Raw genomic sequence first — 115,343 nt, forward strand, 5'->3', positions numbered from 1 at the left:
GGTCATTATGCCGTAAGCTGGATTATGCCGCATGGCCGAGTTCGGCGGCTGCTGCGTCTGCTGTCGGCCATGCGGCAGTTCGGCATAATCAGAGCGCTTTGAAGAAGGCGAGTATGGGGTGGCAAGCTGCCCGACCGCTTCTGGGCGCCCAAGCCGGGAAAGCGGCCGTTCAGCAGGCTACTGTACTTTGACCGCAATGCGCCCCCTTTCCGGCCGTTCGACTGCCGCTTGCGGCGTCCCGAAAGCCGACATTGCTCACGGCGTAGCCAAGCGCAAGCCGATTACTTCGGCGTATATGTTCGAATCCCACCCGGTCCGCCACTTTGGTAAAAACCGGGAACGCCGATTCCCGCCGACTTTCCTCCTTTGGTGGCTACCGGCGTCCTCAATAGGGTGTTTTTTGCTGCCCTCGATGTAGATCGCGTCGTCCGCGATCTCGGCGTGTTGGGCGAAGGCGCGGACATGTTCCCGCCGATAGCCGCCCTTTCCAAGCCGGAGGCGAGTGCGAGCTTCGCTTGCCAGTTCCGGCACGGCCGCTTTGGCGTGAATCTAAATTCAAACAGCAAAGCGCCCGATGGATTGCACCGGGCACTTCTTTCTCAAGTCACCTCGAGATTACTTGGTAGCGAGGATTTCGAAATTGTGGACGTTTGCCACCACACCGTCGTCCCATCCACCTGAGATCAATTCTGAAGCCTTTTCATTCAGGAGTCCGGCGACTTGTCCGGCAAAGTGCGCTTCGCGGCCAGAGTTGTCGGCAAAGATGTCGAAGATGGCGAAGTTGTTCCCGTCAATCTGCAGCGCCGCCCAGAACAATGTCTTGGGTTCAGTTTCTGCGACGATGGGGCCGGCGGCGGTCAGCAAGGCTGCCAATTCGGGGCCTTTACCTGGAGCAGCTTCGAGCTTGATGTAAGTTGCGGTCGTTGCCGTGTAGAGATCAACCGGCGCCTTTACCGACAGGACATCGGAGTTGTTGATATTCGCGACAACACCGTCGTCCCATCCTCCGTCGACCAGCGCGTCGGCGTTTTGCTTCAAAGCCGCAGCAACCGCTCCTGAGAAGTGAGCGTCGCGTGCTTCTTCATCTGCGAAGATGTCAAAGATTGCGAGCATATCGTCGGCTTGCAGAGCAAACCAAAGTACAGTTCCCGTCTCTGTTTCCCGCACGATAGGTGCGGCACCTGCCAGAAACTCCGCGAAGGCTCCGGTCTGGCCTTCGGCGGCGGGCATGGCGATGTAGCTGGCAGTATGATTTTCCATTGCGTTGTCCTGTGCAGTTGCAGAAGTTGTGAACAGAGCCAGTGCGGCGAATGTCTGAAGGATTTGCGCTTTCATGGTCGTCTCCTGATTTAAAGTGCATCGTGTTTGGTTTCGATGCACTCTTGTCCCATGCTGGGTGCGCCGGGCTCCAATTCCGAAATTCTATTCTTTGATAGACGTGGACTATCGAACTTGTTTTGATGGCCTGAAATGAGATGTGACGGAGAATGTGGCGATGGAAATGAACCAGATCAGGTATTTTCTTGCCGTCTGCGAGCACCGAAACTTCACCCACGCAGCCAGTGCCTCCAATGTCTCCCAACCTTCCTTGACGACTGCGATCAAGAAACTTGAAGACGAGCTTGGAGGTGACCTGTTTGTCAGGGACCGTGCGGGATGCAGGCCTACGTCCCTCGGTAAACTCATGCAGCCAAGGTTGCAGAAGGTTCACGATGAGACGCGACAGGCTAAGGCAGAGGCGGTCCGTCATATGCGCTTGGAGCGGGTTCCAATCTCTGTCGGTGTCGGCGAAACGATTGGCCACAACAGGATTTCGGCAGCTATGGAGCGTACTCGTACGCGATTGCCGCAAGCCGAAATCGAATTGATCGTTGCGTCAACCTCCGAGCTTCTTGCCGGGTTACGAGATGGTGAATTTGACGTTGTAGTCACCGCAGAGAAGGTCAGTGAAGACCTCTATCGTATAGACCATCTCTATGAAGAGGACTACAAGGTCGTGGTGTCAAAGTCGCATCCGTTGTCTGAACTAAATGCGATCTCTCTTTCGGCTCTTGCTAAAACTGACATGCTTGACCGCCTAAATTGCGAAATGCGGGATGTTTTGCATGGGGCCTGCGCGGATCATGGTCACGAACTCTACGCGGCCTATCGGTCAAATCGCGTGGATTGGTTAGTTGAACTTGCTCGGCAAGGGTCAGGTGCGGTGATCCTGCCAGCCACCGCTATTCCTTCGGACATGGGCCTGGTGTCGAAACCCATCGATGGCCTTGAAATATCAAGAACTGTTTTGGCCCTTCGATATCGGCACCAAACGACGAGACCAGAGACAAATGATCTGATCCGTGAGATGACGCGCACGCTGGCGTAGTGAGGTCGGTAATCGACATTCGCCCATCGTGCAGCATTCGTCACTTTGGGCTCAGACCAGACTTTCGCGGCATCACGCTCGAACGTCCGTTCTACTTTTCTTCGAGATCTCGCCCGCAATCCGCCACTTAGCGCTGGAGAAATTGCGCCAGATTGCGGTGAAGGTCACAGCGAACCACACCCATTGTGTGCGGTGATAGTCGTCGGTGACGAGGCCGTACTCTTCAAGAAGCCACCGCGCCGCGTGAGGCGACCTTCGGCGCGGGTAACAGTGGGTGGGTTCTTTTCAATCTTGAAGAGCCGCTTGATTTCCCTGATGACCTCTTCAGCAGACGGCCCCGACTTTGCCGTCGGGTGGAAGTGAATGAACGGCAGGTTTCGGGCGCCGAACGCGGCGCTCCGAACGGCGACAATGGGGTCGGAAGCTGTCGCAAAATATGGTCGAAAGATATGTCTTTGTCGTGAAGGTTGTCGCTCCAACAACATGGAGCGCAAGAAATGGAAATATCAGATCAGACTACCTCCCTTGATCCCTACTTCGCGTCGTTCGAGGACAGTCTTTCTGCAAAGAACTACAAACCCGATACCCTGGCGAATTACCGATACCTGCTTCGCCGCTTCGGGCGATTGCTCGAAACCGAGGGCATTGCACCCTCGGCGTTGACGCCAGAACTTGCCGTCGAACTAGGGCGACGGTTGCCGGTCACACCAAAAAGCCAGATCAAGGTTCCCAATCTTGCCAGGCTGTTTGTCGCGCATCTGATTGAGATCGGGGTGGCGACACGGCCACCGTTGACACCTGCGCAGGCCGAACGTGCAGAGTTGCTGAGCAATTTTGAAACCTATCTTCTGCAGCAGCGCGGCCTCAGCCCGCGAACGATTTATCATGTGCTGCGGTTCGCGGATCGCTTCCTCGATCATCGCTTTGGTGACAATATGCTCGATCTTCCGGCGATGAACATCCGGGATGTCGTGGCGTTCATGGAGCACCTGCTCGCGCGCAAGCACCCGTTCCGCGACAAGACGCCGGCCACGCATCTGCGCAGCTTCTTCCAGTATCTGTTCGCACAGGGCCTGACGACGACCAACCTGTCGCTCAGCGTGCCTAGGACGCATAAGCCCTGGGGCGCCAGGCTTCCGCGTCATCTGTCTCCCGATGAGGTGGAGGCAGTTCTGGCCTCGGTACGGGTCAATCCGCGGCGCGGCGCCCGCGACTACGCAATGCTGATGCTGATGGCCCGCCTCGGCTTGCGCGCACCGGAGGTCATCGCGATGCAGCTTGATGACGTGGACTGGCGGGCCGGCGAGTTGCTGGTCCGTGGAAAAGGCCAGCGTCATGATCGGTTGCCAATCCCGCCCGACGTCGGCGAAGCCATCATCGGCTATTTGCAGCAGGAGCGAACGTCAACGACCACGCGCACGCTGTTCGTGACGCACCGAGCGCCAAACCGCCCATTCAAGGACAGCCAGGTCATAAACGACATCTTGAAGGAAGCGTTCGCGGCGACGGGCGTGAAGCCGCCGACGCCCTATGTGGGCTCGCATGTTCTGCGCCACAGCCTAGCGACGAATATGGTGCGCTCCGGCGCATCGCTTGAGGAAATCGGCGATCTGCTACGGCATCGGTCGCGGGCGACGACGATGATCTACGCGAAACTCGACACGGATGGCCTACGCTCCATCGCCCAATCTTGGCCCGTCGCGGAGGAGGCACGATGAGCTTCCTTGCCGAACTTGACCGCTACGTGACTCTCAGAAGAGTCCTCGGCGCCGATCTGAGTACCGATGCACGGATACTCCGTCGCTTCGCCACCTTCGCCGACCGCGATGGCGCGCAGCACGTGAACACCAATCTGGTCATGCGCTGGCTCGAGAGCCTGCCATCCGCCAGTCCCGGAACCCGGGCAACACGCTTCAGGGTGGCCCGTCAATTTGCGGAATGGTTGCATGGCATTGATCCGAGGCACGAGGCTCCACCCCGAGGATTGGTGCCTGGCCGCCTTCAACGCGTGCATCCATATATTTATAGCGAAGCTGAAATCGTTGCGATCATCGATCAGGCGCGGACGTTACCATCGGTCTACGGCCTGCGTGGCCTGACCTGCTCGACGCTCTTCGGGCTGATCGCCGTGACCGGACTTCGGATCAGCGAAGCTCTCGGTCTCGATCCTGCTGACCTGGAGGTTGAATCCGGCATTCTTCACGTCCGGCAGGGCAAACTCGGCAAGGAGCGATTGCTGCCGCTGGATCATAGCGTCGTGCAACGGCTCGAAAGCTACGGCCGCGAGCGGGACCGGCTGCTCGGGCGCAGGCCGGGAGCATTCTTCGTGACCTGCGAGGGGCATCGTCTTGGCGATTGCAGCGCCCGCTACAACTTCGCGCATGTGTGCCAGCAGATTGGGCTACGAGAGCCGCAGCTTTATCTTCGACATGGCCGTGGGCCGCGCATTCACGATCTTCGCCACACCTTCGCGGTGCGGACCATGCTGAACTGGTACCGGTCGGGCAAAGATGTCAGCCGCGAGATGATCAAGCTCACGACATGGCTGGGTCATGCAAGCCCTGCCAATACCTATTGGTATCTGGAAGCGGTCCCGGAACTGCTGGAACTGGCTTCGTCCCGAATGACTGGCGTGGCGGCGGAGGCGGGAATCCGATGAAGGCGACCAACTTCCCCGCGCTGATCCAACGCTTCTTCACCGACCGGCTCTCTACGCAAATGGAGGCGAGCCGCCACACCGTCGCTGGCTACCGGGACACATTCCGGTTGCTGATCCGGTATGCGAGTTCCAGGTGCGGGAAGCCGCCGACGAAGCTCACGATCGAGGATCTCGACGCCGATCTCGTTGCCGACTTCCTGACCCATGTGGAAACGGCGCGCGGCAACACGGCGCGCACCCGCAATACACGCCTTGCCGCGATCCGATCATTCTTCCGCTACGTCGCAATGACCGATCCGAGCTGGCTTCTTCATTGCCAGCGTATTCTCTCGATGCCGAACAAGCGGTATGTGAAGCGAAGCGTGACGTTCCTTGACGCTCAAGAGATCGCGGCGCTGCTCGCAGCACCAAATCGAACGATATGGGTGGGACGCCGTGATCACGCTCTGTTGCTGCTTGCGCTTCAGACCGGATTGCGAGCGTCAGAACTGATCAATCTGCGCTGCAAGGACGTGGTTCTTGGGACTGGCGCCTACATCCGCTGCATCGGAAAGGGGCGGAAAGAACGCAGCACTCCTCTTCGTCGCGATACAGCTAAGCTGATTCAGGGCTGGATAGGCGAACGCCGTAACAGCGATGGGCCATTGTTCCCGTCGATCCGGGGCGAGCGGCTCAGTCGCGATGCGTTGGAACACCTGGTGCGCAAGCATTGCCTAGCAGCATCACGAGTTTGCCCGAGCCTCGCAGGCAAGCGCGTCACGCCGCACACGTTGCGGCACAGCACGGCGATGGAATTGCTGCATCATGGTGTCGACCAATCCGTGATCGCTCTATGGCTTGGGCACGAATCCGTGGAAACAACCCAGATCTATATCCACGCCGACATGCGGCTGAAGGAAAAGGCGCTCGCGCAGGTTGCCAGCCCAGAAACGCATACCGGGCGTTATCGCCCAAGCGATGAGCTGCTCGCTTTCCTCGAAACGCTCTGATTATGCCGAACTGCCGCATGGCCGACAGCAGACGCAACGGCCGCCGAACTCGGCCATGCGGCATAATCCAGCTTACGGCATAATGGGTTTTATGCCGATATCGGCATAAGGGTCACGCCAGCGGCCATCACAGCCGATTGAACCGTGACCTGACGGGCTCGTTCGGCTCGAAGAAATACGCCTTCGAAGAACTGATCGCCGAGCAGATTTCGGCCTTTAGCTGCGCCGCGCTCGGCATCGTGCCGACGGTGCGCCATGCCGATTACATCGGCAGTTGGCTGGAGGTCATGCGCGAGGATTCCCGCGCTATCGTGCGCGCGGCCTCGCAGGCGAGCAAGGCGGCCGACTGGCTGCTGTCGTTCCTGCCGGAAGACGAGCAGCGGCCTGCCACACCCGAGACGGCTATCGACAGGAGGGCAGCATGATCCTCCTGACCGACGAGTTGCGCGCGCAGCTTCTCGCCAATGGCCGCCAGCGCGATACCGATCATGTGCCGGTCGTCAAATTCTTCAACCCGCTCGGCGCCGGCGTCTGGCTGGCGACCGAACTCGATGCCGACGGCGATATCCTCTTTGGGCTTGCCGATCTCGGCGAGCCGGAGCTTGGCTATTTCTCGCTCGAGGAGATGGCTTCGGTGCGGCTGCCTTTCGGACTCGGCATCGAGCGCGACGTTCTCTTTTCCGGCGACTTTCCGATTTCGGTCTGGGCCGAGGCTGCACGGGAAGCCGGCAGCATCCGCCGCGCCGAACGGATCATCTATGCCGCGGCGCGTGCGCGGCGGGGGAGCATCTGATGCGCTTCCGCCGCTGGCATAGACCCGAACCCTATGGAGATACGTCGCGCAAGCGTGCGGCGTTTCTCCGCAAGCAGCGCCTCGAACGCGAGGCGCTGCCGCTCTTCGCCGAAGAGATCGCCGCCGGCCAGCACGGCGTCGACGATGAAATGGCCCGCCGCGCCGTGTGGTGGGACGAGGCGGAACGCGAACGCCGCGACCAGCGAGCGGTGTGGTGGCGGAAGGGCCGCGCCCGGCTCTTCGCGCTGCCCGACAGGCTGCGCGCCCGTGTCCGCGAGATCTGGCGGACCTGCCCATATCCGGCCGACCCGGCGAGCTTCGTCGATTTCCTGCACCAGATCGCGGTTGGAAAGCTCGATCCCTGGCGCCCGCCGTGGCAGTTCCATCCCGAGCGGACTGCGCGGATCACCCGCGATCCGTCAACCTTCAACGAAGCCTTCCGCAGGATCGGCGGTCGCAAGGCCGGCATCGGTCCGAGCGCGCCGGACGTGGACGAATTGCTTTACTGCGGCAATCTCGGCTCCGGCATCCTGTTTCTTCGGTCGAGGCTGCGCCCGGTCGATACCGGCGGCAATGTCCACATCGCCGCGTGCCATCACGCCAACGCCGCCCAGCGGCTCGAAATCGAGGTGCGCGGCGCGTGCTCGGATACTGAGCTGGCTCTGATCGAGCGCCTGGCGCAGGCGACCGAAACGCGGCCCGTCGTGGTCCAGCGTGTCGTCATGGGAGGCCCGTCATGATCGGGCCGACGAAACGCGGACACAATGGCGGACCGCCGCTTGACGAGCCCGTCGACCGGCGCTCCGGCCAGTGCAAGCACTGCATCCATTGGGACGCGCCGCCGGAAAGCGAACAGCGCGCTTATGAATGGTTCCGGCTCGGCCTTTCGCGCCGCCGCATAAAGCGCCCGTCCGGCCCCTGTGATCGCGTGCTTCTGCCGGGTCGCAAAAGCACCGTATTCTCGGCTACCTCGGCCGTGTTTGGATGCCTCAACTTCGAGGCGAAGCCGTTCCCCGTCCGCTCGACCGGGGGCGGCTTCGTTACGATTCGGTGGAACGGCCGCATCGCCTGGCAGGGACCGGAGGAGAACGTCCCGCCGCGCTTCCTTCAGGACGTGCTCGATCCCGGCCCGCCTGATGACGGAGGACAGCGTGATGATGCCTCCTGATCGTCTGCGCTTGCTGCTGGCACGCATAGAGGACGCGCTTGCGGATGCGCGGCGCAATCTCGGACTTGCCGAACGCGCACTCAGCAATCGCGCCGAGGACGAGACGGTCCGTCTCCGCCCGAAATCCCGGCACTACCACCGGCGCATGAGCCGGTGGACCGGCGCGGACGAGGCGGAAAACCGGCGGGTGCTCGATCGGCTCCTGGTGGTTGCGGGGCCGGATCTCGACCGGCTCCGGCGCAAGATCGACCGGCAGGAGGCGGCGATCCTGGCGTTGCGTCGGAAATACCGGGTGAATGCGGAGCGACCGCAGCGCTTCGACTTGTAGCGCCGCGCCCGCTCCACGGTCGAGAGTGAGAGAAGGGCTGTGGATTTCGTGACGGGTTGGAAGGTCGAGAGAGGGTCTCGGCCGCCCGTCGCGGAGAACCACCATGGCCAAAGTTGCCAGGAAGTCGAAGAAGCCTGCCGTCGCGATGATCGTCTTCTCGCGCTCGCGTGATATTCCCTTCAATCGCATCCGCCTCTCGGACAGCAACGTCCGCGAAACCGACGTCGAGGCCGGTCTCGACGATCTCACTCACGACATCGACCGTCGCGAGGACATCGTGCAAGGCATTAATGTCCGCGCCATCCTCGATGCCGACGGCAACGAGACCGGCGATTTCGAGACCCCGGCCGGCGGCCGCCGGTTCCGGGCGATCGCGCGGCTGGTCGCGGCCGGACGCTTTCCCGCCGATGGCCTCGTTCCCTGCCTCGTCAAGAAGTCCGACGCCAAGACCTCGGCCGTCGACGACTCGCTCGCGGAAAACATGCTCCGCCTCGGCCTGCATCCGCTCGACCAGTTCCGGGCGTTCAAGCGCATGTTCGACGACGGCATGACGAAAGAGGAAATCGCCGACGCCTATCGCACCACGCCGCGCTACATCACGCAGCGTATGCGCCTAGCTTCGGTCTCGCCAACTCTACTGGAGGTCTATGCGCGTAACGGCATGCCGCTGGCGATGCTGGAAGCGTTCACCGTCAATCCCGACCATGCCCGCCAGGAGCAGGTCTGGGAGGCTGTCCAGCGCTCCTACAATGTCCAGCCCTGGCAGGTCCGCCAGCTCCTGACCGAGACCACCGTTCCAACCGACGACAAGCGCGTGCGCTTCGTCGGCGTGGACGCCTATGAGCAGGCCGGCGGCGCGATGCTGCGCGACCTTTTTTCCGAAGACGATGGCGGCTGGCTCGAAGACGTTGCGCTTCTCGACCGCCTGGTTTCGGAGAAGCTGAAGGCCATTGCCGATGAAGTGGCGGCCGAGGGCTGGAAGTGGATCGCTGTCGATACCAGCCATCCCTACGGTTACGACAACGGCCTTCGCGAGATCACCGGCAGCTTCGCCGATCTCACCGACGAGGAGCGCGCCGCGCGCGAGGCATTGCGCAACGAGTACGGCGATCTCGAATCGGAATATTCCGAGCACGACGAACTGCCCGACGAGATCGATCGGCGGCTGGGCGAGATCGAGGCCGCTCTGGAAGGCTTCGAGAAGCGCCCCGTCATCTATGATCCTGCCGAGACCGCCCGCGCCGGTGTCTTCATCAGCATCGACCGCGACGGCGAGCCTGTCATCGAGCGCGGCTATGTCCGGGCCGAGGACGAGCCGGTGGCCGATGCCGGGAACGGCGAGAGCGAAAACACCATCGTCGCGGGCGGAAATGACGGCGACGTGCAGCGTGCCGTCATCACCATCGGCGGCCAGCCGGCCGAACCCGAAGAGGACGATGACGACGACGGGATCAAGCCGCTGCCGGAGCGGCTCGTCATCGAGCTGACTGCACATCGCACCGTCGCGCTTCAGGAAGCGCTCGCCAGCAACCCGCACGTCGCGATGACGGCGCTGCTCCACCGCATGGTGATGGAGCGCTATCATTACTCGGCGCCGACCGGGTGCCTGGAGGTTTCCGTTCGCCACAGGTATTTGTCTTCGCAGGGCTCCGATCTCGCCGACAGCCCGTCGGTCAAGGCGATCGGCGAGCGCTTCGATGCCTGGAAGGCCGACATGCCTTCCGACGAAGCGGCGCTCTGGGACTGGATCGCCGCGCTCGACGAGGCGAGCCGCATGGCGCTTCTCGCCCATTGCATCAGCTATGGCGTGAATGCGCTTTACGAGCGTCCGAACCCTCATAGTGCCTCCGGTATCTCGCAGCATGGCCTTGATCGTCGCCTTGCCGGGGCCGACCGGATCGCCCGCGCCACCGGCCTCGACATGGTGCTCGATGCCGGATGGCGGCCCACGGTCGAGAACTATCTCGGTCGCGTGACCAAGACCCAGATTCTCGCGGCGGTGCGCGATGGTGCGGGCGAACGCGCGGCCCAGCTTATCGACCATCTGAAAAAGGGCGACATGGCCAAGGAAGCCGAGCGCCTGCTGGCCGATACCGGCTGGCTGCCCGAACCGATGCGCCTGGTCGATCTCGATGGTGATGCGGCCGCCGACACCGATGGCGAGGTCGAGGCTTTGCCCGACTTCCTCGCCGGCGACGGTGACGACGAGGAAGCAGCGGCTGAAGAAGACGAAGACCGGCAGCACCTCGTCGCTGCGGAATGACCGCATACGGGGCGGCGCAGGCCGCCCCGTATCGTTCTTCAACTCGCCCGGCCATCGCGCCGGGCATTTTTTATGGAGGTCGTCATGGCTGACCATATCGACATCGACTTCATCTTTCAGGCCGACCGCGAAAATCCCCCGGCCGAGCGGTCACTGCCCTGGGAGGAGACGCGCGACGGCATCACCGTCGTCGTCGAGCCCAAGCCGCATTGGGCCGACGATTTGCGGGCCTTCCGCCTCGGTGCCCGCGAATATTGCTACTATGCCGACTGGAGCCGATGCGGTGCGCGCGCCCGGTTCTATGACCATATCGATACCGGTGGCGATGACCTGCTGCTGAAGGCCCGCGCCCTGATCGTCCGCGAGATTGCCGAGGGGCATTGGAGCTGACCATTATCCCGGTCGCGTTTCAGTTTCACCAGCATCCGCCGTCCTTGCCATGCCGTGTGGAGTTGGATTCCGTCTCCGGCCTGGAACACGTCGATCCGGTGAGACCGGCATGGGGGAAAGGCTGGCGGGGCGCGGCACCTGCGACGGGATTTCGGCATCCTGTCAGAGGCAGAACACCACCCCCGCTTCCATTCGCTGACCTTGGTCTGAGCCGTTTCCTTGTCAATCAACCCACGAGGGGGGTCGGCTTACGCGAGCGTGCCGCCCTCGCGGATTCGGACGAGCCGAACGCGCGAGGGTGATTGCAGACCCGTTCAGACACTTCGGGCGCCTGTCGCGCGGGGGATGGTCCCCCGCCTCCAGAGACAGGAGCCGGAACCCATGTCCTACGCAGATGCCACCGCCTTCGCCGCCAGCCTCGCCACCACGCTCATGGTCTCGATCGTCGTGTTCCAGGCCGGAGACGGAACCCACGGCGCCATGCCCGCCGACGAATTCGACGGCGACGACGAGATGGTGAAACTGGAACTCGACCCATGGAGCTGAGGCGCGCAAGCGCCTCATTCCCGGCGGCCCGGAACGCTCAGGAGGCGTCCGGGCCTCCTGCCTTGCGATGGGGCTGCCCATCGCCGGCAGCATCGCCGAGGCGGACGCCTTCGGCAGATGAGAGGAAGAGGTCGGGCCTTTGGCCGTGACGGGTTGGATGCTGAGAGAAAGGCTCTCTGCGCCCGTCGCGGAGTGATCCCGATGACCCATGCCAGCCAATCCACCTTCGCCCCGATCGGGCGGATTCTCGCCGACCGGGTGCTGCCCGAATTTCAGCGGACGCAGAAGCTGCCGCTGCGCATTTCCTGCCTCGGCACTGTCAGCTATGCCGGAGCCGCCGATGCCGATTATTGGGACCGCAGCGTCTCGCTTGGCGAGGCTGCTTCGCCGGAAGACGCCATCGCTCTTGCCGCGCTCCGCGTTTCACGCGGCGATCTCGGCCCCGGCGACGACACCGCATTGCGCTTCGAGCAGCGCCTGATCGTCATTCAGGACAGCGCGCTTGGCCTTGTGCTCGCCGGCGAGATCCGTGCCGGGGTCATCCTCTGGCGGCAGCCGGTTACCAGCAACGGCGAGGCCCGCCGCATCATCATCGAAGCCAGCCGACAGCGCGGCATGGCCTTCGCTGCCTCCGGCCGGGGCGATCATGCGTCGGCCCGCGTCCTGCGATTCGGAGCGGCGTTGCTGGAAGCGCGGCTGGTCGCTCCGCTTTGGCGCGAGACCGCCGCCGAGCTGCTCCGGCTGCCGCAAGCGGCCTGATCCCATTTCCTTCCTTCAATCAGCCCGGCCTCGCGCCGGGCTTTGTCGTTTCAGGAGCCTGACATGGCCGACTACTTCACCCATTTTTCCTGCCTGCTCGATGTGGGAACGCCCGACAACGCTTCCCGCGCCCTCGATCTCTACAATCAACTTTCCGCGGAAGGCGCTTCGGAAGAGCCGCGATCCGACGGATTCCTCCTGTCGATCCAGCCCGAGCATGGCGGCACCAAACTCTGGATGCGCGATGACGTCACGGGCGACCCGGAGCGCCTGATTCAGTTTGTGAAGCGTTGCGCCGCCGAATTCGGACTGACCGGCCGCTGGGGGTTTCAGTATGCCACCACCTGCTCGAAGCCGCTCGTCAACGGCTTCGGCGGCGGCGCTCATGTGCTCGATCTCGCCACCGGGGAAACCTTCGCCTGGACCTATACCGACGGCTGGCTTGCCGAGGTGCTGGATGGAGGTGATCCGGATGCCTGAGATCATCGAAACTACGGTCTATCGGCTCGACGAGCTTTCCGATGCGGCAAAGGACAAGGCACGCGCCTGGTATCGTGAAGGCGGCTTCGACTATGACTAGTACGATTCCGTCTATGAGGATTTCCAGCAGATCGCGGAAATCCTCGGAACCCGCTTCAAGACCCGCGCCGTCCGCCTCATGGGCGGCGGCACACGTTAGGAGCCTCGTATCGCCTTTACAGGGTTCTGGTCCCAGGGCGATGGCGCATCGTTCGAATGCTATTATTCGTATCGGAGCAATGCCCCGACCGAGATCCGATCCTATGCGCCGCGGGACAAGAAGGTGCATGAGGTCGCCGATGCGTTGCTGGCGATCCAGCGCCGCAACTTCTACCAGCTTCGCGCCGAGACCAGCCATCGTGGGCACTACTATCACGAGTATTGCATGTCTATTTCGGTCGAGCGTGACGGCCCCACTTATCAGGACATGACCGCCGACGCAGAGGAGATCGTCATCGAGGCGCTCCGCGATCTTGCCCGCTGGCTCTATCGCCAGTTAGAGCGCGAATACGAATACCTGTCCTCGGACGAGGCGGTCGATGAGACGATCATCGCCAACGAATACACCTTTACCGAAACAGGTCGCCGGTTCGGCTGACGCCATTTGAGCGCCCCCTCTAAAGGCGGGGCGCTCTTTTTGTGTCTGCCATGATCTGGTCGGCAAGTAGGGCGACCATGTTGCCACTCACCCTTCGGCCGCCAGGGGCCGCGATCGGCGGTTTTCGGCGATTTGGCCGATGGATGAGAGTGAGAGCGAGGCCGGGACGGATGCGAGCCTGCGCGGTCAAGAGAGAGCGCTGCGCGGGCTCGATTCTGTCCCGCTCTCCCGAGGCTCCTTCCATGAACATGATCTCCGCATCCGCGGCGGCATCCGCCACCGCGCCGCTTTCGCTTGTCCCTGACACCGACATTCCTGCCGCCGTCTTCGCCGCAGCGGAGCTTCTCCTGCCTCACCTCGAACGCGGCCAGCGCGTCGACGCCGCTACGCTGCGCGGCGCGATGGAGGCTACCTTCGGCGCTTCCGACGCGACTGGCGCCTGGAACTGGAAAACGGCCTATAACGCCTGCGAGGCGGCGACCGTGCTTTTCCTGCGCAAATACGGCAAGGCGCTTTTCCGTAAATCCGCTTCTCCGGCAGCAGTCCTGCCGCAGCTCGCCAAGATCGCCGGCCTCCTGCCGACGCATACGCGCCGCTCGGAGGAGGCTCAGTCCTTCCAGCAATTCTCAACACCGATCCCGCTCGGCCTCGCGGCCGTGACGGCGGCGGCGATCACTCCGGCCGACCGCGTGCTGGAGCCCTCGGCCGGCACCGGGCTTCTCGCCATCCTGGCCGAGATCGCCGGAGGCTCGCTCGTTCTCAACGAACTCGCCGAGACCCGCGCCGGTCTCCTGTCTCTTCTCTTTCCGGCCCTGTCCGTCTCCCGCTTCGACGCGGCGCAGATCGACGATCATCTCGACACTGGCATTCTGCCATCCGTCGTGTTGATGAACCCGCCGTTCTCCGTCATGGCCAATGTCGAGGGCCGGATGGCCGACGCCGCCTTCCGCCACGTCGCCTCGGCGCTTGCGCGTCTCGCGCCCGCCGGCCGTCTCGTCACCATCACCGGCGCGAACTTCGCGCCCGTCGCGCCGGCCTGGTCCGCAGCCTATGGCCGGCTGCAGGAACGCGGTCGCATTGTCTTCTCCGCCGCGATCGACGGTTCGGTCTACGCGAAGCACGGCACGACCTTTCCGACGCGCCTGACCGTCATCGACAAGATGCCGGCGGACGACCCGTCCGTATTCCCGACCGCGCCGGGCGTCGCGCCGGATGTGGCCACGCTGCTCGGATGGCTAGCCGAGCATCTCCCGCCACGCCTGCCGGTTGATCCGGCTGTCGCCGTGCCTGCGGCCGCACCTCGCACGGTTCGCGCCTATGTCAACCGGGCGGCCAGAGACGCGCCTGCCGTGGCGCATGCCGAGCCGGAGGGCGTTCCGCTCGACTACGAAACCGTCGACTGGAAGCCGGCGGATGCCGGTCGCCTTTCCGATGCGATCTATGAGGAATACGGTCTCCAGACCGTCCGGATTTCCGGTTCTCAGGCGCATCCGACCCGGCTCGTGCAGTCGGCAGCCATGGCGAGCGTCGCCCCGCCGAAGCCGAGCTATCGCCCGACGCTGCCGGCGAACGTCGTCGATCTCCTGTCCGATGCGCAGCTCGAAACGGTGATCTATGCCGGAGAGGCGCATTCGGATTTCCTTGCCGGTGCGTGGACGGTGGACGACACCTTCGACAAGCTGACCGCTGCGTCTGAGGACGCCAAGGGCGCCGTCCGGCTGCGCCAGGGCTTCATGATCGGCGACGGCACCGGCGTCGGCAAGGGTCGCGAATCGGCTGCGATCATCCTCGACAACTGGCTTCAGGGACGGCGCAGGGCCGTCTGGATCTCTAAATCGGACAAGCTGATCGAGGACGCACAGCGCGACTGGGGCGCACTCGGCATGGAGCGCCTGCTGGTCACGCCACTGTCGCGGTTCCCGCAGGGCAAGCCGATCACGCTGAGCGAGGGCATCCTATTTTTAACCTACGCCACGCTGCGCTCCGACGACCGCGGAGAGAGGGTTTCGCGGGTCAAGCAAATCGTCGAATGGTTGGGCTCCGACTTCGATGGAGTGATCATTTTCGACGAGGCGCACCAGATGCAGAACGCCGCTGGCGGCAAGGGAGAACGCGGTGATGTCGCCGCCTCGCAGCAGGGCCGCGCCGGCCTGCGCCTTCAGCATGCGCTTCCGAACGCCCGCGTCGTCTATGTCTCCGCCACCGGCGCAACCACCGTCCACAACCTCGCCTATGCGCAGCGGCTCGGGCTGTGGGGCGGCGAGGATTTCCCGTTCGCCACGCGCGCCGAGTTCGTCGAGGCGATCGAGGCCGGCGGCGTGGCGGCGATGGAAGTGCTTGCCCGCGACCTGCGCGCGCTCGGCCTCTACACCGCCCGCTCGCTCTCCTTCGCCGGCGTCGAATACGAGCTGGTCGAGCACGAGCTGACGCCCGAGCAGGTCCGCATCTATGACGCCTATGCTGCGGCCTTCGCCATCATCCATAACAATCTGGATGCGGCGATGCAGGCCGCCAATATCACCGGCGGTGGTGAAGGCGGCTCCGGTACGCTGAACAGGCAGGCGAAATCCGCTGCGCGCTCTGCCTTCGAGAGCGCCAAGCAGCGCTTCTTCGGCCATCTGCTGACCAGCATGAAGACGCCGACCCTGCTGCGTTCGATCGCCACCGATCTGGAGTCGGGCCATTCGGCCGTCATCCAGATCGTCTCGACCGGCGAAGCGCTGATGGAACGGCGGCTGGCGGAGCTGCCGACGGAGGAGTGGAACGACGTCCGCGTGGACATCACCCCGCGCGAATACGTCCTCGACTATCTCGCCCACTCGTTTCCAGTGCAGCTCTACGAGCCGTTCACGGATTCCGAGGGCAATCTGTCGTCACGGCCGGTCTATCGCGACGGCCAGCCGGTCGAGAGCCGCGAGGCCGTCGCCCGCCGCGATGCGCTGATCGCCAAGCTCGCCAGCCTGCCGCCGGTTCCTGGCGCGCTGGACCAGCTCATCCAGCATTTTGGCACCGACACGGTGGCCGAGGTGACGGGCCGGTCTCGCCGCATCGTCCGCAAGCGCGGCGGCAGCATCACCATCGACCGGCTTGTCGTCGAGACGCGCGCCAGCGCCGCCAATCTTTCCGAGACGCAAGCCTTCATGGACGACCAGAAGCGCGTCCTCATCTTCTCGGACGCCGGCGGCACCGGCCGCAGCTACCATGCGGAGAAGTCGGCGAAGAACACGCGGCTCCGCGTCCATTACCTGCTCGAGGCGGGCTGGAAAGCCGACACCGCCATTCAGGGCCTCGGCCGCACGCACCGCACCAATCAGGCGCAGCCGCCCCTCTTCCGGCCGATCTCGACCAATGTGAAGGCTGAGAAACGCTTTCTCAGCACCATTGCCCGCCGCCTCGACACGCTGGGCGCGATCACGCGCGGCCAGCGCCAGACCGGCGGCCAGGGGCTGTTCCGCCCCGAGGACAATCTGGAGAGCCACTACGCCCGCGACGCCCTCCGCCAGCTCTATTTGCTGCTGGTGCGCGGCAGGGTCGAGGGCTGCTCGCTCGACCGCTTCGAGTCCGCCACCGGCCTGAAGCTGATGGACTCGAACGGCATCAAGGATGAGTTGCCGCCGATCACGACGTTCCTCAACCGGCTGCTCGCGCTCACCATCGAGCTTCAGGGCATCCTCTTCACGGCCTTCGAACAGCTTCTGACCGCCCGCATTGAGGGCGCGATCGCGTCAGGCACCTATGACGCCGGGCTGGAGACGCTGCGCGCCGAGAGCTTCGTCATCGTCGGTCGCCGGACGATCTATACGCATCCGCGCACCGGCGCTGAAACCAGCCTGCTCACGATCAACGAACGCAGGCGCAACCGTCCGGTGATACTCGATGCCGCTCTCGCCGAACTCGGCGATCCGCGCGCGAAGCTGCTCGTCAACGAGCGTTCCGGCCGCGCTGCTGTTCAGATCCCGGCCAGCAGCATCATGCTCGACGATGGCGAGGTCGAGCGCCGTGTCCGGCTGGTCCGCCCGACCGAGGCGCATAACATCCCGATACGTTTCATGGGTGAGACCCATTGGGTCGAAGCTGACCGGGAGACCTTCGCGTCGGCCTGGCAGGCTGAGATCGCCGACGTGCCGGAATTCACCGACGCGACGCTTCACATGGTCACGGGCCTGCTTCTGCCCATCTGGAAGCGGCTGCCGAACGATTCGACCCGCGTCTACCGGCTCCAGACCGACGACGGCGAGCGCATCATCGGCCGCAAGGTCTCGCCTGCCTGGGCCGCGAATGCAACCGCAACCGGCGCAGCCGCGATCACGCCGGATGATGCGTTCACCGCCCTGATGGACGGCCGCACCATCCTCGATCTGGCCGAAGGTCTTCAGCTTCGCCGCGTCCGCGTCATGGGCGCGAACCGGATCGAGCTGTCCGGCTTCGACGACACGATGCGCGAGCGCCTCACGGCCTACGGCCTGTTCCACGAGATCATCTCGTGGAAGCTGCGCATGTTCGTACCGACCGATGCCAATGGCCCCGCGGTTCTCGCCAAGCTGCTCGACCGCTGGCCGATCGAGCGCATCGGCGAGAAGGAGGCAGCGTGATGGCCCGTCACGATGCTTCCGAACTGGCATCCCGTCTCGGCCGCAATGCCGAGGCGGTTTGCCGCCACTACCTGTCGTCCGGCCACCGCGCCGGACGACACTGGGTGGTCGGAGACGTTCAGAACAGCCCCGGCCGCTCGATGTTCGTGCGGCTGACCGGGCCGGAATCCGGCAAGGGTGCTGCCGGCAAATGGACCGATGCATCAACGGGGGAACATGGCGATCTGCTCGACGTCATCCGCGAAGCGCTCGGCCTCATCGACTTCAAGGACGTGGCCGAGGAAGCGCGCCGCTTCCTCGCTCTCCCGCATCCCGAACCGAAGAAGACGAGGACTCCGACCGGTAGGACGTCGAGCATCGCTATCGGCTCGCCCGAAGCGTCGCGGCGGCTTTTCGCCATGTCGCAGCCGATCGGCGGCACACTGGCGGAAATCTACCTCAACGGGCGGGCGATCACCTCCCTCGCGGGAACCTCCGCGCTGCGCTACCATCCGCGATGCTACTATAAACCGGACGAGCATTCGCCCACAGAGATCTGGCCGGCGATCATCGCTTCCGTCACCGATTTTCACGGCAACCAGACCGGCGCACACCGCACCTGGCTCGCTCCGGACGGTTCGGGCAAGGCGCCGGTCGAGTCACCGCGGCGCGCGATGGGCGACCTTCTCGGGCACGGGGTCCGCTTCGGCGTCGCCGGTGAGGTGCTCGCAGCCGGCGAAGGCATCGAGACCGTGCTGTCGCCCCGTCAGGTTCTGCCCCAGATGCCGATGATGGCGGCGCTCTCAGCGGCTCACCTCGCTGCCATGCTGTTCCCGGCGACGCTGCGCAGGCTCTATGTCCTCAGAGATCGCGACCCGGCCGGTGACGGCGCAAGAGACAGCCTGGTCGCCAGAGCAAGGAGCGTCGGGATCGAAGCGATTTCGGTGTCGCCGACGCGTGAGGACTTCAACGAAGATCTGCGCTGGCGCGGCATCGACGCCCTCCGGACGACGTTGATGGAGCAGCTTCATCCTGATGACGTCCACCGTTTCGGGGAAGGGTGAGGAGATCGGCGGAGGACAAGGCGCGGTCGAGGCGTCTCCACCTGCCGTCTCTGTTCATCATCGGAAGCATCCTTCGTTTTCCTGAGAGTCCCGTGCCCACGGCCTTCTGAGAGGGCGATCGGCCCACAAACGGCCCTGACAGGCAATGGCCGCGTTCGGGCTATTTTCCGTCGGCGGGGGCGAGCCCCGCCTTTGCATCGCGAAAGACAAAATAGCCCGAACCCGGCCATCGGAGCCCTCGCGAGGGCGCGAGGGTGCCAGTCCAGTCCGCCCGTGGGCTTCCGACGCCTGCGAAGGCCGCGACGGGCGCGGTCTCCAGACAAAGGACGCTTCCGATGATGAACGAAGACGAAAACTTGAGCTTCGAGCCGAACCACACCTCGTCCCCAACCGATCATATCCTCACCGAACTCCAGCTCTACGGCTGGCGGCCGTATCAGGACGAACCTGATCCGAGGCCGCTCCCGGAGGGTAGCGCCGTCGCCGCAGCCGTCGCAGATATCTTCGACGCCCTCGTCGCGACGCTCGGCGACACCCGCCTCGAACCCGACCTTGACGAGTTGCTCTGGGGAACCGTCAATCTCTTCCACCGCGCCGCGGGCCGGGTCGAACGCGATCTCGACGACAACGAGCAGGCGCAGCGCCGCCTTCAGCGTGAACAGGACGGCAGCGAGGTGAAGTCGGTCGAGCTTGAGCGCCTCACGGCAGAAGGTCAGACCCTGATCGAGCGGCGCAACAGCATGGAACTCTTCCGCGACGTCGCCTCGGAAGCCTTCGAGCACTACACCGGCAGCGCTTGGCGGCCCCGTACCGGCTCGATGGTCAACCATCGCAATCTCACCGCCGCGATGATCGACAGCCGGGATTTCCTCGCCGCGAAACACCGGGCCGAGACCGAGGTGATGCTGCCCGCCGGTCCCAAGGTTGCCTTGACCGGAGGCGCCGACTTCAATGATCACCGCCTGATCTGGGCAAAGCTCGATCAGGTCCATGCGAAGCACCCCGACATGGTGCTGATGCACGGCGGCACGCCGAAGGGCGCTGAACTGATCGCCTCCCGCTGGGCAGATACCCGCAAGGTGGCTCAGGTCGCCTTCCGGCCCGACTGGACGAAGCACGGCAAGGCCGCGCCCTTCAAGCGCAACGACGCGATGCTCGACGTCCTGCCGGTCGGTGTCCTCGTCTTCCCCGGCACCGGCATCCAGGAGAACCTTGCGGACAAGGCCCGCAAGCTCGGCATCCCGGTCATGAAGTTCGACGGCGGCGCGTAGCGCCGCCGTTTGGTGGCTGTTCCAGTCGCGCAAACTTGAATTTCCGCTTGCGACCTTAACGTCTGTCGTTGCGACGAAAAATGTTCCCGCCACATAGCGGACATTGATCCTGCACGAAAACGCGCTGTACACTCCCAGTAAAAGTTGACCAAGTAGGAGGGTGCTGTGCGTCGCGCCAAGCACTGCTTGTTAGAATGTCATTAGAAATCAGAGACAAGATTCGTAAGAGCGGTTACATATTTTTCAGCAGCCATCGGCCGAACGATAGCATCATCGAGATCGCGGAGGATCTGGGCAAGCCTTTGGACCCATGGAAAGATGGACCCGTCCAGACGCTCGTGCCGCGTAGCCAGGCTGCGCCGAACAGCTATGGCGGCATTTTCGGCCTCAATCATTTCCCTTTTCATTCGGATCTCGCTCACTGGCGCACTCCACCACGCTACCTCCTTCTGCGCTGCGTCGTCGGCTACGCCGATGTGCCGACAATGGTGATAGACGGGCACGACCTTATCGATGCCGTTACCCTTGACATTTTGCGGCGCGCCATCTTCAAACCGCGACGACCGCGTGACGGGAGCGTCTCGCTCTTGCGCCTTTGCGAGCCTGCTGACGATGTCGTGCGGGTCCGCTGGGACGAGGTCTTCCTGAAGCCGGCGAGCAGGGTTGGTGAAGTCGCCGACCTGCGTGTTCGCGAATGGCTTTCGACATGCATGCCGACCGCGGTGTCCCTGGCCGAAACGCACGACACGCTGCTGATCGACAATTGGCGGATGCTGCATGCCCGCTCCCCGATCTTACCTGGGCGCGAGAACCGGGCGATCGAGCGTGTCTATCTGGAGGGGCTTCATTGAAGAAATCGATTTCACCCGGCGCAACGCCGGCATCATGCGATCCGGATGCGCTCTATCTCAAGGCAGAGCGGTACATCCAGCATATGAGCGCATTCGACAGCGACGACTGGGAATATGCCCTGTGGTCCAGCCTCGCGCTCGAATTTCTCGCCCGCGCCGCGCTCGCCAATGTCAGTCCCGCCCTGATCGCGGACACCGATAAGAGCTGGTCGAGCTTATATCACGCGCTGGGTTTCACGCCCACGGAGGAGCGGTTCGCGCCAAAATCGATCGCCGTCACCGAGGTCTTCAAGCGGCTCACCGCGATCCTCCCGGATTTCGCCAAGGAGCATGAAAATTTTGGCGTCCAGCATACGGGCCGCCGCAACGCCGAGCTTCATTCCGGTGAGCTTGCCTTCGACGGGGTCAAGGGATCGTCCTGGCAGCCGCGCTTCTATCAAACCTGTGAGATTCTCCTCGCCTCGATGGGGGCGACGCTCAAGGATTTCCTCGGCGAGGATGAGGCGAAGGTCGCAACGAAACTGATCGCCGCTGCGGTCGACGAAAGCGCGAAGGTGGTAAAGGGCGAGGTCGAGGCCCACAAGAAAGTCTGGCTCGCCAAGGCCGACGATGAGCGAGACACACTGACCAAACAGGCAGCGGTCTGGGCCACGCGCCATGCCGGCCATCGCGTCGATTGCCTCGCTTGCGCCTCCCAGGCGCTTATCTGGGGCGAACCGGTTTCTGCGCCACAGCAACGGCTGAGCGACGGCGAGATCACCCAAACGCAGGAATTCCTGCCGAACTGGTTCGAGTGTGTCGCATGCGGGCTTAAAATAAGCGGCCTGTCGCGTCTCGCGGTGGTTGGCTTGAGCGATCGATACAAGAAAACGCAAGTTTACGACGCTGCCGAATATTACGCGCCGGAAGATGACTATTCCGGATATGAGGATGACAACAACGAACGCTGAACGTCGTCGCTCGGCGCGGTCGGCGTGGAACATGGCCTAGCGAAGGGCCGGGAGGGCAAATGGCCGGCGAGGAACATGTATCCGTCGCGGTAAGAGATGATTTCGTCGCGCGGCAGACCAAGGCGAAGCCGGTGCCTGCCCTTGCCGAGCTGCTGTGGAACAGCCTCGATGGCGACGCCACCGAGGTATCGGTCGAGTTCGCGCATAACGATCTCGCAGGCGGCATGTCGAAAATCGTCGTCTACGACAATGGTGATGGATTTTCCCGCAGCGACGCCCGTGCGCTGTTCGGTAATCTCGGTGGCTCTTGGAAGCGCCATGTCCGACAGACCAAACGCAACCACCGCATGATCCACGGCCAGGAAGGGCGCGGCCGCTACAAGGCGTTCGCCCTCGGCCAGTCGGTCACCTGGAAGGTCTGCTACGACGATCCGGCCGGACGCAAGGCGTTCGAGGTTCGCCTTCTCGAGGCCGATCTCACCGACGTCACCATCACTGAGGAGGTGCTTGCGCCCGACCGCTTAACGGGCGTCATCGTCGAAATTGGCGACCTCCGGCGGGATTTCAAGACCTTCGAGAGCGAAGGCGGCATTCAGGACCTGAACGAGATTTTCGCGCTCTACCTGATGAACTATCGAAGCGTGTCGATATCAGTCGCCGGCCAGAGGCTCGACCCCGAGAAGGTCATCGCCAGTCACCACAAAGCGTCACTGCCGCCGATCGAAAAGGAGGATGGCGCTGGGCACGACGTCGAGCTCGAAATCATCGAATGGCGAACGGATGCGCGGCGTGTCCTGTATCTCTGCTCCGCGAGCGGCTTTCCTTTCGATCAGGTCGAAACGCGCTTCCACATTCCTGGTTTCTCTTTCTCAGCCTATCTGAAATCCACCTATGTCGAGGAATTGCACAATGAAGAGCGCGTTGCGCTGTCGGAGATGGATCCGCTGCTGAGCGCAGCTGTCGAAAGTGCGCGCTCGGCGATTAAAGACTATTTCCGCGACAAATCGGCGGAAAAGGCGCGATCCCTGGTCGACGAGTGGATTGCCGAAGACGTCTATCCCTATCGCGGCACGCCGCAGAACGCCGTCGAGAAGGTTGAGCGTCAGGTGTTCGACATCGTCGCGGTCCAGGTTCAGGAGCTCGCGCCCGATCTCGGCATCAGCTCGGCAAAGGCGAAGGCGCTTCACCTTCGCATGCTGCGCAACGCCATCGAGCGCGGACCGGAGGAATTGCAGCTCATCCTAAAGGAGGTGCTGGAACTGCCGGCGCGCAAGCAGAAGGAGCTTGCCAATCTCCTGCAAGAAACGACCCTGTCCGCGATCATCACCGCGGCAAAGACCGTCGCCGATCGGCTGAAGTTCATATCCGCACTCGAATCGATCGTCTTCGATCCGGGAACCAAAGGCCGATTGAAGGAACGCACCCAACTTCACAAAATCCTCGCTGAAAACACCTGGGTGTTCGGCGAAGAGTATAATCTCTGGGTGAGCGACAAAGATCTCCGTCGCGTCCTCGAAAAGCATCGCGACCATCTCGACCCGAGCATCGCGATCGATGAGCCGGTGAAAGTGATCGGCAAGGCGCGCGGCATCATCGACTTGATGTTCTCGCGCTCGACGCGCCGGCATCGTGCGAACGACATCGAGCACATGATCGTCGAGCTCAAGGCGCCGAAAGTGAAGATCGGCGCCGATGAGATCACGCAGGCAAAGAAATACGCGATCGCCGTCACGTCAGACGAGCGCTTCTCGACCGTCGACGGCGTGCGCTGGCACTTCTGGCTGGTCTCCAACGCCTATGACGACTTCGCAAAGCATGAGATCGAAAGTGGTCCGGATCGCGAGCGCCGCCTGATCGCGCGGGGGCCGCGGCATATTGTCGGTATAAAGACGTGGGGCGAACTGATTGAGGAAAATCGAGCTCGGCTTCAGTTCTTCCAGGAGCATCTTCAGCATTCCGCAGACGAGAACACGGCCATCAAATATCTGCAGCAAAAGCACAGCCAGTTTTTGGAAGGTGTCATTGTCGAAGACACGGACGAAAATGGTGACGATCAGCCGGAGGCTTTGGTACAGGAAGCGGCTGAGAGCAGTGCCTAGCCTGAATTACTAGAGGCTGATCGGGCTCCGCAGTGGCGGAAGGCCGGGTTTCGCTCTTCGCGCGAAAAGCGGCCGGTCGGCTTTGCATCCCATTATGGACATTCAATTAAGGGGCTGATTCACGCTCATACTTGACGCGATTCCATCTTCGTCGTCGAATGAAAAATCCTTGCAGAACCGGAACAGTAGTATAGTCGCAGGCGGAGCGTATCTACAGGCAGCCTGTCGTGATCCTCAACCGATCATGTGGAGGTTTCCATGTCGCTCATCCTGCTCGCAATCTCCTTGGGGATCGCGTTCTGCATCTTTGCCTACCACCTTGCGATCTACGCTTTGCCTTTCATGGTTGGGCTGTCCGCTGCGCAATATACCTGGGGCGCCGGAGGCGGCATCCTCCTGTCGGGATTGGCCGCCATCGGCGCGGCGTTGGTTTCGATCGGCCTGGTCATCGCAGTTCTCGGCTTCGCCAGGAATCCGGCTCTGCGGCTGATCGCTCTCGCCGTCTTTGCCGTACCAGCAGTCATCGCCGGATATGCACTCGTCCACGGCGTGGCGAAGAACGCCATCGACCCCGGCTTGATGCTCAATTTGCTTTCCGGCAGCGCCGGCTTGTTCATCGGCATCGCGGCCATCATCAATCTGAACGCCCTCGGCGTGTCGTTCTTCTCGCGCTGATTAGTCGGTCGCAATCCGGCGCGACCGTTAAAAACCCGGCGGCTTACGCCGCCGGGCTTCACGTTTTCCGCGCAGTCGAAACTGTCGCGTCAGCGCTGCCTTTGTCGTTGTTGCTTTCGGTCCGCTTCACCCGGCTTCGGAAGTCGGTCATGGGATTGATATCCGTATGCCGTGGACAATCGGTGCCTACCCGTCCATCCATTCGTAGTGAGAACGCGAGGGCGAATCAGAACCTTCATTCCCTTCTCGCTATTCGGCTGAATCGGACCATCCGTCGTGAAACACGGTATGCGCTGCTGGTCCGTGCTCTGAAAGCCCGATAGCCTGCTCGTTCTTCTCCAGCCCATGTGTCCGTCAAATCGGCGAAGACGCGAAATGGCCGGAAGCGGAGAAGGTCGGGAGTCGCCCCGAAGTGCGCAGGTCCGTGAGCCTGCCTGGTCGGCGTTACCGGTGAGGACGATGGTTCGGCTGCGCGTCCCCGTATTCGTGCTTTGAAAGGCACCAATCCCTCCGACTGACTGATCCCCTAAGTCCGTTCTGTTTCCTCCAGCAACCCCGGCGGCTCCCAGCCGTGTTGCCGCGCAAGCGCGGCTGCCCGCCCCACCTGGGGCCTTAGGGGCAAGCTGCCGAAAGGTTCGGCAGCTGCGGGAGTCTCCCGACGGCCTTGGCCGGGTCTCGTCGGAGGGATGGTCCCTCCGAGAAGCAACGGAGACTTACAATGCAGAACATCGTCATTCTCGCCGGCAACATCGGTCAGGCCCCCGAAACCCGCACCACCCAAGGCGGCACCCGGATCACCCACTTCACGCTGGCCACCTCGCGCCCCCGCTACTCGGACGGCAAGGTTGTCCGGGACGAAAAGGGCTACCGGGTCCAGGATACGGAATGGCACCGCATCACCGCCTTCAACGGCCTCGGCAAGACGATCCAGGAGTATTGCGAGAAGGGAATGAAGGTTCTGGTTCGCGGCCGCATCCACTACACGAAGTGGACGGATCAGCAGGGCAACGACCGCTACGGATGCGAGATCATCGCCGAGACGGTCGACTTCCTGAGCCGGGCGAAGCAGACCGAAAGCGAGGACGGCAAGTTCATCGACGACGATGACATCCCGTTCTGAGCGGGAACCGCGAAGCCCGGCGGCGCAAGCCGCCGGGTTCTCTCATGGCAGGCCATGCGCCGAAACGACCGAATCAGTCGTCAAAGGAAAGCTGATTGCAGTGTTGATCAGGCATTTCATGCTGGCGAAGTGAGCCAAGAACGACTAATTTAGTCGTAGTTCTGGAGTGCGCACAGGTCCGAGTGGAGGTGATCATGCATGATCACCGCCCGACAATCACGGGCCGCACGCGCGTTGCTGGGTTGGACACAGGAGACGCTCGCTGACAAGGCCCGAGTAGCACTGACCGCACTGAAACGCCTCGAATCCGAAAGCGGTCTCGAAGTGTTCGAATCGACGCGCGATCAGGTGCGCCGAGCTTTCGAATCGGCCGGGATTGTTCTCCTTTCGACAGACAAGGGCGAAGGAGTTTTGCTCCTGCATGACAGGAGGGATTCGTCCCGGTAGTCACGCCGGGCACCGAGCTACCAAACCCTTGTCAAAAAAAGGGGCTATCTCCTGAGCGAGATGGTTAACGGACTTAGCGCGCGTGAATATGGTGGCTCGATGGCACAGGAGACGCAAACATTTCTGGACGAACCACCGTTCAGCGAAACGATCACGTCTTATGACCGCAAACATATGAAGCTCTACATGCGGCTGGTCGACGCCAACCGCGACGGCGCAGACTGGCGCGAGGCGGTGCATATCCTGTTTGGCCTCGATCCCGATCAAGACCCCAGACGCTGCCGCTCTATCCACGATGCGCATCTGGCGCGGGCCCGGTGGATGATGGAGCGCGGCTATCGCCAACTGGTTCGTGAGAGCCAGCGCGGGTCGCCATCGTGATGCGTCGGACGCATCACCTGTTGAGGCGCAACTGACTTCCGCAGATCAACCCAAACGGGAATCGTGATTCTCCCAAAGACTTAGACAAATACTTGGGAGGATCAGCGATGACACCCGACGCATCGATCTGGCGTTCCTCGGAATATGATCATCTGGACGGCCTGACCGCGTCCGATCTGGCCTGGGAATGGCTCCGCCGCAACGACGCCTATGACGCGGATTTTGAGGCTTCGGCCTCCGCTCGCGGAATGCATGAACCACTGACCGTGCGAATTCGACAGCAGTGGGGGTTGCGATTTCCCAGTCGATCCCCTGACACCTCCGCCGGAAGCGCCGGTCTTCTGGCTTCCGCAGGAGGACACAAGCGTTGTAATGCTCGCCGAGGCGCCCGTTGACCTCGGCTCCGGTATCACAAGCGATGCTTCCGCGCTGTGGCGGCATGGGTCGCCGATGGGCGATGATGACGCTACATTTCGCTTAGCCCTCGCGAACGGTCAGTCCCTCCAGATCATTGACCACGCCATCGACGGAAAAGAAAATGCCGTTGCGGTCATTCCTCTCGGCATAGACGGCTTCGACCGGATCGAAGCTGTCTATCGATTCCTCTCAGCCTTGCATGGCCGCGCCATTCCCCCGGACACGCGCCTGACGCATCAGCAGCGCGCCCGCCAGCGCCGGATGCTGCGCGCCTTCGACGGCTATCGCGCCGGCGCCACGCAGCAGGAAATCGCCGAGATCATTTTTCACATCGACCATCTCGACCGTGACGCTTGGCAGGCGTCTTCCATACGCCACGCCATCAAGACGCTCCTGCGCGATGCCCGCGCCATGATAGCGGGCGGCTATCGAAAACTCCTTCGTCATCGCCGCCAATCCTAGCGCGGTCTCGCCCGCTGATGGTGGGCGAATTCGATACCCCCCAACTTTGCCCTGCAACTCGCCGGCTCTCCTCCGCCACCGTGGTCATTGCCCGCCGCTGATCCGCGACGGTCGTCCCCAACACCACGGAGGCCCGATCCATGCCACATGAACCCGTCGTTCTCCCGCCGCGCTTCCTGCGCACCAAGGAAGCCGCCGAGTTTCTCAGCCTTTCGGCCCGTACTCTCGAAAAGCACCGGACGTATGGAACCGGCCCGGCCTATCGCAAGCTCGGTGGCCGCGTCGTCTACGCCATCGACGATCTCGAAACGTGGGCCGCTCGCGGCGCGGTGACGTCGACGTCCGATCCTCGCGGCTCCGTGCTGCCGGCGAAGCGCCACGTCATTCCCTCCGGGCCGCAGCTCGGCCGCTACGCACGCTGACCGCGGCCGGTTCCGTTCATGGCGGTGCGGCGTCGATCCCTTTCGGAGCGCGGACAGCTCGATCTGTTCCGGGCGCTTCCCGGCGACTTCGCGCCACGAGACGCGCAGGATCTCATGGCCTATCCCTTCTTCTCCCTTTCCAAAACCCATCGCGTCGCCCCGATTGATTTCGTTGCGGGCAACGTGACGATCCGGGTCGAGGCGGTCCCGGATCATGGCATGGCCACGATCTGGGACGCCGACATCCTGATCTGGGCGGCGAGCCAGATCGTCGAAGCCCGCGATAACGGGCTTCGTACCTCGCGGCTGATGGCCGCCACGCCCTACGAAATCCTCACCTATGTCGGCCGGGGCACCAGCTCGCGCGACTATCAGCGCCTCAAAGCCGCCCTCGACCGCCTGCAATCGACCACCGTTTCCACCTCGATCCGACAGCCTGCCGAAGGCCGCCGTCATCGCTTCTCGTGGATCAATGAGTGGCAGGAACGCACCGATCGCAACGGCCGCCCCGAGGGCATCGAGCTGATCGTGCCGGACTGGTTCTATCAGGCCGTCCTCGACGATGCGCTCGTGCTGACCATCGACCGGACTTATTTCGACCTGACGGGGGGCCTCGACCGCTGGCTCTACCGCCTGGTGCGCAAGCATGGCGGCCGCCAGCGCGATGGCTGGCGCTTCGACTTCCGTCACCTTCACCAGAAATCCGGCAGCCTGTCGCCGTTCAAACGCTTCGCCTTCGAACTGCGCGACATCATCCGGCGCCAGCCGCTGCCCGGCTACAGGCTCTTTCTCGAAGCCGAGATCGGTGGGCGCCTGCTGCTCGCATTCGAGCCGCTGCCCGCCTGTGGACAAGCTGTGGATAGCCTCGTGCTATCGGGAACCCGATCTATCGTGCTATCGGGAACCCGAGGCTCGTGCTATCAGGAACCCAAACAGAGTGTAAGCCACGGAAACTCCACACGAAATCGCGCCCTTAACTTAGAGTCTAACATAGACTCTAACCTTGAAGAGCGCGCGCGTGATGTGGAAAACCTCATCCGCGATGCCGCCAGAAGCCTCAGCGTTACCGCGAAGAAGAGCGTATCGATCGCGCCCGCCGAGCCGGTGTCGACGGCAGTGCAGGACCGCGCTGGCTCTTCCGCATCCGCCAATCCCACGATGCCCCGTGTTCCTCTCGACCCACCGGGAGGACGCCGATGATCGTCGCGCTCCTCAACCAGAAGGGCGGCGTCGGCAAGACGACGCTTGCGCTGCATCTCGCCGGCGAGCTGGCTTTGCGCGGAAAGCGCGTCACGCTTATCGACGCCGATCCACAGGGCTCGGCGCTCGACTGGTCGCAGCAACGCTCTCGCGAGGGCCTGCCGCGCCGTTTTGGCGTTGTCGGCCTCGCGCGCGACACGCTGTACCGTGAAGCCCCTGAACTTGCCCGCGACGTCGATCACGTGGTCATAGACGGGCCACCGCGTGTCGCCGGACTCATGCGCTCCGCGCTGCTCGCGGCCGACCTCGTGCTGATCCCGGTACAGCCGTCGCCGCTCGACGGTTGGGCCTCCGCCGAGATGCTGGCGCTCCTGACGGAGGCGCGCATCTATCGGCCCCAGCTCGCCGCCCGTTTCGTGCTGAACCGCTGCGGCGCCCGCACTGTCATCGCTCGCGAGACGGCCGAGACCCTGGCCGACCACGATCCGCCGGTGCTCGCCAGCACCATCGGCCAGCGCGTCGTCTTCGCCGACGCCGCGCAGACCGGGCGGCTCGCCTTGGACATCGATCCGCGTTCGCCCGCCGCGCGCGAGATCGCGGCGCTGGCGGCTGAGGTCGAGCGTCTCGGTATCCGGTGGACCGCGCCATGACGGTTCGCCCCGAAATCATATTGTCCGGAGACTGCCGCGATCGCATGCCGGCGCGCGGTCCCTACGACATGATCCTCGCCGATCCACCTTACGGCGACACATCACTCGCCTGGGATCGCCGTGTCGAGGGCTGGCTGGCGCTCGCGCGCGGCGCGCTTGCCCCGACCGGCTCGATGTGGGTCTTCGGTTCGCTGCGCAGCTTCATGGCAACCGCCGACCGCTTCGCCGACGCTGGCCTGCGGCTCGCCCAGGAGATCGTCTGGGAGAAGCAGAACGGCACCGGCTTCCATGCGGACCGCTTCAAGCGCGTGCATGAACTGGCCGTTCAATTCTATCCGGCCGAGACACCATGGCGCGCGGTCTACAACGACCCACAAACCACGCCCGACGCGACGGCCCGCACCGTGCGGCGCAAGCAGCGTCCGCCCCATACCGGCCAGATCGACGCTGGCCACTATGTCAGCCACGACGGCGGGCCGCGTCTGATGCGCTCGGTTATCTACCTTCGCAACTGCCACGGTCGCGCCATCCACCCGACCGAGAAGCCATCCGCCCTTCTCGAAATCCTTATCCGCACGAGCTGCCCGGAAGGCGGCCTAGTTGGCGATTGGTTCGCAGGCTCGGGTTCCGGCGGCGAAGCCTGCCGGCTCTCCGGCCGGCGCTATATCGGCTGCGAGATCGACCCCACGATGGCCGACCGCGCCCGCGACCGCATCGCCACCGTGCTGCCGTTCCATGACGGAGGCGCGTCATGACGGTCCCCGCCGAAAAGCGCGGCTTCGCGCAGCGTCCCGCCGATGCGGACGGATGGATCAAGGCGGGGGACACGCCTCCGCCACGCAATGGCGCAGCTGTGACCTTCACGGCCCGCCTCACCATCGACATCACGCCGGAGCTGCGCGGCCGGATCAAGATCGCGGCCTTCCGGCGCGGCGTCACCGCTTCGGAAATGCTGCGCGAGCTGTTTGAGCGCGAATTCCCCGACACCCAAGGAGACACACCATGACCGGCAATGCGGCGCTCCGCATCGGCGGCCGTCCGTTGCCGGACGGTCCCGCCGCGTTCACCACGCTCGTCGAACTCACCTGGATCGAAAAGCGCATCGAGAACTGGATCAGGTTCGGCCGCGAAAGCTACGAACAGAAACTCGACCGCCGTCACAGGGTGGTCGGCTTCGCGCCCGGCACGATATTCTGCCTCGTCCGCTGGGCTGCGAACGAGTACGGAACGATCATCTCGCGCCTGGACATCGTGCGCGCGGTCGACCGTGGCGAGCCGTTCCAGACGCTGCCCTTCGTGCGTCCTGGCGGCGACATCCTGCTGAAGATCGAAAGCTGGCCGAAGGTCGAGGACGTGCTTCGCCATGTCGACGGTATCGAGGCCCTCGGCATCGATCCCGCGGATGCCGATCCCGATCACTGGCGGCACGTCGCGCACTGGATGAATGCCGGCGAGACGCCGCGCCCGTACACGGCCGAGCGCCACCAAGCCTGGCTCCGGCGGCGGGAGATCGGGCGATGAGGCGGCTCGTCTACCTCGCGGCGACATCCGTCGCCGTGCTCGGCATCGCCGCAGCCAGCGCCATGCCGATGCCGCTGAAACTCATCTGGAACGCGACGGCGAGCGCGCCGATCGGCTTCTACACGGTATCGCCGACCGGGCGGATCGAAGTGCCGGATCTCGTCGCCGTCATGCCGCCCGAGCCGTTCGCGTCCTTCATGGTCGAACGCGGTTATGTCGGCCGCGACGTCCCGATCCTCAAGCACGTCGTCGGTCTGCCGGGTCAGCGCGTTTGCCGCGTCGGCCGCGCCATCACGATCGACGATGTACCGCTCGGTGAGGCCCGCGACCGCGACAGCCGTGGCCGCGACCTGCCGGCCTGGCAGGGCTGCCGGGTGATCGCCGACGGCGAACTTTTCCTCATGAACCTCGAAGCCGCCGACAGCCTCGACGGGCGCTACTTCGGCCCGTTTCCCGCCGCGGCGGTGATCGGCCGGGCCACCCCGCTTTTCACCGACGAGGACGGCGACCGCCACTTCGTCTGGCGCGCGCCGACGCGGTGAGCGCGCGCCGTTCGCCACTCCACCGCAGCACAGGAGACCACGATCATGGCCCAGATCGGACAGTTCACGCGCACGGAAACCGGCTTTGAAGGCGAGTTCCGGACGCTCGGTATCAGGGAGGAAATGACCCTCGTCCCCGCCGAACCCTCTGACACCGAGAACGCGCCGAAATACCGCGTCCTGCTCGGTGACGAAGACGGCATCGACATCGGTGCGGGCTGGACGCATGTCGGCGAGCGCGCCGGCGAGTTTGTCTCGATCACGATCTACAGCCCGCTTCTCGGCGGCACGTTTCGCGCAAATCTCTTCCGCACCGGCGACGACGGTTCCGCCTGGGTGTTGAACACCGTCCAGCCTCCCAAGAAGCGGCAGGAGGACTGAATGGCGGCGCCCCGAGACCGCGCGCCCGCCGGACGCACTTCCGCCGTCCGGCGCTCAGCGCTCCTCTTTCTTCTTTCCGGCCTGATCTTCGCCGCAGCCGCACCGCCGACGGTTCTGGCGCAAGTCTCGTCGCCGGTGCGTGCCGCGGCTGCGCATCCACATGCCGCGCATATCACCGAGGCATCGCGCCGCTTCGGCATTCCGCCTGAATGGATCATCGCCGTCACGCGCGCCGAGAGCGCGGGCGATGTGCGCGCCGTCTCCTCGGCGGGCGCGATGGGTTTGATGCAGGTCATGCCGGACACATGGGCCGAGCTTCGCGTCCGCTACCGCCTCGGCCGCAATCCTTATGATCCGCGCGATAACATCCTCGCGGGCACGGCGTACCTGCGCGAGATGTGGGATCGCTATGGCGACATCGCCGCCATGCTCGCGGCCTACAACGCGGGGCCTGCGCGCTATGACGAACATCGCTCGAAGGGCCGTCCGCTGCCCGCCGAGACGCGGGCTTACGTCGCTTCGCTCGCGCCCGCGCTACGCGGCGAGCGCCCTTCGAAGAGCGGTTCGGCGATCGCCCGGCCGCTCGACTGGCGCGAGGCGGCAATCTTCGTCGGGCGCGATAACGGCGCTTCACCCGTCAATTCCGCGTCTCCGGATCGCGCGCCGGGCGACGCCCTTTCACCCGTCACGGCGACACCGCAGATGCTCGTCACCGCGCAGCCGGACGGGCTGTTCGTCGCTCGGAATGCCAACGGAGGCCGGCCATGAGCGGCTCGGCGGCACTTCGCATCCCATCGTGCGCTGGCGTGTCGTGGAGAGCGCGGGGGGTGGCGGCAGGCGCAACAACCGGACGATGGCAGGATAAAAGGGCGCACGGTGCGCTTCGGTCGGGCGGTTGTTTTTGTTCATGTTTTTGGCGCGTTCCGCACTGTGCAGCGCTTTCGCGCACCGTGCGCCCCGCGCCCATCTTCATGATTTTCTTGTCCTTTTTGCACCGTGCGGGGTCACGTCATGTCCGATGACCACGAGTTCCGCATACGTCCAGGCCGCATCCGATCGACCCGCGCGCAGCAGGCCCGGCCTTTCGTTGCGCAGGCGCTCGCCGCAGCGAAGAAGGCAGGCGGTGGCGTCTCGCGATCCGGCCGCGTCATCTCCGGCAACCGTTCGCGCTTCGGGCGCGGCCAGCGCGCCAGCATCCAGGCCAATCGCCTCATCACGTCGCGCACGCGCGGCGCCGTCGTCAAGGCGCGTGTGGTCCGCCATACCGCTCGATCAGCGCCACTCGGAACGCATCTGGACTATCTGCGCCGCGACGGCGTGACCCGTGACGGGGAGAAGGCGCGGCTGTTCGGGCCGGGAACGGAGAATGCGGATGCGCGCGGCTTCGCAGAGCGATGCGGGGACGACCGGCATCATTTCCGGTTCATCGTATCGCCGGATGACGCTCCCGAAATGTCCGACCTTCGATCCTTCACCCGCGATCTCGTCGGCCAGATGGAAAAGGATCTCGGCACGCGGCTCGACTGGGTGGCCGTCGATCATTGGAACACGCAGCATCCGCATATCCATCTGATCGTGCGCGGCGTGCGCGACGATGGCCAGGACCTCGTGATCTCTCGCGACTACATCAAGGAGGGGATGCGTGACCGCGCGCGTGATCTCATCACCCATGAGCTTGGACCGCGAACGGACCTGGATATCCGCCGGAGCCTCGAAAGCCAGATCGAGGCGGAGCGCTGGACCCAGCTCGATCGGCAGCTTGTCCGCGACGCCGGCAAATCCGGCATCATCGATCTCGCCCCGCTCCCAGATCGCCAGCCTGACGAGTTTCATGCGCTGAAGGTCGGCCGCCTGCGCACGCTCGAAATCCTTGGCGTCGCCGGGCAGGTCGGCCACTCGCAATGGTTCATCAAGCCCGAGGCCGAAACGGTGCTGCGCGAGCTCGGCGAGCGCGGCGATATCATCAAGCGCATGCACCGCGCGCTGACCGAGCGCGGCATCGAGCGCGGTTCCGCGAGCTATGTGCTGGCCGGCGAAAGCCTCGACGTGCCTGTCATCGGCCGCCTGGTCGAGCGCGGTCTTGACGACGAGCTCAAGGGGACAGCCTACGCCGTGGTCGACGGCGTGGATGGCCGCACCCATCACATCCGGCTGCCGCATCTCGACGCCGCCGGCGACAGCCCACCTGGCTCGATCGTCGAGCTGCGCACCTATGAGGATGCGCAGGGTCAGCGCCGTGTGGCGCTGGCGGTCCGTTCCGATCTCGATCTCGGCGCACAGGTCAACGCCACAGGCGCGACCTGGCTCGACCGGCAGGCGGTTGCCCGCGAGCCCATCGCCCTATCGGAAGGCGGGTTCGGGTCGGAAGTCCGGCAGGCGATGGAGGATCGAGCTGAACGTCTCATCGGCGAAGGGCTTGCCGATCGCCAGGGCGGGCGCGTTGTCTTCGCGCGACGGCTGCTCAATACGCTGCGTGACCGGGAGGTCAATGCGCTCGGCGATCAGCTCGCCGCCGAGACCGGGCTGCCGTTCGCCCGCGCCGGCTCCGGCGAATACGTCGCCGGCTCTTATCGCCAGCGCTTCGCGCTCGCCTCCGGACGCTTCGCCATGATCGATGACGGCCTCGGCTTCCAGCTCGTACCCTGGTCGCCCTCTCTCGAAAAGCAGGTCGGCCGCCACGTCTCCGGCGTCGCCCGCGACGACGGCGGCGTCGATTGGAATTTCGGCCGGAAACGCGGGCTCGGCCTCTAACCTCAATCAGAAAGGATCATTGCCATGTCCGCCACTAAAATCCTCTGGGGACAGATCCTGATCGTGTTCCTCATCGTCCTCACCACCACCTGGGGCGCGACGCAGTATGTCGCGTGGAGCCTCGGCTTTCAGGCGCAGCTCGGCGAGCCGTGGTTCACGCTCTTCGGCGTCCCGGTCTACTTTCCGGCAGCAATCATGTGGTGGTGGTATTTCTACGATGCCTATGCGCCGGGCATCTTCGCGGTCGGCGGCATGATCGCCGCGTCGGGCGGCTTCATTGCGATCGCCGTCGCCATCGGCATGTCGGTCTGGCGAGCGCGCGAGGCGAAGAACGTCGCCACCTACGGTTCGGCGCGCTGGGCTCAGGATCAGGAGATCCGTGACGCCGGCCTGCTCGGTCCGGATGGCGTCGTGCTCGGCCGATATGAGCGCGACTATCTACGGCACGACGGGGCCGAGCATGTCCTGTGCTTCGCGCCGACGCGATCCGGCAAGGGCGTCGGCCTTGTCGTCCCTTCGCTGCTGACCTGGCCGGGCTCGGCCATCGTGCACGACATCAAGGGAGAGAACTGGACGCTCACCGCCGGATTCCGATCCCGGCACGGCCGGGTGCTGCTTTTCGACCCAACCAACCCGAAGTCATCGGCATACAACCCGCTGCTCGAGGTGAGGCGCGGCGAATGGGAGGTGCGCGACGTGCAGAACATCGCCGACATCCTCGTCGACCCCGAGGGAAGCCTGGACAAGCGGAACCACTGGGAGAAGACCAGCCATTCGCTTCTGGTCGGCGCTATCCTGCACGTCCTCTACGCCGAGCCGGAAAAGACCCTCGCAGGCGTCGCCAACTTTCTGTCCGACCCGAAGCGACCAGTCGAGTCGACGCTGCGCGCGATGATGAAAACCGCTCATCTGGGCGAAGCCGGTCCACATCCCGTCGTCGCCAGCGCGGCGCGCGAGCTGCTGAACAAATCCGACAACGAGCGTTCCGGCGTCTTGTCCACCGCAATGTCCTTCCTGGGCCTCTATCGCGACCCGGTGGTCGCCGAGGTGACGCGCCGCTGCGACTGGCGGATCAGCGATATCGTCGGCGGCGAACGTCCGACGACGCTTTATCTCGTCGTACCGCCCTCGGACATCAATCGCACCAAGCCGCTGATCCGCTTGCTTCTCAACCAGATCGGCCGTCGCCTGACCGAGGACCTGCATGCCAAAGCGGGGCGGCACCGTCTCTTGCTGATGCTCGACGAGTTTCCGGCCCTGGGTAGGCTCGACTTCTTTGAGAGCGCCTTGGCCTTCATGGCTGGGTACGGCCTCAAATCATTCCTGATCGCGCAGAGCCTCAACCAGATCGAGAAGGCATATGGGCCGAACAACTCGATCCTCGACAACTGCCATGTGCGCGTAAGTTTCGCCACCAACGACGAAAGAACGGCCAAGAGAGTGAGCGATGCGCTCGGCACCGCGACCGAGATGAAAGCGATGAAGAACTATGCCGGACACCGCTTGTCGCCCTGGCTTGGCCACCTCATGGTGTCGCGCTCCGAGACCGCTCGCCAGTTGCTCACGCCCGGCGAGATCATGCAACTCCCGCCAGCCGACGAAATCGTCATGGTCGCGGGCATACCGCCGATCCGGGCAAAGAAGGCGCGTTATTACGAGGATGTCCGGTTCAAGGAGCGGGTGCTGTCGCCGCCCGAGTTGAAGCGACCTGCCCACCCTGGCCCGGACGACTGGAGCAGTCTGCCGATACCGGCCCGCCCGGAAGAGATCGCAGCGAGCGTAGCCTCCTCGGACGATGAGGACACCACCAATTCCGAACGCCGGCTGCAACCCGAACTCAGTCGTGCAAAGCCGGTCGAGAAGAAGGCGCCCATCGAAAACGAATTCGAGATCGATCTTCCGGATGACGCTGAGGAGGAGGCCGTCCGCAACCGGCGCATGATCCGGCAGATGCAGGGCATCGCCCGACAGGTCTCGCTTGATCCCAACGACGGCATGGAGCTGTAGTCGCCATGATCGGTCGCCGAAAGAAGAAAAAGACCACGATCTATCTGGACCCCGACGTCGAGAAGACCCTGGCGGATTTCGCCGCGCGTCGGGATCAGTCACAATCCATGATCGCCGAAGCCGCGATCGCGTCATTTCTCTCGCCGGACGATGCCGAACGGCGAGAGGCGATCATTTCGAAACGCCTCGACCAGCTTGATCGTCGCATGACCCGCCTCGAACGCGATGTCGGCATCGCTGTCGAGACACTGGCGGTGTTCATCCGCTTCTGGATCACCACGACGCCCGCATTACCGGAGCCCGCGGCGCAGGCGGCGCGGGCCAAATCCAGCGAGCGTTATGAAGCGTTCATCACCGCCCTCGGTCGGCGTCTGGCGCAGGGGCCGAAGCTTCGTCAGGAGATTTCGGAGGATAAGCCCGAATCGGATGCCTGACCTCCTCACGCGCGGCATCTGGGGGCGGGATCGACAAGTTCAAGAATAGGGCCGCGCCGCCGTTCTCCTGTATTTGCACGCCACGCTACTACTACGACCGAAACTTGTTGAATCAGCCTGATTCCGGGCTCTTTTAATCATCCCCGATCCGGGGGTCATCTTTCGCGTCCCCACGAGAAATGGGGACGATATGCCATCCACTCACCAGAGACAGGAAGCGATTCAGCGCGGCGCTCGCATGCTGCGCACCGCGCTCGGACCCGCCATCGCCCGGTTTCTGGAGGAACCGGCCGTGGTCGAGGTCATGCTGAACCCCGACGGCCGCATCTGGGTGGATCGGCTTTCCGAAGGGCTGGCCGATACCGGTGAGACGATGACGCCCGCCGATGGCGAACGCATCGTGCGCCTGGTCGCTCACCATGTCGGCGCCGAAGTGCATGCTCGCTCCCCGCGTGTATCGGCGGAACTGCCCGAAACCGGCGAACGGTTTGAAGGCTTGCTCCCTCCCGTCGTCGCGTCGCCCGCTTTCGCCATCCGCAAGCCCGCCGTCGCTGTTTTCACGCTCGATGACTACGTGGCGGCCGAGATCATGACGGCCGACCACGCCGCAATGCTGCGAACGGCTGTCGCATCACGCGCCAATATCCTCGTCGCCGGCGGCACCAGCACTGGCAAGACCACATTGACGAACGCGCTTCTTGCCGAAGTCGCCAAGGGCGCGGATCGCGTCGTCATCATCGAGGACACGCGCGAGCTGCAATGCGCCGCGCCAAACCTCGTCTCGATGCGGACGAAGGACGGCGTGGCGACGCTCTCGGATCTCGTCCGGTCCTCGCTGCGCCTGCGGCCCGACCGTATTCCGATCGGCGAGGTACGCGGTTCCGAAGCCCTCGACCTCCTGAAGGCATGGGGCACTGGCCATCCCGGCGGCATCGGTACGATCCACGCCGGCTCCGGCATCGGCGCGTTGCGCCGCCTTGAGCAGCTCATCCAGGAAGCCGTCGTCACCGTTCCCCGAGCGCTGATCGCAGAGACCATCGACATCGTTGCCGTCCTCGCTGGGCGCGGCTCGTCGCGGCGGCTGGCCGAACTCGCCCGCGTCGAAGGGCTCGGCCCGGACGGCGACTACCGTATCACCCCCGCAACCACCCCGAATGGAGAAACAGAATGATGTCGCCTGTCATTCCGAATGTGTTCAAGCTGCCGATCCTGTCGATCTTACGGCGTCCGGCAGACACGCCGTCCGGCACCATCCTGCGCGGCCACCGGAAACGCCTCGCCGCGTCGACCGCGCTCATCACCATCATGATGCTGGCCGCCACGCCGCCGGCTTACGCCTCCGGTTCGTCCATGCCGTGGGAGCAGCCGCTTCAACAGATCCTCCAGTCGATCGAGGGGCCGGTCGCCAAAATTGTCGCCGTGATCATCATCATCGCCACCGGCCTCGCGCTCGCCTTCGGCGATACGAGCGGCGGATTTCGCCGGCTGATCCAGATCGTCTTTGGCTTGAGCATCGCGTTTGCCGCGTCGAGCTTCTTCCTGTCGTTCTTCTCGTTCGGCGGCGGGGCGCTCCTCTGATGCCGGCCGCGTTCGAGCAACTGGACGCCGTGCCGGGTTACACGGTCCCCGTCCACCGCGCCCTTACCGAGCACATTCTGCTCGGCGGCGCCCCGCGGTCTATCGCCATCATGAACGGCACGCTGGCCGGGGCGGTCGGCCTCGGCCTGCGACTCTGGCTGGTCGGGCTCGCTATCTGGGCGATCGGCCACTTCATTGCCGTGTGGGCCGCCCGCCGCGATCCGCTCTTCGTCGAGGTCGGCCGCAGGCACCTTCGCATCCCCGGCCATCTTGCGGTTTGAGGGAGGCGCCGCCGATGATGAACCTTGCCGAATATCGCCGCTCAGCCTCGCGTCTTGCCGACTATCTGCCCTGGGTCGCCCTCGTTGCTCCCGGCGTCGTACTCAACAAGGACGGCTCGTTCCAGCGCACTGCGCGTTTTCGCGGTCCCGATCTCGATTCCGCCGTCGCGGCCGAGCTGGTCGCCGTCGCCAGCCGCATCAACAACGCCTTCCGTCGACTTGGATTGGGCTGGAGCATCTTCGTCGAGGCGCAGCGCCACGAGGCCGGCACTTATCCGGACAGTAGCTTTCCCGATCAGGCATCCGGCCTGCTCGACGCCGAGCGAAAGGCCGATTTCGAGGAAGCGGGCGCTCATTTCGTTTCGAGCTACTTCCTGACCTTCCTATTTCTTCCGCCCGCGGAGGAAGCCGCGCGCACCGAGGCATGGCTGTACGAAGGCCGCGAACGTTCGGGCATCGACCCGCATGAGATTCTGCGGGCCTTTACCGACCGCACCGACCGCGTGCTGGCGCTTCTCGACGGCTTCATGCCGTCCTGCCGCTGGCTCGATGACGGCGAGACGCTGACCTACTTGCATTCGACGATCTCGACGAAGCGCCATCGCGTCCGCGTCCCCGAAACGCCGGTCTACCTCGACGCGCTTCTGGCCGACCAGCCGCTGACCGGGGGGCTGGAGCCGCGTCTTGGTGAGCAGAATCTGCGCGTGCTGACCATCATCGGATTCCCGACGGCAACGACGCCTGGATTGCTGGACGACCTTAACCGGCTGGCCTTCCCATATCGCTGGTCGACGCGGGCGATCCTCCTCGACAAGACCGACGCGACGAAACTCCTAACGAAGATTCGTCGGCAGTGGTTCGCCAAGCGAAAGTCGATCGCCGCAATCCTCAAGGAGGTGATGACCAACGAGCAGTCGGTGCTCGTGGATACCGACGCGGCGAACAAGGCGGCGGATGCCGATCTCGCCCTTCAGGAGCTCGGCGCCGACGTGGCGGGGCTGGCCTACGTCACCGCGACCATCACCGTCTGGGACGCCGACCCACGCCTTGCCGACGAGAAATTGCGGCTGGTCGAGAAGGTCATCCAGGGTCGCGACTTCACCGCCATGATCGAGACCGTGAACGCCGTGGACGCATGGCTCGGCAGCTTGCCCGGCCATGCCTACGCCAACGTCCGCCAGCCGCCGATCTCGACACTCAATCTCGCCCACATGATCCCCCTGAGCGCCGTGTGGGCGGGGCCGGAACGGGACGAGCACTTCGATGCGCCCCCCTTGCTCTATGGCAAGACCGAAGGCTCGACCCCGTTCCGGTTGGCTCTGCATGTGGGCGACGTCGGCCATACCCTGGTCGTCGGCCCCACCGGGGCGGGTAAGTCTGTGCTGCTCGCCCTTATGGCCTTGCAGTTCCGTCGCTACGCCCGCAGCCAGGTCTTCGCTTTCGATTTCGGTGGCTCGATCCGGGCCGCCGCACTCGCCATGGGCGGCGATTGGCATGACCTCGGCGGCGGTCTCACCGAAGGTTCGGATGTTTCCGTATCGCTTCAGCCGCTCGCCCTCATTCACGACACCTATGAGCGCGCATGGGCCGCCGACTGGATCGTCGCGATCCTCTCCCGCGAGGGCATCACGATCACGCCCGAGGCGAAGGAGCATATCTGGACCGCGCTCACCTCGCTCGCCTCCGCGCCGGTCGAGGAGCGGACGATAACGGGCCTGAACGTTTTGCTCCAGTCGAACGATCTGAAGCAGGCGCTTCGTCCCTATTGCGTCGGCGGCCCCTATGGGCGGCTGCTCGACGCGGAGACCGAACACCTTGGCTCGGCAGATGTGCAGGCATTTGAAGTCGAAGGCTTGATCGGGACGGGTGCAGCCCCGGCCGTGCTGGCTTACCTGTTCCATCGCATCGGCGACAGGCTGGACGGGCGGCCGACGCTTCTCATCATAGATGAAGGCTGGCTTGCGCTGGACGACGAGGGTTTCGCCGGTCAGCTCCGCGAATGGCTCAAAACACTGCGCAAGAAAAACGCCAGCGTCATCTTCGCAACCCAAAGCCTGTCCGACATCGACAATTCGCCGATAGCGCCGGCTATCATCGAGAGCTGCCCGACGCGGCTGCTCTTGCCGAACGAACGCGCCATCGAACCGCAGATCACGGCAATCTATCGCCGCTTCGGCCTCAATGACCGGCAGATAGAAATCCTTGCGCGGGCGACGCCCAAGCGCGATTACTACTGCCAAAGCCGCAGAGGCAATCGGCTGTTCGAGCTTGGCCTGTCCGAAGTCGGACTAGCGCTCTGCGCCGCATCCTCGAAATCCGACCAGACCCTGATCGCCAGCCTTGTGGCCGAGCACGGCCACGAGGGCTTCCTCGCCGCTTGGCTCGAAGCCCGCGAAGTCGGCTGGGCGATCGACCTGCTCCCGAATTTCCCAACGCTCAACCACCAGTCCGAAAAGGAGCTTCAGCCATGAGCATCTATCGACTTCGCAAATCCTCCGCCGTTCTTGCTGCCGCCATGCTGGCCGTCCCGATTGCAGTTTCGCCGTTGGCGACCGTGCCCGCTTATGCGTGGAAAATTGTCTATGACCCCAGCAACTACGCGCAAAATGTCCTAACAGCCGCGCGTACGCTGGAGCAGATCAACCACCAGATCACCTCGCTTCAGAACGAAGCGACCATGCTCATCAACCAGGCGAGGAATCTGGCAAACCTGCCGTTCTCCTCGCTCCAGACCCTTCAGCAGAATGTTCAAAAAACCCAGCAGCTCCTGAAGCAGGCGCAGAACATTGCCTTCGACGTGCAGAACATCGATCAGGTGTTCCAGCAGCAATACGGCAGCGTCTCGATGTCGGCGAGCGACCAGCAGCTGGTCACCGCCGCGCGTAGCCGCTGGCAGAACACCGTCGGCAGCTTGCAGGACGCGATGCGCGTGCAGGCCGGCGTCGTTGGTAACATCGACACCAACCGTACGCAGATGAGCGAACTGGTGAGCCAGAGCCAGGGCGCGACCGGCGCGCTTCAGGCGACGCAGGCCGGCAACCAGCTCCTCGCCCTCCAGTCGCAGCAGCTTTCCGATCTGGTCGCGCTGCTCGCCGCCAATGGTCGATCGGGCGCGCTGACCGAAGCAGAGCGCACCGCCGCGGCCGAGCAGGGGCGCGAACAGCGCCGCCGCTTTCTGACGCCCGGCTCCGGCTATCAGCCCGGCAGCGCACGGATGTTCAACGGCAACTGAGGGCCAGAAAGGAGCACTGTCATGGACAGCATGATGCTGGCCCGGCTGGGCGCTGTCGTATTCGTCGCCGTCGCCATCACGGCGGCGGTTGTGGAGATGACTCGCAAGGGCGAGGCGCCGGCGGGAGCGCCGGCGCGCATCCTCGAGCCCGCGCGCGATCCGCTGCGCGAGGGCCAGCGCCGGTGCCAGCAGCTTGGTCAGCAGGCCGCGAGCGACGCCGAATGCCTGCGCGTCTGGGCCGAGACCCGCAATCGATTCCTCGGCCGTCCGATTGCTCCGGCATCGCCGTCCTCAAGCGACAGGCGGTGATCCATGGGCGGCTCGGGGGTAATCGACAGCTTTCTTGGGACATTCACCCAATACATCGACAGCGGCTTCGGCCTTCTCAGCGGCGAGGTGGCGTTTATCGCGAGCACGCTCATCGTGATCGACGTGACGCTCGCGGCGCTGTTCTGGAGCTGGGGCGCCGATGACGACATCATCGCACGCCTCGTCAAGAAGACGCTGTTCGTCGGCGTCTTCGCCTATTTGATTTCCAACTGGAACAATCTCGCGAAGATCGTCTTCGACAGCTTTTCGGGTCTCGGCCTGAAAGCCTCCGGGACCGGCTTCACCGCACAGGATCTCCTCCGCCCCGGCAAGGTGGCGCAGACCGGCCTCGACGCGGCCCGCCCGCTGCTTGAGGCAATCTCGCCGCTGATGGGTTGGATCGCGGTCTTCGAGAACCTGATCCAGATCGCGTGCCTGCTTTTCGCATGGGCGCTCGTCATCCTCGCCTTCTTCATTTTGGCCGTGCAGCTCTTCGTGACGCTGATCGAGTTCAAACTGAGCACGTTAGCGGGATTTGTGCTGATCCCCTTCGGCCTGTTCGGTAAGACCGCCTTCATGGCCGAACGGGTTTTGGGGAACGTCATTTCGTCCGGCATCAAGGTTTTGGTGCTCGCCGTCATCGTCGGCATTGGTTCGACTCTCTTCAGTCAGTTCACGCAGGGCTTCGGCGGGCAAACGCCCAGCATCGACGACGCCATGGCCATCGTGCTTGCGGCGCTGTCCCTCGTTGGGCTCGGCATCTTCGGTCCCGGAATCGCGTCTGGCTTGGTCAGCGGCGGTCCCCAGCTCGGTGCTGGCGCCGCGGTCGGCACCGGTCTCGCCGTGGGCGGCGCGGCGCTTGCCGCCGGCGGCGGCGCTATGCTCGCCGCGCGAGGCGGCGCAGCGCTTCTCTCCGGGGGAGCCGCGGTGGCCCGTGGCGGAGCTGCGGCGGCCGGAGCGGCATCGTCGGCTTACACGGTCGGCTCCATGGGACAGTCCGGCGCTTCGGGTGTGGCGTCCGGCGTCGGCGGCGTCGCGCGCGCTGCCGGATCGGCCGCCACGTCGCCTTTACGTCGAGCGGCTTCGCGCGCGTCCGAGAGCATGAAATCCAGCTTCTCTGACGGCGCCCGCGCCGGCTTCGGCGCCACCGGCGGCGCGTCCACGATGGGGTCGGTCGGCGGCGAGGCGGAGCCTTCCTCCGTCGCGCCCGCAACGACGACTGATCAGCCCCCCGCATGGGCTCAGCGCATGAAGCGCGGCCGCCATGTCTCCCACGGCGTCAGCGCCGCCGCGCATGCCGTCCGTTCCGGCGACAGCCACGGGTCCGGCGCATCCGTCAATCTCTCTGAAAGCGACCGCTCATGAATCTCTTCAAAAGGCCCGCCGTTCATTTCGGCAAGACACCCCAACCCGAAACGCCGTACCAGAGGGCGAGCCAAGTCTGGGACGAGCGTATCGGCTCGGCTCGCGTGCAGGCGAAGAACTGGCGCTACATGGCGTTCGGCTCCCTGATCCTGTCGGCCGGTTTTGCCGCCGCCCTGGTCTATCAGTCGGCGCGAGGAACCGTCGTGCCATGGGTTGTTCAGGTGGACAATCTCGGCCAGGCGCAGGCGGTCGCGCCCGCTACCGCCGATTTCCGCCCGACCGATCCGCAAGTCGCCTGGCACCTTGCGCGTTTCATCGAGCAGACGCGGAGCATTCCGGCCGACCCGATCATCGTCCGGCAGAACTGGCTCCGAGCTTACGAATGGACGACGGATCGCGGTGCCGCGGCACTAAATGACTACGCCCGCGCCAACGACCCGTTCACCAAAGTCGGCAAGCAGCAGATCGCCGTCGAGGTCTCCAGCGTCATTCGGGCGTCGCCCGACAGCTTCCGTGTCGCCTGGACGGAGCGGCATTTCGAGAATGGCCAGCTCTCCTCCACCCAGCGATGGACTGCGATCCTGACCATCGTGATCCAGCCGCCGCGCGACGCCGAACGGATCAAGGTCAATCCGCTGGGGATCTACGTCAACGCCATTAACTGGTCGCGGGAGATGAGCCAATGAAGCCGGCTTTCCGCAACCACGCCATTCCGGCTTTCCGTAAATCCGTGCTTCCGGTTCTGCTGCTTTCCGCCACTACGTTGGCCGGCTGCGCGACGCCACAGAAGCCGCCGGAGATCAGCTACGATCGCGATGTGCCGGCGTTGCCGGCCGTGCCCGTGGCTGTCACTGACGATCGGCCGCGCCCGATCCATATCCCTCCGGGCTGGACACCGGCGAAAGGCGGTACGGCCGCTGCCACGCCCACAGCCCGCGTCGAAAACGCCAATGCCGCTGCTCGCGTGCAGCCGCGCCGGGAGGGCTATTTCAACGCCATCCAGGTCTACCCGTGGTCAGAAGGCGCTCTCTATCAGGTCTATGCTGCGCCAGGACAGATCACAAACATCGCGCTGGAGCCGGGTGAGAGCCTGACTGGAGCCGGCCCCATCGCTGCCGGCGATACCGCGCGCTGGATCATCGGCGACACCGAGAGCGGCAGCGGCACGACCCGACGCGTCCACATCCTCGTGAAACCGAGCCGCGCCGACATATCGACGAACCTTGTCGTGACGACCGATCGGCGCGTCTACATGATCGAGCTGCGCTCCGGCGCGAAACCTTATATGCCTTCAGTGGCATGGGCGTACCCCCAGCCAAGAGGCGGACAGGGCCAGACCATCCCCGCGACGCCGGTCATTCCGGCGGTCGCCGCGCGCAACTACCGCTATGGCCTGACCGGCGGCAACCCACCCTGGAAGCCCGTCTCCGTCTATGACGATGGCCGGCGCGTTTATATCGAGTTTCCGCGCGGCATCGTCCAGGGCGAGATGCCACCGATCTTCGTGATCGGGCCAGAGGGTGAGGCCCAGATCGCCAACACCCGGGTCCACCGACACATCCTGATCGTCGATCGTCTGTTCGGCGCTGCCGAATTGCGCCTCGGCAGCGGTGATAAGCAGCAAACGGTGAGGATTGTCCGTACCGACGGGAGGCCCGCGTCATGAGCGAGGAAAACAGCAATACGAGCGCTCCGATGCGCCTGCGGGCGGAGCCGCCGCGCGTAACCCGGCTGTCGCGCAAGGTGCTTGCGAGCGTCACGGCCGTCGCTCTGGTCGGCATAGGAGGCGCGCTGATTTACGCACTCCAGACCCGGAACGCCGGCCGCGACGGAGAGGAGCTTTACTCGACAGCCAACCGCCAGACCGCGGATGGTCTCGCCGGATTGCCGCGAGACTACACCGGCCCTGTTCTCGGCCCGCCCTTACCAGGCGATCTCGGACGACCCATTCTGGACGCGCAGAACCGAGGCCAGCCCGTCGTTCCTCCGACGATCACGACGCCGGCTGTCGACGAAGCCGAACAACGCCGTATCGCGGAGGAAGAGGCCGCGCGCACGTCGCGCGTCTTCTTCCAGACCCAGCCGGGCACGACCCCGGCGGCGCCGGGAGGTTCAACCACAACCGGCATTGCCGGTGTCGATCTCGCCGGCCTCGCGGGTCAAGCCGGCCAGCAAACCGCGCAGGATCGACAGAACGCTTTCCTCAATGGACCGGTCGATCGCCGCACGACCTCGTCGGATCGCGTCATGGCTCCCGCCTCGCCCTTCGTGCTCCAGGCCGGAGCGGTTATACCGGCAGCACTCATCACCGGCATACGCTCCGACCTTCCGGGGCAAATCACTGCGCAGGTGACGGAAAACATCTACGACAGTCCGACCGGTCGCAGCCTGCTCGTTCCGCAGGGGACGAGAATCATCGGTCAGTACGACAACAACGTGCAGTTCGGCCAAAGGCGGGTTCTATTGGTCTGGAACCGACTGATATTCCCGAACGGCCGGTCTATCGTCCTCGAACGTCAACCGGGCGCCGACACGCAGGGATATGCCGGTCTCGAGGATGGTGTCGATTATCACTGGTGGGATCTCGCCAAGGCGGCCGGCCTGTCCACTTTGCTCGCCGTCGGCACCGAGCTCGCCGTCAGCGACGAGGATCGCCTGGTCGCGGCGATCCGCGACGGCGCGCAGGACACGATCAACGATGCTGGACAACAAATAATCCGCCGTCAGTTACAAGTGGCACCGACGCTGACGATCCGGCCGGGCTTTCCCGTCCGCGTCATCGTCACCCGCGACCTTGTGCTCGAACCTTATAGGGGTTGACCATGGCTAAGCTGAAGCTCGGACCGATTGCCGACGACAAACCTGTCAAAGTCACTATGGAACTGCCCGCCTCACTCCACCGTGACCTTGCGGCCTATGCCGAGGTACTGGCCCGCGAGACGGGACACGCGGTTTCCGACCCTGTGAAGCTGATTGTACCAATGTTGGAGCGGTTCATTCTCACTGATCGCGCCTTTGCAAAGGCTCGCCGGGCGCCGGCTCACGGCTCAGAGGGGGGCGGTGCTCGCTCAACGTAGATTTTACTGCAACAGTTGCAGGCACCGCCTCAGAAAACTTCCATCGCCGTGAAGCGTACTACACGCCCTCTATCGGCGGGAAGTAGATCGTAACGAGGCACAACAGGGCCAACCGCGACATCTTTTTCGCGAGACTGACCAGCCGCCGGAGCGCTGGGTTGTCGTTAGAGGGAGACCAAATTGCGCAGAACGGGAGTACCGCTCCACGAAGAGGTCGATAGACGACTCCGAGAAACCGAGCGCCGCGCGCGGCTTCGCTCACCAGTGTCAAACCTTGCCCCATGGCGACAAGCGTCATCAGGTTATCCCGCCCCACTCCATAGCGTTCGACAAGTGGATGCCGTCCAAGATCGGCGAGATGCTTGATAATATAGTCGTAGATCTCGGGACCAGGATCTCCCTCGCTCACTATGAAGCGGCGCTCGCACAGATCAGCCCAATCAATTTCTCGCTTCAGGGCAAGTTCATGCCGGCTTGGAAGCGCCACCAAAACCCGCTCATTCCAGAGATGCGCCATTTCACATTCGTCGGCCTTTGGGCGCCCGGTAAGAAAAGCAATATCAAGATGATGGCGTTGAACCGCGGCGATATGGGATGACGGGCCACCTTCCACGATTTCGGGTCGGACCGTTGGATTTGCGCTCAAATATGCGTTGAGAAGCTCCCATATGAACCCGGACGCCAGCGACGAGAAGATGCCTATCCGTACGGCCCCGGCTTCGCCCCTCCCAAATTGTCCGGCGTCGCGAGTGGCATGGCCGATCTGGCTAAGCGCCCTTTGCGTGCGCTCTACAAATCGCTGTCCGGCATGGGTAAGTCGAACGCCACCATTGTATCGAATGAACAGCGCGACCCCGATCTCATCCTCAAGGTCGCGAACGCATCGGCTCACTGCCGACTCGGAGACCTGAAGAGCTTTCGCCGCTCGGCGAAAACTACCTTTCTCAGCGGCAGAGATGACATAGCGAAGGTGGCGGAGTTCCATAGGGGAAGAGGTCGTTTTGCGGCAACTGCTATTGCAATTCGGCCTCGACACGTCATTGGTCCGTTGAATCCCTATTCCCAGAAGGCATTCAATGTGCGCACCCTCCGCACCGAGGTGTCTGGACGTCTCGAGTGGCTCGGAACCTGGCTGTCAGAATGGCAACTATGGTGATTGCGATCCGATCGGACCCTGGAGCATCATTTCTGTCAGCACTGATTCCGACACCAACGCCGCTCCAGGGGGCGCAATTCAGGAGATTCCCTGCTGCAAGAAAGCCAGAAGATCGGCGTTTATCTTATCGGGGTGCGTGGTACACATGCCGTGCGGCAGCCCCGGATAGGTCTTGAGCACTCCGTTCCGAAGTAGCTTGATAGAAAGCAACGCGGAATCTTCGATCGGTACGATTTGATCGTCCTCACCGTGCATCACGAGCGTTGGCACCTCGATGGCCTTCAGATCTTCCGTAAAATCAGTCTCTGAGAAAGCCTTGATGCAGTCGTAGTGGGCCTTTGCACCGCCCATCATGCCTTGGCGCCACCAATTTCGAATGGCTCCTTCGCTGACTTGCGCTGACGGGCGATTGAAGCCGTAAAACGGGCCGCTCGGAACATCGAGAAAGAATTGCGCCCGGTTCGCTGTGAGGGCCGAGCGGAATCCGTCAAAGACCTCGATAGGGAGACCGCCGGGATTCGCGTCCGTCTTGACCATGATCGGAGGGACTGCTCCGATCAGCACGGCCTTGCTGACGCGACCGGGCTTTGCCCGGGCAACGTACCGAGCGACCTCGCCACCGCCAGTCGAATGCCCAACGTGCGCAGCGCCCTGCAAATCGAGATGATCAGTGAGCGCCGCCACGTCAGCGGCGTACGTGTCCATCTCATTTCCTTCGGAGGTTTGGCTCGACCGTCCGTGACCCCTGCGGTCATGGGCGATCACGCGATAGCCGTGGCCAAGGAAGAACATCATCTGCGCGTCCCAATCATCCGCGCTCAGCGGCCAGCCATGGTGGAACACGATGGGCGGTGCGTCCTTCGGTCCCCAGTCCTTGAAGAAGATTTTTGTGCCGTCATTGACTGTGATGTAGCTCATCGGATGCCGCCTCCTTGGTCGTTGCTATTTTCGTTGCCCGAGGCTCCCGCCTCGAAGCACGGGAATATGTCAGGCAGCCGCTTGTCGGACGCGAACAGCTTGCACGAATCCCATCCCTTGCAGTCGTTACCGTGCGTGAGCCGAAATCAGTTAACGGTTAGCTTTTCAGCGACCGGGTGCTCTGAGTCTCAGCAAATGGACACACTCAGGGCTCGATCCCGGGATTTGCCGGCAGCGGATTAGACGCGTTCACCTAACTGGAAGTCACCTCACGCCCTCGCGCCATTGTTCTACCTTGCGCCGAGCGAGCAGGAGAACGGTATGGCTGAGCATCGCATTGTTGTTGTTGGCGCCGGTTTTGCGGGCGTCGAACTTGTCAAGAAGCTAAAGGGCGTGCCGGCTTCCATCACGTTGATCGACCGACGCAATCATCACCTGTTCCAGCCGCTACTTTATCAAGTGGCGTCGTCGATCCTGTCTCCAGCAGAGATTGCCTGGCCGATCCGCCAGATCTTTCGCGATCGCAGCGATGTCGAGGTCCTCCTTGGCGAGGTTGAAGCGGTAGACGAGGACAAGCGTCAAGTTTTGCTGAGGGATGGGGAAACGATTGGTTTCGACACCCTGGTGCTCGCGACGGGTGTACGCCACGCATACTTCGGGCATGACGAATGGCAACAATTCGCTTCTGGACTGAAAACCTGCGCTGACGCAACTGCAATTCGAAATCAGATTCTTACCGCCTTTGAACGTGCTGAGCGATCACCTGACGCGCCGGACCACGTAGCCCAGACGACATTTGTCGTCGTCGGTGGCGGCCCCACAGGCGTGGAACTCGCCGGCATAATCGCAGACCTGGCGAAGCGCGCATTGCCGAGAGAGTTTCGGCGAGCCAACATTCGCGAGGCACGCGTCGTCCTGGTCGAGGCCGGATCGCGGATACTGCCAACTTTCGGGCCGGGCCTATCCGAGGCAGCGCGACACGCGCTCGAAAGACGCGGCGTCGAGCTGCTCCTTGGAGCGCCGGTAACCGCATGCAGCGCGGAGGGAGTGGTGGTCGGAGGACAACTGCTTCCGTCCCGAACCGTTGTCTGGGCCGCCGGTGTCACAGCGTCGCCGGCATCGAGATGGATCGATTCCGCCAGTGATCGCGCAGGACGTGCCAGCGTGGAAGCTGATCTCACTATCGATGGAGACCCAAACATTTTTGTCATTGGAGATACGGCGTCCGTCCGGCAACCAGACGGCTCGATCGTGCCGGGTCTTGCGCCCGCTGCCAAACAGCAGGGCGCCTATGTCGCCAAGGTGATCCGCGGCCGTCTTCTGGGGCGCGCGCCAGCTGCCGTGTTTCGGTACAAACATCAGGGGAGTCTGGCGACGATCGGACACCGTGCCGCCGTCGCCGACCTCGGCTGGATCAAGCTCACGGGCTATCCCGCGTGGTGGGTGTGGGGGATCGTCCACATCTTCTTTCTAATTGGCGCGAGAAGCCGCATTGCGGTAGCCGTCAGTTGGTTTTGGACTTATCTGAGAGGCCAACCCACCGCGCGCATTATCGACGAGGAACCATACGGTCCTGTCGATCCCGACAAGGTAACCGGCTCGCGTCAGGTGAGTTGAATTCGTTGCCCTTCCTGCATCCTGGTACATGCGGTCTGCCGTCGCGATGATGGGCGATTGGCCCGTATCGCAGCTGCCGCGGTCGCAGCCGGACACCGCCTTTGGAATCCTTTGGAACTCTTAAATCGCCAATAACCGCCGGAAATGCGACTTTCGGAGCGTGGACGCTCTGGTCCGCTATCTTGCCGGAGGTTGCATGGAAATGGACACACAGCCTGATGCAGCCGAAGTTCGTAGCCAGCTTGAAAGCTTGCGATCGAGCGCCGTCTTCAGTCGCAGCGCGCGGTTATGCGAATTGCTGGAATTCCTCGTGGAAGAGACTATCGACGGGCGCGGTCATACGCTGAAGGAGCTGGTGGTCGGCGAAGCAATCTACGCCCGAAACGCTCCCTACGACCCGTGCATTGATTCGACGGTACGCGTCGAGGCGCGGCGTCTGCGACGAAAGCTGGTGGAATACTACGAGGGGCCGGGCTACGATGCTCCATTTCGTATTGTACTTCCAGGCGGCGGATACCGACCGACTTTCGAGCAAAACGAGCATCCATCTGCGTCCTGCCACTTCGGTTCGAATGGTCACGATGGTATCGTCGATCTGGCTATAATGCCGTTTCGCGCGTTGTCGTCATCTCGTCTCGACGGACAATTCGCCGACGGTCTGACCGACGAGCTCATCTACCTCCTCGATCGCGCATCCTCGCTCCGCCTCGCACCGCGCCTCGCCGTTTTTCAGTATACCGGCGGCAACTACAGCCTTCGCGATGCCGCGCACACGCTTAATACCCGTGCTATGCTGCACGGCACCCTTCGCGCGCTGCCCACCCACATAAGACTCAGCCTGGAAATATCGGATGCCGGGGGAGGCCTTGTGTGGTCAGACCGTCTCGATGCTGTCGTTGAAGACACGACGATGGGTGAAGAAGTGCTGGCCGAGACGATCATCGCCCATCTTCCAGGATGGATAACAACGCCATCGAGGCGCGCCTCACGATCAGCCTCGCTCTTGTCCTGATCACCAAAGAGACGCTTGATCCAGCCGCTGAAGTGGTTCTGGAACAGAACCCGCCAGGAAATTTCGCTCCGCTTCGGCGTCGGAAGCGCGCTCGCGGGCGTACAGCAGGGCGATCAAATCAGACCCGGCACGGAACCGCCAAAGCTGTGCGTTCTGGTCGCCGGCCACATCTCGCGCCGCGCGCAAAGCATCCTCGGCGCGATCTGCATTCCCCGCGAGCGCAAACAAGAGTGCCTTTCTCCGTAGCAGCTCCGGCTCGCAAAAGCCGTTGTGCGTCCGCCGCGTGTGCTCGAATTGCTCGATGCACTCCCAAGCCTCTCGAACCTGACCCATCGCCGCCTTGGCTGCTGCAAGTGCGCCCGTGAAGAACGGATCGAATGGACCGTAGTGGGCCTCCTGGAGTTGCCTCAGCCCCCGCTCCAGGAATTCTGTCGCCCTCTCATGTGATCCGCGAGCTGCCGCGTGGTGCCCCTTCAAGCAAAGAGCGACACCATAGTGACTGAGCAGGGAATGGTTCTTCGAGGTTCGCAGCAGTTCGTCGATCGCGGGCTCCAGGCTATCGACAGGCTCGGCGACGATCAGCATCGTGAAGCATGCCCATTGAAGTGCCTCGCAAAGCGGCAGGGCCTTTCCCGTCGATCTTGCCTCCGCAACCGCCATTCGCACGTCCGCGAGGCCACCGTCGACATCACCTTGCAAACACTTCAGGCTTCCGAGCAGGGCGAGAGACGCCGAACGCCTTTCATAGCCGGTGATCGCCATGAAGAACTCGCGCATCGCTGGAGTCTCTTCCGCAAGAAACTCTTCGAAACTTGCCTGGGCGCTTTCCAGCTCTCCGAGATGATGAAGCGTCGTGCCGCGAGCCCAGAAACCGGTGGCGCGCAAATGCCTTGGCTCAACGAGGAATGCGAGCGGCGCGTCCTGGGCGGATTCCTCGGTGGATCTAGCCGCAAGCTCGGCAATCCGAACCAGAGTGAGGGATTGTTCGTCGGCAAGGCCATAGTCGGGCATGCGGATATTGTAGGTCCATCGCCCGAGCAACAGCCGGACCCTTTCAATAAGGTCGTTTTGGTCTGCAGCCACACGCTCCCGCTCGGTCCACTCGTGATAGCTTTCGTCCGGAGCACCGAAGGTGAAAATTTCTGTCGCAGCGATCGCGACATTGATGGCGGCGGCATTCGGCGACTGCTGCAGGGCAGGATCCACCCACGCCATGAGGTCCTTTGCGCGTGCTCCGCACTCGGTCAACAGTGACAGGCCGAACCATATCGGCAGCGCGCCCGCGCCGATCGCAAGCGCCAGTTTCTGGTCCCCATTTTCCGACATCGCCCAACGAAGCGCGGCGCGAACATTGTCGAGGTCGGGCGTAAACGCGCGATAGTCCTGGCTTGCAGGGGGGAGCCGTCCTTCACCCAGGAGCGCTCGTGCAAAATACTCAGCGTGGCGACGTTCTGTCTCGCGCGCCTCATTTGCAGCTTCAAGCGCATCCAGGGCGAAGGCGCGTGTCGTCTCCAGCAGCCGGAAACGCAGCGTCGAGTCGCGCATGTCCGGCGAGATCAGCGACTTCCGCACGAGCCGGGCGATTGTCTCCGCGACGGTGACCTCTTCCCATGCTTCGCCGATGACCGCACATGCCGCGTCGATGGTGAAGCCGCCCGTAAAGACGGCCAGCCGGCGCAACGCGAGTTGTTCAGACGAATCCAGCAGCTGATAGCTCCAGTCGAGCGCGGCATTGAGGGTGCGATGCCGCGGAAGGGCGGTGCGTTGGCCCCCGGCCAGCAAGCGCAGCCGGTCATCGAGCCGCGTGGAAAGGCCGCGCAGGCCGAAAATCGGCACGAGGGCGGACGCGAATTCTATCGCCAGCGGGACGCCGCCCAACTTGCGGCAGATCAGTGAGGCCGCCAGAGCGTCCTCGTCTCCAAGCTCAAACTCTGCATCCACGGCCTGCACTCGCTCCCGCAGAAGCTGTACAGCGGCGTAGTGCAGAGCTTCGCGGGTTCCGACGAGTTCCGTTTCCGGGGGCACCCCGAGCGGCTCCAGGCGTAACACCGTCTCTCCCGGGATCGTCAGCGTCTCGCGGCTCGTTGCGAGGATCGCGACCGAACGCGCCGACTGCAATATTGCGTTGGCGAGCATGGTCACTGCCTCGATGACATGCTCGCAATTGTCGAAGAGCAGCAGCGTTTGCTTGTCGGCGAGCGCACTGATGATCGCTGGAACCGGATTCTTCGAGCGAACCTCAAGCCCCAGTACCGTGGCCAGCGTGGTCGGAACCAGATCCGCGTCTGCGAGCGAGGCGAAATCCGCGACCCAGACGCCATCGCGCCAGAACGGGAGTTGCCGCTCGGCGGCATGCAGCGCGAGCGCCGTCTTTCCGACACCCCCGGTCCCTACGATCGTGGTGAGGCGCTGACGCGGGAGCTGGCGAGTGAGGGAATCGAGAATTTCAGTCCGCCCGATCAACCGGGTCAGCAGCAGGGGCAAATTGCTCCTGCCCTCCGCGCCGCTGGGATCATAGGGTCGCTCTTGCTCCGCGACGATGACCGGCGCTGCAAACCGATAGCCCCGGCCTGGAACGGTAACGACATACGGAGAGGCAGCGTCGTCGTCTTCGAGGGCGCGCCGCAGCGCGCTCATATGAACCGAAAGATTAGCCTCGACAACAACAATGTCGGGCCACACCACCTCCATGATCTGCTGCTTCGTAACAAGTACACCAGCATGGCGGACGAGTAGTATGAGGATTTCCGTGGCTCGACTGCCAAGACGTACTGGTTCGTCATTCTTCAGCAGGACCGCCTGGCCCGGCAGAAGCTTGAACGACCCAAATCTGAACTCCTCAGCAAGCGATACGGCCATCGGCACTCCTCTGTCGTGCCGATCCTAGCACTCCGTGAAGCCTCCAAAAAGTGATGATGGGTGGAAAGCGAAGCCTTCGTCACTCGCGAAGAAAGTCGACGCCTGTGGCCGCTGTCGCTGTTTCGAGAATGGCGCGATCGACGCTAGCGTGGTCAGGGTTGCGCTGCGAAATCATCTGATCGAGCCGCGCGCGCATGTAAGGCGCGATGCCTTCGCCGTGCGTCAGGATCCAGAATTGTCGCGCCTCGACCGCATCCAGGGCCAATCGCGCCACATCGGCGGGCTCCATGGCATGGGGCGAGTCGATTGCCGACACCTGCTTTCCGTCGACTTCTCTTGTCCCGGCGATCGCCGTCTTCACGAGGGCAGGGCACAGGACCGAGATCCCGACCGTTCCGCCGTCTGCCTCCAGCTCGCGATAGAGCGTTTCCGACAGGCCGACCACGGCATGCTTGCTCGCGACGTAGGCGGCGTTGGCCGGCATGCTCAGCAGTCCGCCGACCGAGGCAGTGTTGAGTATATAGCCTGATTTCCGTTCGCGCAGTCCAGGGAGGAAGGCGAGAAGGCCGTTCACGACGCCCCAGACATTGATGTCGAGCATACGACGCCAATCGGCTTCGCTTGTCTCCCAGGCAAGGGCGATCTTGGCAACCCCGGCATTGTTGATGACGAGCCACGGATCACCCAGTTGGGCGGCAGTCGTGTCGCGCAGCGATTCGAGCTCTGCGAGGTTTCTGACATCGGTACGCACGGCGATCGCCTTCACCCCGAGTTCTTCGACACGAGCTTTGGCAGCCTCCAGCGCGTCGGCACCGATATCGGCAAGAGCGACATCCATGCCGCGCTGCGCCGCTTCCAAGGCCAGCGCGAGGCCAATGCCGCCTCCGGCGCCGGTGATCACGGCCGTGCGCCCTTTGAGATTGCTCTGAACGATTTGCTGCATTGCGGCGCCTCCTTGCCAGTGTTCGCAAGGACCCTAGACGATGGCTGGAGCTCTGAAAGGTAGCGAGGCGTTAGCTCCTTCATCTAACGCGTCTCTAGCAGGTGCTCACTACAGGACCCCCGCGTTCCTCCCTATCACTTGCTCCGATACGTGTCTTATTCGGAGCGCCTACAATGACCCAGAACAGCCAATACCGGCTTGCAGGCGAGATCGTGGAGAAGATCCACGCGGTACTTGGCAAGTTCGAAGGCTATCGGACCCTTCACGCGGACGGGCATTTCTATCGCGGCACCTTCAAAGCCAACCCGCAGGCGCCCGAATTCAGTCGCGCGATCCATCTGCAAGGCGCAGAAGTGCCGGTCACCGTCCGCTTCTCCAAAGGCGGAGGAGATCCGTTCGCGCACTTCAGCGCGACAGTCGGCATGGCCACACGATTCTACCTGCCGGACGGGAGGGTCACCAACCTGGTGATGTTGAGCCAGAAGCTGTTTATCGCGCGTTCGATCGATCAATTCATTGCGCTGGTGGAAGCGGCCGCCCCGACCAGCCCGGGCGGGCGCCCCAACCTCGACGGCCTGAAGGCGATCTTGCCACAGCATCCGAATGCAGCCGCGGTTCTCAAGATGCGCGCGGAGTCGCCGGCTCCCGTGAGCTTCGCTCACACGGCTTTCCACTCCGTCCATGCGTTCAATCTCGTCAATACCGAGCAGACTGTCACACCGGCGCGGCTCCATTGGGCACCGGTCGCCGGCGTGAAGGGGCAGCCGGTGTCAGATCTGTCCGCGCAGGATGTCGGAATTCTATTCGGTGAGTTGGAAGAGCGGTTGCGTGGCGGGCAGGTCGAGTTCGATCTCGAACTGGAGTTGGCCGAGCCGGGAGACATTCTGGACGATCCCACGCACCTGTGGCCGGACGATCGACGGCGCGTGCGGATCGGCCGTCTGACTTTAGTCGCGCCGACGACCGAAGCCGAGATCGGCGATCCCGTCATGAACCACGACCCGAGTCAACTGGTCGACGGCATCGAGCCTACCGACGATCCGATCCTCCAGATCAGACGGGGTGTTTACGAGGCATCGGCGGCACAGCGCAGTGGTGGCTGGCGTCGCGGCAGCGCTCTCGCGCCCAACGCGGCAACGCATCCAACTGGCACGAAATCGTGAGAAGGAGATAACCATGAACGCCAACTACACGCCGAACGAACGCACCGCCGACGTGGTCGACGTCAGGAACCAGCCCGACGGACCGGGCCTGCGATATGGCAAGCGCGGTGAGGTCACGGCCGTAGCGAGGATCATTCCCGGCGCCGTCGACCTGCTCCGGCAGCGCATGGCTCAATTCCAGGCCGAGGCGCGCTACTACGAGGCGCGAATTGGCACCGTCCACGAGCTCCGGATCGTGCTTATCAACGACCAAACCCAAATCCTGGTGACCGTCACCTACGACGGTGACTTCAAGCCCTATCTGGAAGACATTCTGCGCGAGGGCGGCCCGTGGTTCGACATGCTCTTCCCCGGAATCTGGGAGGGTTACGGCAAGTCGACGGAACCGGAAACGCGGCAGCTCATCCTCGAAAGCCTGGTCACCGCGGAAATGTTCTATGTCTGCCACCATGATCTCTCGGTGAAGGACGTGAGCCGGCTGAAGCGGTTGAGCAGTGCGCTCACCGAGCTTCTTGACGCAGCGAGTTAGCCAATGGCGACGTCTCTGGAGCTGGAGGACATTCAGGGTACGGTGCTTCGCAACCGTCCCATGCCGTATTTCGGCGCCTATCTTGTCTTCCGGATCGATAGCGGCGAGGCAGCACGCAGGGGCGTTGCCAGACTGTTGCCGCATATCACGTCCGCAAAGGACTGGTCTGCTCCGTCTGACCAGGCGTGGATCAATGTCGTCTTCAGCGCAGAGGGATTGCGGCGCATCGGCGTCCCCCCAGCGATCGTCGAGGGCTTTCCACTGCCTTTCGTGCAGGGCATGGCCGCTCGGCGCACCTTCCTCGGCGACGTTGGAGACAGCGATCCGATAAACTGGGATTTGCCGCATGGTGGCAACGGGTTCCACCTCGGCCTCTTCCTGATGGCTCAGAGCGAGGCCGGTCGCGATGCAAAGCTGGCGGTCGGCAGGGATGCGCTGCGCGGCCTTTCCGGCGTTCGCCTGATCTCGCAACTCAACGTTGGTATTCCGCCGACGATGCGAGAGCATTTCGGCTACGTGGATGGTCTGAGCCGTCCCTTCATCGAAGGCGAAGGCGGCGAACCGATGCCGGGTCAGGATGTCACCAAAGCCGGGGAATTCGTACTCGGCTACGAGAATGAACTGGGACGGATGGCAGTGGCGTCTGGCCCCGAGGTGCTGTGGCGGAACGGGACCTTCATCTCCGTCCGGAAGATCCGCCAGCATGTGGCAGCATTCCGCCGCTACCTCCACGACAGCGCCGACACGCCCGAAGGACAGGAGCTCGTCGCCGCGAAGATGATGGGCCGCTGGCGAAGTGGCGCGCCCTTGGCGCTTGCTCCCGACCACGATGACCCGAGCATTGTGCAGGATCCTCTCCGGCGCAATGCCTTCCGGTATCGCGAGGACGATCCCGACGGGCGCAAGACGCCGGTCGGAAGCCATATCCGCCGAGTCAATCCGCGAGACGCGCTAGACGGCACTATCTCCGACGCGCGCACGCACCGTCTGCTGCGCCGGGGTTCGGCTTATGGTCCCCTGTTGGCTGAAGGATTGCTCGACGAGGACGGCGAAGACCGCGGCATCGTCCTTGCTATCGTCAATGCCGACCCGGCGCGCCAGTTCGAATTCGTCCAGTCGCAATGGGTGAACGATGGCGACTTCGTTGGCGAGGGCTCACGATCGGATCCGATCGTGGGCCGCCGAGATCGCGCCGACGACTACACCTATCCCGCCCGTCCCGTCCGGAAGCATCTCAAGACCATGCCGGACTTCACGGTGGTGCGAGGCGGCGAACATCTCTTTCTGCCGAGCCTGTCTGCCTTGCGCTGGATGACCGAGCTGACGGGCGGCGTCGGCGACGAAGATGCAAAGTAATAGACTTGTGCTTCTCGATCACAGGATCGATCCTATTCGGAACGGGCGCGCTGCAACAATCTCGGGAATCCCGCCAGAATCGCGAAACATAGCCCGAATACCGCCAACCCATACCAAGTAAGCGCGTAGATCAGATGGTTGTCGCTGAACCTGACGCGGGTCAGCGCGACCGGGTAGGCCGCATCGCCGTCCTTGACCTCAGCGTCGATGAAGTACGGCGCGGGGCGGCGCAGGTCACGCGCAATAGCAATGCCGGCGACGTCACGCGAACACCAGCGGCCTTCGGCGGGAGCGTTCTCTCGCAACAACGAGCATCGCGGTTCGGGAGCGCGAACCAGTCCCGTGACCGTCGCGGCGTCCAGATGCCGATCCCTCTTAAGCTTATGCTTCATTGCGAGTGGAGCGAAGCCGCGGTTGACGAGAAGGGATGCGCCATCGTCGAGAAGCAGGGGTGTCATCACCCAGTAACCGGCACCAAGATCGGTGGACGACTCGACCAGCACCTGGCGCGTGACGTCAAACCTTCCCGAGACCCGGACGCGCAGATAGTCGAATTGCTCCGCCGCTCGCTGATTCCAGTGCGACAGTCTTGGCGGCGCCACCGGGTTAGCGTGGATCCTCGCCTCGACCCGGTTGATGAGCTCGTGCTTCCATATCCTGCGTTCGAGTTGCCAGTTGCCGAGAGCAATGAGACCAGCGGTGCAGATCAAAGCGGCGCCGATGACCACTGCACGCTGCGACCGCGACGGCAGGCCGAGTCCCGGTTCGTCTTGGCTCCCCGCTGGCGTGGACACATCGATCGGCCGGCTTGATTGCCCGCTCATCGAATCTCAGGGGAGGCCCTTGGCCATATCAGGAGATACCGGCATCATATTCGTGGAAAGGTTATACATAACCCAAAGCGAGCCGGCGAACATGATGGCAAGGATGAGGGCCGTGAAGCATAGCGCCATGAACATCCAGCCGCCGTGGGCGCGTGTCGTCAGGTGAAGGAAGCAGATCATATGGACCACGATCTGCATGGCGCCGAGGAGCATGATTAGCCCCGTCGCCACGACAGCACTCTCTATGACGGGAATAGCGACAACAAGGAAGGCCGCGCCGGTCAGGGCTACGGACAGTATGAAGCCGACAACATAGCCCTTCGCGGTGGCGCCGCCGGCACGGTTGATCGTCTCGCTCATTGGACCATCCCCGAGAGATAAACGAACGAGAAGACACCAACCCATATCACGTCCAGGAAATGCCAGAACATGCCGAGGCACTGCAGCCGCCGTTTGTTGGCTGAGATCAGCCCATGCCGCGCGACCTGCGCCAGGAGCGTGACGAGCCACAACAGACCCACAAGAACGTGGAGGCCATGGGTTCCCACCAGCACAAAAAACGATGACAGGAAGGCGCTCCGCTCCGGGCCAGCACCGGCCGCGATCAGGCCTGCGAACTCACTCACTTCGAGAGTGAGAAACGCGAGCCCGAGGATGCCCGCGGCAACAAGCCAGATTACCGCGCGGCCAGCCTGATCCGCCTCCACCCTCAGCATCCCCATGCCGTAGGCGAGCGACGACAGCAACAGGATCGCTGTATTGGCGGCCAGCAAGCGAAGGTCGAAGATGTGGGTTGGCTCCGGACCGCCCGCGAAGCTCCGGCCGAGAACGGCGTAGACTGCGAACAGGACGGCGAAGATGAGGCAGTCGCTCATCAGGTAAAACCAGAAGCCGATGAAAGTGCCTTCGTCGCCTTCCCTCCGAGAGCTGTCGACGTCGCTGCCGTGAGCTAAGGAGGTCCCCTTGTAATCCGTCTCGGTCATACCGACGCTCCCGTCTCGAGCCGCCCGTTAGCGTCGGACTCGATCCTGCGGACGGTTTCCACGGGGATATGGAACGCTCTTTGATAGTCGAAGGTGTGGGCGATAACGACGACAACGGCCACGACCGCCGAGAGCGCGCAGAGCCACCAGACATACCAGATAGCACAGAACGCGATCACGACGCCGAGAGCGCCAAGGAAAACGCCTGTGCCGGTGTTCCTGGGCATATGGATGGATTCAAGCGTGCCCACCGGACGGCGACGCCCGTCGCGCTTTATCGACCACCATTCGTCGACACCACGAACCATGGGCAGGACCGCGAAGTTGTACGCGGGAGGGGGCGACGTCGTTGACCATTCCAGCGTCCTGCCATCCCACGGATCGCCCGTGACGTCCGCCAGCGTTTGTCGTTTCCGGAAACCGGCAACGAATTGCATGAAATAGCAGGCGATGCCGATTGCGATCAGGCAAACACCAAAGGCAGCCACGACGAAGTAGATCTGGAGCGCCGGGTCCTCGAACCGATTCATCCGGCGCGTGACGCCCATGAGGCCCAGCACGTAAAGCGGCATGAAAGCAAAATAGAAGCCCGTCAGCCAGAACCAGAAGGAAAGCTTCCCCCAGAACGGATCCAAGCGAAATCCGAACGCCTTGGGGAACCAGTAAACCAAACCCGCCAGCAGCCCAAATACGACACCACCGATGATCGTGTTGTGAAAGTGTGCGACTAGGAACAGGCTGTTGTGAAGCGAGAAGTCCACGGGCGGAATCGCAAGCAAAACCCCGGTCATTCCGCCGATGACGAACGTGACCATGAAGCCGACAGCCCACAACATCGGGACTTCGAGCCGGATTTGGCCGCGATACATGGTGAAGAGCCAATTGAACATCTTTGCACCGGTCGGGATCGAAATGATCATCGTCGTAATGCCGAAGAAGGCATTGACGCTCGCTCCCGAGCCCATGGTGAAGAAGTGATGCAACCAGACCAGATAGGCGAGCACTGTGATGGTCAGTGTGGCCAGCACCATCGACCGGTAACCGAACAGGCGCCTTCCCGAGAAGGTGGCGACGATTTCGGAGAAAATCCCGAATGCCGGCAGAACGAGGATGTAGACTTCCGGATGACCCCAGATCCAGATCAGGTTGACGTACATCATGGCGTTGCCGCCGAGGTCGTTCGTGAAGAAATGCGTGCCGAGATACCGGTCGAACATCAGCAATGCGAGGGTCGCCGTCAGAACCGGGAATGCGGCGACAATGAGGATATTCGAGCAGAAGGCCGTCCATACGAAGATCGGCATGCGCATCATCGTCATGCCCGGCGCCCGCATCTTGATAATCGTCACAAGCAGGTTGATCCCCGAGAGCAACGTTCCGATTCCGGCCACCTGCAGGCTCCAGGTGTAGTAGTCCACCCCGACGCCGGGCGAATACGCGCTTCCGGATAGCGGCGGATAGGCGAGCCAGCCCGTGCGTGCAAAGTCGCCGACAAACAGCGACATCATCACAAGGACCGCGCCCGCCGTGGTCATCCAGAAACTGAGATTGTTCAGAAACGGAAAGGCGACGTCGCGGGCGCCGATCTGCAATGGGACGACATAGTTCATCACGCCGGTGATGAATGGCATGGCCATGAAGAAGATCATGATCACGCCATGCGCGGTAAAGACCTGATCGTAGTGATGCGGCGGGAGATAGCCGCCAGAGCCGGCAAAGGCGATGGCCTGTTGGGCTCGCATCATGATCGCGTCGGAGAACCCTCGCAGCAGCATGACCAGCGCAAGAATGACGTACATGATGCCGACACGCTTATGATCAACGCTTGTGAGCCACTCGCGCCAAAGAACACCCCACAGCCCGTATCGGGTGATCGCAGCGAGGATGATAACGCCGATGGTTACTACGCCTACGAAGGTTCCGATCAGAATCGGCTCGTGGAGCGGCAACGCGTCCCATGATAGACGTCCGAGGACTAGACTTCTGTGCTCAAGCTCCGTTTCCATCAGGTGGCCTTTGGTTCATTTAGAGGCGCGACGCCGCGTGTAGTCGATCCAACCATTTCCCCGACGTGCCTTTCGCGCTCACCCCGGTTGCTCATCACAAACCCGTATTCAGCCGGATACGGTCGACGTCATTCATTGCGTCGCGCTCGGGCGACGCTCGACAAATTGGGGCATTCCCTATTTCTGCGGCGATCGCCGCGGCACTTTGGCTGCGCCGGCGATCTGCATCCGAGCGCGCGATCGTTGCGGGCACGACGTCAGCGTGTCCCGCACGAGCGTGATGCATTGTTCGAACCGAACATGCGCCGGGATCACCAACGCACATGTTCAGTATCGCAGGGTAGAGAGCCTCATCGACCGCGGCGTAGTATCGAACGGGCTCCGCTTCGCTGGGTTTGCTGAGCGCAAGATATCCAGCCGAATCCAGACGTGACGTCCCTGCCTTTACCCTGTCGATCCAGGCCTGGAACTCCGCGCGATCGAGACCGAGCGCTTTGAACCGCATCTTGGAAAAGCCGGCGCCGCTGTAGTTGGCGGAAAAACCCTCGTAGCTCCCAGGCCTATTGAAGACCGCGTTCAGCCTGGTCTCCATCCCCGGCATGGCGTAGATTTGCCCCGCCAATGCTGGGACGAAGAAGGAATTCATGACAGAGGACGCGGTTATCTCGAACCGGATCGGAACGTCGACGGGAGCAGCGACCTCGTTGACCACGGCGATCCCGTGCTCCGGATAGATAAACAGCCATTTCCAATCGAGAGCGATCACCTGTACGACCATCGGCTTGTCGCTTGCAGCCAAATGCCTGCCCGGTCCGATGCGATCGAGCGGACGATAGGGATCTAACCGATGTGTCGAGAACCACGTCGTGATCGCGAGTACGACGATGATGACGAGCGGGCCTGACCAAACCAATGCCGTCAGGCGAGCAGAGTCCTTTGTTTCCGGGTCATAAGGCCCATTGCCTGACGCCCGATATCGCCAGACGAAAATCAGCACAGCCGCGATGAGTGGAACGATGATCACGAGGATGAGCGCCGTTGCAAAAACGAGGAGGTCACGCTGCTGGGTGGCAACATCGCCTGCCGGCCGCAGAACAACGGAATTGCATCCGGCAAGGAAACTCAGGCCCAAAACGGCAACGAGAGTTCTGTTCAACTTGCCCTTTGCCACGAAGCCCGCTCCCCGATCGGCAGCGGGCAGTGAAAAGTCCTGTCCCGCAGCGAAGCATTCTCAGTGATCGCGACTGTGCCTACATCTTGCGATGCGTTGCAGTGAGCGTGAGCGGTCTTACGGTTATTGCGTCTCGCTAACCGTCTCGACGCGCTTTTGGCGACGAGGCATTCGATGCTGCCGTCGCCGACCGGAAAAAGTTTGTTGGCGCGGCTAGCGTCTTGCGTCCAGGCCCGAAGGGCAAAGTCGCGGTCTGAGCGGCTCGCGCGCCGGCTGAACGGGATTGGAGTGTCGCGACGGAGAGCGATTGGGTTGGCCAAACGCACTCAGGGAGCGGCCGCTGCAGTGCGGCGGAACTTGGCCACCGTCTCAGCCGTCACGGCAGATGCGTCATTCGACCAGCTTTTCCTCACGAAAGTAGCGAGGGCCGCGACCTCGTCGTCGCTCAATCGCCATCCGAAGCCGGGCATGGCAAGTCGCTCCGGTCGCGAAATCGTCGATGGCGCCGCGTCCCCGTTCAAAATCACGGACACGAGCCCGCCCGGTTCGATGGATGTCACGAGAGCGTTGCCGTCGAGCCGAGGGAAGACGTTCTTTGCTCCTTTGCCATCCGTAAAATGGCACGCATTGCAGTTGTCCAGATAGAGCCTCGCGCCTAGTTCCAGCTCAGGCGAGGCCTGCTCCAGATCGCGGGTGGTCGATCCGGGAGATGTACCGATGCCGATGCCGGTGGCTACTTGCTCCTGCCGGGCAGCCTTGAGATAGGCGACGATCGCCTCGAGGTCCGCCTTCGGCAGAAATTGCAGGGAGTGCTCTACCGCAACCGCCATCTCTCCCGATACGCCCGCAGTCTCGTTGCGCCCGCTCGCCAACAGTGCGGCGAGCTCGGCGAAGCTCCATTGCTGGGCGGCGCTGTCACGGGCGCGCAGATCAGGCGCGGGCCAGCCGCCAACCGTCGCGCCCGTCAGGAAGTCGGCAGACCGCGCATCATACCCCTTCTCTGCGAAAGTGAGCGCGTTCCGCGGCGTGTGACATGAGCCGCAATGGGCAAGCGCCTCGACCAGATAAGCGCCGCGATCGAGTTGTGGATCGCCCATGTAGGGCGTGAACCCCGCTCTCGGCAGAGATACCCAGTCCCAAAGCCGGATACCCCAGCGCTGATTGAAGGGGAAAGACAGGCTCGTGACGGGTGCAGCTGATTCCACCGCTGCGACCTCGCGCATCATATAGAGATAGAGTGCGCGAACGTCCTCTTCCGTCATCTTGCGGTAGCTCGGATAGGGCATCGCCGGATAGAGATGCACACCATCCTTGCGCACGCCGTCATAGAGAGCTGCGCGAAAGTCGTCGAGGGTGTAATCGCCGATGCCGGTCTTCCTGTCGGGTGTGATATTGCTCGAATAGATCGGCCCGAAGGGAGATTCTATTACCCGCCCGCCCGCAAACGGTCTCCCGCCCGGGGCAGTGTGACAAGCCATGCAATCGGCCGCGACCGCGACCTGTTTTCCGGCGCCGCTTGCCGGCAGGTGATCTGTGGGCAGGTCTGTGAGTGCTCTGGTGCGCTGGATGGGAACATAGATCAGAGCGAGAAGGCCGAGTGTTCCAACCAGGGCAAGCCCGCATGCGATGCGAAGAAGCGTTCTCATTCTCTGCTCCCGATTTCACATCAGCGGACGGGGGTTCTTCAGGTAGTCATCCCGGATTGCGCGGGCTGACCAGTAGGCAAGCGCCCCGACTGTACCCGTCGGGTTGTATTGGAGGTTCTGCGGGAAGGCGCTTGCGCCCATTACGAAGACATTGTGGACGTCCCAACTTTGCAGATAGCGGTTGATCGCGCTCCTCGTCGGATCGACCCCCATGATCGCGCCGCCCGTGTTGTGCGTTGTCTGGTAGGGACGCACATCGTAGTGCGATCCGTCGTCCCTGAAGGACGAGGTCCAACTGGTCGGGTTCAACGACGTCACGAGAGGTTCGATCTTGGAGCGCATAAACTGCGTCATGCGGATATCGTTCGGCTTCCAGTCGAACGTCATCCGCAGTATGGGTTGCCCGTGCTTGTTTCGATACGTCGGATCGAGATCGAGACAACAGTCCCGATAAGCCATGTTCGAGCCGTGCGAACTGACGGTCATCGAGCGGCCGTACCAGTCTTTGACGCCTTCCTTCCAGGCAGCGCCCCACGCAGGAGTGCCTTTCGGCAGGGCCATCGAGCGGATCGGCTGTCCGTTGAACTGGCCGCTGTAGATGTAGCTGCCGCCGATGAACCCCTCCTTTGCGAAATCAATCTGATTGACCGCAAAGTCGTCGATCACCATTGCGCTGGCTCCCGCACCGACGAACGGGTTGAAATGCTTGTCCTTGAAGAAAAGGCTCGTGCCGCCGGACATCTGGTAGGCGTAGTTTCGTCCAACCACGCCCTCGCCGGTCTCAGGAGAGTAGGGTTTGCCGATGCCCGACAGCAGCATCAGATGCACGTTGTGAAACTGATAGGCGGCCAAAATCACCAGATCAGCCGGCTGGAAGACCTCGCCTCCTGTGTCATCGACATAGGTTACGCCTGTCGCTGTCTTGCGATCCGGCGCAAGATCGACCCGCAACACCTCCGAACGCGTGCGGTAACGGAAATTCGTCTTTTGCTTCAGGGCGCCGAGAATGCAAGTTTGCGGAGAAGACTTCGAATAGTTGATGCAGCCGAAGCGCTCGCAGAATCCACAAAAATTGCACGGGCCAAGCTGCATCCCGTATTCATTCGTATAGACGTCGGACAGGTTTGCTGATGGCAACGGGAAGGGGTGATAGCCCATTGCTCTCGCTGCATCGCTGAACATCGTGCCATTGAGCAAGGTCGGCAGTGGCGGCAATGGATAAGGGCGGCTGCGCGGGCCTTCAAAAGGATTGCCACCATCCTGACGCTGACCACCGAGGTTCCCGGCCTGGCCGGAGATGCCGCAGATATATTCGAAGCGGTCGAAGAACGGTTCGAGTTCGTCGTAGGTGACGCCCCAATCCTCGATCGTCATGCCTTCAGGGATGACATCGGAACCGAAATGTTCCACGGCATACGAACGGAGCCGCAGTTCTTCTGGCAACGCTCGCCATGTGTGACCGTTCCAGTGTACGCCCGCGCCACCGACACCGTTCCCCGGCAGGAAGCTACCAAGACATCGGTATGGCAACGCCGTCTCCTGGAGCGAACGGCGGATGGTCATGGTCGAGTCGGCGGGACGTTGCATAAGTCCGAGTCGCACGCCGTATTTCAGCTCGTCGACCATCTTCGGATAGGCGAAATCGGGTACGGTCTCGCGATCCTCACCCCGTTCCAGCGCGAGCACCTCAAGCCCGGCCTGCGCCAATTCCATGCTCAGAATTGCGCCGGTCCAGCCGAGCCCGACGACCACCGCATCAACCTTCTTTTCCTGACGAGCCATGGTCATCCCCTCTCGCCGGAGATGGAAACGGGGCCAAGCGGATAGGCGTCGCCTTTGTCGTGTGCCCATTCGCGGAAAGCGCCGCGCGCGCCAGGGAAGCCGATATGCTTCCAGCCGGCCATCTTGAAGTTCCCGCCGTACATCGGATCGGCGAAGTAGCCTTCCTTTGAATTCTGGAGAAGAAACGCGAAGAAGTCGCGCAATTCTGGTGAAAGCGGAACCTTTCCGCCTTGCAGATTCTGAAGCACATTGTCCTGCGTTGGCGCGTCAAGGGCGGCAAATCGGCTACCCTTTTCAGCCTTGCACCATGCGTCGATCGCAGCGATGGCCTCTCGGTAGATCTGCGCTGGTGTGAGCGGGGACTGAAATCCGAGGAAGGGGTCTGCGCCGGGGTCGTGCGGGCCTTCCATGAACCAGTCCGCGCCAGTTCCGAACTCCGCTGTCATCTGCTTGTCGATGAAGATCGGAACATGCGCTTCGATTGCGCCCGGACCGTCGCCGTCTGATGGAATCAGCCGTGCGCAGGCGGCACGGACAAACGCCCATTCATCCGCGGTGAAGTACGCCGGCTCGTAAGCATCGAACATAACCTGCGGCGTCGCCGCCCGCGCCGAGCCAAGGGGCGTCAGCATTGTGCCGGCGGCCACAGCGGCCTTCAGCACCAAACGGCGGCTGGGATGGGCAGCGGGAGGCACCAGCTCCCTCCATGTCGTCGGCGCTTCGCCGGAGGTTGGAGGGCTCGTAGGTTTCTCCGCGTCGTCTTTCATCCCGTTGCCCTCTGCCTATTGACTGAGACCGCCGCGCGCGAGGCTGAAACGACGGTCCACCGCAATTCGGTTGCTGCCCCCATTCACGGGTTTTTGGCGTCTGCTATCCGCGCGCTAACGTTACTAGGGCTTTCTGCCGGCTGTGCAGTAAGCGCAGGTGCCGCTTGCGTTAGCCGAACCACACACGGCGAACGCGATTCTTTGGCGGCACATTTTTTCGCTTGATCGCTTGCGCAGCGCTTCTGTTCGAGCCGCTGTGTCAGCGAACGCGTGCGAGAAAAGCCCAATCAGCACTCGACCGAGCTGCCAAAGGCGCATCTGTTCCAGAGAGGCAACACCTATTCAGGTTGCCGCTCAATGGCTCGGAGCCATTCGACAAAGCGATCCGGCCACTCGTCACACGGGAGGCCCTGGCGTTTCATCCCGAAGCCGTGTCCTCCCTGAGAGTAGGAGTGCAGACTTACATCGCCACCGGCCTCGTTCCATGCCTCGACAATCCCGAAGCCTTGCCGACCAAACAATGGATCATCGCAGCACGCCGCAATGAATAGCGGCGGAGGACCGGGCATGACCGGGATGACGTCTAGGCTTGGATATAGCGCACCGACGAAATCGGGACGGCTAGATTCGTCCGATGCGCCATGGCTGATACCAAGAATGCCCCCGGCCGAAAAGCCGATGATGCCGACTTTTGCCCGCTTCTGCTCAGTCCCGACGACCTGATCTCGAACCGCGGCGACCGCCGCGACGGAATCGGCCAGCGCCTCCGGCGGAGCAGACACCAAACCATAGTCAACCGTCCCGGCGTCGATCTGCTCCTCGAGCGATGACAGCGAGCGATAGAAAGCCTTGGTGCTTCGCGGCGTCTGGATCAGGCGATAGATCAGAACGAATGCCGCGATCCCCTGCTTCGCCAGCCACTTTCCGACAGCTAGGCCCTCGTTGTCGACAGAAAGCGCACGGAATGCGCCGCCAGGCGCGACTATTACAGCCATCGAGGGATCGTCGCCGGTTTCCGGCATGATGGGTATGAGCGCCGGCTCAACCACATTGCGAATCCATCGATCTCCATCCCGAACCTCCCAGATCGGCTTGCGCTGCAATCGAGAGGGATAAAGAGGGATGGCGCCGAGATCGATCGGCGCGTCGCAAGGCTCAAGTCCACCGAAGAGAGAGAGGATCGTGTCGCTCATCAGGGAGGTCCATGCTGGTCAAACCTGGATAACTGCGCCGCCGCGCCCCCGTACGGACATTGTCGTTGGGCGGATAACCCAAAAATGGGAAGAGCGGCCTCAGCTCAGAATATGGTATAAGGAGCTGGAACGCGACGTAAGGCTACGTGAGGACGAGTAAGCGGCCATCGAGCTCACGGTAAGGGGACCGTCGTTACTCGCTTAGCAGGCGGTTCGTGGCGTATCATCAGCGCAAGCTATGTGATAGGAGCCGCGAACACTTGCTCGGAGTACCGACCCCAGAGGCAATCAAGCTCCAGCTTTCCCGGCTGGAGAAGAGCGCGGAGTTTGCCGGATCTAACAGGCTCTTCGCATTTCTCCAGTTTGTTGTCGAAGAAACCATGGCGGACGGAGGTATCGGCCTCAAGGAGGTCGTTATCGGCAACGCCATTTACGGGCGCAATCCTCCCTACGACTCTCGGATTGACTCAACCGTGCGCGTCGAAGCACGCCGCCTTCGTCGAAAGCTTGTTGAATTCTATCGGGGCACGGGAATCGATGATCCTGTCATCATCACTTTGCCGACCGGCGGGTATGTCCCGAGCTTCTCTCTTCGTGCGGTCGGGTCGCGGGCCGTGCCGGATTCGATTGAAGGCAACAGGATCTTCAGAGCCGGAAGAGGGGCGACGTTGGCGATTATGCCGTTCCGTGCCATCCCTCGCCGGCCAGATCTCGACACGTTCGCCGACGGCCTGGCGGACGAGCTCATTTTCACCATGGGCCAAGCCGAAGGGCTCTGGGTGGCTTCGCGCGCGGCCGCCGGCCACGACGACAATCGCTCTGCCGCGGACCTAGCAAAGGCGCTAGGCGTAAACGCGGTAGTGCTTGGCAGCGTACGTGAAGTCGACGGCGCGATGCGGGTGACGGTCGAGGTCTCGGACTCGGACGGATTCGTCCTGTGGTCAGATCGTTTCGAAAGCCCGAACTCGGGACCTCTCGGGGATTTCCAAGACAAAGTCGCTCGGACCTTGCTCAGCCGCGCAAGGCTGGACAGCTCGCGCATGCGAGACCTTTCCATTGAGCCCAGCCCGCAAGCCATGCGCGCCAACGCGAAAGTTTACCGCGCCAGGCTGCTCCTTGATGGCCAGACGCCGGAGTCCATTGCCGAAGCACAGCGCCTATTCAGGCAGGTCGCGGAATCGGCCCCCGACTATGCTCGCGGGTTTTCGGGATTAGCCGATTGCGCTTGCGACCTGTTTCGGCTCGGTGTCGTGGATCGCGAGGAGGCGATAAAGGAAATACGATACTCCGTTGACCGGGCGCTTGCCATCGACGGGCGCTCGATTGAGGCCAATGCCGCGCTGGCGACGCTCTATGCATGGCTCGAACGGGATCCACCAAAAGCGGAGGCAGCCTTCGAGCATGTGCGCTCACTCGGAGTCAGCGCGAGAGCAAATCGGGTCTTCGGAGTATTCCTCACGATTTTTGGACTTCACGAGAAGGCCGACCTCCTGTTCCGTGAAGCCCGCGAGATCGAGCCGTTTTCAACGCAGCAAGACATTGCCGAGACCATCAGTCACTACCAGGCGCGTCGCTACATCAACCTCACCGGCCAGAGGGGTTCTATTTCGTCCCACAGCCGTTCTGGCGAAGTCTTGTTCTTCAAAGCTCTGGCGCACGTATTCGAGGGAAGCGTCGAAGGCGCCCGCTCATGCGCCGCGCTTATCGGGCGGCGATGCGACACGACGCCGGATTACGTTTTCGCCGTCGCTGAGATCGAGGCGTGGCTTGGCGAGCGCGGTCGTGCTGACTCTATCGCCTCCCACGTTTTTGAGCGCTCGACGTGCTTTGCGCGGGCCTCGCTTTCTGCCGCCCTTTCTGACGAGACGGCGACACTGGACTGGCTGGAGAAGGCTCTGGATCGTGGGGAACTATCGACAGCGTGGATGCGCTCGGATCCTCGTTTCGACAGATTTCGTCCGTCTGAAAAATTTCAGGTGCTCTTGAAAAGATTGAGCCCGCTTAACGCGGGCTCCTGATGCAAAAAGGGGCTTTTCGTCCCGCCCCAGGTCATCACCTCAGTAGATTGACGTTCGCCAGATCGATCACCTCGCCGGTCCGCCCACCGAGTACCGCCTTGAGCAGGAAAACACCGAAGTCATGGGCTTGGCCCCAGGAGGCCTTCGGCGGCATCACAAGCTCTTGACGTGCACTGACGACATCAACAAGGGCAGGTCCGTTATGTGCGAAGGCTTCTGAGAGGGCTCCGCGCAAATCCTGCGGCTTCTCCACGCGGAATCCACGGATGCCCATGGCCTCCGACATGGCGGCGAAGTTGGGGTTCTTGAGATCGCAGCCGGTATCGAGAAAACCGGATGCCTTCATTTCCATCTCGACGAAGCCCAACGTCCCGTTGTTGAGAACGATCACCTTCACAGGCAGCCCGACCTGGCTGAGCGTGATGAAATCGCCCATCATCATCGTGAAGCCACCATCTCCGCACAGGGAGACCACCTGCCGTTCCGGAAATGCGGCCTGGGCACCGATCGCCTGCGGCAACGCGTTCGCCATCGAACCGTGATTGAACGATCCGAGCAAGCGCCGCTTTCCGTTGAGCGCAAGATAGCGCGCGGCCCAGACAGTCGGCGTGCCGACGTCGCATGTGAAAATCGCGTCTTCCGCGGCGAGCTCGCTAACCAGTCGGTTGAGGTATTGCGGGTGGACGATCTTGCTGGTCTCGTCGCTTTCGGCGAGTTCGTCGAGTTTGCGGCGCGACGTTTGATAGTGCGCGATTGCCCGGTTCAGGTGTGACGCGTCCGACTTTGTGTCGATCGACGGCAGCGCTGCCCGTAACGTCTCGCGAATGTCCGCCAGGATACCGAGGTCCAACGGATGACGGTTCCCCAGCGCTTCCGGGCTGATGTCGATTTGCACGACCTTGGCATTGTCGGGATAGAACTGGCGATAGGGGAAGCTGGTGCCGAGCATGACCAGTGTGTCGCACGCCTTCATTGCTGCATATCCGGACGCAAACCCTATGAAGCCGGTCATGCCGACATCAAACGGATTGTCGTATTCGATCCATTCCTTGCCGCGCAGGGCATGGACGATCGGCGCTTTCAGTTTCTCAGCCAGCGCCAGCACCTCCTCGCGGGCGCCCGCGCAGCCGGCACCGCAGAGAAGCGTAACGTCACCCGCGGCATTCAGGATGTTCGCCAGATCCTCAACATCCTCGGCGCTTGGGCGGATAACGGGCGAACGCGGCGCGATCCAATTGGGAACGGGCACCGCCAAGGGCTTCAGCGCCACGTCACCGGGAATGACGACCACGGCAACTCCCTTGCGGGCAATCGCAACCCGCATGGCCCGCTCGAGGACCTGCGGCAGCTGCTCCGGATGTGAGACCAGCTCTGCGTAGTGGCTGCATTCCTTGAAAAGAATCTCGGGATGGGTGGCCTGGAAATAGTCAATGCCGAGTTCGGTGCTTGGGATATGGGCGGCAATGGCGAGAACCGGAACACCGCTACGGTGGCAATCGAACAGACCGTTGATGAGGTGGAGGTTTCCCGGACCGCAACTGCCGACGCAAACCGCGAGGTTGCCGGTGATCTGCGCCTCGGCTCCCGCCGCGAAGGCGCCGGCCTCCTCATGACGAACGTGGATCCACTCAATCTTGCCACGCTTTCGCAGCGCATCGGTCAGACCGTTCAGCGAATCGCCGACGACGCCGTAAACGCGTTCGACCCCTGCCTTTTCGAGGCTCAGGGCCATGAAGTAGGCTGCCGTTTCTGCCATGACAATCTCCAACGTTTGAAATGCTAGATGGCGTCATCGCGTGGGTGCTTGACGCTGGCCGGTTTCGCGCAGGAGAACTGCCAGGAGCAGCGCCGCCACGACTGTTGCCAGCCAGAACAGACCGGCATGCTGAAAGTGGCCGAGTGGATCATCGGTGCTGGCGAGCGTGCGTCCATAGCGGGCGGCGAAGACCGGTCCGATGAGCGAGGTCACCCCGAAGTTGATGAAGTTGATCGCACCTGTCGCGCTGCCTTTCACCTCATCGGGGTTTACCTCCTTGATCATTGTGTAGGGTATCATCGCTGATCCGGAAGCGACGCCCAGGAGGAAGAGGATCGGCGGGGACGGGAATAGATCAGGCGTAAAGGTCAACTGACCAATTCCGATCAGCAGGACCACTGCCCCTCCGATAACCACCGGCTTGCGCCGGCCCAGTCGATCAGCAAGCCAGCCAGTAAGTGGGCATCCGACTGCCCATCCGAGTGGTACGAGGGAGGCGGCCAGAACGGCGCTTTGATAGGGGAAGCCGCGATCTGTCTGGAAGAATGCCACACCCCACGTCATCATCCCGATCGTCGTCGGAGCAAACATCAGCCCGGCGACAATGCCACACAGATACGATTGTGGATTGCTGAGCACCGTTCGATACGGTGCGAAGAGGTGAAGCCATCCTCCAGAAGCTGGCTCCGTCCTGGAAACGGAAGGCGTCATCCAGAACAGACCTATCGCTATCGCCATCCCGGCCAGGCCGAGCAGAACCCAGAAGACTTGCCAATTCAGCCCGCCATGAATGAGCGGACCGACCAGGAACTGGCCGGCCGAGCCACCCAGCATGCCCATGGACTGCGTAACCCCAACAGCGGTGGCGAGAACCCCCGGCACGAAACCTCTCGCAGCGAGATAAACGGCGCCGGTGAACGCGAAGGCAGAGCCGGCGCCTTGAAGCATGCGTGCCAGATAGGCAAGCGACGGTCCGCCGGCGACGAAAAGGACGCAACCGAGACCAAAGAGGCCAGCCCCGACCGGGATGACCGACTTCGCTCCGACACGATCAAGAGCGACGCCAGCGATTAGGCTTACGATCGCATAAGTATAGTAGTAACTTCCGACAATCGCGCTAACGCCAGCAGCGGAGAGGCCGAACGCTCGCTCCATGTCTTCCAGCATCACGCCCGGTGCAGAGCGGGTCGCGTACTGAATGACATAGAAGATCAGTGCCAATCCCCATGCAACGATAAATGCGTGGCGATCCGATTGGCTTCGATCTACCTGGGACGATGTAGATGTCATGAGGAATCCCATCTGGCCGCGATTTCTGCACGCTACGATCGGTATCGAACCAAGTGCAGTGAGCGCGAGATTGTCTTGCGTTAGTCGGCGCGCGGCCTCAGCGAGTGGCTAGGCAACCCTCTCGGCGCGGACGCCACGTACGGCGAAGAAGCCGAGCAGGACGATTCCAGCCAGCGATACGAGCTGCACGACCAGGAACGGCCACTCGGTGCCCGTCGGTGCAAGAGCCTGCAATATTGCAATTTTCTGAAACGCTTGGACGATCAGGACGACCACGTTCAAATAGAGGGCTACCGTCGCGGCGAGAACGTAGATGGTGCTGCTTCGACGTTGCGTTTTGGACGATACCGTTAGCGCGGCGACCAGCAGGAGAAAGAGAGAGACCAGGCCGAAGACGAACGCAGGCGTGACGCCTGCGAAGGGAAAGAGAAATCCAGTGAGGCTGGTCAATGCGGTGGTGACGAGAAAGACGAATTGCCACCTTTGGGACCAATGGCGCGCCGCCAAGCCTGCTATGGCGACCAGCCCCGAAACAATCCCGATCAGGCTTATCCCGACATGAATTGCCAGAATCACTTCAATTGGCAGTCCGAGACTCATGACGGGTTCCTTTCGGAGCTTGATTCTTCACAGTGTCTCCGTGCGCCCAGTCCGCCCCGGTCATCCGCGAAACGGCTTTGGGCAGGAACGCCCCAGCCACGGCGATGTGTTTGCGTGAAATCAGCTAAGCCTAGAATCGACAGCGCACTATTTGCAGTGAGCGGGGGTTTGCCGGCGTTAGCGACATGCGTCGGCAGCACGAGCGCCAGTGCACGTCGTGAGCGTGCCGAAACCGGCACAAATCATCACTACGGTCCGTCATCTCAACCCGGCACCTAACTATCACAGCTTACCGTGAGCTAGTTTCGCGCCACTGCCGTTTTCCACGATCGTCCAGCACATTGCCACTACCGGGGTCAAGTCAGGCGCCGGAGAAGGGCGGTGTCAGTTTGGTTCTTATGGGCATGGTGAGCTCTGCGCTCGCCCTCCTTCTCACGGTCGTTGTTAGTGGCGCGGTCGCGAGGGCGTTGCCTCTCTCAATTCCCTTGCCGCTTGTCCAGATCGGGCTCGGCGTCGTCCTTACACTCTCCGTCGACCTCGCGTTCGACCTCAATCCAGACGTCTTCTTCCTCCTATTCTTGCCGCCATTGTTGTTTCTCGATGGTTGGCGCATTCCCAAGCAGGCTCTGCTGCAGGAGAAACGAGCAGTCCTGGAGCTTGCACTAGGCCTCGTACTGCTCACGGTGCTTGGTCTCGGCCTGTTCATTCATTGGATGATCCCAGCGATGCCGCTGGCAGTCGCCTTTGCGCTGGCGGCGGTGCTGTCGCCAACTGACCCGGTTGCGGTTTCCGCGATAGGTGCTCGCATACCGATCCCGAGCCGTCTTATGCACATTCTGGAGGGAGAGTCGCTCCTCAACGATGCCGCGGGCCTGGTCTGCATGCGGTTCGCGGTCGCCGCTGTGTTGAGCGGCGCATTTTCTCCGCTGGACGCTGTTGCAACTTTCCTGTGGCTGGCGGGCGGAGGGCTTGCCAGCGGCGTCGCCGTGGTCTGGACGGCAACGATTGCGAAAAACTGGGTTGCCCGGCGCGTCGGTGAGGAGCCGGGCTCCCAGATCGTGATCAGCCTCATCCTTCCTTTCGCGGCCTACATCCTCGCCGAGCATCTAGGCTGTTCCGGGATTCTCGCTGCTGTTAGCGCAGGACTGACGATGAGCTATTTGGAGCAATCGGGGCAGGCGACCGCCAGTACGCGCATTCGCCGTACCGCCGTTTGGGATGCTCTCCAGTTCACTGTGAACGGGATCATCTTTGTGCTGCTCGGCGCCCAATTGCCGACGATCGTAGCGCCAGCCACCTGGTCGTCCGGGACCGATGGGGTGGGCTTACCGCTTCTGTTCGCCTACGTCGTGGCGATCTGCCTGACTTTGGCATTCTTGCGCTATCTCTGGGTGTGGTTGTCGCTGAGCTTTACGATGTTGCGCTCCCGGCGCAGCACGCACGACGCTTCCCGGCCAGGGTGGCGCCTGACTGCGGTCGCATCGCTTGCAGGCGTGCGTGGCGCGGTCACCCTGGCTGGCGTACTGACGCTGCCTTTGTCGCTGAACGACGGTACACCCTTCCCGATGCGGGATCTCGCCTGTAGCCTCGCGGCGGGGACGATAGTGATATCGCTGATCTCGTCGAGCTTGGGTTTGCCGCTTCTGCTGCGCGGGATGAAGATGCCCGAGAGTCCGCTCGTGGATGAGCGAGAAAATCGTGCCCGCACCCTCGCGGCGGAGGCAGCAATCGAGGCGATCGGTCGCGCCCGTGATCTGCCGTTTGCCGACGAGACAGAGCCCGAGGTCCTCGCTGACGCTCAGGCCGAGATCGTGACGCTCTATCGATCCCGCATCGAGGGATGGTCCAGGATCGATGATGACGCGCAGCGCGTCCGACGGATGGATCATCTCGATCGTGAACTGCGGCTGCTGGCGCTACGAGCCGAGCGGGACACGATGTTTCGCCTGGCACGAACGGGCCAGCTTCCGGACGATTTAGCGAGAAGGCTCGTCGGAGAACTCGACTTGCTGGAGGCACGCCACATGCCGAAATAAGTCTTTCTCTCCACGATCTCAACGTACCAAAGCCAACACTCGCCCTTGTGGTAGCAGTTCGCGCACCTAACCGGCCCCGAGCTAACGTAGACTCACGTCGCTGACGGTCGTGCGGGCACTACGCTGCGGCATCTTGTGTCCTCGACGTTGACAGGTTCGGAGCGGTCTTCTTGGTCATGCTTGGCGCCAGCAATATTCGCCGGGCAACTATGCGATGGATTGGCATCCCATCTTTGTTGCTGGCTCTCGTTACATCGGGCTGTGCGGGACACTCAGAAAATGTCCTGATTCCGTCCGCTGACGGCGGTGGAACTCCGGTCGACATTTTGGTTATGTCTACCCGCGAGAAGAGCCCGACGCCCGGGCAAATTTACGGTGGCGAGAGGGCACGAGATTGGTCGCTGTCGCGAGTCGTCGTGTCCGTCCCGCCCTCCAAGGCACGCAAGATCGGCAAAGTGCAATGGCCTCGCCGATACCCGCCAAATGCCGCGACCGAGTTTGCGACCTTGTCGGCCGCGAGTGTCTCCGGCGCGCAGGTCGACGACTGGTTCCTGTCGGTGGCCGGTCGCAGGAGAAAAGTTCTGATCTTCGTCCACGGATTCAATAACAGCTTCGCAGAGGCGCTTTACCGGCTTGCGCAGGTCAAGACCGATTCCGGCACCGACGCCGCCCCAATCCTGTTCACCTGGCCTTCCCGCGGCGGCCCCTTCGCCTACCTCTACGACAAGGAAAGCGCTACGTATTCGCGCAACGCGCTGGAATATCTCATCGACAGGGCAGCGAAAGACCGAAACGTCACCGATATCACAATCCTCGCGCATTCAATGGGCAACTGGCTCGCGCTCGAGGCGTTGAGGCAATTGGCAATTCGGCGAGGTCATCTTCCCGAGAAGGTTCGCAATGTCATCATGGCTTCCCCGGACGTCGACGTGGACGTCTTCCGACTTGAGTATGAGCAGTTCCGCGGGCCGAAGCCAAAGGTGACGTTGTTCCTCTCGAAAGACGACAGCGCCCTCTCAATCTCCCGCTTTCTTTCGGGCGAAAAGGATCGTCTCGGGAGCATAGATCCCGATGTGGAGCCCTATCGCTCAAAGCTGCAAAATGCCGATCTTTCGGTCGTCGATCTCACCAAGGTGTCCTCTGGCGACAGGTTCCATCATGGCAAATTCGCGGAAAGCCCCGAGATTGTGCGCTTGATCGGCAAGCGCCTGATTGAAGGGCAGGACATCTCTGGAACTGATCTGGTCACTGGTATGCGTCTGCCAATCCTGATGGACCGATAGGAACCCGGCGCGAGCGCCGATCGCCCAGATGTTGGCGCGAGAGTGGATTTCGCCAACGGGGCGGCCGGTGCCGTGACTCACGGTGAGCGCGTCTGGCTCACTACCGCGACCATCGGACATGCTTATCCTGAGCAATCAGGTTGGCGCATATATGAGGCATCGAATCCTGTCCTCAAAGGGGGTGGTGAACCTTCGCCTCGTGGAACTGTGCCTCATTTCGATGACTGGCATGTTGAGTTTCCAAAATGAGCGCCACAGATGAAAGCACGTCGGAATTCGCAGAGGTCACCGACCTGGAGAGGTCGGAACCTGTCGGACACACGGCGGCAAAAACGCCGGCCGCGCAGAGCGGGGTTGTAGGAACGATTGTCGTCACTGCGCTCGTCGCTTGCATTGTCGGTTTGTCGCTGTGGTATCTGGTTCAACCTCAGCCCCTCCTGGTTCAAGGCGAAGCAGACGCGACCCGCATCGACATCGCCGCGCGCGTCGACGGGCGCGTCGCGATTCGACCTGCACAGCGCGGCGCGGCCGTTATGGCAGGACAGACGCTCCTTGAAATCGAAAATCCGCAGCTGCTGACCAAGCTCGCGGAAGCCGAGGCCGCCGTGAAGGTCGCCGAGGCTGATCTCGCGCGGATCGAGACCGGCACACGCCCGGAAACCGTCTCAACGCGCAAGGCGGCAGTAGCGGTTGCCGATGCAAATCTCAAACTGGCTCAACAAAACTATGACCGCACCAGCCAGCTGACGGCGCAGCAAATTGCTTCCGTTCAGCGTCTGGACGAGGTCACGGCATCGCTCGACGTCGCACGCCGAAGCGCGGAGCAGGCAAGATTGTCCTACCAGGAGGCGATCAACGGTTACACCGTCGAGGAGCGCGCCGTCGCCAGGGCAGCAGTCGCCAAGGCGCAAGCGGCGGTCGCCACTCTGCGTTCTCAGGTGGCCGAGCTGAAGGTCTCGGCTCCGGTCGCGGCCGAAGTCTATCAAATCAGCGCGGAACTTGGTGAGTACGTCTCACCGGGCGTGCCGCTGCTCTCGCTCGTCGATCTCGGCAACGTCTGGCTCCGCTTTGATCTGCGTGAAGACCTCGCTCGAAACCTGAAGACCGGTGACCATTTCGATGTTCGCATCCCGGCGCTTGGCGATAAGCCAGTCACCGTCGTTGTGCGGACAATCGCGACGCGAGGCGAATATGCCGGCTGGCGCGCGACCCGCGCAACGGGCGATTTTGATCTGAGAACCTTCGAGGTCCGTGTCTACCCTCTCGAGCCGGTAGCGGGCCTGCGACCAGGGATGAGCGCCTACAGTGACTGGGGGGGCGGCCGATGAACGGAGGTTTCGTCGCGGTTGTCCTGCGAGAAGCACGGTGGCTGCTGCGCGATCGGGTCGCCATCCTTATCGTTCTCATGCTCCCGCTCTTCGCATTCGGCGTTCTCTCGCTCACCTTCCGCAATGCAGTGGTGCGAGATCTTGGCGTTGATATTGTCGACCAGGATCATTCCCGGACGTCGCAGCTTTTCGTACAAGCCGTCGATGCCGCGCCCGGAGTACGGATTGTGTCACGCTCGAACGACCTCAATGGCGCAATGCACACAATACGCTCCGGTGAAGCGATCGCGGTAGTCTACATACCCAGAAGTTTCGAGCGTGACCTACTGGGACAGAAACGTCCTCAGATCGTAATCTTTCACAATAAGCAGTTCTACACGCCAGGCAATATTGCATCCAGCGCGCTACAGTCTGCACTCAATGCCGCTGTCGCGGATATCACGCCGGCATCGTCACCGGTGGCGTCTGCCGGTCCGGGGAAACTGGTCGTGGAATCCTACGTTCTGACCAATCCGGCGCTGAACTATGTCCAGTTCTTGCTTCGAGCGATCCTTCCGACCGTACTCCACGTCATCGTCGCAATTGCGGGCGGATACGCGGTAGGTTCCGAGTTTGGGCGGGGTCGAGGCCCCGAGAGTTGGATGAAAGCGGCCGGGGGCAGCGCGCTTGTGGCGCTCACAGGCAAACTAGCACCCTATCTCATGATCTTTGCCGTGCAAATGACCGTAGGTAGCGCCATCATCCACGGATACTTCGACATTCCATTCCGTGGCGATTCCGGCCTGCTCGGGCTAGCCGCCTTTTTGATGGTCTCAGCTTATCTCGCGCTGGGGGCGATGCTGCAACTGCTTGTCCGCAATCTCGCCATCGGGCTTGCTCTCGTGGGACTGATTTGCTCGCCTGCTTTCGGCTTCGCCGGTCTTGGCTTTCCACTTCTTGCAATGAACGACTTCTCTCTCGCGTGGGGCGCGATGCTGCCGCTGCGATGGTATGTGCAAATTCTCGTAGATCAGGCCGCGCGTGGCGTGGCGGTCGCATATTCGGCACCGCCCTTGCTCGTACTATGTGCTCTGGCGTTCGCCTATTTCGGTTTCGCTCTATTGCTTTTGCGGAAACGAACGCGGAGCGGCTGGGCCAAGACCGAAATCCCGGCCATGTCCGAGCCGCGCCGCCGTGGCGTAGCTGGCGCGTTCACAGGCGAGATACATCGCGTGCTGCGCGACAGCGGTGCCCTCGGCCTGCTTGTCCTGGCTCCGGTCGTCTATGCCGTCCTCTATCCGCAACCGTATCTCGGCCAGTTGATCCGCAAGGTGCCGGTTGCGGTCGTTGATGCCGATCGAACGGATATCAGCAGACGGCTACTCATGGAACTCGACGCCGACGAAGCGATCCGCGTCGCATTACGCCCGACGACGCTCGCCGAAGCGCGTGAGGCACTCGAAAGGCGCGAAGTCTTCGGCATCCTGGGTATTCCACAAGGTACGGAGCGCGAATTGCTCAAAGGCAACCCGGCGCGCCTTTCCGCATATGTCGATGCCTCCTACTTCCTTCTCTATAATCGCACCGTCCAAGGGTTCGCCGAGGCATCTGCCACCGTGACGAACGAACTGGCTTCTGGCGGCGCGCGCTCCGACGGCAGCCTGGCGCGCGCGTCCCTCAATCGCCTCTCGCCGGTTGAAATACTGAATCAGCCATTGTTCAATCCGACAGGCGGCTATGCGAGCTATGTCGTGCCGGCCGCCTTCTTGTTGATCCTGCAGCAAACGCTGATGATGGGCGCGGCGATGCTCGGCGGCGCGGCCCACGAGCGCGGCGGAAAAGCTGCCACGCTTCAGCGTGGGACCCCGGCAGCGGTGTTGGGGCAGGGCCTTGCGCATCTCGTGCTCGTTGCACCCGTCTATGTGCTTTACCTCGTCCTGCTCCCGCGGATCTACGGATTTTCCTACAGCGCGCGGTTCGCCGACCTCGCGGTCTTTGCCATTCCTTTCATATTGTCGATCAGTTTCCTTGGGCAGTTCATCGGGGCTGGCTTTCGACACCGAGAGACGGCGACACTCCTCTTGATTGCGCTCGGGCTGCCGCTCTTTTTCCTTGTCGGAATTGCGTGGCCGCCTGAAGCGATCCCACCGATCTTGCAGAAAATGTCACTCGCTATCCCGTCCACCAGCGGCATCAGCGGGCTGGTCCGGCTCGACCAGATGGGCGCGTCGTTCGGCGATGTCGTGCCGGCCTGGAAACAGCTTTGGCTCCTTGCTGCAATCTACGCGCTTCTCGCAATGCTGGCTGCTCGTGCTTTCGGCAGGGAGAAGGCGTCATGAAGAAGGGTCGGCTACTCTCAATCGTCGGTATTGTCTGCGCCCTGGGCGGCTTTGTCGCCTATTCAGTTCTGCCCCAGGAGCCAGCGGCGAGCACGATCGGCATGGTCCAGCGCATTCGGCTCAGGGTCTCGCCTGAAGTGACCGGTCGCCTCGTGAAGGTTCTTGTGGTGCCGGGCGATAGCGTTCGGGCCGGCGATACGCTCGCGGTTCTCGACAATCCTGAACTTTCCGCATCGATCGAGGAAGCGCGCGCCGCCGTGACGAGTGCCGCCGCCGAACGCGACCGCATTCGCTCCGGCGTGCGTCAGGAAGAGGTGGCCATCGCAGCGCGCGCTGTCGAAACGGCGGAGGCCAATCTATTGCTGGCCCGTCAGATGTACGATCGGGCGGCAGCACTCGTCGGGAGAGGTACAACAAGCCGGCAGCGACTCGATGAGGCGACAGCTCAGCTTGAGAAAGCACAGGCCGACCTCGATAGCCGCAAAGCTGAGCACGCCGCCGCGACGGCCGGTCCAACCGCGGAGGAACGGGCTTTGGCAGAGGCCAAGGTCGCCGTGGCAATAGCGTCGCTCCGCGATGTCGAGGCCCGTGTCGCAAAGCTGCGGCTCGTCGCGCCTCAAGATGCAACTGTCGGGACGATCTCCAGCGAGACAGGCGAGATATTACCGGCTGGTCGTACGGTCGTGACCCTCGACCTCAACGCGGACCTCTTTTTCGCATTCTCGATCCGCGAGGATCGCCTCAATGGGGTCGGCATGGGCTCCAGGCGTGAGCTCGTGGACGATTCTGGCAAGAAAATCCCCGCCCACGTCACTGAAATGCGCCCGCTCGGCGAATTCGCCACCTGGCGCGCGGCGCGAGCGGTGGGCGATCACGACCTCAACAGCTTCCGCGTCCGCTTCGAGCCGCTGGAGCCGACGACCGGACTAGCTCCTGGCATGGCGGTCTGGCTTCCGAGCCCAAACTGACCGGCAGACCGGGATGAAAGATCATGCTCCAGGAGAAGGCCGACTTCACATCTGTATTGCTTGATCCCGTGATCCTGGCGGGACTTGTCGCTATAGCGGGTGGCATCGCTCTGCGTTGGTTTCTACGAGGCCACCCAGCTCATGGTGTCATGCTCCGTCTAGGGTTCCTTATCGCTGTCACGGTCATCGCGATCAAAAGCGGAAATGCGCCGTATGAGCCGGCGCCAACGGGAGTGTCGCCTCTTCATCGTGCGTTTATTGGTGCGACGAAGCTGGTCTGGTGGACCACGGCCGCATGGTTCATGGCTGCGTGCGTCCGGGTTTTTCTGCGCTTTGAGGGTCAGGCGCGAGAATCGCGTGTGATCCAAGACCTCATTGTGGGAATCATCTATGTCGGCGCCGTCCTCTCGATCATTGCCTACGTGTTTGGAGCCCCGGTCGGGACGCTCCTCGCGACGTCGGGCGTAGTAGCGATTATCCTCGGTCTCGCTCTGCAAAGCACGCTGAACGATTTGTTCTCGGGCATTGCGCTCAATATTGGCCAGCCCTACGCGATCGGTGATTGGATTGCGCTGCCTGACGGCACGCAGGGGCGCGTGACTGAAATGAACTGGCGGGCGACTCATTTGCTCAACGGCACCAACGATCTCGTCGTCCTGCCGAACGCTCAACTCGCCAAGCTGATGGTGACGAACCGCAGCAGTTCCGAACGCAGCCACGGCGCGACTTTGACATTGCGTTTCGTTCCCACCCGCCGCCCGACTTTAATCGCCGAGGCGATGCAAAACGCGCTCCTAAATTCCACGGCGATCCTTCAGACCCCGCCGCCCGGGGTGCAGATCACGGCGCTGGATGCAGACGCCGTCACCCTCGAACTCTCGTTTCGGGTTGCCGAGTTTTCGCGCATCGCAAGAACCAAGTCGGAACTGTTCGATTTGGTTTACCGCCACGCCAAAGCGGGGGATCTCAGACTCGCGTCCCATGAAGGATCTGGTGGCACAGGTGGTGGTACGCTGGAGGCTGCCCGGCCGACCCCGCTCCGGCTCACGGAGACCCTGCCGCTATTCTCCTCCCTGTCCGGCGACGAGAAGGAGCGAATCGCCAGCAGCATGACACGCCGGGCCTACCGCAAAGGTGAAATTGTCGCAGCTCGCGGAGACATCCTGTCCTCCCTTTTGATTCTCCGCAGCGGAATTGTCTCCGTCGAGGACGCAAGCGGCATCGAATTGAGGCTCGCGCCCGGCGACTATATTGGCGAATCGGGAATGCTTATGAAGGCGGCCGAGACCGCAACGTTTCGCGCGCTCACCAATGTCGTGATGTACGAGGTCGATCGTGAGACCATGGCTCAGCTCCTGGAGGAGCGTCCCGGTATAGCAGAGGAGCTCGCTCTGCACCTCTCGCAACGCGCTGCAAAGCTGGGAGGGACGGACGCCGGAATTGCCGCATCGTCCGCTACGCGGCAAGGAATCGTCACCCGGCTAGTTGACCAGATCATGATGGCCCTGAAAAGCTCGGCCTAGAGGCCGTCCGAAAGGCGTCAAACGAGCAACCGGATCTCGCTTTCGCGACTGTCTCCATCTATTTCGGCGGCAAGGAGCCCAATCGGCCTCATGGCCCGCTCTGGCGAACTCGCGATCGGAACTTACGCTGCTGTCCGGAAAAGTAAGTTAAGGTGGGTGCATGCTCCCGCAACCATCTTTGCTGGCGTCGATTGCAAGTTATGATCGACGCCGGTCCCCGCAACCATCTTTACTTGCTCGGGGCGCAAGTGATGATTAGATCCTGCCCCCGCAACCAACGATCCCTGCTTTTGCATCAAGCCCTTGCCACGCAAGGGCTTTTTGCGTTCTGGCCCTCATACCAGTCGTCGGTAATGAGCTGAGCCCCTGAACTTCCTTCGTTGCTGGAGTGCACCCCGTTTGACCGGACAAGTCGGCTAGGTTGATTTAGCCCTGATGAACTGCCGAGGGGAAGCCATCTTGAGGGCAGAATGGGGATGGATTTCATTATAATCCTCGATCCATCCGTCGATGAGCCGGAGCGCTGTTTCGGCGTCCGGCAGAGGTGATATGCGCACGTAATCCCGTTTCAGGGTTTTGACGAATGCCTCCGACATGCCGTTCGACTGAGGGCTGGCGACCGGCGTGAAGCAAGGTGTGAGATTGAGTGCTTGTGCAAACAGCCTCGTGTCCCTCGCGGTGTAAGCAGAGCCATTGTCGGAGAGATGCTCGATAGCGTGCGGGGCTCGGGTTGCATGGAAGCGTTTCTCGACCGCCTCCAGCATCATGTCACGCACGTCCGAGCCGGAAATGCCTGCATTGGCAACCGCCGTCCATGCGATGATCGCCCGGTCGAAAGCGTCGATGATGAAGGCGAGACGGATCACCTCGCCGTTCCAGCAAGTTACCGCCAGACCTTCGGAGCACCAGCGCAGATTGGAGCGCATGACCATGACCTTGCCGTCATGGATGCGGCCCTTGCGAACGGCCGTATGCTTCTCCAGCAACATGGCGTGGTTGCCCATGATGCGGTGAACCCGCTTGGCGTTAACGACGGGCTTATCGGCGGCTCGCCTTTCGCGATTGAGGAGCGCGGCGATCCGCCGATAGCCATAGGTTGGCCTTTGATCTACCAGTCTGCGGATGATGGGTAAAAGCTCTGCATCCTCGGCCTTATGATAGGAGCCGCGCGGCTTCGATCTGCCTTTCAGCCGCTCGATGAGGTTGGAACGGGATACGCCCAGCGTATCTGCGACGGCCTTCATCGCGAACCGTCCTTCGGCAACAAGATCGGCCGCGATATCCGTTTTTTTGAGTCCGCTTTGGAAAGGGCTTCGCGGAGGATTTCGACCTCCATCGTCTTGCGGCCAAGCATGCGCTCCAGCTCGCGGACGCGATCTTCCAGCTTCTTCACTTCCGAATTGCCGACCACCGGCTCGTCAGAATCCACAGCTGCAGCACCTCCCTCGCTCAAGAGCCTGCGCCACCGGTAAAGCAGATTGGGCGCGACGCCATGGCGGCGAGCGGTGGACGATACCGTCTCGCCTGGTTCGAAACTCTGCTCAATGATCGTCAGCTTTTGCTCGGTTGTCCACCGCCTGCGGCGCACATCACCCGTCAGCAATTCAACATGTCGATACTCGTTAGACATAAGCCTGTCCTCAAGCCTGTGCTTGAGCCTTTCTGCTTATGCCGACTGTCCGGTCGAAATGGGGTGCAGTTCAGTTGCATTCATGCACTCCAGTTTCATTGGAAGCACCTTAACTCGGTGTCCAAGAAACCGGCAGCAGGCCAATAGCCGTAAACCTTGTCGCTCTCTTTCCATGCCTCCAGGAGCAGATCGGTCTGTTGCTTATCCTCGCTGGTTCGCCTGCTCAGCGGGTTCTTCAGCCAAGTGTACTGGCAAAACAAGGCGGATGCCTTCCCTTGGTTCATAACCTAAGGCAGATTTTCGGAAAAATACGGTTGGCCATTGACGCGCGTCAACGCGGGCATTCGTCCAGATGGCATCGTTTTCGATCAGTTAAACAGCGAGGAAGCCCAATGCGAGAACGTCAAAGTGAGGAACAGGGCAGGCCAACCCATCAGCAAAAGAGCGATAGGCATCTTGAGCAAAAGCTGTCGTTTCAGGTGCCCGATTTCGAACTCCATAAACACGGAGACGATGGCTGGAAGATTTTTGCTGTTTCCGACCGGGATATCCATTGGATCGCAGCGAATTTTAGCGAGTGGAGCAGTGGTGAGACGTTGCTCACCTTGCAGGAAGCGAACAAATTTCTGCGTGAGGCGAGGAAATTTTCTCTTTGCACGAGTTACAAACGTCTGAACGGCAAGACCATACTCTGACATATCTCTGTCAAGATCGGCTTGGGACGGGCCGCCGAAGTTTAATCATGGTACCGTGGTTTCCGCTTTTTTGTTTCGCAAGAAGGAAGGGTTTAATTTCTTAATCAGGGAGGTGGAAAAATGCTTGTGCGAGAAATGACACACAATGAATGCCTGGCGGTACTCACGGATGGGAGACTGGCGCGGATGGCATGTGCGAAGGACAGCACCCCTTATGTCGTCCCGCTATACTACGCTTACTCCGGAAATAGTCTCTACGCCTTTTCAATGCCAGGAAAAAAACTGGATTTCCTTCGGTCGAACCCGCGTGCCTGTTTACAGGTCGACAAAAGCCGCGGAGATCATCAGTGGGTGAGCGTTATAGTTGATGCGGCGTTCCGCGAACTGCCCCAGGAAGATCCGCCCGGTGAGGAGCGGCTCCATGCCTGGTCGCTTCTCTCGCACCACTTTGACTGGTGGGAACCGGGTGGGTTGAAACCGCAACCGCAACCTCTTCGCACTGCTTCCCGGCATATATTCTTCGCCCTGGATATCAACGCCGTAAGTGGAAGAGAGGCGAGGCTGGGTGAGCCTGAGCGGGTTTCGCCGCAATGATATGGATGCTGTGAATGCCAACTCAGTCCAAGGCGAGACTGACGGGAGAATGTCGAAAGATTACCTCGGGAGGACTGCATTGTGACGATCTACGACGAACGCGAAAAAATGGCAGAACAACAATATGTCATGCAAATAGAAAAGCCGTTCAGGGTTCGTGCCCGGCGCGACAGATTGCTGGCGAACTGGATGGCAACGCTGCTTGGCCGGGATGTTGAGCGTTGCCTTGAAGAGATAGTTGAAGCTGATTTTTCACGGGGTGAGGAAGGTATCCTAAAAAAACTGGAGCACGATATCGGCGTTCTGGGACTGTCGGACGCGCATGATCTGATACGGGAAAAAATGCATAAATATCTCGCCGATGCCCTGCGCGAGGTCGAAGGGTCGATCGGGCAATAGCACAGGTGCCGGTGGCCGTGACGACGACACATGGACTCGCCGGATCCGCCAGCACTCGCATGTTGCACCACGCGGACGCAGCAGGCCTAAAACCGTTGACTGTCGCGTTCGTTTTACGCTGCTGACGGGCCCTGTGCTTTATCCCAATCGTTGCGCCGTCTCCACACGCCTTGCCTGATATATGCTGCCGGACTCGTCGTTTCGCGCCCGCTTTGGCAAAGGAGAAAACTCGCCGAACCGGAGCCCGTGGATGGCCAGAATCTGTGGCCCGGTTGACCGTGGTCAATGGCAGTTCCCGCAAGTTCTTCGATCATGACCGCGTTTATAACGAGCAAAGGGAGAATGGTCATGGACGACAATACTCTGTGGCAGAACATTATCGATGCGCTCCACTTCGAACCCAGTATTGATGCGGCGAACATCGGCGTTGCCGTCGATGCGGATCACTTGCGAATTTACTGATCCTTGCGCGCCGCGGCTCCTGGAGAGCCGCAGCGCGGCCAAGCACGCAGCACACGGACTGCTCGTTTCGAGCATGGTCGGGGAGGAGTGTATGATGTTCTCTACGCTACTGTATATCACCAAAGGTAAATCGACTGAGCTGGAGGGCGATACGGCTCTCAGACTGGCAGATGAGGTGGGCAGTCATCTTTCCGTTTTGTTGACGAGTGTCGCGTCGCCTCCGCCGGTCGGTGCACATATGGAAAGTGTCTCCACCGCGTGGCTTGGCGAGCGACAGGCCGATCAGGACAGGTTGGCCAGACGCTCTCTTGCTCTGAACACCTATTTCAAGGACAGGATTTCTTCATACGATATAGAAGAAGCCTATACCGAGATATTCAATATGGACAACGTCGTCGGTTATCGCGCACGATTTGCGGATGCCGTGGCCCTGGGGCCGGATATTCTGGGTGATCCGTCGTTACGCGATGCAGTCCTTGACGGAAGCCTTTTTCACGCGCGTGTACCCGTGCTGATAGATCCCCTCAGAAACTTCTCCTGGGACCAAAACTCGGTTCTCATCGCGTGGTCTGACACACCTGAAACAGCCGCTGCGGTCAGGGCAAGCATTCCGGTTCTGAAACGCGCGAGGTCTGTACAGATCCTCGTTGTCGATCCGGATGGCGAACGGGAACTCGCGGCCGAACTGCGCTCCTATCTGGCTCATCATCACATCACGCCGTCGATGGACAGTCTGATGAGCCAGGGCCGGACCGTCGCCGAGACCGTCGAAGTCTACGCTGAACGCATCCAGTCAGGGCTGATCGTCATGGGGGCCTATGGTCATTCGCGGCTACGCGAACGGATTTTCGGTGGCGTCACGCGTAGCCTGATTGAACAGATCAGGCGGCCGCTCTTTCTGGCACGATAAACACTTGGATGAACCCGACAGCCCGGCAGGTGCAGAGGGCGCAAGCCACATGGCTTCACGTCGAAAGGTGAAAAAGATGAAAGCTCTCGTTTTTCAAGGACCGGGCCAAAAAGCGCTTCTGGAACGACCCAAACCCGTCATCCAGGGAGTGACGGACGCAGTGGTGAGGATTACCAGGACAACCATTTGCGGGACGGACCTTCACATACTCAAAGGCGATGTTGCCTCTTGCGCGCGTGGACGCATTCTCGGGCATGAGGGCGTTGGCGTCATTGAGGAGGTGGGCGCTGCGGTGTCCCGCTTCAGGAGGGGGTATCGCGTTCTTGTTTCCTGCATTTCCTCATGTGGTAGGTGTGATTATTGTCGCCGTGGAATGTATTCGCATTGCGAAACCGGGGGCTGGATTCTGGGCAACACCATTGACGGTACGCAAGCGGAATTTGTGCGCATCCCGCACGCCGATACCAGCCTTTATCCCATTCCGGCGGATGTCGATGAAGAAGCTCTGGTCATGCTGAGTGACATCCTACCAACGGGCTTTGAGTGCGGCGTCCTCAATGGCAAGGTCCAGCCCGGCAATACAATCGCGATCGTCGGTGCTGGTCCCGTTGGACTGGCGGCGCTTTTGACAGCGCAATTCTACTCGCCCGCTGAGATAATCATGGTTGACCTTGACGATCATCGTCTGGCGATAGCCCGTCAATTCGGCGCGACGCACACTATTCGCGCCGATGAACCTGATTTGGCGGCGCGTATTTTCGAGCTCACAGATGGCAAGGGCGTCGACACGGCGATCGAGGCGGTCGGTGTGCCATCCACGTTCGAATTCTGCGAGGAGATTATCGCTGCTGGCGGCGTGATCGCCAATATCGGAGTTCACGGCCTCAAGGCAGACCTGCACCTTGAAAAGCTGTGGTCGCGGAATATTGCCATCACGACACGGCTGGTCGATACAATAAGCACGCCCATGTTGCTGCGCACGGTGAAATCCGGCCTCATCGACGCCGGGAAGTTGATCACTCACCGCTTCAAACTGGACGATATTCTCGAAGCCTATGACACCTTCAGCCGGGCGGCCAGCACACATGCGCTCAAGGTCATTATCGAGATGCCAGCGAAACAGCACCCCGGTTTGCAAACGGAAGACAGCCAGTCCGCCCCCGGTGGCATTGCGGGACACCACGACGCTCACCTTGCGACGCGATCCGGCTTGTCAATTGATGTGCGAGCCGTAAGGAGTGACGACGAGCCGCGCCTTGCGGAGCTTTTCAAACACGTCACACCGCAGGATCTTCGCTTCCGCTTCCTTGGCGGTATCGGAGAGGTCAGTCATGAACGTCTGGTCGCAATGACCAAAGTAGATCATCGGTTGACCGAGAATTATCTAGCTTTCGTGGCAGGCACGGATATCCTCATTGCGTCGGCCATGTTGGCCTGCGACGTTTCCGGAGAGAAAGCCGAGATCGCCATCGCCGTGCATGCCGACTACAAAAACAGGGGCGTTGCGTGGGAATTGCTAGGCTTCTTGTCGGACAAGGCGCGTGAAAAAGGCGTTCGGACGTTACAATCGATAGAAAGTCGAGATCATCATGACGCTGTTAAGCTTGAAGAGGAACAGGGATTTGTCGCAAGATCGTTTGAGGGCGATGCGACTCTGGTCCTGATCGAAAAAAATCTCCGGTGAAGCGTCGATAAGTATCGGGCGATTTGCATCCAATCCCGATGCAGCAGAAACAATCAGTCGAAGCGGATTGTTTCAGGTTTCAGCGTCGTCAAGCGCCCGTCTCATCTTTCGCAGTAGCACGGCGCGTTGTTTTTCATCGGCTGCTTTCTCCATCCTCTCCTGCAGGTCGATGATCAGGGATTGGAAATCATTATGCCAATCCCGGTGTCCGACGTGCAGCGGTTCAAGTCGCGGCAGTTCCCGCTGCGTTGAAACAGCAAGGGCGCCCTCGCGCGTGAGGCGATAAGTTGAGTCCAATGCCGGTTCGATGATCGCAAATGCAGAGTTCATTGCGGCGAGGCTGGCGTTCAAACCGGCGATTGCCGGACGTTCGCCGTGCACCAGAAAAACCGCATGTTTGACGGGAAATCTGGCGGCAACCCATGCCGCAAGTTCTGGCCCGTCGGCATGACCGCTATAAACGTCGAGTTTGCGAATATTGGCCCGCACGACAATTTCATCGCCCTGGATACGAACGGTAGACGCTCCGTCCTCCAATATGCGGCCGAGCGTGCCGGAGGCCTGATAACCTACCAGCAGGACTGTTGCTTCTTCTCTCCACAACCAGTTCTTCAGACGATGGCGAATACGACCTGCCTCGCACATCCCACTCGCCGCAATCACGATGTGAAAACCCCTGAGATTGTCTATGGATCTGGATTGTTCGGCGGTCTCGGTGAAGCGAATTTGCCGCGAGCGGAGTGCACGTAAGAGAAGCTCGCCATTTTCGAGTTCCCGGGCGTGACGGCTAAAAACTTCTGTCGCCCGCGTTGCCAGTGGGGAATCGATAATGATTGGGCAACTTCTGATGGCGCCCGCATCAAGCAGGCTGACCAGATCCGCAAGAAGCTCCTGCGTCCGTTCGACCGCGAAGGAGGGAATGAGGAGCGCTCCGTTTTGATAACGGGCAGCGAGTTGAACCTCATCTTTCAGCATCCTTCGCCGTTGCTCCGCTGATGGGTCATTGCGATCGACATCACCATAGGTACTTTCACAGACAAGATAATCCAGACCAGAAGGTCCTTCCGGTACTGAGTGGAACAGTTTGTGCTGCGGTCCAATATCGCCGGAAAAAAGCAGGTGCCGGCGCTCCGGGCCGTTTCCAACCTCAACCTCGACAGATGCGGAGCCAAGGAGATGCCCTGCATTCCAGAAGCGGAACCGAAAGGCGGGTGAAATCACCATCCATTTCTTCATGGGATGAGCGCGCATCTGGGTCAGGGCCGCAGATGCATCCATGGCCGTATAGATCGGGACGACGGGCTTTCGCCCCCGATGCTCATTGCGGCGATTGAGTTGTTCGACTTCCATTTCCTGGATATGGCCGGAGTCGGGCAACATGACAGCGCAAAGATCACGCGTTGCAGCGGTGCAGAAAATGGGGCCGGAATAACCATCTTTAACAAGCTTCGGTACAAGACCCGTATGGTCGATATGCGCATGGGTAAGGATGACGGCGTTCAATTTGGTGGGAGCGAAAGGAAAGGGACGGTAATTCAGTTCCTTTTCGGTTTTGGATCCCTGAAACAAACCGCAATCGATCAATACGCGTTCGTCGCCGTATTCGATGAGAAAGCATGAACCGGTTACCGCGCCGGCTGCGCCATGAAAGGTGATTGACGGGCTGTATGACATTTCGCCTCCGATCGCGTGCCTTTGCCTAAATGGTTGGAGCGGGCAACTGCGGAACGTTAGGGTCCGGGATCTCGGTCATGGCGGCCTCCGTGAACAGAAGGACGCTTGCCGCCGATACGGCATTCTCCAAAGCCACTCGAACCACCTTTGTCGGATCTATAATGCCCTCCTTCAGCAGATCGACATAGCGATTTTGCGCCGCGTCGAAGCCCACGGTCCCGTCGTCGTCAAGCAATCGCGCGATAACGACACCCGCATCTGTGGCCGAGTTCTCGGCAATCTGCCGCGCCGGCGCCTCTTGCCTATTGCCTCTGGCCTCCGAGCTGAAGAGAACATTCTTATGGGACATGGAACTCTCGTTACTTTGCTGCGACCGAGGCGACACATGACCTCCGCCCATCAATTCAATCACAATGGAGGTGTCGGCAGAGGAAGCGTTTGACCGGCGTCAACGACGTGATGATCCCCGAATTCGCTTGGAAAAGGATTGACGCCGGTCAAGGGGTGTTGTTCCGGCAGCTCTATAATGGCCTGAGCAACAAAAGGAGGGATCAATGATGAGCGAAATCATTCCTTACAACGCCTGGATACTTGTGGCAGATGCCAAAAGGGCGCTGCTCCTGCGAAACGCGGGAAATGCCGCGAATATCATGTTGAAAGTCGAAGAAGTTATCCAGGCACCCCCGAATGGACCAACGCGTGACCACGGCACAGATAGGCCCGGTCGAACCACATCTGGCAGTCATCGTAGTAGTCTTGGCAATGCCGACCTGCACCGACTGGAGGAAGAACGCTTCTTTTCCAACGTTGTCGAAAAACTCCAGTCTGCCTGTACCGACAGGGACGTTCACAAGCTCTACGTCGTGGCGCCGCCCAAGGCGCTTGCAGACTTGCGTAGCGCCATGCCGGACACGCTCAGAAAAATCATAGTTGCCGAACACGACAAGGATATCGTCAATCTTCCGGTAAACGAGATAGAGAAGTATTTTGTGTCATAAGTCCGTGCGCCCGACGGGATGCTGACCAGGATTGGGCGCGGCACCGGTAACCGCGTTTGGCGAGAAGGCGTTCCTCCTCGCAGATATCGTATCCTGCGCCAGATCGGGCTGGTTGCTAGGTGAATCGGCAAAGATGGGCCAATCACAAAAAAGGGGTGGAGCGGCGTGGGTTGCCTGCAACCTTCGCCATCCCACCCTACTTGAAATCAGGCCGCTCTGACCTCGATTTTTCTTTCATTCTTCTTTGCCTCCTGGCTCTTGGGGAGCTTGACCGTCAGGACGCCTTTTTCGAACATTGCGGTTACTTTGTCAGCGTCGACGTGATCCGGCAGGGAGAAGCTGCGCTGGAAGGAGCCATATCGCCGTTCCGAAAGGTGATATTCTTTTTGCTTGTCTTCCTTTTCTTCGCGTTTTTCCCCACGGATCGTCAGCAGTCCATTTGAAAACTTGACCTCGATATTTTTCGCATCGAGTCCGGGGCATTCCGCGGTTACTTCGTATACATCGTCTTTTTCGACCAGATCGACGGCTGGCGCGGTGTTCCATCCGTTCGGCAGGTGGCCGGAGGAGAAAAGATCGGGCGCGTGCCAGGATGTGGGCATGAAATCATCGAAAAGACGATCGACTTCCGCCCGAAGGGTTTCGAACGGCGACCAGAAATTTCCAGCGGGCGTCACCGGCTTTTCCTTGTTTTTCACTGGAAGTTTGGTTGGGGCCTCAGCCATGATAATTCTCCTGTTCTCCAAGAAAGATATCGGTCGAAAAAGCAGTTGAAAGCCATTTCAACCACTTGCGGCTCTTCAGTGAGCATGCCGATTCAACCGTAATGCAACGGGTCCGGCATTGATGGGGATCAATGCCGCATGTCACCTGCTCTGCAATTCGCGGCCAACAGGCGTGGCTTCTTGTGCACGGGATTCGACAACCGATTGACGAAGATCATCGCGGGGCTGCGATGTTCGGTTCAGGCTTGGTTTATTGGTTGGACGATCCACGGGAAGGAGCCATGTAAATGTCAATCAAAACCATACTTGCTGTCCTCGGCGCAAAGCATGCTGCGGCGGATGCTAGTCAGGCTGTCGAACTCGCCCGCGAGTCGGGCAGCCACTTGTCTATCCTGGTTCTCGGCGCGGCCCTGTCGCCCGTGACGGCTGATTATCCTCTCACCACCGCCTGGCTGGAAGAGAGACAGAAAGAAGTCGATGAACTCATAAGCGCCCGGGTCGAGGCCGAGGCCCTTTGTCAGAAAAACGGCGTGTCCTACGATGCTGATCAGATTTACGATGATCGCTTCATCCTTGAAAACAATCTCCGCATGCGGTCGCTTTATACCGATATCGTGCTCGCAGGTAGCGGCATTCGAAACGATGGCGATCTTCGCAAAACGGTCATCGCGGCAACAGTGTTCGATGCTCGTAGCCCGCTGGTTTTTCTGGCGCCGGAATTAAAAGCGACCCTCAGGCCAAAAAAGGTGCTGCTTGCCTGGAATTCTCGACCTGAAGCGGCTCGGGCGGCCAAGGAGGCCCTTCCGCTTCTGGTACAAGCGGATGCGGTTCATATCGTTCTCGTCGATCCGGACGCCTCCTACTATTCGAATGGCGGGGAACCGGGGGCAGATGTGGCTGCCTTTCTTTCCCGCCATGGCGTCAAAGCAGTCGTCGAGCAAATAGCAAGCGCCGACAGACGTATAGAAGCGGTTCTGAGGCAGCGTGCACGCGAAATCGGCTGCGATATGATCGTCATGGGCGCCTATGGGCATTCGCGTCTGAGGGAGCGGATATTCGGGGGCGTCACGGCTTCGATCTTGGAGGAGTGCCAGATACCGGTCTTTCTTGCCCGATAGCGATCAGGTGCGATCATCATGGCTGGCGCCGGTGGCGCCAGCCAGCTTTCATGCGGAGCGCCCGTAGCGCATTAAGTACGACCGCGACGTCAATTGCCTCCTGAAGAAGTGCGCCCTCGACCGGTTTAAGAAAGCCGAGCGATGCAAAGATCATCGCGCCCACCGATAAGCCTATTCCGGCTATGACGCTCTGCATCGCGATCCGCCGGCAATCCCTTGCGATTTTGATGCCGTCGCTGATGCGTTCGAGCCGCTCGGAGAGCAGAACCGCGTCGGCTGCTTCGGCTGCGGCCGCCGATCCGTGTAAGCCCATGGCAATCCCAACATCGGCTGCGGCGAGCGCCGGCGCATCGTTCACGCCATCCCCGACCATCATGGTTTGCGCCAGATGTGCCTCCTTCCGAACAAGTTCGATCTTCTGTGCCGGTGTCAGCCCAGCGCGGATTTCGGACAAAGGCAAACCGCTGGTGATGGCACGAGCCACTTCGGCGCGGTCGCCGGTCGCGAGGATAAGACGGTTGAGCCCTAGTCGCTTCAACTCAGTCAGGGTTTCTCTGGCGCCCTCGCGAAGCGCGTCGCTGAAATGCAGGGTGCCGGCAAACCTGCCGTCGAGGGCAACGGCCGCGCTCATGATTTCAGCCCGATCGGGGGAGGGCGTATCGGCAACCTTCGAGGCGATGTACTCCAGGCCGCCAATGGCGACCTCGGTGCTTCCGACGTATCCCGAGATACCTTCGCCGGGCTTCTCCGATACATTGGTTGGCGGCGTCAGGACGAGGTCGCGCTCGAGCGCTGCGGAGACCACCGCACGTGCTGCAACGTGGTTTGAGCCCTGATCCAGCGAGGCGATCAGCCGCAGCAGTTCGTTCTCGTCCTTTACTGCATTAATGGCCACGAGATGTGGTTTGCCATCGGTAAGTGTCCCGGTCTTGTCCAGAACCAGCGTTTGTATCTGGCCGAGCTTTTCGAGAATGTCGGCGCCTTTGACAATAAGTCCAACGCCAGCGGCCCGCGACATGCCAGCTGTCCATGCAACCGGAACGGCCAGGATGAGAGGACAGGGGGTCGCAACGACAAGCACGGCCACGGCGCGAACGGGATCGTCCGTCAACAGCCATGCGAGGCCGGCTATCGACAAAGTGACGCACAGGAAAGCGAAAGCATAACGGTCGGCCAGCCGTGACATGCGGGCCTTACTGGCATGTGCGGCCTCCACCAGCTTGACGATCCCGGCATATGTACTTTCCCTGGCCGATTTTGTCGCTGTCATTTCAAAGAGGTCGCCTGCATTGGCGGAACCGCTCATGATCGGCTGCCCTCTTTTTCTGTCAACCGGAAACGCCTCCCCGGTGAGCGCCGCCTCGTTCAGAACGGCGTCCTGGATAAGTATGCCGTCGGCTGGAATGATGTCGCCCCTGCGCACGACAAGCTGGTCGCCGGGTTCAACGAGTTCGATAGCGATCTCGTCCAGAATTTTCCCCTGACGGCGGGTCACGATTCGAGGTGCCCGCGTCAACAGCGCTGTCATCTCACGTCGGGCGCGACCCTCCGCGATACTTTCGAGATATTGCCCGCCGGAATACATCAAGGCGACGACGGCAGCAGCAAGATTCTCCCCGAAAAATAGAGCAGAACTCATCGACAGCAGCGCAATCGTATCGAGGCCGAATTCCCGTTGGCGCAGGCTAATGACAATCTGAGCCGCAAGCGCCAGAATTACGACGAGTGTGGCAACTGTCAGCGCGCCGTCGTAGACTCCATCGAAACCGGCCAGCAAGCCCAGGAGGGCAACGGAAATCCCGCCAAGCGAGGTAATGACGAGGATTGGTCTGAATCGCTTCAGAAGATCGGCAAAAGACAGATGTCGCACAGCGGTTTTTCCCGGAGAAAAAGGTGAGGTCGATAACACCCGGACTGTGCCAGACCAGGTTCTGGGCCCGCTTGTTTCCGGAGCGAGCATAAAAGCAAATCCTCCTTGCGATGGCATGCCGCATCATCCGGTGTAGCTGGTCGTGGTGGCATCCGCGCTGCGTGACCGGCCGCTGACGAATTTCTCGACTTCCGTCACGACAAGGAGTGTTGCCGAGACTATCAGCATCAATGTCCATTCGAAAAGGGAGATGGGCGTTAGCGACAGGGCATCCTGGAGCCAGGCGCTATGCATGGCGCCGATGTGAACAAGCTGGGATAGCCCGACGGAGACCATCAAGACCGGATTCCCAAAGAGGGGTGTCGCGAAAACAGACCGTCGTTCCGAACGGCATGCCACAGTCTGAACATTCTCGAACAGCACGAAGAGCAAGAGTAGCAGGTTGCGGGCTTGTTCTACCGTATAACCGGTCGCCAGAAGCCAGTAGAAGACGACGAAGCCGCCACCGCCGATGACAAGAGTGGACTGGGCAATGCGGCGGATCATCACGCGATCGAAGATTGGCTCCCGGGGATGTCTGGGCGGTTGAGATAGCTCGTCACCCTCCGGTTTTTCGCTCGCAAGCGCCACATCCTGAATGCCATTGGTGACAAGATTGAGCCAGAGAAGCTGGACGGGCAACAAGGGCATCGGAAAACCCACCGGGATTGCAACAAGAAAGAGAAAGATCTCTGCTGCGCCCGTCGCCACGGACATCAAAATCACCTTGCGAATGTTTGAGTAGGCTGTCCGTCCTTCGCGGATGCCGCTTACGATCGATGCGAAATTGTCATCGGTCACAATGATATCGGCGCTTTCCTTCGCGACATCTGTGCCCTTGAGTCCCATTGCAACCCCCACATGGGCGTGCTTCAGCGCTGGCGCATCGTTTACTCCATCGCCGGTGACGGCGACAAAGTGGCCGTTACGGGCCATAGATTGAACAATTGCGAGTTTTTGTGAGGGGTCAACCCGAGCATAAATCCGGGCCTTTCCGGTGAGTTCGTCCAACTGGGTCGTTCCAGCCGCCTGTGCCCGGTCGACGGCTTCACCAGTGGTAATTTCTCCCGGCCCAACCTTGAATCCTGCCTGCCTCGCGATGGCCAGAGCCGTCCTGGGATCGTCGCCCGTCACCATTGCCAGTTCAACCCCTGCCGTCCTGCACTCCTTGATCGCCATGGGTACTTCCGGCCTTATCGGATCCCGCATGCCGACAAGACCCAGGAACACGAGGTCGACAAGATGATGCGGGCCAAAGTTCAGGTCAACTTCGCTACGAATCTCACCTTCCGCAAATGCCAGCACCTTCAGGCCGCAGCTCGCCATTGCATCCTTCTGGGCGATCAACGAACTGCGGTCGATGGGGACTGCGCTGTCATCCACCTTCATCCGGTCTGCCATCTCGATCAGTGTCTCGGGAGACCCCTTGGCGAAAACGCGAACATGCTCGCCGTCGCGATGGAACGAGGCGGCATATTTGAGGTCCGGCTCATAGGGGATGCGACTGATTAATGGAAAATCTGTCGATAACCGGGCCTGATCGAGACCAATTCTGGACGCCGCTACCAGCAGCGCGACGTCGACGCGATCACCAACGCCATCCATGCCGGAAGCACTTTCTGTCAGTGAACCTTCGTTAGGTAAGGATGCAGCGCGCAAAAGAGCTGCGGTTCGCGCTCGAACGGCTGAAGGAGCGTTGTCAGTTCCAGCAAGGTCGCTCGTATAAAGATTCCCGACGGCGTCAAGCTCGAAGCGGTTGCCACCCGGAAGGCGGATTTCGACAACGGTCAGTTCGTTGAGTGTCAGAGTGCCGGTTTTGTCAGTCGCGATCATCGTGCACGAACCCAGTGCTTCAACCGCCGGCATGCGGCGCACGATGACATTCTGATTTGCCATGTGACGCATGGCGACGGCCAGTGCAATGGAGATGGCGATCGGTAGTCCTTCGGGTATAGCGCTGACAGCCAGTCCCACCGACATCAGGAAAAGCTCGTTCCAAGGCAAATCCTGAAAGAAGCCGATTGCGACCAATATCACGGATGTTACGCCGACCGTCCAGGCGATAAGGTTCGAGAAATGTGAAAGCCGGATCATCAACGGCGGCTGGGCGGTATCTGCCTTGCCAATCTCTACGGCGATCTTGCCGACTTCAGTGGCTTGGCCGGTGCCGGTGACAATTCCCCTGCCGCGACCACGCGTGATCAGAGTGCCGGCAAAGACAACGCACGATCCGTCCTCTGTATCGCGTATGCCGAAAGGCCTCGCTGTCTTTTTGATCGGGGCAGACTCGCCCGTCAGGAGAGATTCGTCACAAACGAGGTTTGTGGTTTCGATCAGATCAATATCGGCGGGAACCCGCTGGCCGGCATCAAGTACGACCAGATCTCCAGGCACCAGACATCGCGCCTCAACCTCACGCATCTCACCGTCGCGAATGATCGTTGCATATGGCTGCTCAAGTTTACGGAGCGTCGAGGCTTCCCGGCCTGCGGTGTATTCCTGCAGAGTTCCGATTATCCCGTTCAATAACAACACTGCGCCAATAAAGGCGGCATCCTGCACCTCGCCGGCGAAAAATGAAACGGCTGCGGCTAGTAACAGGATGTAGATCAGCGGGCTGCGGAACTGCCGCACGAACGTCGTAAATGGCGAGGGAGCATCACCTCCCGGTAAGACGTTTGGTCCGTAGAGACTGAGACGGGCCTGTGCATCTGCCTCTGAAAGGCCTTTTGCCCAGACCACGGACTGTCCCAACGATGCGGTCGTAACGACCATCTGCGCTCCCTTTGACTGCTTCCACGGTGAGATATTCAGAACCTGCCCGATACATGCAGGAGCACGTCTCTCATGTAGCGTCCTGAGGTTCGTTGTCGCCGGAAGATCGGAAGATGCCTTTGGGGAGCATTTTGCCTGCCGCGTAATATCTGGCATTGATCGCGGTCAATTCCAGACAGCGGGATCTACGTTTGATCTGCCGACTGAGGAGAGTTCGACCATTTCCAGTCGCGGACCTCAGGCATGTCCTCGCCATGTTGCCGGACGTAACGATCATGTTCGGTGAGTTTTTCTCTCAGCATGCGAATGATGCCAGGAACCCTGTCTTTCAATCCCGGCACCCTGTCGATTGCTGACAGAGCGAGGTGAAACCGGTCAAGTTCGTTCAGAACCGTCATATCGAACGGCGTCGTCGTCGTGCCTTCTTCGATGAAGCCGCGCACGTGAATGTTGCGATGGTTAGTGCGTTTATAGGTCAGGCGGTGGATAAGGTAGGGATAGCCGTGATACGCAAAGATCACGGGTCGGTCAGGAGTAAATATGCGGTCAAACTCCTCGTCGGCCAGACCGTGTGGGTGATGCTCTTTCGATTGCAGCGTCATCAGATCGACGACGTTGACGACACGGATTTTCAACTCAGGGATCGCCTCGCGCAGCAGGCTTACAGCAGCAAGAGTCTCCAGGGTGGGGACGTCGCCTGCACAGGCCATGACGATATCGGGTGCTATCGCTTCCTCCTCGTTGCCGGCCCATTCCCAGATGCCGATACCAGCCTCGCAATGCTTCACCGCCTCGTCGATGGTCAGCCATTGCGGTTCCGGCTGTTTTCCCGCGACGATGACGTTGATGCGGTTCCAGGTCTTCAGGCAATGGTCGCCGACCCACAGCAGCGTGTTGGCGTCCGGCGGCAGGTAGATGCGAACGATATCGGCTTTCTTGTTGGCGACGAGATCGACAAATCCCGGATCCTGATGGGAGAAGCCGTTGTGGTCCTGCCGCCAGACGTGCGAGGTCAGCAGATAGTTGAGCGAGGAGACGGGCTTGCGCCAGGGGAGCTCCCGGGAGACCTTCAGCCACTTGGCATGCTGGTTGAACATGGAATCGACGATATGAATGAAAGCCTCGTAGCAGGAAAAGAAGCCGTGCCGTCCCGTCAGCAGATAGCCTTCCAGCCAACCCTGGCACAGATGTTCGGACAACACCTCCATCACCCGGCCTTCGGGTGACAGATGCACATCATATGGCCTGATGTCCTGCATCCACACGCGGTCGGTGACTTCGAAGACCGCACCGAGGCGGTTCGATTCCGTTTCGTCCGGCCCGAAGATGCGGAAATTGGCATTGATGGCGTTGAGCTTGAGGACGTCGCGCAGGTATTTACCGAGGATTTCGGTCGTCTGGATCATGAGCGCGCCGCGCTTTCCAACCGGGATCGCATAGTCGCGGATATCCGGCACCTGTAGCTCCTTACGCAAAAGGCCGCCATTGGCATGGGGATTGGCGCCCATGCGCCGCGCGCCGCGTGGAGAAAGGGTGCGCAATTCTTCCTTCAGGCAGCCGTTCGCGTCGAACAGGTCTTCGGGGTCGTAACTGCGCATCCATTCCTCTAGGATCCTGCGATGGCCTTCGTTTTCGCGGCAATTGGCGACCGGCACCTGATGCGCCCGCCAGAAATCCTCGACCCTCTTGCCGTCCACCTCTTTAGGCCCTGTCCAACCCTTTGGGCTGCGCAACACGATCATCGGCCAGCGCGGCAGACCCTCCAGCCTGCCGCGACGGGCCTCAATCTGGATGGCGCGGATGCGGTCGAAGGCATGATCGAGAACCGTTGCCATTTGCAGGTGCATCTTTTCAGGGTCATGGCCTTCGACAAAGAAAGGCTCGTAGCCGTAGCCCCGGAAAAGATGGTCGAGATCCGTGTCGTCGATGCGCGCCAGCAGTGTTGGATTGGCGATCTTGTAGCCGTTCAAATGCAGGATGGGTAGCACAGCTCCGTCGCGTACAGGGTTCAGGAACTTGTTGGAATGCCAGCTGGCGGCGAGCGGTCCGGTCTCGGCTTCTCCATCGCCGACAACGCAGGTGACGATCAGGTCCGGATTGTCGAAGGCCGCCCCATAAGCATGCACCAGCGCATAACCGAGTTCGCCGCCTTCGTGAATGGAGCCGGGTGTCTCGGGTGCGGCATGACTGGGTATGCCGCCGGGAAACGAGAACTGCCTGAAAAGCTTCCTCATCCCTTCGGCGTCCTCGGAAATCTCGGGGTAGATTTCGCTGTAAGTTCCTTCGAGATAGGTACTCGCTACCATTCCAGGCCCGCCATGGCCGGGACCGCAGACATAGATCATATCGACATCGCGGTGACGGATGATACGGTTGAGATGAGTGTAGATGAAGTTTAGGCCGGGCGTCGTTCCCCAATGGCCAAGCAGACGAGGCTTGATATGTTCTGCCTCTAGCGGTTCGCGCAGGAGTGGATTGTCGAGCAGATAGATCTGGCCGATGGAAAGGTAATTGGCAGCGCGCCAGTACCGGTCCATAAGCAACAGCTCCTGATCGCTGACGTGGCTCGCTCTCGTCGAAACATCTGTGGCCTGCATGTTCGGCTCCTTGGAATTCGGTTCGGGTCGTGATGTGCGGCAGGTTTCATCCGACAGGGGCGATAAGGGAAAGGCATTCCTCCGCGATCATCTGCTCTTCATCTGTCGGAATGACATGCATGGATATGCGGCTTGCCGGGGTGCTGATCGTGAGCGCGTTGCGCCGGTTGGCCTGCTCGTCAAGCTCGGCACCCATCCAGAGCAACCGGCTGGCGACCATGGCGCGAATATCCGGTTGGTTTTCGCCAATGCCGGCCGTGAAGACCAGCCCGTCCAGTCCGCCGAGCGTTGTGGCAAGGCGGCCGATCTCGCCCGCGATCCTGAGGGTAAAAAGCTCGATGGCCTCCCGGGCGTGCGCGCTGCTGTCCCCGATCAGTTCGCGTGTGTCGCCGCTGAGGCCCGATACGCCGAGTAGACCGGACCTGTGATAAAGCATGTCCTCCAGTTCCTCGCGTGTTTTCCCGAGTGGTCCGAGAAAGTGCAGCAGCACACCCGGATCGACCGCGCCCGGGCGGGTGGCCATTGGAATGCCGTCGAGGGTGGAAAATCCCATGCTGGTATCGCGGCTCTTGCCATCGTCAATCGCGCAGAGGCTCGCGCCGCTGCCGAGATGAGCGATGATGACTTTCTTGTTAGCGATGGCCGGAGCCCTGCTGGCGAGAGCGCCCGCCACGTAGCGATAGGACAGCCCGTGAAAGCCATAACGTTTGACACCCCGGTCGTGCCAAACCCGAGGAATGGCAAGGCGACGGACGAGATCGGGCTGCGTCGTGTGGAATGTCGTGTCAAAGGAAGCGGTCTGAACGAGCTTCGGGCGTAGGTGTTTGAGCGCCCTGACAAGACGCAACGCCTGCGGCTGATGCAGTGGCGCCATGTCGACCAGCGAACGGATCTGTTCCAGCGCCTCATCGCCGATCCGGACCGGCCCATCGAAGATATCGCCACCGTGAACAATCCTGTGGCTTGCAGCAACAACACGATCGAGATCAAAATGGGTAGCCAATGCGCCAAAGACCTCCTCCATCAGGCCCGCGAGATTATCACTCGCAGCCCTTTTCAAGGGCAGGTCGAACGTGGTCGGTCCCTCCACCAGATGCAGCGTTAACGGCAGAGCCGAAAAATCCACGACAGCCTTGCCAACACGTTCCGGCATCTGCCCGATCAGACGGAAAACACCGATTTTTACTGTTGAGGAACCGGCATTAAACGTCAGCAGGATGGCATCGTTCATGTGAACTCTCCGTGTGCGGCGGGTATGTCGTCCGCGCCATGGCGCTCGGAATGGCGTGATAGTGACGTCCTTGTTGGGAACTCTACTGTTTATCTATCGGTGACTGCCGAGGCTTGCGCCTTGACATAGCGCAATCTCCAACCCTTTTTTCGTTCGTCCTTTGGAGACAGACCGATGTTCCATCGGAGGCCATTGATCGCTGTCAATGTAAAAAGCTCTTCGACACCCGATGATCAGGACGGTTACTCGGGAGATTCGAAATGTCGGGAGATTACGAGGTCGGCGCGCTCACTATCGCTAATGTAGCCCGTGCTTATGCCGTCATCCAGCATCTTTTTTCTGCAGTATCCTTCCAGGAATGGCAGGCCGCCACGGACACTGATCGCAAACGGCGCGATTGGTTGACTGTCACCGATAGTGCGGGAGCAGTGCGCGGCCTCTGCTATATGTTCGTCACCGGCCATCCGTCATCCCTTCAGATGGAGGTTCCGGTTTTTGCTTCCTTCAGTCTGTTCGACGAGAGGAACGTTGCGCGAATGCTGTTTGATGAAACCAGGGAAAAAGCCCGGGAATTGAAATGCAGGCGCATTCATTTCTGGCCTGCTGGACCCAAAGGCTGGTCGATTGTCACGAACCCCAACAGGCGGCCCCCGACTGTGGGTCTGGTCTATGATCTTCGGACCGCTGATGACGGCGTAACTTCCAATAATGCAGCGAAAACGTAACCAACACCACGAACTGATTTGATGATACCCGGATGCTTGCTGTCGATTTCTATCTTGCGGCGGAGACGTGCGACTTGAGTGTCGATCGACCGGTCGAATGTATCAAGGCGGCGTGCTCGTGTTTCTTCCATGAGAAACTCACGCGTTAAAACCCGTCCCGGATGCCTGGCAAAAGTGACGAGCATGTCGAACTCACCGGTGGTGAGATCGAGCTCACGACCGTCTCTGGCGAGAAGTGTGCGACAGGACACATCCAGCGACATGCCTTCGAAGCGAAATATCTCATGTCGCTGCTGAGGACTTCCTGATATACGACGGCGCAGAACGGACTTCAGTCTTGCATGCACCTCGCGAAGATGGAACGGTTTGGCAATATAGTCATCAGCTCCGAGCTCGATACCCAGAATTCTATCGACCACGTCGTCACGACCTGTCAGCATGATAATCGGAACATCCGAAGCCGGTCGGATTTCTCGAACAAGATCGAGGCCGTCCTGTCCTCCGGGGAGCGTGAGATCGAGCAGAATGGCGTCGACCTGGTTGTGCCTCAGATGCGACTTCATCTGGACGCCATCAGCCGCAGCGCTCACTCTGTATCCCTCTCCTTCAAAAAAACGGGTGAGCATATCGCGAACCCGCGCATCGTCATCGACAACAAGCAGATGGTGTTGGTCTCCAGGCATTTTCACAATCCCGCGTTACAATTTGTCACAGACCGAAACCTGTCGTCTTCTTTCCGGCATCACTCCGTTATTTTTGTCCTGCTTACTCCACTGAAAGCCAGATGGAGGACATCATGCATATTCTGGATGAGCTTTGCCCACCTGCTCGTGAAATTCCGGCGCCTGTCGATGGGATATATTGGCTGCGGGACGTTTTCCGTCATCAGCCAGCAGAACATCTAATGGCCGGGCGTTCGGTGTTTCTTGAAGGTGACGAAGCAAATCATGTTTTCCAGATTACAGAAGGTGTACTGCGTCTGTTTAAAATTATAGCAGATGGCCGTCGCATCATCACCGGGTTTCTTTATGCCGGCGACATTCTTGGCATATCTGCAAGAGGACGCTATCTCTATAGTGTGGAAACAGTGTCTCGCACGACCTTGCGGCGTGTCACACGCAAGCAGTTCGAATATGCCATAAGCGAAAATCACCGACTCCAGCCAGAAGTTCTTTCCGTTGTCTCCGACGAGATAGCCGCAGCCCAGGAGCAGATGGTTCTGCTGTCCACCAAGAACGCCGAAGAGAGGCTTTGCACGTTTCTCATGAAGTTCCCGGTGCGCAACGGGCTGCCTGGAGAAGATGCGAGAAGGGTGGAACTTCCTATGTGCCGACAGGACATAGCCGACTATCTTGGAATGACGATCGAAACCGTTTCGCGTACTTTCACGAGGCTAATCAGCAAGGGCGTTGTACGGATTGAGAATGCCGTTGCACGTCAGACTATCCTGATCGAGAAGCCGCTTCTGCTTGCACAATTGGCAGGCGACGACGATGATCGTTTCGGCGTTCGGCAGATGGTCGTTCATGGTGGACGACACCGCTATCAGTGAACGCTGCTCGATAGGACAAAAATGCCTGAAACTTCGGAAATGGAAGAGCGTGGCAGGCTACAACTTCAGGCCGTTACCACACTTCTGGATGATGCCAGCATCATCGTCCACGAAATGGACGGGACGATTACGAGATGGACCAGGGGTTGCGAACATCTTTACGGCTGGAGCAAAGAGGAGGCGGCCGGAAAAATCGTTCACCAGCTTCTTTCAACGCAGTTTCCATTGCCGTTGCCAGAGCTTCGAAGGCAGGTTTCCAAAAATGGGGCATGGAGTGGCGAGGTCGTTCACCTTCACAAGGACGGTCACAGGCTTCTGATTGCAACGCGATGGGTGTTCGTTGATTTTGGCGGCGACCGTTCACCCGTTATCGTCCAGACGAACAATGATGTAACGGACATGAAAAGAATGCAGGATGAGTTGGCCCGGCGCGAGGCGCATCTTCTTTCTATCCTGGAGACGGTGCCTGACGCGATGGTTGTCATCGACGCCGGCGGTATTGTCTCGTCTTTCAGTGCCGCTGCGGAAAGGCTCTTCGGTTACGACGCGGGCGAGGTTATCGGGCAGAATGTGAAGATGCTGATGCCGAACCCCGATCGGAAGGCGCATGATGGATACATCGCGCGTTATCTGTCCACGGGTGAAAGACGCATCATCGGCTACGGACGTGTGGTGACCGGGCAGCGCAAGGATGGGTCACGCTTCCCGATGGAGCTGTCGGTGGGCGAGGCGATCGCCAATGGTAATCGCATTTTTACCGGTTTTGTCCGCGACTTGACCAGCAGGCGAAAAATAGAGGAGGAGCTGCGCCAATCGCAAAAAATGGAGGCGATCGGGCAGCTGACCGGAGGACTGGCGCACGACTTCAACAACCTTCTCACGGTTATCAGCGGCAATCTTGAAATGGCTGAGAGCAGGCTCAGCGATGAGGGTGTCCGGCATCTGCTTCGTGAAGCTCAGGATGCTGCGCAGGACGGCGCAAAACTAACGAACCAGCTTCTGGCCTTTGGTCGCCGACAGTCGCTCAACCCACGGCAGTCGGACATCGCCGAACTCGTCGGCGCGATCTCTGATTTGTTGCGGCGGACACTCGGTGAGGCGATCGAATTCAAAACGGTCGTGACGGGTTTTCGCAACGAGGCATTCGTCGATGGCTCGCAATTGCAAAATGCTCTTCTCAACCTGGTCATCAATGCCCGCGATGCCATGCCGAAAGGCGGAAAGCTGACGATCGAAATATCGCGTGTCAAGCTGGATGTGGACTACGCGCGTATGTATCCGAACTTAAAACCAGGCAACTATGTGCAGATGTCGGTCACAGATACGGGGACAGGCATGACGGCGGAGGTTCAGGAAAAGGCGTTCGAACCCTTTTTCACAACCAAAGACGTCGGAGCCGGTACCGGCTTGGGTCTGAGCATGGTTTATGGCTTCGCCAGACAATCCGGTGGCAACGTTCAGCTCTATAGTGAGCAGGGGCATGGGACAAGTGTGCGTATTTTCCTCCCCGCGGCCGAAGATGCCGCTATGCCACCGGAGGGTGATATCAAGGATGTCTCAGCCCCGATTGCTCCTGGCGGCGGTGAACGAATTCTCGTCGTGGAGGATGACGCCCGCGTACGCCGTGTGGCTGTCGCTCGGCTCGTCGCGCTCGGTTACAGTGTCGTGGAGGCGTCCAACGGCGCCGAGGCGCTCCAGCAGCTTGAACGCCATTTTGACATCGCGCTTCTTTTTTCCGACATCGTGATGCCGGGTGGTATCGCGGGCGATGAGCTTGCTGACCTCGCGCGCGGTTTGCGGCCCGATCTCAAGGTTCTGTTTACGTCGGGTTATGCGGAGCCCGCGGTCGCGGAACGGCAGTTGGCCATGAAGGGAAGCTGGCTTAAAAAACCCTATACCGCCCGTGAACTGGCCGTCAGACTACGCGAACTCCTCGACTAGGAGGCAGTGTGCCATGACGATCACGATGGTGATCATATTGGCCTTTGAATAGCGTCTCGTTTTGCTTTTCCCGGTACCCATCAAAGCGTCCCATAGCCGCAAGCGCCTTGTCGAGGAGGGCTTCCCTGCGTTCAAAACGTTGATCGTTTTCTACAATCCTGCTGTCTTGCGTGTCGGTGGAGAAGTCAGCTTCAAGATATTTGCAATCTCGTCGCAACAGGCTTTTAGGCTCCTGGACGTGTCGATCCTTCGCCACTTCATATCGCCTATTCGTCGGGCAAGTTGCATTTGTAATATGTCGACGGTGGCATCCGATGGTCCACCGATCCGGTCTTGAATACGTCTCCAAAGGATTGCGGGGTCCGTATCCAGCCAAAATCCGCGAAAGTCGGCTCGGTGTGCTCGCGCAGCGGCTTCTATGGCGCTACGATGATCGGCGCGATCAAAGACTGCATCTGCCACCACGCAACTGCCGTCCGCCAGAATGACATGCGTTCTTAAAACCATTTCTGCGTAGACTCGCTCGGATACCTCCTTGCCATATGCCGCTTCGGGGAGCCGCGTTTCGGCCGGAACGCCGTGCAAGGCCTTGCGGATACGATCACTTTCAACGATGCGCGCGCCCGGTGCCGGGCCGAGCAAAGGGGCGATACTTTCCGCGACGGTCGTTTTTCCAGAGCCGCTCAAGCCGCCTATGGCGACCAACTCGGGTGACCAAATGTCCAGCAAGCTTTGCGCCAACACGAAATAGGATCTGGCTTGAAGGGAAAGCGCCGCTCTGTCGCGCTTTGTCGCGTCAGCTTGCGTCGCGATCACATGGGCTCTCACGGCGGCCCGCACGGCCAGAAAAAACGGCAGCAGAACGAAGCCGTCCTCGTTGTCGGATTCGTCGAAGTACCGGTTCATCACCAGGTTTGCGTAATGGTAGTGTCCCTCGTGCCAAAGGTCCATGAGAAGAAATGCCAAGTCATAGAGAACGTCGATGGTGGCGATGTCATCATTGAATTCGATACAATCGAACAATCGTGGTTCGCCTTGAAAAAGGCAGATGTTGCGCAGGTGCAGGTCGCCATGGCAGCGCCTGATCTTATCGTTGCCCGCTCGTTCACGCAGCCGTTCCGAATGACGCGTCAGGGTTTGGCGGAAGGAATGGCCGAGGTGATTGATCTCCTCCAATCTAAAGACGGAACTCGTTTTGAGGGCGGCCTCGTTAATATCGAGAACCCGTTCCATCTGGCGACGACCGTCGAGGTCATGTGCAATGGTTGCCCGCTCGTGAAAGTGGACGATCATTCGTGCCGTTGAGGTCATCAACGCATCAGCAAGTTTGTTCGCGGCGGCAAGATGATCGAAAAGCTGGTTCTGATCGAACCTCGTCATTTCTATGACGGCATCGAGAAGTGTACCGTCATCCGCGAAGCGGATCTCCCCGTCTACGCCTCTGGAAATGACCTTGACGCCAAGATAGAGGCCGGGTGCCGCCGGAGAATTGAGGGACACTTCTTTAAGGCACGCATCCAGCCGAAGATCGGGGCTCGAAAAATCGAGATAGGGCAGCTTTACGGATTTTTTGAGTTTGTAGGCTTTGGTGCCCGTCAAAAAGACGATGGAAATATGCGTTTCAATCGTCTCGACGCGTTCTGCCGCTCCAAAGGAGGCAGGATTGCTGAGAAAGGCGATAACGTCCTTTTGCGTGTCGAGGGCCATTGCAATTCCCCTGTGTTTGAACCCGCCTTGCTTCCGCGCAAAAAAAGACGCGAAAATCGTCGCTCAGAATGCGTCCACAAACCTTTGACCTCAGAACACTACATACCGGGCGATGAACGCGCGCATTGATGAGAGTCAAAGATTTTACGAAACAGCGCTGCGTCATTTGGTCATCGGTCGATGCGGCTTGACGCGTCCGTTTGTTGATCGCGATCAATGTCGCTGATCCATACGGGCATAGCGGCTGCTGCGGGTGTGGCGAAGAGGTAATCACACCGTTCACTCCGACTAACCGGCGAATGGACTTCGATGGAGAACCATTTCGCTCAGCCTTTCCGTGGGTAGGTGGGTAGCTGGACGTTGCAGTGCCACTCGCGCTGCAGCATACGGCGCGATGAGGTCATCGAAGCCGGGGCGTGGAACGATGAACAGATCTAGGCGAAGCGTCGTTGTGACCGTGGCGAGAAGCAGAGGTGCCATGGCTAGATCAATACCGCGCCACCTGCCACTTCTTCTGCCCCACCCAAGGTGCCGGAAAAGAGGAAGGGCTTCATCGATCGCTTTAAGGACTAGCTCGGTCTTTGAGCAGCGTGATGGAGAGTGCATATTTAACTAAGCCGCATCATCGGGCATCGCCGGTGCGGCTGTCCGCCTGCTGCTGGATATGTTGGAGGCAGAAATAATTGCCGCTAATGCGGGGCTATCTAGCCGAATTTACAAGTCTCTACGCGTTCAGGCCCCCGCAACCAAATAACTGAAATCACCAAAAGCCCCTTCAAGGGGCTTTTTGCGTTTTTGGACTGATGAAAACACTTCAGGTCTGCGCCTGCAATGATCGGCCAGATTTCCAGCCTCTTGTCACCTGCGATGGTGGAAAAGCCGGATATGCGGGTTGCGGGAACGCTCCAAGCTAAAGGCCGAGACCCGGAAGAACGGTGCGGATGTGGTTACCCAGCGCCCTGGCCGCTGAAGATGTCTGCGCGTCGGCAAACTCGATGGCAATGCCGATCGTCGGCAGGGGTGGTAGCCCGTTTTTGACGATATGAAGGTCGGCTGGAACGGCTTTCCTTGTCAGCACGCTGATGGCGTGGCCGGAGCGCGCGATTGCGATGAGGCCGGAAAGGCTGTTGCTGGCGAAGGCGACGCGGTAGCGGCGATTGGCGGTTTCCATGGCGTCGCACGCTGCGCGGTGATCCAGCGTCACGGGGCCCGAGAGCGCGAGCGGCAGCACATCCTTGGTGATGAGATCCGGCTCCGGCCTGTCCGCCACCCAGACGAAACTTTCCCTGCGGAGCACATCGCGGTGATCCGGATCGGATTGCGAAACCAGCGCCATGTCGATCTGGCGGCGCTGCAGGAGGGGACGCAATTCCGTCGTGGGCGCACAGACCATGCGCAGGTCGATTTTGGGGTAGGTGCCGAAGAAGCCTCTTAGCAGTTCCGGCAGGAAGGCGATGGAATAATCTTCAGGGCAGCCAAGGCTGACGGTTCCCTGCAGCGTCGCCTCGCCCATATCGGCAAGAATCTCATCATGCCGGGCAAGCAGGGCGCTGGCATGGGCAAGCAGTCTCTCTCCCGCTGCGGTTACACGCACTCCAGAACCCGTTCGCTGCAGCAGGGTATAGCCTACCAGCCCTTCCAGCCGCTGCATCTGCGTGCTGAGCGCAGATTGGGTGCGGCCGATCTGCATTGCGGCGACACTGATGGAGCCGGCGCGAGCGACGATGATGAAGTTCTTCAGCAGGGTGAGATCGAGCATGGCGATATCAAGATTATCGATATCGGAGTACAGTACTATCAATTAGACTGCGAGGGCAATGGGTTGTTATGTTTCCGCAAGATAAACTTTTGGGGAATGTGCCATGGACAAGCTTGCGAAGACCTTCGCCTCGCTCAATGACGAACCGGCTTTCTGGGAGGCCGCCAATAAACATCTGACCCGCTACGGACCGGCCTTCGAGGAGATCATCGTCGAACGGGCTGAGGGAAGTTTCGTCTATGATGCGGATGGGCGCGCCATTCTCGATTTCACCTCCGGCCAGATGAGCGCGTTGCTCGGGCATACCCATCCGGATATCGTCGCCACCGTCAACCGGCAGATGGCGTCAGTCGCGCATCTATTCTCGGGCATGTTGTCTCGCCCGGTCGTTGACTTGGCGGCGCGGCTGGCGGCGCTCGCGCCGGGTCTTGATCGCGTGCAATTGCTGACCACCGGGGCTGAATCCAACGAGGCGGCGATCCGCATGGCGAAGCTCGTCACCGGCGGGCACGAAATCGTCGCTTTCGCGCAGAGTTGGCACGGCATGACGGGCGCTGCGGCCTCCGCTACCTATAGCGCCGGCCGCAGGGGCTATGGCCCTGCCACGGCCGGCTCACTCGTTATTCCCGCGCCGAACGCCTATCGTCCGCGCTTCAAGAATCCCGATGGATCGAATGACTGGCAGGCGGAACTCGACGATGCCTTCGAACTGATCGACCGCCAGTCGACCGGCAATCTTGCCGCCTTCATTGCCGAACCGATCCTCTCGAGCGGCGGTATCCTCGAACTGCCGGTCGGCTATCTCGCTGCGCTAAAGAAAAAGTGCGAGAAGCGCGGCATGCTGCTCATCCTCGATGAAGCCCAGACCGGTGTTGGCCGAACCGGGCATATGTTCGCCTTCCAGCGCGATGGTGTGACCCCCGATATCATGACGCTGTCGAAGACACTCGGCGCCGGCCTGCCGCTTGCGGCGGTGATGACGAGCGCGGAGGTCGAACAGAAGGCCTTCGAGAGGGGTTTCCTGTTCTATACGACCCATGTTTCCGATCCCCTGCCGGCGGCTGTCGGCGTTACGGTTCTCGATGTGGTGGCACGCGATGGGCTGGTGGAACAGGCGATTGCCCGCGGAAACCGTTTGAAGGAGGGGTTGCTCTCGCTACAGCAGCGCTTCGAATGCGTTGGTGACGTGCGCGGGCGCGGGCTTTTGCTCGGACTTGAAGTCGTCGCCGACCGGCATACGAAAGCCCCGGGTTTCGAACTCGGTGCGCGCATCATGCAGGAGGCGATGTTGCGCGGCCTCAGCATGAACATCGTCAAGCTGCCCGGCATGGGCGGCGTCTTCCGCATTGCGCCGGCGTTGACGGTATCGGAGCCGGAAATCGACCTTGGGCTGGAGATACTGGCGGATTCGATCGAATCCGCACAGCTTGCCCGTTAGGTGTGGCCGGCATTTGCCGGGAAGGTCAGTTCAACCCTTGCGCCTTCGCCGGGTCTGGAAGTGATATGCGCTTCGCCGCCGCTCTGGCGCACGAAACCGTAGACCATGGCGAGGCCGAGACCTGCGCCGCCATGGTCGCCCCGCGTGGTGAAATAGGGCTCGAAGGCCTTGTCCACGGCCTCCGGCGTCATGCCGATGCCCTCGTCGGTGACGGCGATCACCAGCGTATCTTTGCCCGAAGCGGCCTCGATTGAAATCAGGCCGCCATCGGGCATGGCGGCTGCGGCATTCAGGCAGAGATTGAGGATGGATTGTTCGAAAAGGGCCGGGTCCAGCGGTATAGAGGGAAGATCGTCATCGATATCGAGCGCGATCCGGCATTTGGGGCCGACGGCGATTTCCAGAATGTCGGCCATGCCGCGCAGCAGGCTGGCGACATTGATGACGCTTGGATGAATCGGCTGCTGGCTGCCGATGGTAAGCATGCTGCTGGCCAGAGAGCGGCCGCGATCCGCCGCCTTGCGGATGCGGGCGATGTGCCGCTTCTGGCGGTCGTTGAAACCGGCTTCCCGCTCCAGAAGTCCAAGACTGCCGGTGATGATGCCGATCATGTTGCCCACCTCATGGCTGACCTGATGGGTCATGCGCATGATGCCATCAAGGCGCTGGGCTTTGACCGCTTCCGCTTCCTGACGATCGAGAGCGGTCACATCGCGGGCGAGCAATACGATGCCGCCATCCGGCTGGCGTGACATCGAGACTTCGATCACCTGCTGCTGATTGCCCGTGCGATGGCGCACGACTGCGCGGTCCAGCAATTCCCCCGACCCCGTGTCGGAGGGAAGCAGGGCCGGGTCGATTTCCGGGATCGGTTCGACAAACCGGCGAAGCGACAGTTTTCGCGATGAGCCGGAGCGTCCGACGAGTTCGATGATGCGGCGGTTCATGGTGATGGGCCGGCCGGTCCGATCGAAGAGTGCTATTCCCTCATTCATGGTGCGGAATGTCGAGCGGATGGTGCGGGCTGCCGCCTCCGCCGTGCGCCTGAGGCGCGAGACGCGGTCGACGCTGTCATGGAAGGCGCGAAACGCATCGAGCAGCCGGATCAACTCCGTCTCGGGACCGGTATAGGAGGGCGGGCCGACATCCTTATTTCCCTTCGCAAGGGCATTCATGCCGTTGGAGAGCGTCACGATCCCGCGCGAGACACGCATCACTGAGCGGATCGAGAAGATCGCCACGATGAGAACCAGAAGCGAGGCGACGGCGACAATGATCAGCAGCCGGTTGAGAGCATCGGAGGTCGAAATCAGGTCTTCGTTCAGGCTGCGCGCAACCGCATCGCCCTGGGTCTCGGTTGCGTGGGAAAGATCCCGCGAGACGGTGTGAAGGCGGGAGACCGAGGCGCGGATGGCGAACATTTCCAGAAGGTAACGGCTCTGGGCTTCGAAGACCCGCTCATAGGGCTGAAGCTCGGACACGGGCAGGCGTTCGCCGGGATAGCCCTGTTGGCGCGCCGTTGTTTCCGCCACGTAACGGCGGCGCAGTTCACCAAGCTGGAAGAGGCTGTCGGATGCGGATGCGGCCTGCACGATGCCGTTCATTCGCCGGCGCAGTTCCGGATCGAGGATGCCCTGACCGGTGGCGATTTCGCCGAGCGCTGCTGCCGCTTCCGCTTTATGGCCCTGTGCCGCATCGGCATCCCTCGCAAGATCGAGCGTCTGTTCCCGGATAATCTGGAGGAGTTCAACGATGCGTTCGCTGGCAAAGCCGCGGGTAATCCGTTCGCCGCCGCCCGATCCTGTCATTTCGAGCAAGATATCGACCTGCTGGACCACCGAGCGGCTTTCGCTGGAAACGCGGTAGGGCGAGGCGGCGTTCATCAGGAACGGTGCGCTCGAGACAAGATCGGAGACCTGCCGCGAGACCAGCGACGCCTTGGCGAGACTGGAAAAGGCCTGCAACCCATAAGCCGCCATTTCATCGCGGGCGCGCTGCAGACCATAAATGGCGATGGCGGAAAGGCTGAAGACGAGGAGGCAGGTAAAGACGATCGCAAAGGGCAGGCGGAAGGCGATGGAGGACAGAAAGGAGCGGCTGATCACGGGGAAAGCTCGCCCTCGTCGGTATGCAGGACATAACCCCTGCCGCGCCGCGTCTTGATGTGGCGCGGCAGGTCGGGGTTTATCTCGATCTTGCGCCTGAGCCGCAGCACCAGCACGTCGACATTTCGGTCGATATAACGGTCGCTCTCCGAACCCAGCCTGTCGAGGATCTGGGAGCGGCTGACGGGCTGGTTGGGTGTTTCCGCCAGTATTTCCAGCAGCGCGAATTCCG

General features: G+C 61.2%; 100 protein-coding genes and 5 pseudogenes (1 of these 105 running past the window's edge). 75 read left to right on the forward strand and 30 right to left on the reverse strand.

Annotated features, from left to right (window positions below):
- Positions 1-615: 615 nt before the first annotated feature.
- On the reverse strand, positions 616-1,335 hold the full coding sequence (locus AGR1_RS00005) for a hypothetical protein (protein ID WP_108462684.1): 720 nt from the start codon (positions 1,333-1,335) through the stop codon (positions 616-618).
- Between the two features lie 160 nt (positions 1,336-1,495).
- On the opposite strand from AGR1_RS00005, the gene AGR1_RS00010 reads away from it, so the two are divergent.
- The 50 genes and pseudogenes from AGR1_RS00010 to AGR1_RS00260 all read left to right on the forward strand — a co-directional run bounded on the left by AGR1_RS00010 (position 1,496) and on the right by AGR1_RS00260 (position 47,438).
- Entirely contained in the window at positions 1,496-2,368 is an 873-nt protein-coding gene (locus tag AGR1_RS00010) for a LysR family transcriptional regulator (RefSeq protein ID WP_061498856.1), read from the forward strand.
- A gap of 497 nt (positions 2,369-2,865) precedes the next feature.
- Entirely contained in the window at positions 2,866-4,086 is a 1,221-nt protein-coding gene (locus tag AGR1_RS00020; protein ID WP_024897184.1) for a site-specific integrase, read from the forward strand.
- Complete coding sequence (locus AGR1_RS00025; protein WP_149145806.1) at positions 4,083-5,027, forward strand: tyrosine-type recombinase/integrase; 945 nt, start codon at positions 4,083-4,085, stop codon at positions 5,025-5,027. The genes AGR1_RS00020 and AGR1_RS00025 overlap by 4 nt, the downstream gene beginning before the upstream one ends.
- Positions 5,024-6,016 (forward strand): tyrosine-type recombinase/integrase, encoded by a 993-nt coding sequence (locus AGR1_RS00030; RefSeq protein WP_024897186.1) that lies wholly within the window; start codon positions 5,024-5,026, stop codon positions 6,014-6,016. The genes AGR1_RS00025 and AGR1_RS00030 overlap by 4 nt, the downstream gene beginning before the upstream one ends.
- 110 nt (positions 6,017-6,126) lie before the next feature.
- Positions 6,127-6,441, forward strand: a pseudogene (locus AGR1_RS00035) (zincin-like metallopeptidase domain-containing protein); the annotation flags it as partial.
- Entirely contained in the window at positions 6,438-6,809 is a 372-nt protein-coding gene (locus AGR1_RS00040) for a DUF2958 domain-containing protein (RefSeq protein WP_149145807.1), read from the forward strand. The pseudogene AGR1_RS00035 and the gene AGR1_RS00040, both read left to right, overlap by 4 nt.
- Entirely contained in the window at positions 6,809-7,549 is a 741-nt protein-coding gene (locus AGR1_RS00045; RefSeq protein WP_149145808.1) for a hypothetical protein, read from the forward strand. Before AGR1_RS00040 ends, AGR1_RS00045 begins: the two co-directional genes overlap by 1 nt.
- Positions 7,546-7,977, forward strand: a complete 432-nt coding sequence (locus tag AGR1_RS00050; RefSeq protein WP_149145809.1) for a hypothetical protein — start codon at positions 7,546-7,548, stop codon at positions 7,975-7,977. Before AGR1_RS00045 ends, AGR1_RS00050 begins: the two co-directional genes overlap by 4 nt.
- Positions 7,964-8,305, forward strand: coding sequence for a hypothetical protein (locus AGR1_RS00055; RefSeq protein ID WP_149145810.1), 342 nt, complete (start codon positions 7,964-7,966; stop codon positions 8,303-8,305). The genes AGR1_RS00050 and AGR1_RS00055 overlap by 14 nt, the downstream gene beginning before the upstream one ends.
- A gap of 103 nt (positions 8,306-8,408) precedes the next feature.
- Positions 8,409-10,568, forward strand: a complete 2,160-nt coding sequence (locus tag AGR1_RS00060; protein ID WP_149145811.1) for a chromosome partitioning protein ParB — start codon at positions 8,409-8,411, stop codon at positions 10,566-10,568.
- Between the two features lie 84 nt (positions 10,569-10,652).
- Positions 10,653-10,958, forward strand: a complete 306-nt coding sequence (locus AGR1_RS00065) for a hypothetical protein (RefSeq protein ID WP_149145812.1) — start codon at positions 10,653-10,655, stop codon at positions 10,956-10,958.
- A gap of 381 nt (positions 10,959-11,339) precedes the next feature.
- Entirely contained in the window at positions 11,340-11,504 is a 165-nt protein-coding gene (locus AGR1_RS00070; RefSeq protein WP_162854490.1) for a hypothetical protein, read from the forward strand.
- A gap of 201 nt (positions 11,505-11,705) precedes the next feature.
- The gene (locus AGR1_RS00075) at positions 11,706-12,263 is read left to right on the forward strand and encodes a hypothetical protein (protein WP_149145813.1); all 558 of its coding nucleotides are present in this window, start codon (positions 11,706-11,708) and stop codon (positions 12,261-12,263) included.
- Positions 12,264-12,326: 63 nt separating this feature from the next.
- Positions 12,327-12,743, forward strand: a complete 417-nt coding sequence (locus AGR1_RS00080; protein ID WP_149145814.1) for a hypothetical protein — start codon at positions 12,327-12,329, stop codon at positions 12,741-12,743.
- A pseudogene (locus AGR1_RS00085) lies at positions 12,736-13,380 on the forward strand (antitoxin of toxin-antitoxin stability system). Before AGR1_RS00080 ends, AGR1_RS00085 begins: the two are co-directional and overlap by 8 nt.
- A gap of 242 nt (positions 13,381-13,622) precedes the next feature.
- Positions 13,623-17,972: a strawberry notch-like NTP hydrolase domain-containing protein gene (locus AGR1_RS00090; protein WP_149145815.1), complete on the forward strand. Its 4,350-nt coding sequence runs from the start codon at positions 13,623-13,625 to the stop codon at positions 17,970-17,972.
- A complete protein-coding gene (locus AGR1_RS00095; protein WP_149145816.1) occupies positions 17,972-19,015 on the forward strand; it encodes a toprim domain-containing protein in 1,044 nt (347 codons plus the stop codon). The genes AGR1_RS00090 and AGR1_RS00095 overlap by 1 nt, the downstream gene beginning before the upstream one ends.
- A gap of 335 nt (positions 19,016-19,350) precedes the next feature.
- Positions 19,351-20,286 carry a DUF2493 domain-containing protein gene (locus AGR1_RS00100; protein ID WP_149145817.1) on the forward strand — a complete coding sequence of 312 codons (936 nt, stop codon included), beginning with the start codon at positions 19,351-19,353 and terminating at the stop codon, positions 20,284-20,286.
- 194 nt (positions 20,287-20,480) lie between these two features.
- Positions 20,481-21,137, forward strand: a complete 657-nt coding sequence (locus AGR1_RS00105) for a TauD/TfdA family dioxygenase (protein ID WP_149145818.1) — start codon at positions 20,481-20,483, stop codon at positions 21,135-21,137.
- Positions 21,134-22,087, forward strand: a complete 954-nt coding sequence (locus tag AGR1_RS00110) for a hypothetical protein (RefSeq protein WP_149145819.1) — start codon at positions 21,134-21,136, stop codon at positions 22,085-22,087. Before AGR1_RS00105 ends, AGR1_RS00110 begins: the two co-directional genes overlap by 4 nt.
- A gap of 59 nt (positions 22,088-22,146) precedes the next feature.
- Positions 22,147-24,186 (forward strand): ATP-binding protein, encoded by a 2,040-nt coding sequence (locus AGR1_RS00115; protein WP_149145820.1) that lies wholly within the window; start codon positions 22,147-22,149, stop codon positions 24,184-24,186.
- 258 nt (positions 24,187-24,444) lie between these two features.
- Entirely contained in the window at positions 24,445-24,861 is a 417-nt protein-coding gene (locus AGR1_RS00120; protein ID WP_149145821.1) for a hypothetical protein, read from the forward strand.
- A 718-nt stretch (positions 24,862-25,579) separates the two neighbouring features.
- Positions 25,580-25,981, forward strand: a complete 402-nt coding sequence (locus tag AGR1_RS00125) for a single-stranded DNA-binding protein (protein WP_149145822.1) — start codon at positions 25,580-25,582, stop codon at positions 25,979-25,981.
- A gap of 198 nt (positions 25,982-26,179) precedes the next feature.
- Positions 26,180-26,428, forward strand: coding sequence for a hypothetical protein (locus tag AGR1_RS00130; RefSeq protein ID WP_149145823.1), 249 nt, complete (start codon positions 26,180-26,182; stop codon positions 26,426-26,428).
- A gap of 99 nt (positions 26,429-26,527) precedes the next feature.
- A complete protein-coding gene (locus AGR1_RS00135) occupies positions 26,528-26,809 on the forward strand; it encodes a DUF2285 domain-containing protein (protein ID WP_142860148.1) in 282 nt (93 codons plus the stop codon).
- Positions 26,810-26,916: 107 nt separating this feature from the next.
- The gene (locus tag AGR1_RS29825; RefSeq protein ID WP_149145824.1) at positions 26,917-27,204 is read left to right on the forward strand and encodes a DUF6499 domain-containing protein; all 288 of its coding nucleotides are present in this window, start codon (positions 26,917-26,919) and stop codon (positions 27,202-27,204) included.
- Entirely contained in the window at positions 27,182-27,688 is a 507-nt protein-coding gene (locus AGR1_RS00145; RefSeq protein WP_142860144.1) for a DUF2285 domain-containing protein, read from the forward strand. Before AGR1_RS29825 ends, AGR1_RS00145 begins: the two co-directional genes overlap by 23 nt.
- Before the next feature lie 140 nt (positions 27,689-27,828).
- Positions 27,829-28,110: a helix-turn-helix domain-containing protein gene (locus AGR1_RS00150; RefSeq protein WP_149145825.1), complete on the forward strand. Its 282-nt coding sequence runs from the start codon at positions 27,829-27,831 to the stop codon at positions 28,108-28,110.
- An 18-nt stretch (positions 28,111-28,128) separates the two neighbouring features.
- On the forward strand, positions 28,129-29,310 hold the full coding sequence (locus AGR1_RS00155; RefSeq protein ID WP_149145826.1) for a replication initiator protein A: 1,182 nt from the start codon (positions 28,129-28,131) through the stop codon (positions 29,308-29,310).
- Positions 29,307-29,960 (forward strand): ParA family partition ATPase, encoded by a 654-nt coding sequence (gene parA, locus AGR1_RS00160; protein ID WP_142860139.1) that lies wholly within the window; start codon positions 29,307-29,309, stop codon positions 29,958-29,960. Before AGR1_RS00155 ends, parA begins: the two co-directional genes overlap by 4 nt.
- A complete protein-coding gene (locus AGR1_RS00165; RefSeq protein WP_149145827.1) occupies positions 29,957-30,715 on the forward strand; it encodes a site-specific DNA-methyltransferase in 759 nt (252 codons plus the stop codon). The genes parA and AGR1_RS00165 overlap by 4 nt, the downstream gene beginning before the upstream one ends.
- A complete protein-coding gene (locus tag AGR1_RS00170) occupies positions 30,712-30,966 on the forward strand; it encodes a CopG family transcriptional regulator (protein WP_149145828.1) in 255 nt (84 codons plus the stop codon). Before AGR1_RS00165 ends, AGR1_RS00170 begins: the two co-directional genes overlap by 4 nt.
- The gene (locus tag AGR1_RS00175) at positions 30,963-31,481 is read left to right on the forward strand and encodes a DUF2840 domain-containing protein (protein ID WP_149145829.1); all 519 of its coding nucleotides are present in this window, start codon (positions 30,963-30,965) and stop codon (positions 31,479-31,481) included. The genes AGR1_RS00170 and AGR1_RS00175 overlap by 4 nt, the downstream gene beginning before the upstream one ends.
- On the forward strand, positions 31,478-32,023 hold the full coding sequence (locus tag AGR1_RS00180; protein ID WP_149145830.1) for a S26 family signal peptidase: 546 nt from the start codon (positions 31,478-31,480) through the stop codon (positions 32,021-32,023). The genes AGR1_RS00175 and AGR1_RS00180 overlap by 4 nt, the downstream gene beginning before the upstream one ends.
- Positions 32,024-32,068: 45 nt before the next feature.
- A complete protein-coding gene (locus AGR1_RS00185) occupies positions 32,069-32,404 on the forward strand; it encodes a DUF736 domain-containing protein (RefSeq protein ID WP_149145831.1) in 336 nt (111 codons plus the stop codon).
- A complete protein-coding gene (locus tag AGR1_RS00190; protein ID WP_149145832.1) occupies positions 32,405-33,172 on the forward strand; it encodes a lytic transglycosylase domain-containing protein in 768 nt (255 codons plus the stop codon).
- 243 nt (positions 33,173-33,415) lie between these two features.
- On the forward strand, positions 33,416-35,155 hold the full coding sequence (locus tag AGR1_RS00195; protein ID WP_149145833.1) for a VirD2 family relaxase/mobilization nuclease: 1,740 nt from the start codon (positions 33,416-33,418) through the stop codon (positions 35,153-35,155).
- Between the two features lie 24 nt (positions 35,156-35,179).
- Positions 35,180-37,162 (forward strand): conjugal transfer protein TraG, encoded by a 1,983-nt coding sequence (locus AGR1_RS00200; RefSeq protein WP_149145834.1) that lies wholly within the window; start codon positions 35,180-35,182, stop codon positions 37,160-37,162.
- Between the two features lie 5 nt (positions 37,163-37,167).
- Positions 37,168-37,596 (forward strand): CopG family transcriptional regulator, encoded by a 429-nt coding sequence (locus tag AGR1_RS00205; protein ID WP_149145835.1) that lies wholly within the window; start codon positions 37,168-37,170, stop codon positions 37,594-37,596.
- Positions 37,597-37,786: 190 nt separating this feature from the next.
- A complete protein-coding gene (gene trbB / locus AGR1_RS00210) occupies positions 37,787-38,767 on the forward strand; it encodes a P-type conjugative transfer ATPase TrbB (protein WP_149145836.1) in 981 nt (326 codons plus the stop codon).
- Complete coding sequence (locus tag AGR1_RS00215) at positions 38,764-39,174, forward strand: TrbC/VirB2 family protein (RefSeq protein ID WP_348640582.1); 411 nt, start codon at positions 38,764-38,766, stop codon at positions 39,172-39,174. Before trbB ends, AGR1_RS00215 begins: the two co-directional genes overlap by 4 nt.
- Positions 39,174-39,455, forward strand: a complete 282-nt coding sequence (locus tag AGR1_RS00220) for a VirB3 family type IV secretion system protein (protein WP_064331648.1) — start codon at positions 39,174-39,176, stop codon at positions 39,453-39,455. The genes AGR1_RS00215 and AGR1_RS00220 overlap by 1 nt, the downstream gene beginning before the upstream one ends.
- 14 nt (positions 39,456-39,469) lie before the next feature.
- Entirely contained in the window at positions 39,470-41,926 is a 2,457-nt protein-coding gene (gene trbE / locus AGR1_RS00225; protein WP_149145837.1) for a conjugal transfer protein TrbE, read from the forward strand.
- Entirely contained in the window at positions 41,923-42,687 is a 765-nt protein-coding gene (trbJ, locus tag AGR1_RS00230; protein ID WP_149145838.1) for a P-type conjugative transfer protein TrbJ, read from the forward strand. The genes trbE and trbJ overlap by 4 nt, the downstream gene beginning before the upstream one ends.
- Positions 42,688-42,708: 21 nt before the next feature.
- Positions 42,709-42,996, forward strand: a complete 288-nt coding sequence (trbK-alt, locus tag AGR1_RS00235) for a putative entry exclusion protein TrbK-alt (protein WP_149145839.1) — start codon at positions 42,709-42,711, stop codon at positions 42,994-42,996.
- 3 nt (positions 42,997-42,999) lie between these two features.
- Positions 43,000-44,361 carry a P-type conjugative transfer protein TrbL gene (gene trbL / locus AGR1_RS00240; protein WP_149145840.1) on the forward strand — a complete coding sequence of 454 codons (1,362 nt, stop codon included), beginning with the start codon at positions 43,000-43,002 and terminating at the stop codon, positions 44,359-44,361.
- Positions 44,358-45,047, forward strand: coding sequence for a conjugal transfer protein TrbF (trbF, locus tag AGR1_RS00245; protein ID WP_149145841.1), 690 nt, complete (start codon positions 44,358-44,360; stop codon positions 45,045-45,047). Before trbL ends, trbF begins: the two co-directional genes overlap by 4 nt.
- Positions 45,044-46,027: a P-type conjugative transfer protein TrbG gene (trbG, locus tag AGR1_RS00250; protein ID WP_149145842.1), complete on the forward strand. Its 984-nt coding sequence runs from the start codon at positions 45,044-45,046 to the stop codon at positions 46,025-46,027. Before trbF ends, trbG begins: the two co-directional genes overlap by 4 nt.
- On the forward strand, positions 46,024-47,181 hold the full coding sequence (locus AGR1_RS00255; RefSeq protein WP_149145843.1) for a TrbI/VirB10 family protein: 1,158 nt from the start codon (positions 46,024-46,026) through the stop codon (positions 47,179-47,181). Before trbG ends, AGR1_RS00255 begins: the two co-directional genes overlap by 4 nt.
- A 2-nt stretch (positions 47,182-47,183) precedes the next feature.
- The gene (locus tag AGR1_RS00260; protein ID WP_149145844.1) at positions 47,184-47,438 is read left to right on the forward strand and encodes a DUF2274 domain-containing protein; all 255 of its coding nucleotides are present in this window, start codon (positions 47,184-47,186) and stop codon (positions 47,436-47,438) included.
- Between the two features lie 58 nt (positions 47,439-47,496).
- On the opposite strand, the gene AGR1_RS00265 is transcribed toward AGR1_RS00260, so the two are convergent.
- Both AGR1_RS00265 and AGR1_RS00270 read right to left on the reverse strand, forming a co-directional pair.
- Positions 47,497-48,423 carry a LysR family transcriptional regulator gene (locus AGR1_RS00265; RefSeq protein WP_149145845.1) on the reverse strand — a complete coding sequence of 309 codons (927 nt, stop codon included), beginning with the start codon at positions 48,421-48,423 and terminating at the stop codon, positions 47,497-47,499.
- Between the two features lie 249 nt (positions 48,424-48,672).
- On the reverse strand, positions 48,673-49,512 hold the full coding sequence (locus AGR1_RS00270) for an alpha/beta hydrolase (RefSeq protein ID WP_149145846.1): 840 nt from the start codon (positions 49,510-49,512) through the stop codon (positions 48,673-48,675).
- A gap of 321 nt (positions 49,513-49,833) precedes the next feature.
- On the opposite strand from AGR1_RS00270, the gene AGR1_RS00275 reads away from it, so the two are divergent.
- Both AGR1_RS00275 and AGR1_RS00280 read left to right on the forward strand, forming a co-directional pair.
- Positions 49,834-51,129: an NAD(P)/FAD-dependent oxidoreductase gene (locus tag AGR1_RS00275; RefSeq protein WP_149145847.1), complete on the forward strand. Its 1,296-nt coding sequence runs from the start codon at positions 49,834-49,836 to the stop codon at positions 51,127-51,129.
- Between the two features lie 196 nt (positions 51,130-51,325).
- Positions 51,326-52,141: a hypothetical protein gene (locus tag AGR1_RS00280; protein ID WP_149145848.1), complete on the forward strand. Its 816-nt coding sequence runs from the start codon at positions 51,326-51,328 to the stop codon at positions 52,139-52,141.
- On the opposite strand, the gene AGR1_RS00285 is transcribed toward AGR1_RS00280, so the two are convergent.
- Positions 52,142-55,000 (reverse strand): winged helix-turn-helix domain-containing protein, encoded by a 2,859-nt coding sequence (locus AGR1_RS00285; protein ID WP_149145849.1) that lies wholly within the window; start codon positions 54,998-55,000, stop codon positions 52,142-52,144.
- Between the two features lie 79 nt (positions 55,001-55,079).
- A complete protein-coding gene (locus tag AGR1_RS00290) occupies positions 55,080-55,943 on the reverse strand; it encodes an SDR family NAD(P)-dependent oxidoreductase (protein ID WP_149145850.1) in 864 nt (287 codons plus the stop codon).
- Positions 55,944-56,116: 173 nt separating this feature from the next.
- Here AGR1_RS00290 and AGR1_RS00295 point away from each other — a divergent pair, with 173 nt between their 5' ends.
- Genes AGR1_RS00295 through AGR1_RS00305 form a run of 3 tightly spaced genes read left to right on the forward strand, consistent with a single transcriptional unit; the run spans position 56,117 to position 58,991 of the window.
- A complete protein-coding gene (locus AGR1_RS00295; protein WP_149145851.1) occupies positions 56,117-57,106 on the forward strand; it encodes a catalase in 990 nt (329 codons plus the stop codon).
- 13 nt (positions 57,107-57,119) lie between these two features.
- Positions 57,120-57,635 carry a hypothetical protein gene (locus AGR1_RS00300; protein ID WP_149145852.1) on the forward strand — a complete coding sequence of 172 codons (516 nt, stop codon included), beginning with the start codon at positions 57,120-57,122 and terminating at the stop codon, positions 57,633-57,635.
- Between the two features lie 3 nt (positions 57,636-57,638).
- The gene (locus AGR1_RS00305) at positions 57,639-58,991 is read left to right on the forward strand and encodes a peroxidase (protein ID WP_149145853.1); all 1,353 of its coding nucleotides are present in this window, start codon (positions 57,639-57,641) and stop codon (positions 58,989-58,991) included.
- 32 nt (positions 58,992-59,023) lie between these two features.
- On the opposite strand, the gene AGR1_RS00310 is transcribed toward AGR1_RS00305, so the two are convergent.
- The 9 genes from AGR1_RS00310 to AGR1_RS00350 all read right to left on the reverse strand — a co-directional run bounded on the left by AGR1_RS00310 (position 59,024) and on the right by AGR1_RS00350 (position 69,363).
- Positions 59,024-59,815, reverse strand: coding sequence for an SURF1 family protein (locus tag AGR1_RS00310; protein WP_149145854.1), 792 nt, complete (start codon positions 59,813-59,815; stop codon positions 59,024-59,026).
- A gap of 6 nt (positions 59,816-59,821) precedes the next feature.
- Positions 59,822-60,175, reverse strand: a complete 354-nt coding sequence (cyoD, locus tag AGR1_RS00315) for a cytochrome o ubiquinol oxidase subunit IV (protein ID WP_187772003.1) — start codon at positions 60,173-60,175, stop codon at positions 59,822-59,824.
- The gene (gene cyoC / locus AGR1_RS00320) at positions 60,172-60,798 is read right to left on the reverse strand and encodes a cytochrome o ubiquinol oxidase subunit III (RefSeq protein WP_149145856.1); all 627 of its coding nucleotides are present in this window, start codon (positions 60,796-60,798) and stop codon (positions 60,172-60,174) included. Before cyoC ends, cyoD begins: the two co-directional genes overlap by 4 nt.
- The gene (gene cyoB / locus AGR1_RS00325) at positions 60,795-62,804 is read right to left on the reverse strand and encodes a cytochrome o ubiquinol oxidase subunit I (RefSeq protein ID WP_149145857.1); all 2,010 of its coding nucleotides are present in this window, start codon (positions 62,802-62,804) and stop codon (positions 60,795-60,797) included. Before cyoB ends, cyoC begins: the two co-directional genes overlap by 4 nt.
- 94 nt (positions 62,805-62,898) lie before the next feature.
- Positions 62,899-63,975 carry a ubiquinol oxidase subunit II gene (cyoA, locus tag AGR1_RS00330; protein WP_149145858.1) on the reverse strand — a complete coding sequence of 359 codons (1,077 nt, stop codon included), beginning with the start codon at positions 63,973-63,975 and terminating at the stop codon, positions 62,899-62,901.
- Positions 63,976-64,301: 326 nt separating this feature from the next.
- Positions 64,302-65,621 carry a cytochrome c gene (locus AGR1_RS00335; RefSeq protein WP_149145859.1) on the reverse strand — a complete coding sequence of 440 codons (1,320 nt, stop codon included), beginning with the start codon at positions 65,619-65,621 and terminating at the stop codon, positions 64,302-64,304.
- 15 nt (positions 65,622-65,636) lie between these two features.
- Complete coding sequence (locus tag AGR1_RS00340) at positions 65,637-67,403, reverse strand: GMC family oxidoreductase (protein ID WP_149145860.1); 1,767 nt, start codon at positions 67,401-67,403, stop codon at positions 65,637-65,639.
- A gap of 2 nt (positions 67,404-67,405) precedes the next feature.
- On the reverse strand, positions 67,406-68,065 hold the full coding sequence (locus tag AGR1_RS00345; protein WP_246669646.1) for a gluconate 2-dehydrogenase subunit 3 family protein: 660 nt from the start codon (positions 68,063-68,065) through the stop codon (positions 67,406-67,408).
- 443 nt (positions 68,066-68,508) lie between these two features.
- On the reverse strand, positions 68,509-69,363 hold the full coding sequence (locus AGR1_RS00350) for a dienelactone hydrolase family protein (RefSeq protein WP_149145862.1): 855 nt from the start codon (positions 69,361-69,363) through the stop codon (positions 68,509-68,511).
- A 215-nt stretch (positions 69,364-69,578) separates the two neighbouring features.
- Between AGR1_RS00350 and AGR1_RS00355 the strand changes: the two genes are divergently transcribed.
- A complete protein-coding gene (locus AGR1_RS00355) occupies positions 69,579-71,381 on the forward strand; it encodes a hypothetical protein (protein WP_149145863.1) in 1,803 nt (600 codons plus the stop codon).
- Positions 71,382-71,415: 34 nt separating this feature from the next.
- On the opposite strand, the gene poxB is transcribed toward AGR1_RS00355, so the two are convergent.
- From poxB to AGR1_RS00370, 3 genes are all read right to left on the reverse strand, one after another.
- Positions 71,416-73,137, reverse strand: coding sequence for a ubiquinone-dependent pyruvate dehydrogenase (gene poxB / locus AGR1_RS00360; RefSeq protein ID WP_149145864.1), 1,722 nt, complete (start codon positions 73,135-73,137; stop codon positions 71,416-71,418).
- Between the two features lie 33 nt (positions 73,138-73,170).
- Positions 73,171-74,427, reverse strand: coding sequence for an MFS transporter (locus AGR1_RS00365; protein ID WP_149145865.1), 1,257 nt, complete (start codon positions 74,425-74,427; stop codon positions 73,171-73,173).
- 108 nt (positions 74,428-74,535) lie between these two features.
- Positions 74,536-75,027 carry a hypothetical protein gene (locus AGR1_RS00370; protein WP_149145866.1) on the reverse strand — a complete coding sequence of 164 codons (492 nt, stop codon included), beginning with the start codon at positions 75,025-75,027 and terminating at the stop codon, positions 74,536-74,538.
- Between the two features lie 398 nt (positions 75,028-75,425).
- On the opposite strand from AGR1_RS00370, the gene AGR1_RS00375 reads away from it, so the two are divergent.
- From AGR1_RS00375 to AGR1_RS00400, 6 genes are all read left to right on the forward strand, one after another.
- The gene (locus AGR1_RS00375; RefSeq protein ID WP_149147242.1) at positions 75,426-77,063 is read left to right on the forward strand and encodes a Na+/H+ antiporter; all 1,638 of its coding nucleotides are present in this window, start codon (positions 75,426-75,428) and stop codon (positions 77,061-77,063) included.
- Positions 77,064-77,239: 176 nt separating this feature from the next.
- Complete coding sequence (locus AGR1_RS00380) at positions 77,240-78,346, forward strand: alpha/beta hydrolase (protein ID WP_246669647.1); 1,107 nt, start codon at positions 77,240-77,242, stop codon at positions 78,344-78,346.
- A gap of 245 nt (positions 78,347-78,591) precedes the next feature.
- Positions 78,592-79,674: an HlyD family efflux transporter periplasmic adaptor subunit gene (locus AGR1_RS00385; RefSeq protein ID WP_149145868.1), complete on the forward strand. Its 1,083-nt coding sequence runs from the start codon at positions 78,592-78,594 to the stop codon at positions 79,672-79,674.
- A complete protein-coding gene (locus AGR1_RS00390) occupies positions 79,671-81,992 on the forward strand; it encodes an ABC transporter permease (RefSeq protein WP_149145869.1) in 2,322 nt (773 codons plus the stop codon). The genes AGR1_RS00385 and AGR1_RS00390 overlap by 4 nt, the downstream gene beginning before the upstream one ends.
- A complete protein-coding gene (locus tag AGR1_RS00395; RefSeq protein WP_149145870.1) occupies positions 81,989-82,960 on the forward strand; it encodes a biotin/lipoyl-binding protein in 972 nt (323 codons plus the stop codon). Before AGR1_RS00390 ends, AGR1_RS00395 begins: the two co-directional genes overlap by 4 nt.
- A 23-nt stretch (positions 82,961-82,983) precedes the next feature.
- The gene (locus AGR1_RS00400) at positions 82,984-84,483 is read left to right on the forward strand and encodes a mechanosensitive ion channel family protein (protein ID WP_149145871.1); all 1,500 of its coding nucleotides are present in this window, start codon (positions 82,984-82,986) and stop codon (positions 84,481-84,483) included.
- 416 nt (positions 84,484-84,899) lie between these two features.
- Here the strand turns inward: AGR1_RS00400 and AGR1_RS00405 are convergent.
- Positions 84,900-86,113 (reverse strand): IS3 family transposase gene (locus tag AGR1_RS00405; RefSeq protein WP_149145872.1). Its coding sequence is split into 2 segments (ribosomal slippage): positions 84,900-85,777 and positions 85,777-86,113, totalling 1,215 coding nucleotides; the frame shifts between segments, so codons are not numbered across the junction.
- Positions 86,114-86,505: 392 nt separating this feature from the next.
- Between AGR1_RS00405 and AGR1_RS00410 the strand changes: the two genes are divergently transcribed.
- The 7 genes and pseudogenes from AGR1_RS00410 to AGR1_RS29830 all read left to right on the forward strand — a co-directional run bounded on the left by AGR1_RS00410 (position 86,506) and on the right by AGR1_RS29830 (position 90,857).
- The gene (locus AGR1_RS00410) at positions 86,506-86,808 is read left to right on the forward strand and encodes a hypothetical protein (RefSeq protein ID WP_149145873.1); all 303 of its coding nucleotides are present in this window, start codon (positions 86,506-86,508) and stop codon (positions 86,806-86,808) included.
- A 120-nt stretch (positions 86,809-86,928) separates the two neighbouring features.
- Entirely contained in the window at positions 86,929-87,402 is a 474-nt protein-coding gene (locus tag AGR1_RS00415; RefSeq protein ID WP_080789780.1) for a pyridoxamine 5'-phosphate oxidase family protein, read from the forward strand.
- Positions 87,403-87,483: 81 nt separating this feature from the next.
- Positions 87,484-87,801: an ATPase inhibitor subunit zeta gene (locus AGR1_RS00420; protein ID WP_149145874.1), complete on the forward strand. Its 318-nt coding sequence runs from the start codon at positions 87,484-87,486 to the stop codon at positions 87,799-87,801.
- A gap of 348 nt (positions 87,802-88,149) precedes the next feature.
- A pseudogene (locus tag AGR1_RS00425) lies at positions 88,150-88,239 on the forward strand (ornithine aminotransferase); the annotation flags it as partial.
- Between the two features lie 115 nt (positions 88,240-88,354).
- Positions 88,355-89,173 carry a universal stress protein gene (locus tag AGR1_RS00430; RefSeq protein WP_149145875.1) on the forward strand — a complete coding sequence of 273 codons (819 nt, stop codon included), beginning with the start codon at positions 88,355-88,357 and terminating at the stop codon, positions 89,171-89,173.
- 76 nt (positions 89,174-89,249) lie between these two features.
- Positions 89,250-90,281: pseudogene (locus AGR1_RS29780) on the forward strand (zinc-dependent alcohol dehydrogenase family protein); the annotation flags it as partial.
- Between the two features lie 240 nt (positions 90,282-90,521).
- Positions 90,522-90,857: a GNAT family N-acetyltransferase gene (locus AGR1_RS29830; protein WP_281406429.1), complete on the forward strand. Its 336-nt coding sequence runs from the start codon at positions 90,522-90,524 to the stop codon at positions 90,855-90,857.
- A 72-nt stretch (positions 90,858-90,929) separates the two neighbouring features.
- On the opposite strand, the gene AGR1_RS00440 is transcribed toward AGR1_RS29830, so the two are convergent.
- Together AGR1_RS00440 and AGR1_RS00445 are read right to left on the reverse strand one after the other, a co-directional pair.
- Positions 90,930-92,531 (reverse strand): MBL fold metallo-hydrolase, encoded by a 1,602-nt coding sequence (locus AGR1_RS00440; RefSeq protein ID WP_149145877.1) that lies wholly within the window; start codon positions 92,529-92,531, stop codon positions 90,930-90,932.
- 25 nt (positions 92,532-92,556) lie between these two features.
- Positions 92,557-92,829, reverse strand: a pseudogene (locus tag AGR1_RS00445) (TCP-1/cpn60 chaperonin family protein); the annotation flags it as partial.
- A 256-nt stretch (positions 92,830-93,085) separates the two neighbouring features.
- Here AGR1_RS00445 and AGR1_RS00450 point away from each other — a divergent pair.
- On the forward strand, positions 93,086-93,529 hold the full coding sequence (locus tag AGR1_RS00450; RefSeq protein ID WP_080789786.1) for a host attachment family protein: 444 nt from the start codon (positions 93,086-93,088) through the stop codon (positions 93,527-93,529).
- Between the two features lie 206 nt (positions 93,530-93,735).
- Here the strand turns inward: AGR1_RS00450 and AGR1_RS00455 are convergent, their stop codons facing one another.
- Entirely contained in the window at positions 93,736-94,254 is a 519-nt protein-coding gene (locus tag AGR1_RS00455) for an Hsp20/alpha crystallin family protein (RefSeq protein WP_080789787.1), read from the reverse strand.
- A 287-nt stretch (positions 94,255-94,541) separates the two neighbouring features.
- On the opposite strand from AGR1_RS00455, the gene AGR1_RS00460 reads away from it, so the two are divergent.
- Positions 94,542-95,372: a universal stress protein gene (locus AGR1_RS00460; protein ID WP_149145878.1), complete on the forward strand. Its 831-nt coding sequence runs from the start codon at positions 94,542-94,544 to the stop codon at positions 95,370-95,372.
- A 16-nt stretch (positions 95,373-95,388) separates the two neighbouring features.
- Here the strand turns inward: AGR1_RS00460 and AGR1_RS00465 are convergent, their stop codons facing one another.
- The 4 genes from AGR1_RS00465 to AGR1_RS00480 form a co-directional block, all read right to left on the reverse strand.
- On the reverse strand, positions 95,389-97,242 hold the full coding sequence (locus tag AGR1_RS00465; RefSeq protein ID WP_246669619.1) for a heavy metal translocating P-type ATPase: 1,854 nt from the start codon (positions 97,240-97,242) through the stop codon (positions 95,389-95,391).
- Between the two features lie 123 nt (positions 97,243-97,365).
- A complete protein-coding gene (locus AGR1_RS00470; RefSeq protein WP_149145879.1) occupies positions 97,366-100,056 on the reverse strand; it encodes an HAD-IC family P-type ATPase in 2,691 nt (896 codons plus the stop codon).
- Positions 100,057-100,241: 185 nt separating this feature from the next.
- On the reverse strand, positions 100,242-102,653 hold the full coding sequence (locus AGR1_RS00475; RefSeq protein ID WP_149145880.1) for a phosphoketolase family protein: 2,412 nt from the start codon (positions 102,651-102,653) through the stop codon (positions 100,242-100,244).
- Between the two features lie 46 nt (positions 102,654-102,699).
- On the reverse strand, positions 102,700-103,884 hold the full coding sequence (locus AGR1_RS00480; protein WP_080789791.1) for an acetate/propionate family kinase: 1,185 nt from the start codon (positions 103,882-103,884) through the stop codon (positions 102,700-102,702).
- Positions 103,885-104,144: 260 nt separating this feature from the next.
- On the opposite strand from AGR1_RS00480, the gene AGR1_RS00485 reads away from it, so the two are divergent.
- Complete coding sequence (locus AGR1_RS00485; RefSeq protein ID WP_149145881.1) at positions 104,145-104,609, forward strand: hypothetical protein; 465 nt, start codon at positions 104,145-104,147, stop codon at positions 104,607-104,609.
- Here the strand turns inward: AGR1_RS00485 and AGR1_RS00490 are convergent.
- Positions 104,552-105,292, reverse strand: coding sequence for a response regulator (locus AGR1_RS00490; RefSeq protein ID WP_149145882.1), 741 nt, complete (start codon positions 105,290-105,292; stop codon positions 104,552-104,554). The two genes, AGR1_RS00485 and AGR1_RS00490, sit on opposite strands and share 58 nt — an antisense overlap.
- A gap of 113 nt (positions 105,293-105,405) precedes the next feature.
- Here AGR1_RS00490 and AGR1_RS00495 point away from each other — a divergent pair, with 113 nt between their 5' ends.
- Positions 105,406-106,161 (forward strand): helix-turn-helix domain-containing protein, encoded by a 756-nt coding sequence (locus tag AGR1_RS00495; protein ID WP_121459718.1) that lies wholly within the window; start codon positions 105,406-105,408, stop codon positions 106,159-106,161.
- 39 nt (positions 106,162-106,200) lie between these two features.
- A complete protein-coding gene (locus AGR1_RS00500; RefSeq protein WP_246669648.1) occupies positions 106,201-108,102 on the forward strand; it encodes a PAS domain-containing sensor histidine kinase in 1,902 nt (633 codons plus the stop codon).
- Positions 108,103-108,252: 150 nt separating this feature from the next.
- Here AGR1_RS00500 and AGR1_RS00505 read toward each other — a convergent pair whose 3' ends face one another.
- A complete protein-coding gene (locus AGR1_RS00505; RefSeq protein WP_149145884.1) occupies positions 108,253-109,809 on the reverse strand; it encodes a bifunctional aminoglycoside phosphotransferase/ATP-binding protein in 1,557 nt (518 codons plus the stop codon).
- Between the two features lie 910 nt (positions 109,810-110,719).
- Complete coding sequence (locus AGR1_RS00510; RefSeq protein WP_187772155.1) at positions 110,720-111,568, reverse strand: LysR family transcriptional regulator; 849 nt, start codon at positions 111,566-111,568, stop codon at positions 110,720-110,722.
- Positions 111,569-111,671: 103 nt separating this feature from the next.
- Here AGR1_RS00510 and AGR1_RS00515 point away from each other — a divergent pair, with 103 nt between their 5' ends.
- Positions 111,672-113,006 (forward strand): aspartate aminotransferase family protein, encoded by a 1,335-nt coding sequence (locus tag AGR1_RS00515; protein ID WP_149145886.1) that lies wholly within the window; start codon positions 111,672-111,674, stop codon positions 113,004-113,006.
- Here AGR1_RS00515 and AGR1_RS00520 read toward each other — a convergent pair.
- Both AGR1_RS00520 and AGR1_RS00525 read right to left on the reverse strand, forming a co-directional pair.
- Positions 113,003-115,111: an ATP-binding protein gene (locus tag AGR1_RS00520; protein WP_149145887.1), complete on the reverse strand. Its 2,109-nt coding sequence runs from the start codon at positions 115,109-115,111 to the stop codon at positions 113,003-113,005. The two genes, AGR1_RS00515 and AGR1_RS00520, sit on opposite strands and share 4 nt — an antisense overlap.
- On the reverse strand, positions 115,108-115,343 hold the end of the coding sequence (locus tag AGR1_RS00525; RefSeq protein ID WP_080789800.1) for a response regulator transcription factor. The gene runs 499 nt beyond the window's last position; only the last 236 of its 735 coding nucleotides appear in the window; the start codon falls outside the window, past its right edge; its stop codon occupies positions 115,108-115,110. The genes AGR1_RS00520 and AGR1_RS00525 overlap by 4 nt, the downstream gene beginning before the upstream one ends.

The organism is Agrobacterium sp. B1(2019), assembly GCF_008274755.1.
In the GTDB taxonomy this organism is placed as follows: Bacteria; Pseudomonadota; Alphaproteobacteria; order Rhizobiales; family Rhizobiaceae; genus Agrobacterium; species Agrobacterium salinitolerans.

Bases quoted from the DNA above. Each gene is read 5' to 3' on its own strand.
- AGR1_RS00005 (WP_108462684.1), bottom strand. From the start codon at position 1,335: ATGAAAGCGCAAATCCTTCAGACATTCGCCGCACTGGCTCTGTTCACA.
- AGR1_RS00010 (WP_061498856.1), top strand. From the start codon at position 1,496: ATGGAAATGAACCAGATCAGGTATTTTCTTGCCGTCTGCGAGCACCGA.
- AGR1_RS00020 (WP_024897184.1), top strand. From the start codon at position 2,866: ATGGAAATATCAGATCAGACTACCTCCCTTGATCCCTACTTCGCGTCG.
- AGR1_RS00025 (WP_149145806.1), top strand. From the start codon at position 4,083: ATGAGCTTCCTTGCCGAACTTGACCGCTACGTGACTCTCAGAAGAGTC.
- AGR1_RS00030 (WP_024897186.1), top strand. From the start codon at position 5,024: ATGAAGGCGACCAACTTCCCCGCGCTGATCCAACGCTTCTTCACCGAC.
- AGR1_RS00040 (WP_149145807.1), top strand. From the start codon at position 6,438: ATGATCCTCCTGACCGACGAGTTGCGCGCGCAGCTTCTCGCCAATGGC.
- AGR1_RS00045 (WP_149145808.1), top strand. From the start codon at position 6,809: ATGCGCTTCCGCCGCTGGCATAGACCCGAACCCTATGGAGATACGTCG.
- AGR1_RS00050 (WP_149145809.1), top strand. From the start codon at position 7,546: ATGATCGGGCCGACGAAACGCGGACACAATGGCGGACCGCCGCTTGAC.
- AGR1_RS00055 (WP_149145810.1), top strand. From the start codon at position 7,964: ATGATGCCTCCTGATCGTCTGCGCTTGCTGCTGGCACGCATAGAGGAC.
- AGR1_RS00060 (WP_149145811.1), top strand. From the start codon at position 8,409: ATGGCCAAAGTTGCCAGGAAGTCGAAGAAGCCTGCCGTCGCGATGATC.
- AGR1_RS00065 (WP_149145812.1), top strand. From the start codon at position 10,653: ATGGCTGACCATATCGACATCGACTTCATCTTTCAGGCCGACCGCGAA.
- AGR1_RS00070 (WP_162854490.1), top strand. From the start codon at position 11,340: ATGTCCTACGCAGATGCCACCGCCTTCGCCGCCAGCCTCGCCACCACG.
- AGR1_RS00075 (WP_149145813.1), top strand. From the start codon at position 11,706: ATGACCCATGCCAGCCAATCCACCTTCGCCCCGATCGGGCGGATTCTC.
- AGR1_RS00080 (WP_149145814.1), top strand. From the start codon at position 12,327: ATGGCCGACTACTTCACCCATTTTTCCTGCCTGCTCGATGTGGGAACG.
- AGR1_RS00090 (WP_149145815.1), top strand. From the start codon at position 13,623: ATGAACATGATCTCCGCATCCGCGGCGGCATCCGCCACCGCGCCGCTT.
- AGR1_RS00095 (WP_149145816.1), top strand. From the start codon at position 17,972: ATGGCCCGTCACGATGCTTCCGAACTGGCATCCCGTCTCGGCCGCAAT.
- AGR1_RS00100 (WP_149145817.1), top strand. From the start codon at position 19,351: ATGATGAACGAAGACGAAAACTTGAGCTTCGAGCCGAACCACACCTCG.
- AGR1_RS00105 (WP_149145818.1), top strand. From the start codon at position 20,481: ATGTCATTAGAAATCAGAGACAAGATTCGTAAGAGCGGTTACATATTT.
- AGR1_RS00115 (WP_149145820.1), top strand. From the start codon at position 22,147: ATGGCCGGCGAGGAACATGTATCCGTCGCGGTAAGAGATGATTTCGTC.
- AGR1_RS00120 (WP_149145821.1), top strand. From the start codon at position 24,445: ATGTCGCTCATCCTGCTCGCAATCTCCTTGGGGATCGCGTTCTGCATC.
- AGR1_RS00125 (WP_149145822.1), top strand. From the start codon at position 25,580: ATGCAGAACATCGTCATTCTCGCCGGCAACATCGGTCAGGCCCCCGAA.
- AGR1_RS00130 (WP_149145823.1), top strand. From the start codon at position 26,180: ATGATCACCGCCCGACAATCACGGGCCGCACGCGCGTTGCTGGGTTGG.
- AGR1_RS00135 (WP_142860148.1), top strand. From the start codon at position 26,528: ATGGCACAGGAGACGCAAACATTTCTGGACGAACCACCGTTCAGCGAA.
- AGR1_RS29825 (WP_149145824.1), top strand. From the start codon at position 26,917: ATGACACCCGACGCATCGATCTGGCGTTCCTCGGAATATGATCATCTG.
- AGR1_RS00145 (WP_142860144.1), top strand. From the start codon at position 27,182: ATGCTCGCCGAGGCGCCCGTTGACCTCGGCTCCGGTATCACAAGCGAT.
- AGR1_RS00150 (WP_149145825.1), top strand. From the start codon at position 27,829: ATGCCACATGAACCCGTCGTTCTCCCGCCGCGCTTCCTGCGCACCAAG.
- AGR1_RS00155 (WP_149145826.1), top strand. From the start codon at position 28,129: ATGGCGGTGCGGCGTCGATCCCTTTCGGAGCGCGGACAGCTCGATCTG.
- parA (WP_142860139.1), top strand. From the start codon at position 29,307: ATGATCGTCGCGCTCCTCAACCAGAAGGGCGGCGTCGGCAAGACGACG.
- AGR1_RS00165 (WP_149145827.1), top strand. From the start codon at position 29,957: ATGACGGTTCGCCCCGAAATCATATTGTCCGGAGACTGCCGCGATCGC.
- AGR1_RS00170 (WP_149145828.1), top strand. From the start codon at position 30,712: ATGACGGTCCCCGCCGAAAAGCGCGGCTTCGCGCAGCGTCCCGCCGAT.
- AGR1_RS00175 (WP_149145829.1), top strand. From the start codon at position 30,963: ATGACCGGCAATGCGGCGCTCCGCATCGGCGGCCGTCCGTTGCCGGAC.
- AGR1_RS00180 (WP_149145830.1), top strand. From the start codon at position 31,478: ATGAGGCGGCTCGTCTACCTCGCGGCGACATCCGTCGCCGTGCTCGGC.
- AGR1_RS00185 (WP_149145831.1), top strand. From the start codon at position 32,069: ATGGCCCAGATCGGACAGTTCACGCGCACGGAAACCGGCTTTGAAGGC.
- AGR1_RS00190 (WP_149145832.1), top strand. From the start codon at position 32,405: ATGGCGGCGCCCCGAGACCGCGCGCCCGCCGGACGCACTTCCGCCGTC.
- AGR1_RS00195 (WP_149145833.1), top strand. From the start codon at position 33,416: ATGTCCGATGACCACGAGTTCCGCATACGTCCAGGCCGCATCCGATCG.
- AGR1_RS00200 (WP_149145834.1), top strand. From the start codon at position 35,180: ATGTCCGCCACTAAAATCCTCTGGGGACAGATCCTGATCGTGTTCCTC.
- AGR1_RS00205 (WP_149145835.1), top strand. From the start codon at position 37,168: ATGATCGGTCGCCGAAAGAAGAAAAAGACCACGATCTATCTGGACCCC.
- trbB (WP_149145836.1), top strand. From the start codon at position 37,787: ATGCCATCCACTCACCAGAGACAGGAAGCGATTCAGCGCGGCGCTCGC.
- AGR1_RS00215 (WP_348640582.1), top strand. From the start codon at position 38,764: ATGATGTCGCCTGTCATTCCGAATGTGTTCAAGCTGCCGATCCTGTCG.
- AGR1_RS00220 (WP_064331648.1), top strand. From the start codon at position 39,174: ATGCCGGCCGCGTTCGAGCAACTGGACGCCGTGCCGGGTTACACGGTC.
- trbE (WP_149145837.1), top strand. From the start codon at position 39,470: ATGATGAACCTTGCCGAATATCGCCGCTCAGCCTCGCGTCTTGCCGAC.
- trbJ (WP_149145838.1), top strand. From the start codon at position 41,923: ATGAGCATCTATCGACTTCGCAAATCCTCCGCCGTTCTTGCTGCCGCC.
- trbK-alt (WP_149145839.1), top strand. From the start codon at position 42,709: ATGGACAGCATGATGCTGGCCCGGCTGGGCGCTGTCGTATTCGTCGCC.
- trbL (WP_149145840.1), top strand. From the start codon at position 43,000: ATGGGCGGCTCGGGGGTAATCGACAGCTTTCTTGGGACATTCACCCAA.
- trbF (WP_149145841.1), top strand. From the start codon at position 44,358: ATGAATCTCTTCAAAAGGCCCGCCGTTCATTTCGGCAAGACACCCCAA.
- trbG (WP_149145842.1), top strand. From the start codon at position 45,044: ATGAAGCCGGCTTTCCGCAACCACGCCATTCCGGCTTTCCGTAAATCC.
- AGR1_RS00255 (WP_149145843.1), top strand. From the start codon at position 46,024: ATGAGCGAGGAAAACAGCAATACGAGCGCTCCGATGCGCCTGCGGGCG.
- AGR1_RS00260 (WP_149145844.1), top strand. From the start codon at position 47,184: ATGGCTAAGCTGAAGCTCGGACCGATTGCCGACGACAAACCTGTCAAA.
- AGR1_RS00265 (WP_149145845.1), bottom strand. From the start codon at position 48,423: ATGGAACTCCGCCACCTTCGCTATGTCATCTCTGCCGCTGAGAAAGGT.
- AGR1_RS00270 (WP_149145846.1), bottom strand. From the start codon at position 49,512: ATGAGCTACATCACAGTCAATGACGGCACAAAAATCTTCTTCAAGGAC.
- AGR1_RS00275 (WP_149145847.1), top strand. From the start codon at position 49,834: ATGGCTGAGCATCGCATTGTTGTTGTTGGCGCCGGTTTTGCGGGCGTC.
- AGR1_RS00280 (WP_149145848.1), top strand. From the start codon at position 51,326: ATGGAAATGGACACACAGCCTGATGCAGCCGAAGTTCGTAGCCAGCTT.
- AGR1_RS00285 (WP_149145849.1), bottom strand. From the start codon at position 55,000: ATGGCCGTATCGCTTGCTGAGGAGTTCAGATTTGGGTCGTTCAAGCTT.
- AGR1_RS00290 (WP_149145850.1), bottom strand. From the start codon at position 55,943: ATGCAGCAAATCGTTCAGAGCAATCTCAAAGGGCGCACGGCCGTGATC.
- AGR1_RS00295 (WP_149145851.1), top strand. From the start codon at position 56,117: ATGACCCAGAACAGCCAATACCGGCTTGCAGGCGAGATCGTGGAGAAG.
- AGR1_RS00300 (WP_149145852.1), top strand. From the start codon at position 57,120: ATGAACGCCAACTACACGCCGAACGAACGCACCGCCGACGTGGTCGAC.
- AGR1_RS00305 (WP_149145853.1), top strand. From the start codon at position 57,639: ATGGCGACGTCTCTGGAGCTGGAGGACATTCAGGGTACGGTGCTTCGC.
- AGR1_RS00310 (WP_149145854.1), bottom strand. From the start codon at position 59,815: ATGAGCGGGCAATCAAGCCGGCCGATCGATGTGTCCACGCCAGCGGGG.
- cyoD (WP_187772003.1), bottom strand. From the start codon at position 60,175: ATGAGCGAGACGATCAACCGTGCCGGCGGCGCCACCGCGAAGGGCTAT.
- cyoC (WP_149145856.1), bottom strand. From the start codon at position 60,798: ATGACCGAGACGGATTACAAGGGGACCTCCTTAGCTCACGGCAGCGAC.
- cyoB (WP_149145857.1), bottom strand. From the start codon at position 62,804: ATGGAAACGGAGCTTGAGCACAGAAGTCTAGTCCTCGGACGTCTATCA.
- AGR1_RS00335 (WP_149145859.1), bottom strand. From the start codon at position 65,621: ATGAGAACGCTTCTTCGCATCGCATGCGGGCTTGCCCTGGTTGGAACA.
- AGR1_RS00340 (WP_149145860.1), bottom strand. From the start codon at position 67,403: ATGGCTCGTCAGGAAAAGAAGGTTGATGCGGTGGTCGTCGGGCTCGGC.
- AGR1_RS00350 (WP_149145862.1), bottom strand. From the start codon at position 69,363: ATGAGCGACACGATCCTCTCTCTCTTCGGTGGACTTGAGCCTTGCGAC.
- poxB (WP_149145864.1), bottom strand. From the start codon at position 73,137: ATGGCAGAAACGGCAGCCTACTTCATGGCCCTGAGCCTCGAAAAGGCA.
- AGR1_RS00365 (WP_149145865.1), bottom strand. From the start codon at position 74,427: ATGACATCTACATCGTCCCAGGTAGATCGAAGCCAATCGGATCGCCAC.
- AGR1_RS00370 (WP_149145866.1), bottom strand. From the start codon at position 75,027: ATGAGTCTCGGACTGCCAATTGAAGTGATTCTGGCAATTCATGTCGGG.
- AGR1_RS00375 (WP_149147242.1), top strand. From the start codon at position 75,426: ATGGGCATGGTGAGCTCTGCGCTCGCCCTCCTTCTCACGGTCGTTGTT.
- AGR1_RS00380 (WP_246669647.1), top strand. From the start codon at position 77,240: ATGCTTGGCGCCAGCAATATTCGCCGGGCAACTATGCGATGGATTGGC.
- AGR1_RS00385 (WP_149145868.1), top strand. From the start codon at position 78,592: ATGAGCGCCACAGATGAAAGCACGTCGGAATTCGCAGAGGTCACCGAC.
- AGR1_RS00390 (WP_149145869.1), top strand. From the start codon at position 79,671: ATGAACGGAGGTTTCGTCGCGGTTGTCCTGCGAGAAGCACGGTGGCTG.
- AGR1_RS00395 (WP_149145870.1), top strand. From the start codon at position 81,989: ATGAAGAAGGGTCGGCTACTCTCAATCGTCGGTATTGTCTGCGCCCTG.
- AGR1_RS00400 (WP_149145871.1), top strand. From the start codon at position 82,984: ATGCTCCAGGAGAAGGCCGACTTCACATCTGTATTGCTTGATCCCGTG.
- AGR1_RS00410 (WP_149145873.1), top strand. From the start codon at position 86,506: ATGCGAGAACGTCAAAGTGAGGAACAGGGCAGGCCAACCCATCAGCAA.
- AGR1_RS00415 (WP_080789780.1), top strand. From the start codon at position 86,929: ATGCTTGTGCGAGAAATGACACACAATGAATGCCTGGCGGTACTCACG.
- AGR1_RS00430 (WP_149145875.1), top strand. From the start codon at position 88,355: ATGATGTTCTCTACGCTACTGTATATCACCAAAGGTAAATCGACTGAG.
- AGR1_RS29830 (WP_281406429.1), top strand. From the start codon at position 90,522: ATGACCAAAGTAGATCATCGGTTGACCGAGAATTATCTAGCTTTCGTG.
- AGR1_RS00440 (WP_149145877.1), bottom strand. From the start codon at position 92,531: ATGTCATACAGCCCGTCAATCACCTTTCATGGCGCAGCCGGCGCGGTA.
- AGR1_RS00450 (WP_080789786.1), top strand. From the start codon at position 93,086: ATGATGAGCGAAATCATTCCTTACAACGCCTGGATACTTGTGGCAGAT.
- AGR1_RS00455 (WP_080789787.1), bottom strand. From the start codon at position 94,254: ATGGCTGAGGCCCCAACCAAACTTCCAGTGAAAAACAAGGAAAAGCCG.
- AGR1_RS00460 (WP_149145878.1), top strand. From the start codon at position 94,542: ATGTCAATCAAAACCATACTTGCTGTCCTCGGCGCAAAGCATGCTGCG.
- AGR1_RS00470 (WP_149145879.1), bottom strand. From the start codon at position 100,056: ATGGTCGTTACGACCGCATCGTTGGGACAGTCCGTGGTCTGGGCAAAA.
- AGR1_RS00475 (WP_149145880.1), bottom strand. From the start codon at position 102,653: ATGCAGGCCACAGATGTTTCGACGAGAGCGAGCCACGTCAGCGATCAG.
- AGR1_RS00480 (WP_080789791.1), bottom strand. From the start codon at position 103,884: ATGAACGATGCCATCCTGCTGACGTTTAATGCCGGTTCCTCAACAGTA.
- AGR1_RS00485 (WP_149145881.1), top strand. From the start codon at position 104,145: ATGTCGGGAGATTACGAGGTCGGCGCGCTCACTATCGCTAATGTAGCC.
- AGR1_RS00490 (WP_149145882.1), bottom strand. From the start codon at position 105,292: ATGCCTGGAGACCAACACCATCTGCTTGTTGTCGATGACGATGCGCGG.
- AGR1_RS00495 (WP_121459718.1), top strand. From the start codon at position 105,406: ATGCATATTCTGGATGAGCTTTGCCCACCTGCTCGTGAAATTCCGGCG.
- AGR1_RS00500 (WP_246669648.1), top strand. From the start codon at position 106,201: ATGGAAGAGCGTGGCAGGCTACAACTTCAGGCCGTTACCACACTTCTG.
- AGR1_RS00505 (WP_149145884.1), bottom strand. From the start codon at position 109,809: ATGGCCCTCGACACGCAAAAGGACGTTATCGCCTTTCTCAGCAATCCT.
- AGR1_RS00510 (WP_187772155.1), bottom strand. From the start codon at position 111,568: ATGCTCGATCTCACCCTGCTGAAGAACTTCATCATCGTCGCTCGCGCC.
- AGR1_RS00515 (WP_149145886.1), top strand. From the start codon at position 111,672: ATGGACAAGCTTGCGAAGACCTTCGCCTCGCTCAATGACGAACCGGCT.